This is a genomic window from Gimesia benthica, assembly GCF_009720525.1.
GTDB lineage: Bacteria > Planctomycetota > Planctomycetia > Planctomycetales > Planctomycetaceae > Gimesia > Gimesia benthica.
In genome coordinates, this window is record NZ_CP043930.1 from 7,721,513 (window position 1) to 7,836,855 (window position 115,343).

The 115,343-nt window shown below is 53.6% G+C and carries 78 protein-coding genes, 2 tRNA genes and 2 pseudogenes (1 of these 82 cut by a window edge); 37 read left to right on the plus strand and 45 right to left on the minus strand.

What is annotated here, in order from left to right:
* A protein-coding gene (locus F1728_RS30115) for a DUF4838 domain-containing protein (RefSeq protein ID WP_155367102.1) crosses the window boundary here: on the plus strand, nucleotides 1–127 show its 3' end. It extends 1,592 nt beyond the left edge of the window; 127 of the gene's 1,719 nt are visible here — the last part of the coding sequence; its start codon lies beyond the left edge, outside the window; its stop codon occupies nucleotides 125–127.
* Between the two features lie 1,600 nt (nucleotides 128–1,727).
* Here the strand turns inward: F1728_RS30115 and F1728_RS30120 are convergent.
* Together F1728_RS30120 and F1728_RS30125 are read right to left on the minus strand one after the other, a co-directional pair.
* A complete protein-coding gene (locus F1728_RS30120; RefSeq protein ID WP_155367103.1) occupies nucleotides 1,728–3,056 on the minus strand; it encodes a sulfatase-like hydrolase/transferase in 1,329 nt (442 codons plus the stop codon).
* A gap of 11 nt (nucleotides 3,057–3,067) precedes the next feature.
* The gene (locus tag F1728_RS30125; RefSeq protein ID WP_194242599.1) at nucleotides 3,068–5,029 is read right to left on the minus strand and encodes an acetylxylan esterase; all 1,962 of its coding nucleotides are present in this window, start codon (nucleotides 5,027–5,029) and stop codon (nucleotides 3,068–3,070) included.
* A gap of 270 nt (nucleotides 5,030–5,299) precedes the next feature.
* On the opposite strand from F1728_RS30125, the gene F1728_RS30130 reads away from it, so the two are divergent.
* The 5 genes from F1728_RS30130 (at nucleotide 5,300) to F1728_RS30150 (ending at nucleotide 14,767) form a co-directional block, all read left to right on the plus strand.
* Complete coding sequence (locus F1728_RS30130) at nucleotides 5,300–8,044, plus strand: sulfatase-like hydrolase/transferase (RefSeq protein WP_155367105.1); 2,745 nt, start codon at nucleotides 5,300–5,302, stop codon at nucleotides 8,042–8,044.
* 238 nt (nucleotides 8,045–8,282) lie between these two features.
* Entirely contained in the window at nucleotides 8,283–9,923 is a 1,641-nt protein-coding gene (locus F1728_RS30135) for a DUF1549 domain-containing protein (RefSeq protein ID WP_228030416.1), read from the plus strand.
* Between the two features lie 43 nt (nucleotides 9,924–9,966).
* Nucleotides 9,967–11,226, plus strand: a complete 1,260-nt coding sequence (locus F1728_RS30140; protein ID WP_155367106.1) for a DUF1501 domain-containing protein — start codon at nucleotides 9,967–9,969, stop codon at nucleotides 11,224–11,226.
* On the plus strand, nucleotides 11,223–12,281 hold the full coding sequence (locus F1728_RS30145) for a WD40 repeat domain-containing protein (RefSeq protein WP_155367107.1): 1,059 nt from the start codon (nucleotides 11,223–11,225) through the stop codon (nucleotides 12,279–12,281). Before F1728_RS30140 ends, F1728_RS30145 begins: the two co-directional genes overlap by 4 nt.
* A 116-nt stretch (nucleotides 12,282–12,397) precedes the next feature.
* A complete protein-coding gene (locus F1728_RS30150) occupies nucleotides 12,398–14,767 on the plus strand; it encodes a dienelactone hydrolase family protein (RefSeq protein ID WP_155367108.1) in 2,370 nt (789 codons plus the stop codon).
* Between the two features lie 18 nt (nucleotides 14,768–14,785).
* Here F1728_RS30150 and F1728_RS30155 read toward each other — a convergent pair whose 3' ends face one another.
* Nucleotides 14,786–16,804, minus strand: a complete 2,019-nt coding sequence (locus F1728_RS30155) for a CehA/McbA family metallohydrolase (protein WP_155367109.1) — start codon at nucleotides 16,802–16,804, stop codon at nucleotides 14,786–14,788.
* Nucleotides 16,805–17,276: 472 nt separating this feature from the next.
* Here F1728_RS30155 and F1728_RS30160 point away from each other — a divergent pair, with 472 nt between their 5' ends.
* Nucleotides 17,277–19,550, plus strand: a complete 2,274-nt coding sequence (locus F1728_RS30160) for a peroxidase family protein (RefSeq protein WP_155367110.1) — start codon at nucleotides 17,277–17,279, stop codon at nucleotides 19,548–19,550.
* Nucleotides 19,551–19,687: 137 nt separating this feature from the next.
* Here F1728_RS30160 and zigA read toward each other — a convergent pair whose 3' ends face one another.
* The 24 genes from zigA to leuC all read right to left on the minus strand — a co-directional run bounded on the left by zigA (nucleotide 19,688) and on the right by leuC (nucleotide 48,371).
* Nucleotides 19,688–20,932 (minus strand): zinc metallochaperone GTPase ZigA, encoded by a 1,245-nt coding sequence (gene zigA / locus F1728_RS30165; RefSeq protein WP_155367111.1) that lies wholly within the window; start codon nucleotides 20,930–20,932, stop codon nucleotides 19,688–19,690.
* A 163-nt stretch (nucleotides 20,933–21,095) separates the two neighbouring features.
* Nucleotides 21,096–22,634 carry a permease gene (locus F1728_RS30170; protein WP_155367112.1) on the minus strand — a complete coding sequence of 513 codons (1,539 nt, stop codon included), beginning with the start codon at nucleotides 22,632–22,634 and terminating at the stop codon, nucleotides 21,096–21,098.
* Nucleotides 22,635–22,686: 52 nt separating this feature from the next.
* Nucleotides 22,687–23,049, minus strand: coding sequence for a hypothetical protein (locus tag F1728_RS30175; protein ID WP_155367113.1), 363 nt, complete (start codon nucleotides 23,047–23,049; stop codon nucleotides 22,687–22,689).
* A 158-nt stretch (nucleotides 23,050–23,207) separates the two neighbouring features.
* On the minus strand, nucleotides 23,208–24,188 hold the full coding sequence (locus F1728_RS30180; RefSeq protein WP_228030417.1) for an AAA family ATPase: 981 nt from the start codon (nucleotides 24,186–24,188) through the stop codon (nucleotides 23,208–23,210).
* 35 nt (nucleotides 24,189–24,223) lie between these two features.
* On the minus strand, nucleotides 24,224–26,563 hold the full coding sequence (locus F1728_RS30185) for a transglutaminase-like domain-containing protein (RefSeq protein ID WP_155367114.1): 2,340 nt from the start codon (nucleotides 26,561–26,563) through the stop codon (nucleotides 24,224–24,226).
* The gene (locus tag F1728_RS30190) at nucleotides 26,553–27,839 is read right to left on the minus strand and encodes a DUF58 domain-containing protein (protein ID WP_155367115.1); all 1,287 of its coding nucleotides are present in this window, start codon (nucleotides 27,837–27,839) and stop codon (nucleotides 26,553–26,555) included. The genes F1728_RS30185 and F1728_RS30190 overlap by 11 nt, the downstream gene beginning before the upstream one ends.
* Nucleotides 27,840–28,356: 517 nt before the next feature.
* Entirely contained in the window at nucleotides 28,357–29,325 is a 969-nt protein-coding gene (locus tag F1728_RS30195) for a DUF1559 domain-containing protein (protein WP_155367116.1), read from the minus strand.
* A 325-nt stretch (nucleotides 29,326–29,650) separates the two neighbouring features.
* On the minus strand, nucleotides 29,651–30,670 hold the full coding sequence (gene floA / locus F1728_RS30200) for a flotillin-like protein FloA (RefSeq protein ID WP_155367117.1): 1,020 nt from the start codon (nucleotides 30,668–30,670) through the stop codon (nucleotides 29,651–29,653).
* Nucleotides 30,670–31,083, minus strand: coding sequence for a Na-translocating system protein MpsC family protein (locus F1728_RS30205; RefSeq protein WP_155367118.1), 414 nt, complete (start codon nucleotides 31,081–31,083; stop codon nucleotides 30,670–30,672). The genes floA and F1728_RS30205 overlap by 1 nt, the downstream gene beginning before the upstream one ends.
* 592 nt (nucleotides 31,084–31,675) lie before the next feature.
* A complete protein-coding gene (locus F1728_RS30210) occupies nucleotides 31,676–32,056 on the minus strand; it encodes a hypothetical protein (protein WP_155367119.1) in 381 nt (126 codons plus the stop codon).
* Between the two features lie 409 nt (nucleotides 32,057–32,465).
* The gene (locus F1728_RS30215) at nucleotides 32,466–33,110 is read right to left on the minus strand and encodes a hypothetical protein (RefSeq protein WP_155367120.1); all 645 of its coding nucleotides are present in this window, start codon (nucleotides 33,108–33,110) and stop codon (nucleotides 32,466–32,468) included.
* Nucleotides 33,111–33,202: 92 nt separating this feature from the next.
* Nucleotides 33,203–33,898 (minus strand): spermidine synthase, encoded by a 696-nt coding sequence (locus F1728_RS30220; RefSeq protein WP_155367121.1) that lies wholly within the window; start codon nucleotides 33,896–33,898, stop codon nucleotides 33,203–33,205.
* Nucleotides 33,899–34,083: 185 nt separating this feature from the next.
* On the minus strand, nucleotides 34,084–34,281 hold the full coding sequence (locus F1728_RS30225) for a cold-shock protein (protein ID WP_145185730.1): 198 nt from the start codon (nucleotides 34,279–34,281) through the stop codon (nucleotides 34,084–34,086).
* Nucleotides 34,282–34,574: 293 nt separating this feature from the next.
* Entirely contained in the window at nucleotides 34,575–35,324 is a 750-nt protein-coding gene (locus F1728_RS30230) for a siderophore-interacting protein (protein ID WP_155367122.1), read from the minus strand.
* A gap of 230 nt (nucleotides 35,325–35,554) precedes the next feature.
* Nucleotides 35,555–35,628, minus strand: a tRNA-Pro gene (locus F1728_RS30235).
* An 86-nt stretch (nucleotides 35,629–35,714) separates the two neighbouring features.
* The gene (locus tag F1728_RS30240; RefSeq protein WP_194242600.1) at nucleotides 35,715–36,728 is read right to left on the minus strand and encodes a tetratricopeptide repeat protein; all 1,014 of its coding nucleotides are present in this window, start codon (nucleotides 36,726–36,728) and stop codon (nucleotides 35,715–35,717) included.
* Between the two features lie 307 nt (nucleotides 36,729–37,035).
* Complete coding sequence (locus tag F1728_RS30245; RefSeq protein ID WP_155367124.1) at nucleotides 37,036–39,420, minus strand: hypothetical protein; 2,385 nt, start codon at nucleotides 39,418–39,420, stop codon at nucleotides 37,036–37,038.
* 158 nt (nucleotides 39,421–39,578) lie between these two features.
* Nucleotides 39,579–40,388 carry a DUF1573 domain-containing protein gene (locus tag F1728_RS30250; RefSeq protein ID WP_155367125.1) on the minus strand — a complete coding sequence of 270 codons (810 nt, stop codon included), beginning with the start codon at nucleotides 40,386–40,388 and terminating at the stop codon, nucleotides 39,579–39,581.
* 113 nt (nucleotides 40,389–40,501) lie between these two features.
* Nucleotides 40,502–41,788: an MFS transporter gene (locus tag F1728_RS30255; RefSeq protein ID WP_155367126.1), complete on the minus strand. Its 1,287-nt coding sequence runs from the start codon at nucleotides 41,786–41,788 to the stop codon at nucleotides 40,502–40,504.
* Between the two features lie 117 nt (nucleotides 41,789–41,905).
* On the minus strand, nucleotides 41,906–43,453 hold the full coding sequence (locus F1728_RS30260; RefSeq protein WP_145185607.1) for a Gfo/Idh/MocA family protein: 1,548 nt from the start codon (nucleotides 43,451–43,453) through the stop codon (nucleotides 41,906–41,908).
* A 132-nt stretch (nucleotides 43,454–43,585) separates the two neighbouring features.
* A complete protein-coding gene (locus F1728_RS30265) occupies nucleotides 43,586–44,827 on the minus strand; it encodes a DoxX family membrane protein (protein WP_155367127.1) in 1,242 nt (413 codons plus the stop codon).
* 260 nt (nucleotides 44,828–45,087) lie between these two features.
* On the minus strand, nucleotides 45,088–46,191 hold the full coding sequence (locus F1728_RS30270; RefSeq protein ID WP_155367128.1) for an FAD:protein FMN transferase: 1,104 nt from the start codon (nucleotides 46,189–46,191) through the stop codon (nucleotides 45,088–45,090).
* Between the two features lie 94 nt (nucleotides 46,192–46,285).
* Nucleotides 46,286–46,876, minus strand: coding sequence for a 3-isopropylmalate dehydratase small subunit (leuD, locus tag F1728_RS30275; protein WP_155367129.1), 591 nt, complete (start codon nucleotides 46,874–46,876; stop codon nucleotides 46,286–46,288).
* A 73-nt stretch (nucleotides 46,877–46,949) separates the two neighbouring features.
* Nucleotides 46,950–48,371: a 3-isopropylmalate dehydratase large subunit gene (gene leuC, locus F1728_RS30280; RefSeq protein ID WP_155367130.1), complete on the minus strand. Its 1,422-nt coding sequence runs from the start codon at nucleotides 48,369–48,371 to the stop codon at nucleotides 46,950–46,952.
* Nucleotides 48,372–48,998: 627 nt separating this feature from the next.
* Here leuC and ffh point away from each other — a divergent pair.
* The 11 genes from ffh (at nucleotide 48,999) to ligA (ending at nucleotide 61,752) form a co-directional block, all read left to right on the plus strand.
* On the plus strand, nucleotides 48,999–50,477 hold the full coding sequence (ffh, locus tag F1728_RS30285) for a signal recognition particle protein (RefSeq protein WP_145185592.1): 1,479 nt from the start codon (nucleotides 48,999–49,001) through the stop codon (nucleotides 50,475–50,477).
* Between the two features lie 75 nt (nucleotides 50,478–50,552).
* Nucleotides 50,553–50,948, plus strand: a complete 396-nt coding sequence (gene rpsP, locus F1728_RS30290) for a 30S ribosomal protein S16 (RefSeq protein ID WP_155367131.1) — start codon at nucleotides 50,553–50,555, stop codon at nucleotides 50,946–50,948.
* Nucleotides 50,949–50,990: 42 nt separating this feature from the next.
* Nucleotides 50,991–51,692 (plus strand): tRNA (guanosine(37)-N1)-methyltransferase TrmD, encoded by a 702-nt coding sequence (trmD, locus tag F1728_RS30295; RefSeq protein WP_155367132.1) that lies wholly within the window; start codon nucleotides 50,991–50,993, stop codon nucleotides 51,690–51,692.
* 73 nt (nucleotides 51,693–51,765) lie between these two features.
* Nucleotides 51,766–52,128: a 50S ribosomal protein L19 gene (gene rplS / locus F1728_RS30300; protein WP_145041361.1), complete on the plus strand. Its 363-nt coding sequence runs from the start codon at nucleotides 51,766–51,768 to the stop codon at nucleotides 52,126–52,128.
* Between the two features lie 104 nt (nucleotides 52,129–52,232).
* Nucleotides 52,233–52,631 (plus strand): YraN family protein, encoded by a 399-nt coding sequence (locus F1728_RS30305; RefSeq protein WP_155367133.1) that lies wholly within the window; start codon nucleotides 52,233–52,235, stop codon nucleotides 52,629–52,631.
* Between the two features lie 83 nt (nucleotides 52,632–52,714).
* Nucleotides 52,715–53,158, plus strand: a complete 444-nt coding sequence (locus tag F1728_RS30310) for a RidA family protein (protein WP_155367134.1) — start codon at nucleotides 52,715–52,717, stop codon at nucleotides 53,156–53,158.
* A 594-nt stretch (nucleotides 53,159–53,752) separates the two neighbouring features.
* Nucleotides 53,753–55,030 carry a beta-ketoacyl-[acyl-carrier-protein] synthase family protein gene (locus tag F1728_RS30315; protein ID WP_155367135.1) on the plus strand — a complete coding sequence of 426 codons (1,278 nt, stop codon included), beginning with the start codon at nucleotides 53,753–53,755 and terminating at the stop codon, nucleotides 55,028–55,030.
* A gap of 187 nt (nucleotides 55,031–55,217) precedes the next feature.
* A complete protein-coding gene (locus tag F1728_RS30320; RefSeq protein ID WP_155367136.1) occupies nucleotides 55,218–56,696 on the plus strand; it encodes an aldehyde dehydrogenase family protein in 1,479 nt (492 codons plus the stop codon).
* 191 nt (nucleotides 56,697–56,887) lie between these two features.
* Nucleotides 56,888–58,594, plus strand: a complete 1,707-nt coding sequence (locus tag F1728_RS30325; RefSeq protein WP_145185573.1) for a cation:proton antiporter domain-containing protein — start codon at nucleotides 56,888–56,890, stop codon at nucleotides 58,592–58,594.
* A 126-nt stretch (nucleotides 58,595–58,720) separates the two neighbouring features.
* Complete coding sequence (gene gmd, locus F1728_RS30330) at nucleotides 58,721–59,704, plus strand: GDP-mannose 4,6-dehydratase (protein WP_155367137.1); 984 nt, start codon at nucleotides 58,721–58,723, stop codon at nucleotides 59,702–59,704.
* Between the two features lie 38 nt (nucleotides 59,705–59,742).
* Complete coding sequence (ligA, locus tag F1728_RS30335; RefSeq protein WP_155367138.1) at nucleotides 59,743–61,752, plus strand: NAD-dependent DNA ligase LigA; 2,010 nt, start codon at nucleotides 59,743–59,745, stop codon at nucleotides 61,750–61,752.
* Between the two features lie 4 nt (nucleotides 61,753–61,756).
* On the opposite strand, the gene F1728_RS30340 is transcribed toward ligA, so the two are convergent.
* The gene (locus F1728_RS30340) at nucleotides 61,757–62,683 is read right to left on the minus strand and encodes a radical SAM protein (RefSeq protein WP_228030418.1); all 927 of its coding nucleotides are present in this window, start codon (nucleotides 62,681–62,683) and stop codon (nucleotides 61,757–61,759) included.
* Nucleotides 62,684–62,707: 24 nt separating this feature from the next.
* On the minus strand, nucleotides 62,708–64,045 hold the full coding sequence (locus F1728_RS30345) for an asparagine synthase-related protein (protein WP_155367139.1): 1,338 nt from the start codon (nucleotides 64,043–64,045) through the stop codon (nucleotides 62,708–62,710).
* A 286-nt stretch (nucleotides 64,046–64,331) separates the two neighbouring features.
* Here F1728_RS30345 and F1728_RS30350 point away from each other — a divergent pair, with 286 nt between their 5' ends.
* From F1728_RS30350 to metH, 3 genes are all read left to right on the plus strand, one after another.
* Nucleotides 64,332–65,681, plus strand: coding sequence for a DUF1501 domain-containing protein (locus F1728_RS30350; RefSeq protein WP_194242601.1), 1,350 nt, complete (start codon nucleotides 64,332–64,334; stop codon nucleotides 65,679–65,681).
* Nucleotides 65,682–65,978: 297 nt separating this feature from the next.
* Nucleotides 65,979–69,530: a hypothetical protein gene (locus tag F1728_RS30355; RefSeq protein WP_155367141.1), complete on the plus strand. Its 3,552-nt coding sequence runs from the start codon at nucleotides 65,979–65,981 to the stop codon at nucleotides 69,528–69,530.
* A 199-nt stretch (nucleotides 69,531–69,729) separates the two neighbouring features.
* Nucleotides 69,730–73,446: a methionine synthase gene (gene metH, locus F1728_RS30360; RefSeq protein WP_155367142.1), complete on the plus strand. Its 3,717-nt coding sequence runs from the start codon at nucleotides 69,730–69,732 to the stop codon at nucleotides 73,444–73,446.
* Here metH and F1728_RS30365 read toward each other — a convergent pair whose 3' ends face one another.
* Complete coding sequence (locus tag F1728_RS30365) at nucleotides 73,447–74,100, minus strand: ATP:cob(I)alamin adenosyltransferase (protein WP_187781987.1); 654 nt, start codon at nucleotides 74,098–74,100, stop codon at nucleotides 73,447–73,449. It lies immediately after the preceding gene.
* Between the two features lie 292 nt (nucleotides 74,101–74,392).
* Between F1728_RS30365 and F1728_RS30370 the strand changes: the two genes are divergently transcribed.
* Nucleotides 74,393–74,477 (plus strand) — tRNA-Ser (locus F1728_RS30370).
* Nucleotides 74,478–74,626: 149 nt separating this feature from the next.
* Here F1728_RS30370 and F1728_RS30375 read toward each other — a convergent pair.
* Nucleotides 74,627–74,857 carry a hypothetical protein gene (locus tag F1728_RS30375; protein ID WP_155367144.1) on the minus strand — a complete coding sequence of 77 codons (231 nt, stop codon included), beginning with the start codon at nucleotides 74,855–74,857 and terminating at the stop codon, nucleotides 74,627–74,629.
* Between the two features lie 489 nt (nucleotides 74,858–75,346).
* Complete coding sequence (locus F1728_RS30380) at nucleotides 75,347–75,610, minus strand: BON domain-containing protein (protein WP_155367145.1); 264 nt, start codon at nucleotides 75,608–75,610, stop codon at nucleotides 75,347–75,349.
* Between the two features lie 571 nt (nucleotides 75,611–76,181).
* Between F1728_RS30380 and F1728_RS30385 the strand changes: the two genes are divergently transcribed.
* From F1728_RS30385 to F1728_RS30400, 4 genes are all read left to right on the plus strand, one after another.
* Nucleotides 76,182–77,186 (plus strand): NADP-dependent oxidoreductase, encoded by a 1,005-nt coding sequence (locus tag F1728_RS30385; protein WP_155367146.1) that lies wholly within the window; start codon nucleotides 76,182–76,184, stop codon nucleotides 77,184–77,186.
* Between the two features lie 121 nt (nucleotides 77,187–77,307).
* Entirely contained in the window at nucleotides 77,308–78,141 is an 834-nt protein-coding gene (locus tag F1728_RS30390; RefSeq protein ID WP_155367147.1) for a formate/nitrite transporter family protein, read from the plus strand.
* 247 nt (nucleotides 78,142–78,388) lie between these two features.
* Complete coding sequence (locus tag F1728_RS30395; RefSeq protein WP_155367148.1) at nucleotides 78,389–79,129, plus strand: methyltransferase family protein; 741 nt, start codon at nucleotides 78,389–78,391, stop codon at nucleotides 79,127–79,129.
* 52 nt (nucleotides 79,130–79,181) lie between these two features.
* Complete coding sequence (locus tag F1728_RS30400; RefSeq protein ID WP_155367149.1) at nucleotides 79,182–79,574, plus strand: hypothetical protein; 393 nt, start codon at nucleotides 79,182–79,184, stop codon at nucleotides 79,572–79,574.
* A gap of 51 nt (nucleotides 79,575–79,625) precedes the next feature.
* Here the strand turns inward: F1728_RS30400 and F1728_RS30405 are convergent, their stop codons facing one another.
* Nucleotides 79,626–81,599 carry a sulfatase gene (locus F1728_RS30405; RefSeq protein ID WP_155367150.1) on the minus strand — a complete coding sequence of 658 codons (1,974 nt, stop codon included), beginning with the start codon at nucleotides 81,597–81,599 and terminating at the stop codon, nucleotides 79,626–79,628.
* Nucleotides 81,600–81,822: 223 nt separating this feature from the next.
* Here F1728_RS30405 and F1728_RS30410 point away from each other — a divergent pair, with 223 nt between their 5' ends.
* The 3 genes and pseudogenes from F1728_RS30410 to F1728_RS32805 all read left to right on the plus strand — a co-directional run bounded on the left by F1728_RS30410 (nucleotide 81,823) and on the right by F1728_RS32805 (nucleotide 85,493).
* Nucleotides 81,823–82,755, plus strand: coding sequence for a histone deacetylase family protein (locus F1728_RS30410; RefSeq protein ID WP_155367151.1), 933 nt, complete (start codon nucleotides 81,823–81,825; stop codon nucleotides 82,753–82,755).
* A gap of 36 nt (nucleotides 82,756–82,791) precedes the next feature.
* Nucleotides 82,792–83,151, plus strand: a pseudogene (locus F1728_RS32800) (CoA-binding protein); the annotation flags it as partial.
* Nucleotides 83,152–83,312: 161 nt separating this feature from the next.
* Nucleotides 83,313–85,493 (plus strand): annotated as a pseudogene (locus tag F1728_RS32805) (GNAT family N-acetyltransferase).
* Between the two features lie 24 nt (nucleotides 85,494–85,517).
* On the opposite strand, the gene F1728_RS30420 reads toward F1728_RS32805, so the two are convergent.
* The 5 genes from F1728_RS30420 to F1728_RS30440 form a co-directional block, all read right to left on the minus strand.
* A complete protein-coding gene (locus F1728_RS30420) occupies nucleotides 85,518–85,733 on the minus strand; it encodes a hypothetical protein (protein WP_155367152.1) in 216 nt (71 codons plus the stop codon).
* 2 nt (nucleotides 85,734–85,735) lie between these two features.
* A complete protein-coding gene (locus F1728_RS30425; protein WP_155367153.1) occupies nucleotides 85,736–87,256 on the minus strand; it encodes a glutaredoxin domain-containing protein in 1,521 nt (506 codons plus the stop codon).
* Between the two features lie 191 nt (nucleotides 87,257–87,447).
* On the minus strand, nucleotides 87,448–88,710 hold the full coding sequence (locus F1728_RS30430; protein WP_155367154.1) for an NAD(P)/FAD-dependent oxidoreductase: 1,263 nt from the start codon (nucleotides 88,708–88,710) through the stop codon (nucleotides 87,448–87,450).
* A complete protein-coding gene (locus tag F1728_RS30435) occupies nucleotides 88,707–89,669 on the minus strand; it encodes a 4-hydroxyproline epimerase (protein WP_155367155.1) in 963 nt (320 codons plus the stop codon). The genes F1728_RS30430 and F1728_RS30435 overlap by 4 nt, the downstream gene beginning before the upstream one ends.
* The gene (locus F1728_RS30440) at nucleotides 89,666–90,580 is read right to left on the minus strand and encodes a dihydrodipicolinate synthase family protein (protein ID WP_155367537.1); all 915 of its coding nucleotides are present in this window, start codon (nucleotides 90,578–90,580) and stop codon (nucleotides 89,666–89,668) included. The genes F1728_RS30435 and F1728_RS30440 overlap by 4 nt, the downstream gene beginning before the upstream one ends.
* Nucleotides 90,581–90,765: 185 nt before the next feature.
* On the opposite strand from F1728_RS30440, the gene F1728_RS30445 reads away from it, so the two are divergent.
* Nucleotides 90,766–91,500: an AraC family transcriptional regulator gene (locus tag F1728_RS30445; RefSeq protein WP_155367156.1), complete on the plus strand. Its 735-nt coding sequence runs from the start codon at nucleotides 90,766–90,768 to the stop codon at nucleotides 91,498–91,500.
* Nucleotides 91,501–91,516: 16 nt separating this feature from the next.
* On the opposite strand, the gene F1728_RS30450 is transcribed toward F1728_RS30445, so the two are convergent.
* From F1728_RS30450 to F1728_RS30470, 5 genes are all read right to left on the minus strand, one after another.
* Nucleotides 91,517–93,328: an amidohydrolase family protein gene (locus F1728_RS30450; protein ID WP_155367157.1), complete on the minus strand. Its 1,812-nt coding sequence runs from the start codon at nucleotides 93,326–93,328 to the stop codon at nucleotides 91,517–91,519.
* A complete protein-coding gene (locus F1728_RS30455) occupies nucleotides 93,325–94,788 on the minus strand; it encodes a DUF1501 domain-containing protein (protein WP_155367158.1) in 1,464 nt (487 codons plus the stop codon). Before F1728_RS30455 ends, F1728_RS30450 begins: the two co-directional genes overlap by 4 nt.
* Before the next feature lie 4 nt (nucleotides 94,789–94,792).
* Nucleotides 94,793–97,669, minus strand: coding sequence for a DUF1553 domain-containing protein (locus F1728_RS30460; RefSeq protein ID WP_155367159.1), 2,877 nt, complete (start codon nucleotides 97,667–97,669; stop codon nucleotides 94,793–94,795).
* A 105-nt stretch (nucleotides 97,670–97,774) separates the two neighbouring features.
* On the minus strand, nucleotides 97,775–99,247 hold the full coding sequence (locus F1728_RS30465; protein WP_155367160.1) for a DUF1501 domain-containing protein: 1,473 nt from the start codon (nucleotides 99,245–99,247) through the stop codon (nucleotides 97,775–97,777).
* Nucleotides 99,237–102,233: a DUF1553 domain-containing protein gene (locus tag F1728_RS30470; protein ID WP_155367161.1), complete on the minus strand. Its 2,997-nt coding sequence runs from the start codon at nucleotides 102,231–102,233 to the stop codon at nucleotides 99,237–99,239. Before F1728_RS30470 ends, F1728_RS30465 begins: the two co-directional genes overlap by 11 nt.
* A gap of 491 nt (nucleotides 102,234–102,724) precedes the next feature.
* Here F1728_RS30470 and F1728_RS30475 point away from each other — a divergent pair, with 491 nt between their 5' ends.
* The 6 genes from F1728_RS30475 to F1728_RS30500 all read left to right on the plus strand — a co-directional run bounded on the left by F1728_RS30475 (nucleotide 102,725) and on the right by F1728_RS30500 (nucleotide 108,611).
* Nucleotides 102,725–103,606, plus strand: coding sequence for a sulfite exporter TauE/SafE family protein (locus tag F1728_RS30475; RefSeq protein ID WP_155367162.1), 882 nt, complete (start codon nucleotides 102,725–102,727; stop codon nucleotides 103,604–103,606).
* Nucleotides 103,606–105,069 carry an MBL fold metallo-hydrolase gene (locus F1728_RS30480; protein ID WP_155367163.1) on the plus strand — a complete coding sequence of 488 codons (1,464 nt, stop codon included), beginning with the start codon at nucleotides 103,606–103,608 and terminating at the stop codon, nucleotides 105,067–105,069. Before F1728_RS30475 ends, F1728_RS30480 begins: the two co-directional genes overlap by 1 nt.
* Nucleotides 105,066–105,269 (plus strand): hypothetical protein, encoded by a 204-nt coding sequence (locus F1728_RS30485; protein WP_155367164.1) that lies wholly within the window; start codon nucleotides 105,066–105,068, stop codon nucleotides 105,267–105,269. Before F1728_RS30480 ends, F1728_RS30485 begins: the two co-directional genes overlap by 4 nt.
* Nucleotides 105,270–105,273: 4 nt before the next feature.
* A complete protein-coding gene (locus tag F1728_RS30490) occupies nucleotides 105,274–106,524 on the plus strand; it encodes an NAD(P)/FAD-dependent oxidoreductase (RefSeq protein ID WP_155367165.1) in 1,251 nt (416 codons plus the stop codon).
* Between the two features lie 53 nt (nucleotides 106,525–106,577).
* On the plus strand, nucleotides 106,578–107,639 hold the full coding sequence (locus tag F1728_RS30495) for a DsrE family protein (RefSeq protein ID WP_155367166.1): 1,062 nt from the start codon (nucleotides 106,578–106,580) through the stop codon (nucleotides 107,637–107,639).
* Between the two features lie 123 nt (nucleotides 107,640–107,762).
* Complete coding sequence (locus F1728_RS30500) at nucleotides 107,763–108,611, plus strand: c-type cytochrome (RefSeq protein ID WP_155367167.1); 849 nt, start codon at nucleotides 107,763–107,765, stop codon at nucleotides 108,609–108,611.
* Nucleotides 108,612–108,614: 3 nt separating this feature from the next.
* On the opposite strand, the gene F1728_RS30505 is transcribed toward F1728_RS30500, so the two are convergent.
* On the minus strand, nucleotides 108,615–109,184 hold the full coding sequence (locus F1728_RS30505) for an antibiotic biosynthesis monooxygenase (RefSeq protein WP_149340531.1): 570 nt from the start codon (nucleotides 109,182–109,184) through the stop codon (nucleotides 108,615–108,617).
* 361 nt (nucleotides 109,185–109,545) lie between these two features.
* Here F1728_RS30505 and F1728_RS30510 point away from each other — a divergent pair, with 361 nt between their 5' ends.
* Nucleotides 109,546–110,151: a glycine zipper domain-containing protein gene (locus F1728_RS30510; protein WP_145041324.1), complete on the plus strand. Its 606-nt coding sequence runs from the start codon at nucleotides 109,546–109,548 to the stop codon at nucleotides 110,149–110,151.
* Here the strand turns inward: F1728_RS30510 and F1728_RS30515 are convergent.
* Entirely contained in the window at nucleotides 110,148–115,301 is a 5,154-nt protein-coding gene (locus F1728_RS30515; RefSeq protein WP_155367168.1) for a protein kinase domain-containing protein, read from the minus strand. The genes F1728_RS30510 and F1728_RS30515 overlap by 4 nt on opposite strands.
* Nucleotides 115,302–115,343: the final 42 nt, after the last annotated feature.

The following is a 115,343-nucleotide window of genomic DNA, read 5'->3' on the forward strand; positions in this document are numbered from 1 at the left end:
GGACCTGCTGCTCAGGAAATGCATACCTTCTTTCTTTACTGTGAAGAACACTGGCGTGAGATGGAGAAAGAGGCCGAGAAGGCCAGTCGCGCACTGGAGCTGTTTTCTGTCGCGAAAGCGAAAGTGAAAAGTGACTCCGTCTATGGCCGGCGAATGGCACTCATCGATAATTTCCTCAACGGATTGAGAAATAAAAGTATTCAACTGGCACAGAAACGGGGACCGGTTCCCGTTTTAAGACTGGTGGGTGATCCCCGGGGTGAAATTGTAATCGATGGGCAGCTCGATGAGCCCCTTTGGGAAAACTGCCCAACCGCTTCGACAGGAAGCCTGCGTGAACTGCAGACCGGACGCTTACCCGTTTATGGCACATCTGTTAAATCACGCTGGGTCGGCCGTGATCTCTATTTTGCGATTCGTTGTGAGGAAGCACCGGGCGAGCAGCCCCGCAGCACCACAACAAAAAATGAAGATCAGGCAATCTGGTTTGGTGATGCAATCGAAATTCTGCTCAGCACAGAGTCGCATAGTTATTATCAACTGGCCATCAATCCTGCCGGGGCGCTGATTGATCTGGATCGAGGGGCCGATAAGAAGGACTGGTTCCGCTGGGATTCACAGGCTGAAGTCGCAACTCAGATTAAAGACGGCTACTGGACTGCTGAAGTGCGGATTCCTGTTGTTCAGGATGAAAACGATCCCCTGCATCAGGTGATCGGACATCGTCCCACAGTCAGTCTGCCCTGGCACATTAATGTCTGTCGTCAACGAATTCGCGACAATGGTGCTGAATATTCGGCATTCGCGCCGACCGGGACTTCGGGATTTCATCAGCCGATGAAATTCGCCTACTTTTATCGGGGACTGTCACACCAGTTCGAAGCCGATCCGAGCGTGACAGATTACCTGATTACGAGCAAAAAAGCAGAAACACTGATGCGGCGCCGCAAGTATCAGTCTGCTCAAGATCTGTTCCTGTCCCTGGCTGCAGAAAAACAGATCACGGACCTGCAGAAGTCCGTGGCACTCCAGCAGGCGGCGGAATGTGCCCGTCAGCTGAAACAGGAATCACAAGCGGAATCGCTGGCTGAAAAAATACCACTGGAAACGGTGGCGAAGACAGTGCGCATGCAGAATCTGCTGGCACAGCGAAACTATGCTGAGTTGATTCAGCAGTTCCAATCAGAGGATTTTCAGGCCTGGCCATTCAGTCAAGTTGGAGAAGCCGCTCTGGCGCGGGGAATGGCCCGTTTACGAATGAAGCAGGGAGAGGCTGCTGAGACCGATCTGACACTGGCGTTGAATTATACCCCGGATCCACGCATCCACTCGCAAATCCTCCTGTTGCTTGGGGAAAACCGAGAACATAACTTGTCGGATGAAGCCGGGGCTCTGAAGGCGTATCGTCAGAACTATGAGAGGGCCTCACGGATTGGGGCAGCGGATCAGTTCCGTTCGATTGCGGGGGCGGCCCGGATTCTCACGAAACAGGGGAAATACGACGATGCATTACAGGCGCTGGAAAAAGCCGATATCGATCAACTCAAAGGATTCTGGCGCCATGAAATGCAACTCGCGAAGGGGTACACGCTGGCTGCTGCAGGAAATAAGCAGGCTGCGCAGCAGATTTACCAGAGTGTGCTGCAGGACAAGACCTCATCTTCAGGGCACCGCCAGCAGGCTGAGGAACAGCTCAAACAACTGGGGGCACCCTGATTCCCAAGTGATTAATGGGTCGGCTTCAAAGGTCCCTGCATCTTCTCAAGCGTGTCTTGTAAGGAAGCATAGTTGCGTTTTGCTTTTCCCGATAACGCATCTGTTTTCAGGGGAGACTTCTCCAGCGGGTCCTGTTTGAGCTCGAAGAAGCGGCCGTCATCGTAGAGTTTCCAGTTCAGAGAACGGACACAACGTTTACCTCGATGTTCAATAAAGATCCAGTCGCGACGATCTTTCCCGGAAGCCCCCTTGAGAACTTCAGCAAAACTGACTCCATCCCGGGGCACGCCATCATCCTTGAGGCCGGCGACATCCGCGACCGTCGGCAGGTAATCGGTCAGGTCAACCATGGTGTTGACTTCCTGGTTTGCTTTGATGTGTCCCGGCCAGTTCGCAATCAGGGGGACCCGGGTACCGGTATCATCCAGTTTACCTTTGCCGCCAGGGACGATTGTGTTGTTCCGTACCGAAACCACTTTAGGACGCACCATCTTCCCCTGTTCGTTGACATACAGGTAGCTCGCGGCGGGTGTCCCGTTATCGGTGGTGAAGAGGATCAGGGTATTATCGCGGACTCCCATTTCATCCAATGCCGCTACCAGGCGACCTACCATGTCATCCATGGATGTCATCATCTCAGCAAAGGTCAGCCAGTGTCCGTCATGTGCGTAAGCGACATGCTTTCCTTTCAGGTCATCAGTCACATCATGGCAGAGGGCCATCGGGTAATAGGCGAAAAATGGCTTCCCCTCTTTATGGCTCTCTTTCATGAAGTCAATCAGAAAATCGGTATAAATATCCGGCCCATATTTGCCCTCGGTGTTATTCAGTAACTTGCCATTCTGGTAAATCAGTGGATCATGATAGCGGCCCCCTTCATGCCAGCCAAACAGACACCACTTGTCAAAACCGACGCGGCTGGGATGATCCAGGTCGTTTTTCATGAAGCAGAGCTGCCATTTCCCGGCAACTGCAGTCGCATAGCCGGCCTGCTGCATGCGATCGCCAATACAGATTCCCTCAGCAGCGTCTGGAAAGTCTCCCCATTTCGAGCCTGCTTTACCAAACCGGAACGGATAACGGCCCGTCATCAGGCAGACGCGAGAAGGGTGACAGACGGGCATCGAGTATGCCTGAGTGAACTTAAGACCTCCCTGGGCCAGCTTGTCAATGTGGGGAGTCGGATAGCTCTGGCCCCCGTAACAGCCGATGGCATCACTGCCCACATCATCCGCCATAATGAGCAGAATGTTGGGTTGGGACTCAGCAGCAGACAGGACAGCCGGGGAAATGAATAGCAGCGCGAACGCCAGTGTATAAACAAACTTCAGGGCAGGCATGGGGAAACTCCTCAGGGGGTAGTAGATATCAATGCTTTCAGATCGGGTAAATCATAATAACGCAATCCAGCATGAACCGCATTGTGGATGTGCTGGTGTGCATCTGGTGTCTTCATTAACGATCTCCAGGACGGAATTCCGCCTCTGGCAGTCAACTCAGAGATCAGTTCGGGCTCCAGAGCGGCAGCGTGGAGTCCCGCCGGGGTAAGTTCCCCCTCAGTAACGAGACGCAAGGACTCCGCCTGTCGTTGCGTTTTCAACCATCGGGCACTGACCAGCATATCTTCTGTCCGCATACTCAACCAGGAACGTCCCAGCATGTAAGCGATGTAATAATCGGCTCCGAAGAACCGCCAGTTGCGGGTTGTGGTTTCGCCTGTGTCACGAACTTCGACGATGAGCACCGGATGCCCATGGCGATGCAGTTGCCGCGCTTCTTTGACAGCGCTGTTCATTCCCGTTGCGGGGGCCAGCAGGACAGGCGGGGCGGTTCCTCCGGGCCAGTATAATGCAGGGAGGACAATTCCGGGTTCAGGGTGGATGATCAGTCGCAGAGGTTCATCACGGTTTGAGCCAGACTGAAACTGCAGTGACTTTGCACGTCTGCCATTCGAACCGATGAGTTCGACTCGCGGCTCTGGCAGTTGCGTCAATTTTCGAATTCCGGTTATCTGGTGAATCAGGTTGCGTGTCAGGGGAGGTCGCTTCAAGGCCAGTCGCCGTTCTTCAGCCTGATTTACTTCCAGCAGCGAACGGGCCAGAGGCAGTTGTTGTACCTGGCCGCTGGGGGTGACCTGCAGTTCCCGATCTGTGTAGACCTTGACGGAAGCCTCTTCGAAAACGTTAATCTGGCGTCCCTGCAACCAGAGTGCAAAGAATCGGACGGCTCCTTCTCTGAGTCGTTGGCTGAAACCATGTTTTTCATTGGCTTCGATCAGTGAAATCCGTTCTGGGTATCCGAGCAGGGTATAGGCTCGCTTGGCCTGTCTGAAGGCATCCCAGGTGCCTTCAATCGGAACAAAATCACGCGTCGCAGCCAGGATGAGCGTTGGTTTAGGGGCACGACTGAGGATGAAGTCCGGGTGATCAAAACCTTCGCGGATTTGAGCATACAGATTCTGCTCGGCATCACCGGGGCCGGGGCTTTCGTTTTTCTCGCGATGGGTGGTCATGAAACAACCCGGCGCAGCTGCCTGGATCCGCTCATCATAGGCCATCAGAAAACTGGTGAGGTTGCCTCCCCCTGAATTCCCGGTGCAACCAATACGTTGCGCGTCGACATCGGGGCGACTGCAGAGATAATCGAGAGCACGGACCGCGTCCCAGACCATGTACCCGCCCAGGCTGCGTCCCAGCAGAATCGGCGCGACTCCCAGTTCCTGGTGTTCATGACTGGCACGATGTGCTGGTTTTCCGTCAGAATCGATGATCTGTTTACGTTCCCCCTGACCGATGGGATCAAAGCAGAGCACTACGAAACCCTGTTTGACCAGTAACTGGTTCGCTTTCTGGTAAGATTCGTACGCTTTTCCGTTTTCACTGTGTCCCAGGGGATGCAGAATCGCCGGGAAGGGGCCCGGGCCATCGGGACGATACAGGTTCGCGGTCACATAAAAACCGGGCTGGCTCTCAAAGTAGAGCTTTTCGATTGTGAAGCCATTGGCTTCGATCGTGCCGGTAACCATGGGATTGAGAGGAGTCTGTGGCGGCATCTCTCCCAGGCACTTACGTAATGTCTTCCGAAGTTTTTGCTGATATGCGGCGAAGCGTTCTGGAGAACCTAGTGCCTGCTCGAATTCTATTCGGCGTTGATCGAGTGCCCGATGGCTCTGTTGGCGCAACCAGCTGCGCATCATCTGCTGTGTTTTGTCTGCATTGAAATCGGGAGGCAATACGCGATAGGGTTTCTGGGCCAGGCTTTCGCTGCAGATGGCGCTTAGAATGATGACCAGGCTGAGAATAAATGACTTCACGGAAGTTTCCGTTCTGACAGGTGGGACGCTGGGGTAAGATGAATCTAACTTCATCCTAACAGCTCACTTTCACTCAAGTCCAGTGTGATTGATGTCCCGCTATGAGAGGACCCGATAATTGAAATCTGTGTCGAGAGTCAGTTGCGCATTTGTGATACCCGGTACCTGATGGCTATAATTAACTTTCAATCTAGTGTGTTACCCGTCTAAGTCAAACCTTTCTATCGACTGTTTTATGTCATCAAAGAGCCACATCAGGGGAGTTAACAGATGCGCTTATCTGGAATTACCTGTCTTATCCTGGTACAGCTGTTCGTATCAGCTGTCTTAGCAGGAACGCCTCGACCGGATATGGTCATCTTTCTCTCAGACGATCATACCTGGCGTGATTCCTCAGTCTATGGCTCTCCCGATATCAAAACTCCCAATATGGATCGCCTGGCGGCCCGGGGGATGACGTTCAACAACGCGTTTGTTGCTTCTCCCAGTTGTGCCCCGAGTCGCGCCGCGTTGCTCACAGGATTGTATCCTGCCAATAACGGAGCAGAACCCAATCACTTCCGGCCACGGGCCGAAATCAAGAAGTTGCCCGCGTACCTGCAGGAACTGGGATATGAGGTCGTCTCATTCGGTAAGGTCGGCCATTATAAACAGACGCCTGAATACGGGTTCGACATCGCCCGTCATTTTCGCTATCACGAAGATATTGCGATTCCCAAAGCCATTGAATGGCTCCAGCAGCGTGACAGTGATCGGCCACTCTGTCTGTTTGTCGGTACGAACTGGCCTCACGTACCCTGGCCGGAAGAGATTGGTGACATCGATCCGGCAGCATTGCAGGTGCCTCCTCATCATGTGGATACGCCGGTCACCCGAGAGTGGCGGGCGAAATACATGGCCGCCATTCAGACTATGGATCGCGAACTCGGGCAAGTCTATGACGTGGCTCGACAGAAACTGGGAGATGATGTCTTCTTTCTGCATACCAGCGATCATGGCGCACAGTGGCCGTTTGGAAAATGGAATCTGTACGACGAAGGGATTCGCACTCCGCTGATAGTAAGCTGGCCGGAACAGATCAAACCGGGGGTTCGTACAGACGCGATGGCATCCTGGATTGATATTCTGCCGACATTGATTGATGTCGCCGGAGGCACGCCCCCTGACTCCATTGATGGCCGCAGCCTGCTCCCCGTCTTGAAAGGGGAAACAACCACACATCGCGAGGTTATCTTCACCACGCATTCGGGGGACGGTGATAACAATGTCTACCCGATGCGGGCTGCTCGAACGCTGGATGGCTGGAAGTACATCCGCAATCTGCATCCCGAGTTCCGGTTTACCAGTCACGTGACGAATGCACGTGCCAAGAACAGTTACTGGGACAGTTGGGTTCAAAAAGCAATCACCCACCCCCAGGCACGACAGAAGGTGCGACGTTATCTCGAACGACCGGATGAAGAATTATACCAGGTCAATACTGATCCCTATGAGCAGCAGAATCGGGTTGATGAACCTGAGCAGGCGGAACGTCTGCGCATGCTGCGACAACAGGTCGATGACTGGCTGGAGGAAACGGGAGACCAGAAAAATGTCTACGGCAGACCACAGCGGATTGCTGCTGAGGATAAACCGAATGTGATCATGGTCTTCATTGATGACATGGGGTGGTCAGATCTCTCCTGTTTTCAGGGAGCAGCTGTTAAAACAGAATATATTGATCGGCTGGCTGCCGAGGGAATCCGTTTTACGAATTTCTATGTGAATTCGCCCATCTGCTCCCCTTCGCGGGTTGCTTTGACTACTGGACAATATCCTCAGCGCTGGCGGATCAATTCTTATCTGGCGCAACGCAAAAAGAACCGGGAACGCGGGCTGGCGCAATGGCTGGAGCCCAAGGCACCTGTGCTGGCACGGGAACTGAAGCATGCGGGATACGCGACAGGGCATTTTGGAAAATGGCACATGGGCGGACAGCGGGATGTGGGAGAAGCGCCTTTGATCACCCGCTACGGGTTTGATCAGAGCCTGACTAACTTCGAAGGCCTCGGCCCACGTGTTTTGCCTCTGAAGGACGCCTATGATGGAAAGCCTCCTCAGAAACATGATCTCGGTTCCGCCAACCTCGGACACGGTCCCATTCGCTGGGAAGATCGTTCCGTCGTAACGGCCGCTTTTGTAAAAGACGCTCTGAACTTTATCGATCAGGCTGAAGCGACGGGCCAGCCTTTCTATCTGAATCTCTGGCCCGATGATGTCCATTCTCCATTCTTTCCGCCCGAAGTCGTGCGTGATGCGACGGACGGAAGTAAACGGGCCCTCTATTACGCGGTTCTCAAAGCCATGGATCAGCAGTTGGGGGCATTGTTTGATCGCATACGAAATGACGTGAAACTGAAAAACAATACATTGATTCTGATCGCGTCCGATAATGGTCCTGAAATCGGCGCTGGTCTTGCCAATCCATTGAGGGGGGCCAAGACCTGGCTGTATGAAGGAGGTGTTCGTTCGCCGCTGATCGTCTGGGGGCCGTCGCTGATCAATCCAAAAGCTGCTGGCACAACAAACAATACGTCCGTACTCAGTGCCCTGGATTTAAACCGCTCGCTGTATTCACTAACGGGTACAGAACTCCCACTGGGAGTCCAGCTCGATGGCGAGGATCTGGCTGATACGTTGCTGGGAAAAGAAAAACAGAGCAGACAGGCACCGCTGTTCTGGAGACGTCCTCCCGATCGGCCGGGGACCAGGGAAGAACCGAATCCAGATCTGGCCGCTCGTGCGGGAAAATGGAAGTTTTACATGAACTACGACCAGACCGGTATTCAGCTTTATGATCTCGAACAGGATATCTCGGAAACCCGAAACCAGGCGGCACAACATCCGGATCTGGTCAAACGTTTGCAGCAGGCGGTCTACGAATGGAATTCCAGTCTTCCTGCAGACGCCGGAGATCCCAACTGGCGGCCGAAAAAGAAACCTGCCAAGACAGGAAAGGAAAAGGCAGCTAACTGAATTTTGAGTCTCATTATTCTCTACAGAATGCCTGTATTGAGTGATGATCTCACGCTTGGAGTGGATCTGCTGAAAAAAGTTAGGATTCATAAGAAAAGATTGAATTGATCGAATTCATCGGCTAGAATCAAACTACCGATCAAGATATGTTCATGCGTCGGTCCCTGCTCGCATCATCCTACCCAAATAGCGTGACCCTATGAGATTACGTTCCTTCCACACAATGGTAGCGTGTCTGGTGTTGGTTCTGTCAGGAATCACATCGACTGTCACTGCCCAGACTCCACTGCATCAGCAGATCGATCAGCTCATTGCTGAAGGAAAGCCGCAGTTTAAAAAACAGGCTGCTCCTCTGGCCGATGATGCCACGTTCCTGAGGCGGGTGACCCTGGACCTGACCGGGACCATTCCCACGGCCGATGAAGTTCGAACTTTTGTTGCAGATTCATCTCCGGACAAACGCAGCCAGCGGATCGATCAGTTGCTTGCCTCACCAGAACACGCCCGAAGGTTACAGTATCTGTTCGACACGATGCTGATGGAGCGTCGACCGGGCAAATATGTGAAGACAGCCGAGTGGGAAGAATACCTGCGTCAGTCTTTTCTGGAGAACCGTCCCTGGGATGAACTGGTTCATGAAATTCTGACTGTCGACGGAACAGATAAGACAACCCGACCCGCGGCCCGTTTTCTGTTGGATCGGGAATTAAAATCCGAAGTCGTGACGCGCGATCTGGGCCGTATCTTTCTGGGACGCGATCTGCAATGTGCCCAGTGCCATGATCATCCCAACGTGAATGATTACCTGCAGCGACACTACCATGGTCTGGATGCCTTCCTGAGCCGCAGCTATCTCTTCAAAGATCCCAAGACCAAGCAGGCCTCGATCGGTGAAAAAGCCGAAGGCCAGGTCTCCTTTACCTCCGTGTTTACTAAAGAAGAGGGGATGACCGCCCCCCGGGTCCTGGATCTTCCCGAAATTCCGGATCCGGCGGACGCGAAAAAAGCCTATAAAGTCAAACCTGCAAAGAATGTGCGTTCGGTCCCGGTTTACAGTCGACGTTTGCAACTGGCGGATGCACTAACCAGTCAGCATAACGAAGCGTTCCGGAAGAACATCGTTAACCGTCTCTGGGCGACGATGATGGGCCAGGGGCTGGTTGAACCGCTCGATATGTGGCACTCGGATAATCCTCCGACCCATCCGAAAATCGTGTCGCTTCTGAGTGAAGAGCTAGCGAATCATGAGTTTAATCTGCGGTACGTGATTCGTGAACTGGCACTGACCCAGACCTACCAGCGCAGCAGTCATGTTTCAGCCGAGACTGAGATCCCCGAGCGATCAGCTTACCAGATGGGCCTGCTCAAACCATTGACCCCCGAACAACTCGCCTGGTCCATGATGCAGGCCACCGGGGTGACCTCGGCGACCTTGGAACGTCTGCAGACGAAACAGCGCAAAGTCGATGAGAAACAGAAAACCAAAAAAGCTGATGACCCTCTCTGGCAGGAAGAGGCGTTACACGGCGCATTGAAAGGGAACGTGGTTGCCTTTGTCCGGACATTTGGGATTGTCGGCGCACAGACCACACGTTTCGACGCCTCGGCTGATCAGGCCCTGTTTCTGCTAAATGGTAACACGATCCAGGCCTGGCTCGCTCCCTCTGGTAATCAATTGACGGCCCGTCTGAAGAAGCTGGATCAGCCGACCGCTATCGCAGAAGAGTTGTATCTTTCCGTATTTTCACGGTTCCCCACCGAAACAGAAATCAAACAGGTGGCCTTGTTCCTGAAAGGTGGCCCGAAGCCTACCGACCAGGATCTGCAACAACTTATCTGGGCGGCACTCTCTTCTGACGAGTTTCGTTTCAATCATTAAACCCATCACCTGAGTTTCTCACTGAGAGGCAAAAGGACATAGTATGAAACGCAATCAAGGATGCCATTCTCTGGATCACCAGATTGCCCGGCGACAATTCCTGGCGGGGGCCGCTGGTGGAGCAGTCTGCCTGGGGCTCTCGGATCTGTCTGCACACGCCGAGACTGTGAAAAGCCAGCATAAACGGATTCTGCAGGTGTATCTCCAGGGGGGCGTCAGCCAATTGGAATCCTGGGACCCAAAACCAGGAACTGAATTCGGTGGACCGTTTCGTGCAATTCCGACCTCAGTTCCAGGCATGCATATTTCTGAGTTGCTGCCTCATACTGCCCAGAGGATGCATCTGCTCTCCATCGTTCGCAGCATTAATCTTAAGACGAACGACCATTCACAGGGACGCCTGTTTATGGAGAAGGGGAGGCGGGCCGGCGAGTATCCCTATATAGGTTCGATCGCCTCAAAGTATCTCGCGCCTGCGAATAGCGAACTGCCGGGATATATTCACATTTCGACAAGAGGACTCAGCGATGCGACGGCTGCTTTCCTGGGAGCACAGCATGCCCAGCTCAAATTTGAAGGGGTGAAGCCACCTCAGAACCTGGGATTACCCCAAAACCTGAACGCGACCGCAAACACACGCCGCCTGCAACTCCGGCAGCAGTTCAACCAGCAGTTTCGACAGGGACGCCGTAAGGCACAGACGGAAACCTTCGATGCTTCGTTTCAGCAGGCTTCCAAATTGATGGCCCGCAAATCGTTCTTCGAGAAAACACCTGACGCCAACGACCTGGAACGCTACGGCAAACATGATTTTGGCCGGAACTGCCTCCTGGCAAGAAAGCTCCTGGAGAATAATGCCACCTGTGTCAAAGTGACCCATCATGGATACGACTCTCATGCTGAAAATTTCAATTTTCATCTTGAGCAGCTCGGGGAATTCGACAAAACATTTTCCATGCTGCTCGATGATCTGCATGAGCGAGGCATGCTGGAGAGTACGCTGGTGATGGTCTATTCCGAATTCGGCCGAACACCGAAAATCAACGTCCGCTACGGACGTGATCACTGGGGAACTGCGTGGTCGATCGCCCTGGGAGGTTGTGGTGTTCAACCGGGAGCCATTATTGGTAAGACCAACGAAAAAGGGACTGCCGTCGCAGATCGCGAAGTCGACGCCGGCCACCTGTTTCATACCTATCTGCAGGCACTGGGCATTGATTCGACCCGCGACCATGAGATCGGCGGACGTTCGATTCCCATCGGTGATCCCACCACACAACCCATTAAGGAGTTGTTAGCATGAAGCCGCAACAGACCACCGAACCACTTGTTGCCTCCAAACCGGTAATTGACTACAACGCCGTCGATCCGGTGCTGACCCACCAGACGGCTGAGTTCAAGCATAAATTCCCTCTGACCTCCTGTAAGGTGGATCCCACCGGAACTCATCTGGTGGCGGGAGCTGAAGATCTGGAAATTCAGGTCTGGAACTTAGAGACCAAGGCTCAGAGAACACTCAAAGGGCATACCAGTTGGGTGCGTTGTTTTGATTTTTCCCAGGATGGAAAAACTCTCTTTTCAGCCTGTTGGGGAGGAGAGATTAAAGCCTGGAATCTGACGGTTGCAGAACCCAAACCTACCTTGAGCATACAGGCGCATCAGGGTTCGGCTCGCTGGGTCCGGATATCCCCTGATCAGACAAAACTGGCAACCTGTGGAAATGATCTGCTCGTGAAAGTCTGGAACGTCAGTGATGGCAAATTACTGCATTCCTTTGCCGGACACGAACGACATGTTTATGCAGTCGATTTCCATCCGGATGGTCAACAGCTGGCCTCTCAGGATCTGATGGGCACCATTCACGTCTGGGATTTGCAGACCGGGAAGAAAGTACGCAGCATCGATGCCGGCGTCATGACCGGGTACGATAACAAATTTGCCGCAGATATGGGCGGCGCCCGCGATTTCAAGTTCAGTACCGATGGCAGCGAACTGGCCAGTGCGGGGATTACAAAAGTCGTGAACTCCTTTGCTGGAGTCCAGGATCCCATCATCGTGTTGTTCGACTGGAAGTCCGGAAAAGCCAAAGCACAACTCAAGCCAGATAAAACATTCCAGGGTATCGCCTGGGGGGTACGTTTTCATCCGGAGAACTTCCTGATTGGCGCTGGTGCCAACAGGAGCGGTAAAGGCGAACTCTGGTTCAGAAAGCCGGGTGAAGAAGAGTTCTTCCACACCATGAAGCTTTCAACTGCAGCACGGGGGCTGGACCTGTTCCAGGATGGCAGGCACCTGGCCGTCGCGCATTCAGATGGGGCGGCACGCGTTTATCGCATGACCGAAAAACAACCCGTCTAGAACACCAATACACGGTGACGGATCTTCCTTCTCGAAGATTAACTGTAGTTAAACGCGCGACAGCTGACTGAAAATACTCCGAGATAGACCACTCTGACTTTCAACAAAGGACGATCATGAATCGACTGAACCTGTCTGCTTTCCTGGTACTGACCCTGCAGGTCAGTCTGATGTTGAATCTTTGTCAGTTGGGGCTTCATGCGGGGGATACACCACCGTGGGCAGTTCTGAAAGCGGCTCCCGATCAAAGCCCCTTACCAGGCACGCAGCAGTTAACCGATCAGAGTGACCTGAGTGCTAAAATGATAAAAGGCATTGATCAGTTCCTGTTAAAACAGATCGCTTTGGCGGCGGAGAATCGAGCCGAGACTTGGCAACGCGATTTCAGTTCCCCTGCCGCTTACGAAAAGTCCATCGCCCCTCAGAAACAGGAGCTGATAAGAATCCTGGGGCTGTCAGATCCGATGGTTTCAGGTCGTTTTTCTTACCTGGAAACTGCTCCTCAAAAAATCGCAAATGACTTTGAGATTTATGAAGTGAGCTGGCCGGTTCTCGATGATCTGCAGGGGGCCGGGTTACTGCTGGTTCCCTCGGGGAAGATCCGCGGAGACATCATTGCGGTGCCTGAAGCGTCTCAGACACCGGAGGACCTGATCTACTCAAAGCAGCCGGGGGGCAGCTACGCTCAGCAACTGGCTCGCTCCGGGTTTCGTGTGCTGATTCCGACTTTGATCAATCGTGAACTCAACAAATGGAATCTGAGTCAGCGGGAATGGCTTCATCGGGCAGCGTTCGAACTGGGACGGACTCTGGCGGGTTATGAAGTTCAGAAAATCCAGGCAGGCGTAAAACTGCTCCAGCAGACCAGCGCGGACTCCTCTCGTCCAGTGGGAATTATTGGCTGGGGAGAAGGAGGGCGACTGGCTCTCTACGCAGCTGCGTTGGATTCTGAAATTGATGTCGCTGCCGTCTGTGGTTATTTTGGTCCCCGTGAAAATCTCTGGCAGGAACCAGCGGACCGTAATGTATTCGGTTTACTTAATTCTCTGGGCGATGCAGAGATTGCCAGTCTGGTGGCACCTCGCTCTTTGATTATCGAGAATGGAACCTGTCCAGAATACGGTTATCGCACGACCGCAGAGGGGAATCTGGAGGTCATTGACGATCACTATCCCAAAATGAAGGGAAAACCAGGCAAACTACTCGTCCCCAGCCAACAAGAGGTTCGGGATGTATTCGCACATGCGCGTCAGTTTGTGGCTGAATTGAAGACTGAAACTCCCTGTCTCACATTGATTGAAGCGAATGAAACTGTTGGTGACAAAACGCTGCAGGCTTTGATTTCCAGCCTTGATACTGACGCGACACTCTCTACTGAAGTGAAACCATTCGAGTTGAAAACGCGCTCGTACGCGGCACAGCGACATGCCGGGCAACTGGCAGAAATTGAGAGACACAATCAGCGGCTGCTGCAACTGGCTTATGAGTCTCGCATCGATTTCATGCAGAATCTCAAGACTGGCTCTTTAGATGAATTTAAGAAAACAGTCGAACCATATCGTGATATTTTCAAGAAAGAAGTTGTGGGCGAATTTGCTCTGAATCTGCTGCCCGCCAATGCCCGAACTCGTAAGTATCAGGAAGGACCGCAGACCGTCAGCTATCAGGTTGAAATGGATGTGTTTCCTGATGTGACCGCATATGGAATTCTCACACTTCCCAAAGATCTCAAGCTGGATGGATCTGAGAAACGACCGGTCGTCGTGACCCAGCATGGTCTGGAAGGTCGCCCCCGGCACACGGTGGGAGAAGAAAAATATGCCGCTTATAAATCCTTCTCAACCCACCTGGCTGAACGGGGCTTTATTACGTTCGCGCCCCAGAATCCGTATATCCTGTTCGATCGTTTTCGGACCCTGCAGTTCAAGGCGCAATCAATTGGTCGGACTCTGTTCTCCATTGCGGTTCCGCAGCATCAGCAGATTACTGACTGGCTGAAAACACAGCCATTCGTCGACGGCAACCGAATCGGCTTTTATGGGATTTCCTATGGTGGAAAATCAGCCATGCGGATACCGCCACTCGTTGAAAATTATGCACTTTCGATCTGTTCAGCTGATTTTGGAGAATGGGTCTGGAAGAATGCAGCCACCGATCAACGGTCCCTGCGGTACAGCTATGTCAACAAAGGGGAATATGAAATCTTCGAATGGAATCTGGGGGGGACCTTCAACTATGCGGAAATGGCAGCCTTGATCTGTCCTCGGCCCTTCATGGTTGAACGCGGTCACTTTGATGGAGTCGAACCCGATGACCGGGTCGCCCAGGAATATGCCAAGGTACGTTTTCTGTATCAGGCGCAACTGGGGATCGGTGATCGAACCACGATTGAATGGATCAAAGGTCCGCATGCGATCCACGAACAGGGCGCTTATGATTTCCTGCACCAGCATCTCAACTGGCCAGAGCCCGAAAAGTCCGAGTGAAACTGACAGGCCTGCGATTTATTCATCTTTATCGTTGGTTGTATCTTGAGCGAGCAGATCCTGGACATGCAGCAGGACGGCGGCATCAGCCTTTACCGCAGATGAATCAAGCAACGCTTTTCGTTGAGCCGGAGAGAAGGAACCGTCCTCTTTTTGAGTTTTCGCAATCAGTCTTTGTGCCGTCTCACGTGGTGCGCTGTATTTTCCATCGCCGTTCACATCCAGGAAAATGGGATTGGTAATAGCCTGAGAAGCCTTGCCATAAGTTGTCCAGCCGGGCAGGGTAATACCATCTCCCAGTACAAACGCAACGACATAAGCGTCGTGAGGAGGGAGTTCCAGTGAAAAGGTCAGCGTCTGATCAGTTGGCTGTTTTGATTTCGTCTTGATGGTCTGGTGAGCAACTTGCTTTCCGTTCACATAGATCATTGCTTCGCGTGGTTGAACCCATGATGGGGAAGCGACTCGTAACGTTGCGGTCAGCTTTGAACCTGTTTTTTTATCAGCGTGGATGGCTTTCACAGGCACCATGTCTCCCATCTGATACTGTCCTTGCAGTTTCAGGTCTGCAAAGATTCCTGCTGATGCCACAGCCCGCCCCTGTGTGAAAGCAGCATACACTTCCCGGGGAACGATCTCAGAGACCTTGTCAGCTGTGCTTTTCAGGTATGTCCGAGCCTGTCCAACCGGATCATTCACGGTGTGGGAATCAGTGGCGCCGACAGCGGTCAGTCTGGAACCACGGTTCAGCAGTGACATCCAGTCTTCCAAAGCGTAGAAAAAATCGGGGATTTTATTCGCAGGCTGAACTACTTCATAACCGTTGAAGTTGAATTCAGGTCCCTCTCCCCGATTCCCCGTGCGTCGATTGAAACGAAACCGACCGAAAGGACCATCCGGAATACTGGGCCAGTAGGGATGGTTCAGGATAATGACCTCGGCTCCTTTGAGCCGCATGTCAGCGATCAGTTCACCCCAGTTATCATTCTCCAGAAACAGGGGATTACGTCCCTTCACGCCGCCGGGGACGGCCTTGGCCGGATCAAAGGGAAATGCTGTAAAATGTCCATTGCGGGTTGTGACTTCATCACCCGAAATCGCATGGAAGTGTGACTGTGTTCCCGTCGATTTCTGAAACGGATGGTAGTCCGAAATATGATTGTGATCGGTGGCTACAGCGACTTCGATTCCTTCGCCGGCGATTGTGATCATGCGTTCTTCGAATGTGGCATTACCGTGACCGCTGCCGGGTAAGGTATGGATATGGCTGTCACAGGCAATAAATCCCGTGGTGTCTACTTCACGTGAAATGACCATAGTATGTGACTGGGGCTGATCGTAATTTACGACGATCGACTGTTCATCGTATCCCCATTCCATCCCTCGCGTGGCGTACAGAGTATACTTTCCCGGGGGTAACTCAAATGTATCCCCAGTGCCTAGCGTATAAAGAATCCCAGGACGGACGGCAGTTGTCGGCTGACTCGCATTATAGAGGTAAGGCAGTTCACCAGATGCATTCACAATTGTCAGCCGTGCGGGAACAGGCTGACCTTCAGGCGTCTGGACCTTTACGGTCACGGCCCCCAGCTGCAACGCCTGCTTCAAAGGACGAGGATCCAAAACGAAATTACGTACAGCTGCAGGTTGGCCTTTGCCGGTAATCGCCAGTGTGTTTTCACCCGTTTTCAGAACCTCTGCTGGAACCGTATAGCCGACCCGCTGAAAACCGTCTGACTTTTTATCAGCCCCAACCTGGCGGGTGTTTGCTTCAAGACGCCCCAGGTCCTGGTCGTTGATGAAGACGTTCCAGTATCTACCGGAGCTTTGTTTCTGTAGCTTCAGGTCGAACAGCAAAGTAAATTCGGTTTGATTGGCGTTAGCAGAGAAAGCTATCTCATAAGCCTTTTTCCCTTCAACCTGATGCGACTTAGCATCAATGACAAGAGCCGGTTCAGCGGAGAGGAGTTCGCTGGTGAAAATGGCCGTGATGCAGATGGTCCATAGAATGAATGCTTTATGACGGGGCAGGTCCATGGAGGGAGAATCCTAATGAGTGTGCGAGTTACCAGGTGGGCGGGAGAATCAGAAGTATTCACAACAGGCATCATCTGTAATGAGAAGTGTGCCTGTTTGCAATCAGATTATAAACGACCAGTTGAAGAACTTCGCAGTGACCATGTGTGAATTTTCTGTGAACAGACTGAATTTCTCTGATGAGTGTCACCGTCGAGTAAAACAGCCTCAATCAATTACTTCAGATTTGTCTATGGATCGAACTCCAGGCATCAAAAAAATATTGTCAAAAGCGGTGGATTTCCGCGACGGGTTTACGTTTATTTCTTAGAGACTCTGAAAGGACGACTCGAGGTCTTGAGCCGTCCGGTTGATCAACTTTTTTGTAGGGCGGGCCTTCGTCAATACAAAAACAACCACGCGCCTGGTGACTGGTGAAGCGCCGTTCGTTCGAACTGTGCGCCAGTGGCCTCGCGCCTCAGGAGATCCCATCATGCTCTTTCGCAAAACCAATCATCAACGCAAGGCTTCTCGTAAATCTTCTCATGCCGCAGTCGTCGAGAACCTTGAAACCCGTCAACTGTTGTCCGCGGCGAATTCACTCATTACAGAGCCAGTCAATCATCAAAATTCGATGTCAGATACAACTCCCGAATATGCGTCGATCGACGGAACGGGAAATAATATCGACAACCCGGAACTGGGCAGTACCGGGACGCTACTGATCCGACTGGCTGAAGCCGCCTACAGTGATGGTCTGTCAACTCCCGCGGGAGAAGACCGGCCGAGCGCTCGGGAAATCAGTAATGTGATCGCAGCGGCAGACTCATCACAGACAAATTCCCGCTATCTGACTGATCTGTTCTGGGTTTGGGGACAGTTTATTGATCACGATATCACTCTGACTGAAGCCGCTCATGATGAATATGGTGACCCATTGGAATCATTTCCAATCGAGGTTCCGACAGGTGACCCCTACTTTGATCCTGACGGCTCTGGAGATAATGTGATCAGTCTGAATAGGAGTGCCTTTGAAGAGGACGAAAACGGCGTACGTCAGCAGATCAATCAGATTACGGCTTTCATTGACGGGTCGATGATCTACGGTTCTGATGCAGAACGGGCCGACCAGTTGAGAACTTTTAGTGGGGGGCAGCTGAAAACCAGCGATGGAGATCTATTGCCTTACGGAGATGATGGATTCTTTCTGGCGGGTGATATTCGGGCTAATGAAAACGTGGCCCTGACGTCAATGCATACTCTCTGGGTACGTGAACACAATCGAGTCGCAACTGAACTGTCGCTGGATAATCCCGACCTGACCGATGAAGAACTTTATCAGCAGGCGCGACAGATTGTAATCGGTGAATTGCAGGCGATCACGTTTAATGAGTATTTACCTGCTTTGTTCGGAGAAGATGCCATCAGTAAATACATGGGATACGATTCCGGTGTTGATCCCAGTATCGCGAACGAGTTTTCCAATGCCGCCTATCGTTACGGCCACACAATGCTGTCGTCTGAACTACTCCGGTTGGATGCAAATGGAGACGTTGCTGCCGAAGGGAATATCTCGCTGGTCAATGCCTTCTTTAACCCGGGAGAACTGGAAGCCAATGGGATTGATTCCCTGTTACGAGGCGCCTCAGTCAACCTGGCACAGGAAATTGACAATCAACTGGTGGATGATGTGCGAAACTTTTTGTTTGGCCCTCCCGGATCCGGTGGTTTTGATCTGGCATCGTTAAATATTCAGCGTGGACGAGACCATGGGCTGGCTGACTATAACGCGACCAGGGTTGCTTTGGGCCTGGAAGCAGTACAGAGTTTCTCAGATATCAGTTCCGATCCAGAAGTGGCAGCAAAACTGGAGGCCCTGTACGGCACGGTTGATAATATCGATCTCTGGGTAGGGGGACTGGCTGAAGATCATCTACCGGGCTCAAGTATGGGGGAGACGTTCACTTCTATCATTGTCGATCAGTTCCAGAGACTGCGGGACGGCGATCGCTTCTGGTATCAGAATATCTTTTCTGGTGATGTATTAAAAGAAATACATGATACGACACTCGCCGATGTGATCGAGCGGAATTCGGAAGTGTCCGGTCTGCAGGAAAACGTATTCTTTGCACCGTCGGTGCTTCAGATCGACCTTGCAGATTTCGGGAGTAATGATGTTACCATTCGCGAGCGAAACGGAAATCTGGAAGTGATCGACAACAGAACCAGGACCGTGATCAGCAGTCAGTCACTGGAAGGCATTGAGCGATTAATGTTGACCGGCAGTCATCACGAACCACAGCAGATCACCATTGCCAATCTGAGCAGTGCCATATTGCCGGGGGGAATGGTTGTAGAATCAGGCAGAAGCCATTCCGATACCTTAGTCTTGAATGGAACAAGCCAGAGTGATTCGATTGCGGTGAATGCAAGTTCTGTAGAAATCTCTGGCCTTCAGGTTGAGTATATAGGACTGGAGCGGATTGTGCTTCAGGGGATGGACGCGAATGATACGATCGCGGTTGCCGGTGGGCTAGAAGTAGATGTCAGCATTCTTGATCACCAGCATCGTGATCGACATCATGAGAGAAGAGGAGATCAGGATCATCTGATGGCGAAGCGAGACAATCACCATCCCAGACAGGAGCCCGTTCGAAACGTAAGGGGGGATTCAATGGATCCAGGTATGATTGTGCTTGATCAAGTATTTGCTTCCAGCGAGCTGGACCAGATTCTGGACCAGTCACCCAAAAGACGTAGACGTTAATCGATAATGAGCGCTGGTTAAGATGGGATTCAATATTTCCGGATCCAGGATCTGGCTCCCCAATTCGGGGCTGGATCCGGAATATTGTTTTTTCGAGTTGTAATGTACAGACTTAGGTAAATACACCAGCCTCATTTTTATACATGAGACGATATTGGATTCTGCTCAGTCACTTGAAATGGATCGGGATAGGTCGACCAGACTTCGGGACCATCGAGCCATTCAGAGTCCTGAAGCAGGCAACGGTCCAGGATTCTACGAATCAAGGTCTCATCCATGTCGCGACCAATAAAGACCAGTTCCTGACGACGGTCCCCGTACTGTCCATCATATCGGGAAATAATCTCCCGCTTCTGTTTCTGATCAATGTTCCACTCCTCAGACTTTGTGGCGGCCCACCAGTAACCAGCGGGATCAAATCGCATGGAGATACCGGCGTGTGACCAGAGATTGGCAATATTGTGCTGTGAAGCGAGCCAGGCGAAGCCTTTACTACGGAGAACATGCTCCAGCCAGGAATCGTCTCTGTCCAGTGCCCGCCAGAGACGTTCCGGATGAAAGGGGCGACGGGCCAGGTAAGTGAAACTCTGCACTCCATACTCGTCGACTTCTGAATGAATCTCACCACGTGGTGTTTCGAGCCAGCCTGTATGCGCAGATGCCGAATCCATGTCAAACAGGCCTGTTCCCAGCACTTGTTTTAAATCGACTTTTCCGAATGAGGATTCGAGGATTTGAGCCTTGGGATTCAGGTGCTGAATTACTGCATACAGTTGTTCGAGTTCCTGCTTGCTGACGAGGTCTGCTTTATTGATCAGAATGATATTCGCAAATTCGACCTGATCGATGAGCAGGTCCACAATGTTCCGTCGATCGTCTTCGCTCAGTCCCAGCTCCCGGTCAACCAAATCTTCGTGGGACTGATAGTCACGCTGAAAATTAGCGGCATCAATGACTGTTACAAGAGTGTCCAACTGTGCGTAATCCGAGAGACTTCTACCCTCTTCATCTGCAAACGTGAAGGTCTCGGCGACAGGCATCGGTTCTGAAATGCCCGTTGATTCAATCAGCAGATAATCGAACCGCTGTTCCCGCGCCAGGCGACTGACTTCCACCATCAGATCTTCTCTGAGGGTGCAGCAGATACAGCCATTGGACATTTCCACCAGCTTTTCCTCCGTACGGCTCAACGCCTGATTACCCTCTTTCACCAATGCGGCATCGATATTGATCTCACTCATGTCGTTGACGATCACAGCCACTTTCAGCCCGGCCCGATTGGCCAGTACGTGATTGAGCAGTGTGGTTTTTCCCGCTCCCAGGAAACCGGAGAGAACGGTCACGGGCAGTTTGCGAGGAACGTTTTCGGAACTCTGAATCATAGGTAAACTCCATTCTGTAAAATATGATTCGTATCATTGATTCCCGCACCGTCAGAGACCTGACAGAGAGGAATGATTTCAAACAGCGATCAATCAGTGATTACGTGACGAAGCCTGGCGTGCGTAAGCTGAGGGGGGTGATGCGGGACTGGAGGCTGCGAACTCAGTTCATGTCCCTGAGATAAGCGTCCACCATGCGGCGATGTGTATGTTGTATGTCAGCGACCAGACGACGTATCTCATCATGTTCTTCATCCTCAATCTCGTGGGCCAGCAGTTCCAGCTTTTCCCGCAGCAATTGAGCCTTCCAGTGATGGTATTCACTGCGATTCAGGTTTCGTAAATAGACGCCGACTTCCAGTTTGCGGGTCCAGTCATCATAGATGTCAATCCAGTATTTCGAGTGCGAGACGTTTCCGGAGAGGGCGCCGGAAAGCGCTTCCGTCTTGGCAATCGTCATCTCTTCGCACACCACATCCGGTGAGGGGTAATAAGAAAAACAGCCGACACCACTGGCAACGATCAGGCCGACCAGAATCAATATCCCCAGAACTGGGCTGGGAAGCACAATGTCATATTTTCCGGACTTCACTGGTTTCACTTTTCTCAGCCAGTCTTCGATTCGCCCACGGCGGTCTACTAACCTCAGAAGAAAGCCGATCAGGATCACGCCCCCCAGAATGCCTGTTGAATAGATCTCATAGGGATCAATCACATGCCCCAGCTTCTGTTTCGCTGTTTGATAGAAGCTGGTCGTTCCCAAGCTGAAAGGCTGACAATAAATATCGAACGCATGCGTGTGATCTGCTGGTTCAATATTGGTCGGAAAGAGCGGTTTCTCCACTCCATAGGCCAGTCCGACGATTACCAGCAGCAGGAGGGCAAACCAGACAATCGTTTTTTCCCAGTTGTAATTACGAACGATCCAGGCCACCAGGCCCAGATTTACACCCGCACCGAGTACCAGCAGGATGAAGGCGGCACCGACCGAGTTGGCATGCTGAAACATTGATCCCAACTGAGACATCGCCAGCATGGGAGTCGCATAGACGGGAATCGCTACACCGGTCATCAGCAGGGGGGCGTATGAATTATCGTAATTGACGGACCTCTGCAGACTGGCTTGCGGGAGAAATGCTCCCAGCAGGGCGACTCCTGCCAGACCGATCAGGATATACACCAGGCTGGTCCCTGATGCTTCTTTGGCTGCACTGTAACCGACAGATAAGACGCGTTTGATCCCGTAGGGGATTGCCTGGTCATCAGCGGGTTGTTCTGTTTTCTCAGGGAATAGCCGGTCCCAGATGGTTCCCACCAAGGTGACGATGACCAGCGAGAAAAGTGCGAAGGTCAGGATCGTGACCGGCTCGGAAAGGGTCAGTCCATAGAGCAGCGAAAGCGGGTTAAACAGCGGGGCGGACATGGCGAAAGCAATAATCGTGCCTCCCGCCAGTCCTGCCTTCTTTAACTCCCGGGCAACGGGAATGACGCCCAGCGAACAGACCGGAAGCAGCATCCCGATGACCCATGCTCGGAACAGAGAGGATCGGGTGCCTTCACCAAACAGCCTTCTGGTTTCTACGGAACCAAAGAATCGCTGAAAAATAGCGGCAATAAACAAGCCTGCCAGAATGAAGGGAGCGGCTTCCAGCAGGCACTGTACGAAGCGGAGAGCGAAGCCCCAGAGATAGTATTGAATCATGACGAAGTTCCGAATCAGAAAGAGAAGTCAGAAAAAATGAGCCCTGCGTCAGTTAACTTTGAATCTTCTTAGTTTCTGAGCGTCCCGTATACTGTTTTAATTTGTCGACCAGGAGAAAGTAGCGGCCGACCAGAGTGGCGTCGACCTGGGAGAAATCCGTCTGTTGAAAGACCGATTTAATCTCAGTGGAAATCTGTTGGACTTCATTCCAGTCTTTGTGTTTCAGTTCGCTGTCGGCTGCCAGTTCGGGAATCCAGTCAATGATTTCCTCCAGTTGCTGTTTTTCCTCCTGGTTCACCGAGGCTGGACTCTGATTCAGCAGAGTTCTCATCCGGCTGTCCAGTTCTCTCACAGTCTCGGTATAAGTTTTAGGCTTATGGTCCGGAATATGATGTTCCAGATGATCTTCTTCCACAGCTGATTCCCCAGTCTGAGTACATCCGGCCTGAAATGTCCCCAGGAGACTACTCAGACACAGTACGGTAATGACCGGAAATCGACTTTTAAAAAGAGGCTGATGTTGCATTGGTCTGCCTGTGATTACGAAAGAGAAGAAACCTTTGAGCAATGAATTCAATTAACGGACGGCAATGTATATTCGGGTAACTTCACCGATTTGAGTATCTCATCAATCAGTGCCAGGTTTTCAGACTGATCCACGCCCAGGCGAACACTGAGCACGGGCAGGGCCGTTTCCAGCAGATCGTCAGGGATGACATAAATTCTCTGCTGGAGGAAAGCGTGTGCCTGGGCAACCCGCTGCCAGGTCAGTAAACCTCGTGGACTCAATCCCAGACTAACCTGTGCGTGTTTACGGGTCACATTTCCGATCTGAACCAGATAGCGTTGTACTGACTCTGCTACGGGAATCGCCACAATCTTGCGTTGCATTTCCAGTAGTTCCTGTTCGCCAAAGACTGGTTCCAGCTCAGTAACGATATCGTTATTCTGATCGATGGCTGCAGCCAGCATGCGGATTTCATCGTTTTCTTCCGGGTATCCGATGCTCAGCTTCATGGAAAACCGGTCAAGCTGTGCTTCCGGCAGGGGGTAGGTACCATGCTGGTCGATCGGGTTCTGTGTTGCGATCACGAAATAATCCTGAGATAACTGGTAGCGAACCGCATCCACGGTCACCTGCCGCTCTGCCATCGCTTCCAGTAACGCACTCTGGGTACGGGGAGTCGCTCGATTGATCTCATCTGCCAGCATGATGTCGGAAAAGACGGGCCCCTGGCGAAATTCAAACTCGTGTGTCTTCTGATTGAAAATATTGAAGCCGGTAATATCGCTGGGAAGTAAGTCTGGCGTACATTGTACTCTGGCAAACCGGCCTCCAATCAGGGTGGCGATCGCCTTGGCCAGCATCGTCTTGCCCAGGCCAGGGTGATCTTCCAGCAGCAGATGGCCGCGGGAAAGCAGGCAGATGATCACCTTGTCGATGACATCCGCTTTCCCCTTGAGCACCTGGTTCAGTTTGTCTCTCAGTTGATCGACTCTGGAATATTCCTGTTGTAAATCCATCTGGATGTTTTTTTCTAATAGAGATGCCATGCGTACCTGCTTATAAAATTAAATAAATGCGTCTGTCAGGGCGTCCGTTTAACCCAGCGGGCTTCGTTAATGATTTGATAGCAACAGTCGCTGATCTGTTCTCTGCCAGGAGACTGAATCTGATCAGCGGAACTGGGAGCAAAGGCGGCCCAGTTCACATAGTGAGCCAGTTCCGACAGGCAGTCTGTGTTAACCGATAAATGTTGTGATTGTTGCCTTAACCACTGGTTGAGAGACATCGTCAGTGGCCGCTTCTGTCCCTGGCCTCTGATGCGTAATTCGAGCAGCCAGAGGGTTCTGAAAATCAACCGGCGGGTATCGCGGGGGCGATAGAGTCTGAGCCAGCCTGTGATCAGGCAGTCATAGATCTGATACCGGAAGAGGCAGACGCCGATGAGGCTCGCGAGTGTGATGAAACAGAAAACGAAGTGATTACCAATCCAGTATGTAGCGACCAGAATCGCTTCGACCGTTCTCTCGTATAAAGACAGGGGAGGTCCCAGTACCGAATAACCGGCTGTGGGCTCAATGGTACACCAGTCGCCAGGACCCGGGCCGACTTTCACCTCTACCCAGAAATGAACATCGTCTGCACAAACCGGAGTGTGGTCCGATTTCAAATCATAGTCAGCCGGACTGGCATAGAAGCCACTGACCAGCCTGGTCGAGTATCCCAGTGAGCGTAGCATCAGGGCGGCGGATGAGGCAATCAGGTAATCTGGCCCCACCTTGGTTTCGAACAGGAATTTATCCAAAGGTAACTGTTGTTTTCCATCGTAAGCGACTGAGCGATCGTGCTTAAAGTGCGCGCGGTGATACTGCTCAATTTTCTTAATTCGGTCCCAGTCATTTTTCGTGTCAGCAACCAGCTGATTTGCCAGCCCGCGAATTTTGGGGATCAGCGGTACTTCAGGTAGCGCGATGTAATGCTTCTGCTGATGTGACAAGGCAGCCAAGCGGGCATCGCGATACTTAATCTGTTTTTGATCCGGAAAATGACTGATCAAATGCATCGGAACCAGGCGGGGCAGCTCTTTGCGTTCGAGTTTAACAATGCTGTCCTGATACCAGCCAAACAGGTCCAGGCGATCGACCAGGTCAATATGAATCTCGCGCAGGTGCAGCGGAGCTGGAAGCTGATTCGATTTCAGATGGTTATTGGTAATGACATGTAGTTCGTTCCTGCACTCCTGAGACAGCGTATGGGCTTTCCCATTCACAACCATCCAGGGCTTTTCAAAGCGATCTTTGAGCGTAATGCTCTTCTTAAAGTCTGTTTTTAATGGTTCGCTGAACCAGTTCACACCGTCGAAAATATCGTACGTCTCCATGCGCAGGTGCAGGGGAGTCCTGCCCGACACGTGCAGTAACGCGTCGGATGAAATACCATCTGACGTTTTTTCGACAGCTGGTTTCTGGTCTCTCGCCGTTGAAAAATGGCGGTTGATATTTTCGGCATCGGGCAGTTCTTTTTCTTCAATATTCTGATCCTGCAGTTTAAGTCCAATCGCCCGGTCGATGTTCTTCGATATTTCCCCTGGTTCGTCGTACGTATCAGACATGATGTCGTAGAGGCTCGGGTCATCCGATGACATGAAAGGGGCGTTTTCGATGGGAGCAAAGTTGCGTATATCGTACTTGCCGGCTACCAGCAACTCCCCATCACCGAGTCCATCACGGGCATGAAGATCGCCTCGGCTGTCTCCACCGGAACTGGGGATGATTCCCTTGAACGCATGGACTACCGGGTTCTCACCGGAAAACGAGACGATCAGCAAGAGCAGCACTGCGATTGCGGACAGCAGCAGATATTTACCTAGATTCTGTTTTTTGACTGCCGGTAACAGGGCAATTCTCAGGCTGTTCCAGTGGGAATAAAACAGCCAGAAAAAGCCCAGTACAAGTTCCAGACCCGCGAGTGCAATCATATCCGGTCCGGAAAAAGTTGTGGCGGCACAGATCATCAGAAAGATCGATCCCCAGGCGGCAAAACGCTGGTGTTTTCCCCAGCAACCGGCTGCAGCCATTACCAGAATGGTATTCTTGACCGCAAACATCAGGATCAGTTCAAAAGGCCTGCCAGTGCCCAAACAGATACGCTGAACAGGCTCCCAGGCCAGACTGAGCAACATGACGGCCAGCAGGATCAGGTTCACCGTCGATTCTGTACCTCCCCGTTTTTTGAGCGCAAGGAAGTACTTTGTCCCCAGAAAAGCCACTGCCACCTCGATGAGTGTGTTGACAGCGATCCAGGTTCGAGAATATCTGCCATGAGAGTCTGAAATACAGAGCGCTAATGCCCCCGTCAGGACCATCGCGATACTGACGTAATGCAGGATCCGGCTCTCCACAGATTTGGTTCGTTCAGCCTGCATAGCACGCTTTCTTCCAACTGTCGGTAAATGCTTTTAGGCGACTCTCTTCAGGGCCGTTTAGGTGTAACCAGGGTTCGCATTCGCAGCTCGGTTCATTACCCGATTGACGGGCAGGGGCATCCTGAACGACGATCATCCGGGAACGAAGTCGGTTCGCTCCCTGATTGACCCTTTGGGCGAAACCACTGCTGTTCGTAACAATGAATTCAGGCAGGGGAGAAGCAGCGTGCTTTCGTAAGGAATTCTCGAGTCCCCCGTTGGGAATGGAAGCCAGTTCATCGAGCAGTTTATGCAGGTCTCTCTGATTTCCATCACAGCGAAACAACTGGTCGCCCACGAGGCATTCCACTGAAGCATGCTGATTTAACAGTGAGTGACAGATACTGGCTGTGATGCGAATCACCGCTTCCAGGGAGTCGTTGTTACCGTGCCGGTAATGCGCTCGCTGGAGATCAGGAATCACCCGCAGAGCACAAACCGCCGCTGCCTGGCGTTCGGTGACAATCATCTGGCCCTGCCTGGCGGATTGTGACCAGTGCACCCGCCTCAGGGAGTCGCCCAGCCGAAAAGCCCGGGTGCCGATGACGTCGCCGTAATCACCCGCCCGATGCGAAGCAAAGCGGTCTTCGCTGGAAGTGACTTCTCTCAGCTCAGGCATAAAGGCCAGCTGGGAGATCTCCGGCCAGACGATCAATACGGAATCGACGGTTAGAGGAATCTTCTTCTTATATAACCCGAACGGGAAGGCCGTCTCCAGGAAAGCAGTGCTGGTTGAATAAATACCTCGTTTCCGGGGACTGAAATCCCAGATATACTCACTGGTTTTCCAGCCCGGGATACAATCGATGGCGACTTCACACAGGTGGTCATCATGTTCTGAGAAGGGATGCCGCAGATAAACACCCCAGGCGGGCCAGGGCCAGCTGTTTTTGACTACCAGTCTGGCACCGACAGGTTCCCCGCACCGGGTACGAACTTTGTTAAAGGAAAGTTCTGCTGAAAGTCCCTGTACGCTGATCCAGGGCCACAATACGCCGATCAGAATGATCATTGCCAGGGCAGCCGCGATATACAGAATGGCCGAATTGACCAGCAGCCCGCAAATGAAGGCGGTCAAAATGCTGATCGCCAGGCACCAGAACGGGTTTCTGACCCAGTAGACCCATTGATTAAGCTGGGGGCAGAAATCGTATTGGAGCATCGTGTTGACGGTGTCTAACCAAGAATGAGCAGTTTCTGACTGCTTGTGACCATTCCGTTTATCTGGTTCATGCATAGTTCACCTGATACGCCCGGGAGAAATATTATTGATGATTAGTTAAAGGGACTTCCCTGTCCCTGTCATAAGTGAAACGATCCGTCCTGATATGCCACACAAGTCCATACGGTCTGATTTGTCTGGTGTTTAATCCAGTAAAAACGCCTTTTACGCTGCGTTCCGTGATAGACTTCCGGGGGGCCCTGCAGTTCCGGGCTGCCAACCATACTCGGGTTAGCTTTGAAATAGTGTGCCAGTAGGTCGCCGTCTGATTTGCCAATTGAAGTCTCTCTTTGCCACTGCCCCCCATCAATTTCCAGAACCGCAGGCGGGGCGACAATTGTGGGGCTGTTCTGGTCTGTTTCCTCATCGGAACAGGCGGTCCACAGAACTGGGGCTGTCAGCAAAAGCAGTGCAAGGTGTCGTCGAACAAGAAGTTGAGAGTTAACAAGCATGGGAGAGTTCACAGCATTCATCGGGGAGTGAAAACATCGTTTCTAATCAGACTGTCTGGGGAGTAAGGATATGCGAACGGTCAAAATTCACCCAGGACCTGACCATCAGCGCGACTGAACAGGTTTCGTAGGGTCTCCAGGTGGATGTTCTCCCCCAGGAACCGCACACTTCCATCACAGAGCAGAACATTGGCACCGCCGACATGCAGGCTACGTGCTCCTGACACAATCTCGCCGTGATGGACCACATCGGGAGACTCAGAATTAGGGGGCAGATAACCGTGTACCAGGGTGCTGTATCCTAAGCCGCGAATCCAGGAGCTTGCTCGCCCACCTTCGTAGGCAGTGGCGGCACGGGAGGTAAGATCGTCAGAGGTCGCAGAGCAGGAACCTCCGCCTGAGACCCGTTTCATTTGACGGTTTGGGTCCAGCAAGGTGGAGGTATCCGATCCTCGATCCCCAAATAGAGTTTCCGCCATGAAGATGGTGTTCGTAGTACCGTCCGTAATATCACGCAGTCGCGTCGAAGAACCACGCCAGAAGAGGCCATCATTTTCAGATGTGCAATATTCCGTATTGAGTCCAGAGCCTCCGTTGACCATGTAATTAGAACCAGCCCAGACAGTGCCGTTTGAATCGGTATAGAACACGTTGCCTGCATCACCGGGGCACATGAAAATAGGGATAGTCTGTTTGGCAACATCTACCAGGGCAGGGTTTAAAGAAGCTGCCCAGGGAAGGCCTGAAAGCAGTGGTTCTCTGAAATCGATCAGATTGTGTAAATTACCCTGGTCGATGTAAGACAGTAATTGAGCTGAGGGGGAGTACCCATACAGCGAGTCGGCGGCCAGCAATGGTAGACGTGAATGTGTGGAATAGTAATTATGCAGCGCCAAACCAAGTTGTTTCAGGTTATTTTTGCACTGAGTTCGTCTCGCAGCTTCACGTGCCATCTGGACTGCGGGCAGTAGCAGGGCAATGAGAATGGCGATGATGGCAATCACCACCAGTAATTCGATCAGTGTGAAACCACGATATTTGCGTTTCATGTTCTATACTCCAACGGATTTTGAAAAAGAGGTATCGAATCCGGCGTTAGGAGGCGGCTTGCCTGAATCTGTGACTGCATACGCATATTACAATTAATATACTCTATGATGCAAATGCAAAATGATTGCAATAGAATGTTTTTATAAAAATGCCTTAGTCGCTACTACGCGAAGTGGAAATGTGGGCTGGAAATCTGTGAAGGGAGAGCGTATAAGGAGCGTTGTTCCCGAGAGGGGCATTCCCTCGGGAACAAGTCTGGAACTGATGAGTTCGTAGTTGAAATGACTGACAGCAGAAAGCGTATGTTCTACTCTCTGTTTCCAGTTACTGAGACCAGGAGTAATGCATTAGAGTCGAAATCGATCTGATTCTCTGGCTGGAACTTTTTGTCTGATCCATGGTCTGTTTACTACTCGGTCTCTGCAAGGGCTTTGAGTACAGTCGTCCTTCACGGTACGTATCAGCCAGAGCAAGTGGAATTTGTGCCTCTGCCAGAACAACCAGGGCCTGATTCTCTTGTGTCCGGGCCAGCATTTCCTGTTCCCGCGCTACAGCAAGTGCCCGCCGTCCTTCTGCTTCTGCTCGAGCAATGTTGACGTCCGCATTTGCCTGTGTGATCCGCAGCTGTGCCCCGATATTCCTGCCAACGTGAATCGAGGCAATATCGATGGAGATGATCGTGAACGAAGTCTGTGAGTCCAGGCCTTTGGCGATTACCTTTCGGGAAATTAATGTCGGATCGGCCAGCGCTTCCTGATAGAAGTCACAGGCACCGATTGCGGAAACGATTCCCTCACCCACACGCGCGATCACGGTTGATTCTGCGGCACCGCCTATGAGGTTCGAAAGATTAGTCCTAACGGTCACCAGCGCGCGAACATTCAGTTGAATGCCGTCTTTGGAGACACCATCCAGAGTACTTTGGATGCCTGCCTTTGGTTCAGGACAAAATATGACTTTGGGATTTACGCTGACCTGGACTGCTTCCAGAATATCGCGCCCGGCCAGATCGATGGCAGCCGCGGTATCCCAGTCAAGCTCGATCTGAGCGCGATGAGCTGCAATCAGGGCAAGAATAATGCGGCGTACGTCTCCCCCAGCCAGATACTGGGCCTCAATTGCATCGGTCGAGATATTGGAAAGTCCTGCCTGAACGGCCATGATTTTGACCTGGACAATGACTCTCGGATCAACTTTTCTGAGAGGCATCATAATGAGTGACAACAGGCTAATGTGGGTCCCCGTGACATACGCTTGCAGCCATAACGAGGAAAATCTCACACCTACGAAAAATAGGGCAGCTGTGCCAGCGGCTGCGATCAGCCAAAACCAGAAATTGATCATTATAGATGGCTTTCACTTTCGATCAGTGTTTCCACGGATAGATCACCTGCGAGCTTAAATACCTGCAGTGGTGTTCCTGTTGCATAAATATGGATGATATCTCCCGTAATAGAATCGATGTCTACTACAACTTCTTGCAGGGGAATACCAGCGATTCTCTCGATTTCCGCTCCCAAAAGTCCGAGCGAGTCTCGGACCAGTTCTGCATGAAAATCGCGTAAGCGCACAGTTCCTTTCTCGGTCTGGCAAAGAATGGTCTCAGCCGGGGTGAGGGCCTCGAGCAATGTGATCACCATCATTCCGTCACTGAGGACTACTGTCACAGATTTAGGAGTATATCCTGTACGCTGCCGTTGAAAATCATGGACCGTATGTGCCACTTTTGCTGTAATGGTGAGCGAGGAGTAAGTCATGAGAGTCTTGTCCCGCAAGTCGTGCAGACGGTTTTTACTCTATTAGCTTCATTTTTAATTATGAGAATCGTTCGACCAGTTTGGTCCTCAACCGTATCGTGTGCAAGATGTCTACCATGACAGACTTTCTGCGAAATGATGTTTCGTGCAAGTACGCTTGCAGATAAAGTCTGGGCTAGTTTCATCATGCCGTCTTTCGAATGTGAATTGAGAAAATCAGGAATGCAGTCTGATACAGACTCTGGCACCATCACGATTTGGTCTACATGATCAAAGTGAGAGGAATTGATTCGAATGTTTCTAATTATTGACTTGGAAAATACCTCTTCGATTTGTCGGGTAGAACGAAGACTTTACCAGGCCGAACCTTAAAATCAGACAAGTATCGTCGTTTCAGTCTTTGAAGGGCGTCTGAAATCGGACGGGAATACTTACTAAGGTCGCGAAAGAATACTGCCTCTGCAAATCACAAATTAGAGAGGCTTACATTGCTCCAGTCAGCCTGCCATCAAGTTGATCTAGTGCTTTGGATTATGATGAGCAACGACAGCTCCTATCTGTCAACTACTGCACTTATAGAAAAAGATGACCGCTATGCGTCCATAGACAAGTTTTGTGAATCAACATATTTTTCGAACTGTTCGCAGCGTTCTTTAACCGACAGAAACGGCATTCCATCTGTTTTGCGATAACGTTCACCCCGGATGAACCAGAACGCCAGCCCTCCCGTATTGTGCCTGGGAGTTCGGGTCTTTCTGGGAGATCTGACTCCCAGTGAACCCTTACGGCCAGTCTTTTCCCATCCGCGGGCTTCCATGATCATACGTACCAGAACTCCAATTGCCTGTCGGAATCGCATACTTCGCTGGACGTGCACGCCGGAAAGAAACTGATCAACTTCAGGCAATGCTTCCAGTTCACGAACGACGCCAGCCAGGGGGGACCGATCATGATGCAGTTCAGATTCTTCCATCCTGCGCTGCCGATCAGGACATTCGAAAAATTGCAGAACGGCATCAAAAGGTTCATCAGATTCATTAAAAATATCCGAGAAAGTTCGGCCCTGACTGTCTTCGAGAAATTTCTTTCTTGTAATCTTTACTTTCGGCATCCGTCAGGTCCTTGATATTCAGGTATTGAACAGCTCACTTTGTACATGCAATATTGGAACGTACAAATATTGTATCTCCATTATGGGTGAAGACAATGGCAATGTTGAGTGAATCCATGGAATGCCACCATTATGGATTTATTATCTATCAAGGCCTGCGTTGTGACCAGAAGCATCTGAATGAAGACAATAACGGAGCTTATTATCAGAGAAAACCAATCTACCAGGGTAGAAATTCAGAGTTTATATGCAGTATCGAAATCAGGATGCCCTAAGGAGTTTCAGGCAATTCATTCACTTTACGTCTTAGACGCACTGTTTCGGGGTAGTCATACGTCAGTAATAGAGCCCCCTCGGCGGCATATTTCTCGAATAAACTTGAGATCAGATAGTCTTCGCCGGGCCAGGGGTAGGCAAATACGACATCAAAGTCTTCGAGACTGCATTGAAGCTCATCGTATCCATCTTCCGCATCTGTGATGAGCCAGGAATAAGCGGCGTTGTTGTCGACATACGCCTCCTCAGCAAGGAATTCGGCGCCCGAGGGGATAAAACTACCCAAAGCGAACTCTACCGGGAGATCAAAATCATCTGCCAGTCTGCGGGATGCTTCAACCAGGGCCTGATCAACTTCAATTCCACAGGCTGTAAACTCAAGCATCGAAGCTAAGGACGCAACCACTCCGAAACCACTTCCCCATTCGCACATCAAATTTCCGGAGGCAAGATTCTCATTAATGATGGCTTGCAGAGCGAGATAGACCGTTTTGAAATCACTTGGTACAAAGCCTGAAGTGCGTCGCTGGCTATTCTCAAGAAACTGGCTGACTCTTAAATCAGCTTCGCGAAGAAAAGTATCTATCTCATTTGGCAGAACCGAACTGTGATTTGAAATTTTAATATCCACTAATGACACAGCAAATAATCCTGCAGAGACATTGGCACAGTGTGAGGCACCACGCTTCGTCGTGTTTTGAAACAGTTGATAGAGAATCGACTGAAGTAGAATCAGTCACGAGCAAAAAACAGCCAGTCAGTCTGTTGTTCGTTGATCAAATTATTGAAAACGGTCACGGGTTCGATATGAACTTCACGAAACACCTCATGCAGCGCATCGACAAACCGCGAGCTCTCTGCGTACGACCAGACGCCGAGAAGTCCTTCTTCTTTCAGATGGCGCTTCGCCAACTGCAGTCCATCGGCGGTGTAGAAACTACCGCTGGTGTCGTCCAGATTATCATCAGGCGAATGATCCACATCGATGAGGATCAGGTCATGCATTTGCTGGGGTGGACTGGCAAGTTGCTGATAGATGTCATTTTGTATGACTGATAGACGACTGTCTGTGGTCAGTTGATCCGACAGTGGGATCAGGCCTTGTTCCAGCCAGTCGATCACCTGTGGCAGAAACTCGACCACCTCTAATTGCGAAACTCGCTCGGAGTTCAGCGCTGTCGAAGCAGTATATCCCAGACCGAGGCCTCCTACCAGCACCTGCAGGCCAGTTCCTGGGTGCATTTGCAACGCGATTTCCGACAGCGCCTTCTCGGAGGCCGTCAGGTAACTGCTCATCAGGAATTCGTGATTTAGTGTAACTTCTGTGACGATGGTTCCCGGTTCGCATAACAACTCGCGACGACGCAAGCACAACATGCCGAGATCCGTGGGCTCATAGGCGAGAATCTCAAAGAACGGAGGTTTCATAGAAGAGCGGCTTTCGTTACGTATGAAGTTAGCCGCCTGACAGGCAAAAGCGTGTATCTGTCTGTTCTATTTTCGAGTTTTCGTAATCCGGGCTAACCTTGGATCCAGCAGGACCTTCAAGGTGAAGGCCCTGTTTGCTCCTGTTCGTGTTGCTGAGATTAAGAACGAAGTTGTTCTCAGTTTTCTCAGATTGGTCTCACGTTCTCGGCACACGGTCCTTTGGGACCACGTCCTTCAGTGTACGACACTCGCTGTCCGGTCTGGAGCTGGTCGAATGGTATTCCTTCAAGATTCGACGAGTGGAAGAACAGGTCCTTGCCAGTTCCAGTATCGATAAATCCAAAGCCCTTCTGCATTACCACTTTGATCGTGCCTTCAGCCATATTAAGTCCTGTTCCTCAAAAAGAGTTTCTATGCGGAGCTGCCTGACACTACACTGGAGAGACCAATTCGCCGCGTAGACGAATCGTAACTGAAGGGAAGTTGCGAGGTCAACAGGCAGGGACAGTGTTTGTTTTTAGTTCTAAGATTAAAACAGAGCGTTTTAAGAGAGAATTCGGAGGATGCATTCTTAGCGAATTCAAGAAACAGACACTCATGCAAGACTGAAATACTAAATCAGAAAAGAATGAATCAGCAGCACAGACTCATGACATGTCCCGAGTTCTACGGTATATCACTCACCCGTAGACTGCTCACTGTCGAGTTTTTTTGCCTGCTTGTGTCCTTCATCGGACTGCCCGAGTTTCCAATAGCTTGACAGGTATAAGTGGCTGTTGGGAAGCTGATGTTCTTCCTTGAAGAAATGCCTGAGTTGCCGCATACTGTTGAATTCGCAGGCGGACCAGACGGCTGGTTGGCCTGCCTGCCAGGGCAAGGCTTTGACCTTTGAAATCAGAAAACCTCCTTCAGGATCCGGCTGGGGATTTACTTCCCAGTGGAATTTCAGACCAGGGGGGGCTTTCAGGGGCTGGATCTCTGTTTCGCTGGGAATCTCGATGACGACATGTCCGCTGGCATCGTCGGGCAACTGTTCCAGGTTGACACTGATCGCTGGTAATGCGGCCATGTCACCGACCAGCAGAAACCAGTCCGCGTCGTGATTAATCAACTTCTTTGGACCGGGATCGCCGACCTGAATCCGGTCTCCCGGTTGCGCCTGTTTCGCCCAGGAGGATGCGGGCCCCAGGGGATCGTGCATGACAAAGTCGAGGTCGATTTCCATCGGCCTCTGTTGTCTGATGGTGTAGGATCGCTTTTGAGGGGGCTTGTCACCTGCTTGCGGAAACATCAGTTTCACGTAAGCACTTTCCTGATTGCTGGGATAATCAGCCATCGCAGCGCCCCCCAAAGTGATTCGCAACATATGCTCGGTGATTCTGCTTGTGCGAATGACTTCTAATTCTCTGATGGGCCGATTAGCCATGGGCATTGTCTCTTGTTATCTGGGAATACTCAATGACGCAGATTCAATCATAGCGCATGCAGTCTCGGGATACAAATTGAAGGCATGCAGTAAAAATTGCCGGTCATTGGGGGGCGTTTTTTAAACAGCCCGGAGCGGTTTGGTAAGGGGTATCAAACTACAACGAATAAAGACCACTTACTGAAACAGAACCTGTTTCGATAAGTGGTCTTTTGTGTGTGACTGGAAAGTCGGGATGACAAGATTTGAACTTGCGACCTCTGCGTCCCGAACGCAGCGCTCTACCAGGCTGAGCCACATCCCGTGGGAGTCTTATTCTATCATGACGTCATGTCCGGTCAACGCAGTCGGATACAAAGTCTCGCGACTTTTTGACCGAAATCATGAAAATCAATAGGGTTGGACAACGGGAGCTGCGCCGGCGGTGGCTGGTTCTGTCGGGTAGTGAGCTGGATCAACGTTGATTGGCTCAGGTGCAGTTGCGACACCGTAGGGGACAGGCTGGCCAACTGCTCCGGGAGCCACCAGCATTGGCTGTGAGGCAACACTGCCGGTGGAGTAGGCATTCGCGTGACTGATCTGGGGTGAGTTCATCATCGCCACTGTCCCGCTGGAAGCACCACCGGTGTAGGTGGGAAGAGGGTGTGTGTAGCTGGCCTGCGCGGTGCGTGTCTGGTAACGGAACATGCTGCCATTGCCCAGGGGGCCATGTTCCCATCCCTTCGCAACAATCCGGTCCTGTGGGCTGGCGGGGGCATATGGTTTTTTCAATGAAGCGATCCGGGACTGAACCTGTGGCTGATACCATTCAGACTGCAGGGACTGCTCGTACATCGCGAGAGCTTCTTCGTTACGGCCACTCTGCTGATAGACCTGTCCCATGTGAGCTAAAACTTTGGGATGGTTGGGGTCAATGTTCGCAGCAGCTTTCAGAGACTGTTCTGCTCCTGTCATGTCACCATTCTGTTGCAGCAGCCAGGCCATTTCCAGGTGAGACTCTGCAATGTAAGGCTGAGTGTCCCGCCAGGCGGTAATATGCTGAGCGGCTTCCTGTTGACGTCCCTGGCTGATCATCAGTTCCGCCAGACCGTGATGTGAAGGCTGGTGAGTCGGATCAACTCGCAGGGCATTGCGGTAGGTCTGTTCCGCACCGGCCAGATCACCTTCTTTTTCCATTACGACTGCCAGGTTATGGACGTAGTCGGGATTTGTAGGATTATTTGCGATCGCCCGGGTAAAGGCTGCATGAGCCTGAGCATAATCCCCACGTTGATAGTAACCATTTCCCATTTCGTTACTGGCTACACCATGCATGGTATTACAGCCGGATAACGTCAGTGTTCCCAGTGAAAATAAGATTGCCAGATTGCAGAGAACCGAAAATCTGTTTCGAGTTGAGTGCATCGTGCACAGCTCCATCGTTTGTAAGTATGGACTCAGAACTCATTTCTAAGTGTCATACTGTCGGAAAATGGTTTAGTTCGGGGGGATTGTTTTCAGTTGACGATTTGAAACGCATCGGGATATGACTGGGAGAGAGGTGGGCGAAAGATAACAGTCGTTAAAAAATCGAGCAAGAGGAGTTCGTTGATTTTTTCACGTTTTTTGATGTGATATCGGGAATTAATTGCGAAGCTAAGTCCAGAATTAATCTTGTGATAGAACCAGATCCGAATCAGGGCGGACTCGAATCTGGTTTGATATTTTGATCTCAGTTGATGGGATTAAATGACTTCTCAGGTGGATTCACAGGGGCAGCCTGAGGTTCTACCAGCGAGCCATGTTTTTCAATGTGGGAGAACCAGCGCCGGGCCGTTGACCGTCGTTGTGTGGGGGTCGCAATGTCAGAGTAGTCGATGGGACGGTCTGTCAATTCGTGAATATAATTGAAAGCCTGTTCCCGGACAGCAACATGTGGATGTTCCAGCCATTCTACCAGTCTGCCTGAGATGAAGCGATCCTGGGCATCCTGTTTCTGGAAGCCCCAGAGCAGGCGTTCCATCGTTTCTGCCATCTCGGGAGAAAACTGTTTCTGGAGCGCCGCTTTGAGCAACTCTCCGTTTTGCGGATCACGCAAGAGCCAGTTTCGAATCCCATTTACGGCTTCCATTCGGGACTCGTGATGGTCAACTTCATTCAGTACCTTCACCAGTTCCTGGTAACGGTTGGTTAACGCCAGAGATTTGGTTGCCAGGTCGGAGATGTTGGGTTTCAGGTCCTTGGTGATGGCGGGCATGGTAAGCGATACCAGCTGGTCGTCTTTCAGCTCTTTAGCGAAAGCCGCGATTTGACGACGAGCCAGATAGGAGCTGTCTTTGTAGTTAGGTTCGACCCAATGCGGAACCCGCAGGGGCTTATCACCATCAGAAGGATTGATTCGTCCGGCCTTGCGGTCTTTGGCGGAGAGTGACATCCAGTGGCCAGCATCGATGGTGTGCACCTTGCCGGATCCATCTGAGAAGCGGATCATCCCCGAATAGGCATACAGGATCCCTGTGTAGTTCTCAGGGCCGGGTTTCTGGTCGGGATGCGTAGGTTGTACGGGATCGATTTCAATGCCACACACGCTGTCGCGTGTGACCAGTTCGATACGCCACAGCTCATCATTGACTTTGATCGACAGGGTTGGTCCAGCTGCGTCCCGGGCATCATTCAGGCCACGGGAGGCTTCGATTCTCAGACGGCCTTCCTGGATCTTGAACCCCATCTCGGCGGCTTTGTTTTTACCTTGATAAGTTACCTCTGTTCCGGGCAGCAGAACCACTTTGCACAGGGCTTCGGGAATATTAATCCGCGCGGTGAACGGTGCGGGTGAGGCGACTGCAGATCCAGCCTGGATCGGCATTACCTTTGAGAGGATTAACCAGTCATTTTTGTCGGCCAGTTCGCGTTTCTGATCGACCTGGGCCAGGAAGAATCCATCTTCTGATTCAATTTGTGCAGCCGGTGCTTTCTGAGCGGCATCCGCCATTTCAATTTTCGCTGGTGCTGCAGGAGCAGCATTTTCAGGAGTTTTACTGTTCATGGCCACGGTATTATCTGCTGGTTTTGCAGGTGCAGCCGGTGGTGTTGTCGGATTTTCAGCAGGTGTTGTCGTTCCGGGGGTGGCCGGCAGCAGGTTCTCCACGGGGGGCTTAGCGGGAACTGCGGTTGGGGCAGCTGTTTCTGCATCAGCGGGCGGAGGAGCATCAAATGCGGGGGGCTTGGTATTCATTGCTACTGTGTCACCGGCAGGCTCCGGTTTGGGGGGAACCGGTGTCGTTTTAGCTGGCTGTTTTTCAGGAGTCGTCGCTGCGACGTCAGTTCCCGGCTCTGTTGGCGCGGGCGCCGATTTTTCTGGTGTCGGCTCCTGAGGTTTGGATAAATCAACTTCTTCGTTGTCAACCTGATTGCCAGCCACTTGCGGCGTAGCATCAGTCCGTGTGAAGAATGATGGGAAAAAGGTTGGATCGTTGAAGAACAGGCCAGCCCAGACGACTGCGGTGAGCAGAATCAGGACGTAAGGCGTAAAACGCTTCCAGAGCGGTTTGGTTTTCAGGTAGTCCGGAATCCGCGAGGAAAAGGGTTCCGGTTCTCGAGCGGGAATAGACTGTTGTTGAGGCGGAGTACTGGTTCTGACGGGGGCCGTTGCTGCAACTGGCTGAGGTGCGGCCGGAGGTTCAGCAACAGCTGTCTGAGTCTGAGGGACCACTTCTGTCTGGTCGCTGCGCAGGGCTGGCCCCAGGGCGTAAATCCGCTCTCTGGTATCGGGGTTAACGGTGGCTGGTTCCCCCAGAACCAGGGTCAGGATCTGATGGGAAGCGGCGACTTCCACCAGATTGACATCAGAGTTCAGGCAGATCTTTTCCACATCGGCCACACTTTCCGGGGGGAGTGTGTTGTCGAGATACTCAGAGACTGTGTTCGGATCGAGGTTAGAGCCGGGGCCTTCGACTTCCGGAGCAGTCAGGCGGCGTCTGCGTAACACATCTTTGATTCGTTCCACCAGCGAGGAGGCATAGCTGCTTTCCTCCAGTTTTTTGCCGATTTCTTTGATCTGGGCCGGCTCTAAAACATCATCCAGATAGGCGATCAGAGTTCTGAGTGTTAAACGCATGCTGCACCATTGTTGAGCTGAAAGAAGTTAATAATTTGAAGAGAACTCGGGGCTCTCTATCATTATTAGTGATGCAGGCGTCGAGATTTCGTACAAAAATAGTCAGAAAAAAGTCTTAGAAGTCACAAAAACTGCTGATCGCAGGGTTTGAGGACGCCTCAATTGGCTTGCGGTGAAGCGACTTCGGGCCTGAGAACGGTTTTCTGATCGGGGCCCTGGATTATTAAAGGCACGTAGAGTTCCGGGAAATCGGTATCGTTGGTCTTGATCACAACCAGACCGTCATGTTTTCCCGGCGGCACAAGATCTTCTACGATCACATCCACTTTTTGCTGTCGGAGTCCATCGTTGTTTTCCAGTGCACCGAGTTCCACCTTGGCATATTTGGATGTGCTCTTGACGCTGATGATTTCAAAATCTTTACCGCCACGGTAATCAGAGACCGTCACGGGGTGGACGGTGCGACCGGGGGTGAACTGGTAGATCACCAGTGCTTTCGGTTTAACAACCAGTCTGCGAATGGGAAGTTCCACTTTGAATGTCAAGCGGGCCACGCGTTCCATCGTATCTTCGTATTTGAAGTCGACGAAGAGCTCCTTCTGTCCGGGAGATTCACCCGCCGTTTCCATTTTGAGGATGAACTCGCCTGATTCGTGAGGTTCATAGACCCGTTTCTCCAGATGCGGTTGTAGACAGCCACAGCTGGGAATGAGTTCTTTGACGGTGACGGTCTGATCGCTCAGGTTTTTGAAGCGAAATCGGGCACCGACGACACGTTCGGTCTCTTTGATCATTCCCCGGTCGACAAGAAATGTTTCAAATGCCAGAGCAGGGCGAGGGGCTCCTGCCATCGATTTCTGCACGGTAGAACCATTCCAGTAAGCGATACTGGAAAGGACGAATGGTAAAGTGGCCAGAGTAAGTAAGCTGCGTCTGGTCCATTTTGACTGTAAGATTCGATTGAGCATGGCATCCGTGCCTGTCTGAATGATTACCGGAAAAGATCTATACCAAATCTGCGGTATCTTTATCAAATTCCGGCAGTTAGGACAAGCCCGGGTTCGAAAGCCGCTCTCTGGACTTAAGTTTCGACTTGTGTAGAAACATTCGATTCTGAATTGCCTGATTTAAGACCGCTCATCAACAGCAGTCCCAATACCATGATTCCTGCTCCCGCCCAGTAGGGAGCGGTAATGCTGCCGGCTACCAGTCCATTACTGGTTCCCTTGAACAGAATGATCCCGGCCAGCGGTCCCAGGATTCGTGCGAGAGCTGAGATACTCTGGCCGACTCCCAGAATTCCTCCCTGTTCATCCTCTGAAGTATTCAGCGAAAGCAGAGACTGCAGGGAGGGGGTGGTGGCGGAAAAGCCAATCACCGAGATAGGGAGAACCGCGTAGAGCAGGGGGTAGGAACCGGAATTACCGGCGACCCCAATTAATAACAGTCCAATCACCATTAAGACGATTCCGATGAGTCCCATGCGAAATTCCCCCAGCTTGGGGATCAGTCGTCGCACAAGAATGCCCTGGCTGAGCGTCAGGATCAGGCCAATGTAAGCAAAGATGAAGAAGTTGCTGCGGGCAGCGAATCCGAGTTCCTGCGTGAGCAGTGAGAGGGTGGATTCGAACTGGGCAAAGGCGAAGGTGGTTAAAAAGATGGTCAACAGGATCAGACCGATTCGTGGTTTTGAGAGTGCATGCCTGAAGCTGGCGATATCAAACCAGTGGTGGCGACGAGTCAGTGACTCTGACGTTTTCTGCTGGAGTGATTCCGGTAATTTGAAAATAGACAGCAGGGCAGCGATGCCGGAGAGCACGCTGGCCACATAGCCGGGAGCAGCGCTGGGAGTCGCTCCCGCTTCTGCAGAAACAAAAGCAGCACCGATGAGTGGGCCGAACGTAAAGCCGATACCGAAGGCGGCACCGATCAGGGCCATGCCTTTACCGCGTTCTTTGGGGCCGGTAATGTCGGCGATGTATGCTTGCGCTGTCGGAATCGTGGCTCCGGCGATGCCGGCGCCGATCCGTGTGATAAAGAGCCAGGTTAATGCGCCGATTCCTAGAAATGTTCCTGTATTCCCCAGTGAGGTCGCGAAACCGAACAGGCCGTAGAAGAAGGTGGAGCCCACGAGCCCCAGAATCAAAATCGGACGGCGTCCCACACGGTCTGACAGGCGCCCCCAGATCGGGGCGAACAGAAACTGCATGGCGGAAAAGGATGCCATTAACAGCCCGAGCGTGGTACCGCCTGCTTCAAAATGCTCTCCATATCGCGGGAGCAGGGGGAGTACGATTCCAAAACCGAGCAGATCAATAAAAACAGTTACGAAGATGAGAAACAGGCCTGCCTTGCGTCCTTCCGACACGTGGATCCCCTTTGAAGCAGAAGTCAGTACGGTTTAAAAAGCAACAATGCCGAGGAAAGGACTCCTCGGCATTGTTGAATCATTGTCGAATTCGAGTTGGAATTCAATAGACCGCACTCAGGCAGTTTTATCTGCAAAGTCGGCTTCCGGGGTGGCCGGGTTATCGGGATCGAACCATTCCGGTTTGAACTCGATGCGGACTTTGTGCTTCATGGCCAGGTTGGCTGTGAGTGCCATGATCGCATCTGCCATCGCGACCGTACCGTTACACTTCAGGCCGCCTTCGAGAGGACCTTTGTGGTTGTCGGTACGAATACAGTGGCAGAAGTGTTCCATCTCTTCTGTATAACCGCGGCTGATCTTGTCACCCATGGCCTTGGTCGTATCTGAAGCGGCAGCGGAAGGTGCTGTCGTTTCATACGCATCCAGAACCGGGCCACTTCCATCGCTGGACTTGATGACCCACAGACGCTGGTCTGGACCCCCACCGCCGGTAGAAGGACTGGCTTCTTTGAAGAGCAGGGCTTCTTTTTCGGTTTTCATGATCAGGGTTCCCCGGCTACCTAGGACGGTTTCACCGTAAGGTTCCCAGCGGTTGGTGTTGATCGAGGAGTAAGTCACGATGCAGATGTCACGCGGATTCGTTTCCGGATCGTAGTGAGGACCTGGGAATTCAAAGGTCACGTAGACGTGATCGTCGATCTCGCGATCATCTTCCTGTTTGTCCTTGGATCCGATGCCTTTGACACCGTAGAAGTTTTTCCCGCCGTAACCCTGAACGGCCAGCGGATGAACTTTACCCAGGAAGATACTGCAGGCATCCAGCTGGTGACTGCCCAGTTCGGCCATCAGACCGCCACCGGTTTTGTTGTACAGACGCCAGTTGATGAGTTCGTCCATGTTGTCGTAGCCGTATTCCTGGACTACTTTCTCCAGGGCTGCTTTGTCCTCTTTGGGGACACCTTTCCGCCAGCTGTCACGACCGGGGAAGCTGTTGTTCCGGTGCCATTGAGCGCGAATATGACGGATATCGCCCAGCAGACCGGTTTTGACCAGCTGGTTGGCGTTATCGTACAGAACGCTGTAATGACGCTGGTGACCTACAGCCAGCAGCAGGTTTTTCTCGCGGGCTTTTTTGATGAGCTCTTTGCACTCGGTAATGTTGTGGGCCATCAGTTTTTCTGAGAGCACATGCAGTCCTGCATCCAAAGCTGCCATGGCGATCGGAGCATGCTGACTCAGGGGAACAGCGATAACGACTGCTTCCAGACCCAGCTGATCCTTGGCGGCGATCAGTTTTTTATGGTCATCAAACTGTTTGATCTTGGCTGCTTTTTCATCACCCAGTTTATTGATCAGGCCCACGCGGTGTTCGTTGCCGTGACCGTGCATTGCTTTCTTGCGGTTGGAAGGCCGCAGATCGGCTATCGCCACGATCTCCATGTATTCGGGCGGATGCTGTGTAATAAGCACGCTGCCTTCATCGCCGGTGCCGATAAAACCAACTTTTACCGGCTTACCTTTGAGCTTTTCATAGCCGAAGTAGGCGGCTCCCAGGCCGGTTGTTGCTGCAGCAGCGGTCGTGATGAAATCACGTCGTGTAAACGAAACTGCTTCGTTGAAGTTGTCTTTACCGATTTGTTCCTGTTCAGGTGTCAAATTCATATTGGTTCTCCCTGGTACGCAACGCGTAAGTGTTACCTTATTGGAGGAAATTTAAGGTTTAGTGGTTATTATAGGTGGGAAACAAGGCGTTTGTAAGCTGTACCTTTACTTATTACGTTACTTGGTACCGATTTAGCTGGCTTTATTCGCTGTTTTTTTCCGTTTCTGGAAAAATCGGTAAAACAGTCCATCAATGCCAAACCAGGTACCGGTTGGCAGGGCAGCGATCGCCAAAAGTGCAAGGACTTCGATCAGGTTCTTGTTGACGATAAAGCTGTGTTCCGGACCTGGTGCTTCAGGAACTCCCGGCCAGGGAGGCATTACCAGATAGAAGGAAAGCAGCATGCCGGCTGCAGCGATGGCTGCGACGCGGGTTCCCAGTCCAATCAGCAACAGGATTCCCAGAACCGTTAAGCTGGCGATGGTCATCATGTTGACCCGGTGGATCTGCGTGTTTTCCGGTGGAACCGGTCCGGCTGCGAGTTGTTCGGCTGTCAGAAGCTCCCGGGCTTCCGACTCCATTTCGTCTTCCATGGCGCGAATCGGGTTGACCAGTTCGCCTTTCATCTGCTGGATTTCAGACCAGATTTTGTTCAGATGATCGACTTTGTAATCCTGGTCCGCCTTGGCCAGTTTCTGTTCGTATCGATCCAGGGCGATCTTGTACTGTTCGATCTTACCGATCCGTTTTCCGTCGATCGTTCCTTCCTGCTCGACATCAATCTCCCCTGCCAGTTCGGGATTCCCCCGCAGTGAAGCCTGCATCTTTTCGATGTAGCTCAGACGTGAGGAACGAGCATAGGCCTTATCAACTGCGTCGTAGAATTCGCGATCGAGTTCGGTACCGCCGGTCAGTTTACCATCGGCGCCTTTTTTGACGGGCACCATCGACTGCAGTCGCTGCTTTTCGCGAGGTGTGATGTGCTTTTTACCATCAACGAGCAGCAACTTACGTTCAGGATCGTAGCTGACCACGCTTCCAAGGCTACCGTCGATTTTGACTTCAGGCGGTAAGGCACTCAGTTTAGCAGCAAAATATTTATTGCCATGGATCATCTGGTGTAGACGCGACTTCTGTTCGTCGGTCAGGTTCGGGTAGTGGTTCAGGAAACGTTGTTCCCAGGCAGTCCACTTGGCTTTGACTTTGTCTGCATCCAGCCAGTTCAGGTCATTGGGGTCACCTGTCATATCCCGGAACTGATCGCGGAAGGGGCCCTTGGCATTATTCAGATAGCCTGCAGCGGTCCAGGGTCTGGTTGAGCTGAGCGTTTCAATTTTCCACATGCCTTCGTACAACAGCTGCCAGCCGATGGAAAGGCGTAAGACAACGATGAACAGGATGGCAATCCCTGTAATTTTCTTTAAATCTTGCACTCGTCAATCCTCTTGATTTTAGGGGATTTCTATGGGTTTGGCTTGTGTTTCCGTAATGGTGGTCGCGACGCTGTGCGATCAGCAGAGACAATCTGTGCTGAATTCTGACAGGCGGACGACGCTGAAGACGACAGGACATTGGCTGTCTTGTCTGAGATCAGCATTCATCAGAACAGGGCAGGCAGGTCTCTCTGGTGAAGAGAAAACAATTGCCGGAAATCAGTCTGTTCTGTTGAAGATTCCCTTATAGCGACAAACAGTTATGACAACAATTGGTCGCGGTCCAGGAACAGAAACTCATTGGGGATTCCACGAATCACCGGGGAGAGTTTTCTGCCATGCGCAGGCGGGGGAATTAAGATCGTACCGATTTCTGTATGATTATCGCAATACTCCAGAGCCTTTTCGATGCCGATTACGTAAAAAGCGGTGGAAAGTGCGTCTGCCAGGGCTGCATCAGGGGCAATAACCGTTACAGACAGTAATTCTGAGACCGGCCAGCCTGTTCTGGGGTCAAGAATATGCCCGTAACGCTTCCCTTGATGCCGAAAATGCTGCACGGAAGAACCGCTGGTCGACATCGAGCAGTCCTTGAGCAGAATTGTTCCCAGTCGCTGGCTGGTAAACAGTGGGTTTTTGATTCCCACCGGCCAGCCTGGTAGTTGATTGTGTGTGCCCCTGGCCAGAATACTGCTGAAGCCGCCGTAGAAGAGCCAGTCTTCCAGTTCCTGATCAAGCAGAAACCGTCCGGCCTGATCCAGGGCATAGCCTTTGCCGATGCCTCCCAGGTTGAGTTCATTTTGGGGCGAACGATAACGGATGGTGTGGGCCAGATTGTCAAATTCGAACTGATCGATGCCGGTGTGGGACAGGCAGTCTGAAATCTCTTTTTCAGTAGGAATCCGCCCCTGCAGGCGGCATTCCCGCCAGAGGGCAATCAAAGGACCGGAGGAGGGATCAAAGCCACCTTTCGTATCAACGCAGATTTCTCGTGAGCGGTCCAGGATTTCGAACAGTCGCGGATCCATGGAGACGGCACCGTTCGCGGCCTGAGTATTGACGCGCGACATCTCACTGGTGGGCTTGTAGACGGTCATCAGATGTTCGAGCTCATGGATCAGGTCCAGAGCATCGGAGGCGTGCATCACCTGTTGACTGGGGCCAGGGTTCATGACAACCGCAAACTCGGTTGCCATGGCCCGTGTGCTCAGACGGATTGTCGAGCCACCGGAGGGGGCCGCAAAATCTTCCGTCGCATCATTCAGGTAATCAGCAATATCATTTCCGACCCGCTCCGCAGCCTGTTTCAGGACGCGGCCGGTCAGAAAGTCTCGCCGATTACTTGTCGTTTTTTTTTCAGACATGGGGACATCTTGGGTATGTCAAGTCGTGCGCTTGCCTGACAGACACCGAAACCTCCGCCCGTTCTGAAACAGGCGGAGATCTGAACGCGTTGACTCAGGCAAACGAAGTAAAGTAAGGCACATCAGCGGCCCGGTCTTTGATTTCGTCCGTACTCTTGAGCAGCTGTGCCAGGAAGTCGTAGGTACCTGTGGTCAAGGCGGAGCGTGCATTGTCAGGCAGCGTACAATCGAACTCCTGATCTCCACAGCGAACCTTCATTGCCAGCAGGTCGACAGTGATTTCCTGGTCGGGATTGGCCTTCACAGCCTGATCCAGTTGTTCCAGCGCTTTACGCGAAGCACAGACGGCGGGCACACCCAGTGAGGTGCAGTTTCCGAAGAAAATTTCTGCATATGATTCAGCGATAATCGCCTGGATTCCCCAGCGAATCAGTGACTGGGGGGCATGTTCACGTGAAGAACCACAGCCGAAATTTCGTCCGCCGATCAGGATGGACGCGTTCTGGTATTGGGGTTTATCGAACGGATGATCGGGGTCCTGCAGGCGATCGTCTTCGAATGCATGTTCTCCCAGACCTTCAAAGGTCACGCACCGCAAAAAGCGGGCGGGAATGATGCGGTCTGTATCGATGTCATCCAGCAGCAGAGGGATACCTGTTCCGGTTACGGATTCAATTTTAGTCATGATTCGGTCTTCAAATATATCTTAAATGGAATTGGCTGTTCGTAAGGTTGGACGGTCCTGTGAGCGTGACAGATTACGCGGTAGCGGCACCAGACAGTTCGCGGACATCGGTGACGCAGCCACTGACGGCAGCAGCGGCAACCATGGTCGGGCTCATCAGCAGGGTACGGCCTGTGGGGCTACCCTGTCGTCCTTTGAAATTACGGTTGCTGGAAGAAGCACACAGCTGGTTGCCCACCAGTTTGTCCGGGTTCATGGCCAGACACATGGAGCAACCGGCTTCACGCCATTCAAAGCCGGCTTCGATGAAGATTTTATCCAATCCTTCTTCGATAGCCTGTTTACGAACCAGCTGAGAGCCGGGAACAACGAGGGCTTTAACGTGTTCAGCCACATGCCGTCCTTCGACGACTTTCGCTGCTTCACGCAGGTCGGAAATTCGCGAGTTGGTACATGAGCCGATGAAAGCGACGTCGATCTTCTGGCCTTTGATCGGCTGGTTCTCTTCGAGTTCCATGTAACGATAGGCTTCTTTGATCAGTGTCTGCTCGTCTGCAGGATAGCTGGAGACGGCGGGCAGTGACTCGGAAACGCCGACGGATTGGGCGGGGGTGATACCCCAGGTCACGGTAGGTTCGATATCGGCTGCATCGAATTCGACGACATCGTCAAACTCGGCATCCGGACCTGAGGCCAGGCTGAGCCACCATTCGGCTGCTTTTTCGAAGGCTTCTCCCTGAGGGGCATGCGGACGTCCCCGCAGGTAATCGACAGTGGTCTGGTCGGGATTGATGTATCCACAGCGGGCACCACCCTCGATGCTCATGTTACAGACCGTCATCCGCTCTTCCATCGTCATCCGGTCGAAGACATCGCCGGCATATTCGTAAGCGTATCCAACGCCACCTTGAACGCCCAGTTTGCGAATGATGTAAAGGGTGACATCCTTTGCGGTTACGCCTGGTCCGAGTTCGCCGTTTACTTTGACCTGACGGACTTTAGGACGTCCCAGTGCCATGGTCTGGGTGGCCAGCACATGGGCAACCTGGCTTGTTCCAATTCCCAGTGCGATCGAACCAAAAGCGCCGTGAGTACTCGTATGGCTGTCACCACAGACGATTGTCATGCCGGGTTGTGTCAGTCCCTGTTCTGGTCCAACGACGTGCACGATTCCCTGACGGTCATCGGAGACATCCAGCAGCGTGACACCGAATTCGGCGCAGTTCTTCTCAATCGCGGACATCATCTGTTCTGCCAGATTGTCTTCGAAAGGGCGTGCCTGATTCTGAGTGGGGACGATGTGGTCGACTGTGGCAATGGTCCGTTCGGGGAACAGAACTTTAAGACCGCGGTCGCGTAACATTTCGAAAGCTTGAGGACTGGTCACTTCGTGAATCAGGTGCAGGCCGATCAGCAGTTGATCCTGACCGGATTCCAGAGTTTTGACAGCGTGTAAATCCCAGACTTTGTTAAACAGGTTTTGTGTGTTACTCATTTTCGTTTTCTTCGTTCCAACTTGGATAGTTCTCTGACAGAATCGTTTGACCAGGTCTTGCCGGTGATGAATTGTGGTCACACTCTAAAAAGACGTGACACGATAGCAGGCTGGACGGTTCTTGTGTACTGGTGGCCAGTTAAGGCGGGAGCAGTCTTTCGCAATCACGAACCATACACAATCTGGGGCCTGATTATAAGGTTTCCGGGATCAACAAATCCAAAAAAACAGCTGCAGCCCCATCAGGGGCAGATAATCGGCTGACTCAGAGTCCACTGCCTGATGACATTATTGCAGAATGTTGCGGCTTGTGTATAACATTGTAGGAAATCTGTGGACCAAAAGGGGTAAGAATTTTAAAAAGGTGGGCTGGAACCGTTGTGTATTGTTCAGTCAGTTTTTAAACTCCACGGCTTGATGCAAGTTATTGCCTCATCATAACTTCATGAATACCAACAGCGAAATCGACAGTCTCCGCTTGTCTTAACCTGCGGTTATTGCTTGGCTTACGTTGCGTGTTGGCGCTCAGCTTCCATTGAGAATGAGCTGATTTGAGGCACTGTTTTTATCGCTTTTCCAGGCGATAAATGCACCCACGATTAACATTTAACGGTCTGGTTATCTAAAGTGTTTGAAGGATTAACTGCCAATCTGAAAGATGCACTCACCGGTCTTGCCAAGGGTGGAAAGCTCACCGAAGGCAATATCAGGGACGGGTTGCGCCAGGTCAGACAGGCGTTGCTGGAAGCAGACGTTAATTATGAAATAGCCACCAGCTTTATTGATCGGGTGACCGAGCAGGCAGTTGGTGAGAAAGTTCTGAAAGCCGTTCGCCCTGATGAGCAGATCATCGGGATCGTCCACCAGGAACTGATCAACCTGATGGGCCCGGTCGAACCCGGTTTCGATTTCAAAAAGTCAGGCATCACCGTCATTATGATGTGTGGTCTGCAGGGGAGTGGTAAAACCACAACCTGTGGTAAGCTGGCCCGCCTGCTGAAAGAGCAGGGACGTAAGCCAATGCTCGTCGCTGCCGACTTGCAGCGTCCCGCGGCGATTGAACAGTTGAAAGTCATTGCCGGTCAGGTAGAAGTACCGGTTCATGCAGAGGCTCCGGACGGAAACAACGCCGTCAAAGTCTGTCAGAATGGTCTTAGCCAGGCGAAGAAGCTTGGGAATGTCGATACGGTTATTCTCGACACCGCCGGTCGTCTGCACATCGACGAAGATCTGATGAAAGAGCTGGAGCAGATCGAACGTAAGCTCCAGCCCGACCAGGTCATTTTCGCTTGCGACGCGATGACAGGTCAGGACGCAGTCAACAGTGCCAAAGCGTTCAACGAAGCGCTGGAACTGGATGGCGTCATTCTGACCAAACTGGATGGTGACACCCGTGGTGGTGCCGCTCTGAGTGTGAAAGAAGTCACCGGAGTTCCCATCAAGTTCATCGGTGTCGGAGAGGCCCTCGATCGCCTGGAAACATTCCATCCAGACCGGATGGCAGGACGTATTCTGGGTATGGGCGACGTCGTCTCCCTGGTGGAGAAGGCACAGCAGCAGTTTAATGAAGAAGAAGCTGCCGACCTCCAGAACCGGATGGCACAGGGTAAATTTACCCTGACTGATTTCCAGAAGCAGATGGCGACCATCCGCAAAATGGGGCCCATGCGGGAAATCATGAAAATGATTCCCGGAGTGGGGGGACTGCTGGATACAAATCCGGATGTCGACCCTGGTGCTGAAATGAAGCGGATTGATGCGATCATCGGTTCGATGACTCCTGCAGAACGGGAAAATCCCGAACTGATCGATCACAGCCGTCGCCGCCGGATTGCCATGGGAAGTGGCTCCGATCCTTCGGACATCAGTCGTCTGGTCAAGGATTTCAATAACATGGCCGGCATGATGCAGAAAATGGCCGGCATGGGCATGCGTGACAAGATGAAAGCGATGCGCGAGCTCTCTTCCGGGGGCATGATGGACCCCATGGGAGGCATGACCAAGAAAAAAGAACGCAGCAAGCGTGGTGGTGATATCAGCAAGCTGCGTGAGAAGCGAAAAAAAGACAAAAAAGCCAAAAAGAAGCAGCGAAAAAAGAATCGCTGATTCAGAGGCGATCTCAATTGAATTCAATTTTTGTATCTTCCAAAGTTTAGAGTTAGTATCCTAAAGGAGAAATTTGTGGCAGTTCGAATTCGTATGAAAAGAATGGGCCGGACACATCGCCCGTTCTATCGTATTTGTGTAATGGATTCACGCAAACAACGTGACGGTGAAGCGATCGAAGAAATTGGTACCTATGACACCTCCGTCGCTGACAAAGCACAGCGCGTCGTGATCGACATGGAACGTGTGGATTACTGGATGTCAGTTGGTGCTAAACCTTCCGAAAACGTGGCAACACTGATCAAGAAGGTCAAGAAAAACAAATTCGGTTCCGCTGCGGCACCGGCTCCCATGCAGGCTCCCAAAGAACCTCCTGCTCCCGAACCGGAAGCAGAAGCTGGCGAATCAGCAGAAACAGCTGAAGCACCTGCAGAAGAGACCGCTGCTGAAGAAACCCCGACAGAAGAGTAAGGTCTGCGTCAGCCCTGACGTTTTGCTCTGTGAGTGAGCATTATGCGATTTGATATTCTGACTTTGTTTCCCGAACTGTTTGACAGCTATCTTGAGCAGGGGTTGCTCAAGCGGGCGATTCAAAATCAACTGGTCGAGGTTCAGCGTTGGAATTTCAGGGACTGGGCAACAGACAAGCATGCCTCGGTAGATGATCGCCCTTACGGCGGTGGACCAGGGATGCTGATAGGCTGTGACACGGTCTATCAATGTGTAGAGCATGTTCAACAGGTGGTTCCGGAACCCGGTAAGCTGATCATGTTGACCCCTCAGGGGAAAACGCTGAATCAGAAACTGGCCCAGGAGTTATCCCAAGAACGTCAGCTCACCTTATTGTGTGGAAGATACGAGGGGTTCGACGAACGAATCCGCATTGGTCTGGAGCCAATGGAAATTTCGGCAGGCGACTTCATCACCAACGGAGGGGAAGTCCCGGCCATGTTGATTATCGAGACTGTGATCCGGCTCATACCCGGAGTACTCGGAGACGAGAGCAGTGCCAAGTATGATTCCTTTTCGGAATCGGGACTGCTCGAATATCCGCAGTACACACGGCCTCAAAACTTTCGTGGAATGGAAGTTCCGGAAGTATTATTAAGTGGAAATCATCAGGAGATTGCGCGCTGGCGGCATGAGCAGAGTCTGCAGCGAACTCGCGAGCGACGAAATGATCTTCTCACTGAGTCGGAATCAAATTCAACCTGATTTTTTAACGTAAACAGCACGTTCCCAAGGGCTCTTTCAGAGTCAGTCAGGCGTGCCAAGAGGACTTGAAGTCATGCAGGAATTATTGAAAAAAGTAGAAGAATCAAGCCTTCGTGAAGAGCCGCTTGAGTTCGAAATCGGCGATACCGTCGACGTGCATACCCGTATCAAGGAAGGTAACAAGGAACGCATCCAGGTTTTCACTGGTGTTGTGATTGCCCGTCGCGGCAGCGGAACCCGTGAAAACTTCACCGTTCGCCGCATCGTAGCCGGTGAAGGTGTAGAGCGAATTTTCCCTGTGCACTCTCCCAAAATCGCCAAGCTGGATGTCAAACGTCACGGTCGCGTTCGTCGCGCCAAACTGTACTACCTCCGCGATCGCGTTGGTAAAGCAACCCGTCTGACCGAGCGTCGCGCCAAAAGAGACGGCGAGTAATCGATCGAAACAGAAACAGCAGCACTGTCACTGCAGCAGTGCTGCTGTTAGACGTTCTGGTGCGCACTTACGATTGAGCCTGCCCCTTGTCGAAGAGGCTGCTTATGGCTGGAAACTGGTTTGGCAGATTTCTAGGTGATCGGGGTGAGCGTGCCGCCGTCCGTTATCTGAAACAGCACCGTTATCAGATTCTTGCTCGCCAGTATCGCATTGAACTCGGCGAAATAGACATTATCGCCCTCGATCAGGAAACGGTCGTCTTTGTCGAAGTCAAAACCAGGAAATCAACCGCGAAAGGTCAGCCCTTCGAGTCCGTAACAGGACAGAAACAGAAACAACTGACCCGTCTGGCAGGCGTCTTTCTTAAAAAACATGGTCTGCTGAAGCATCCCGCACGGTTCGATGTGATCTCCATTCTCTGGCAGGCAGAACAGAAGCAGCCTGAAATTCAGCATTTTCAAAATGCCTTCCCTCCGGCGGGGGACTTCCAGTTCTTTATCTGAGTCACCTCGATTGTAAATCGGTGACAATCCTTCTAAAGTACGCGGAATGAATTACTAAATGTTCTTTCCTGAAGGAGTCGACTATGTCCGCTGAGCAGAAAGCTGCTGAACTGGGGCTGAATTTTGAGCCTGTTGAACCTGGGTATCTCAATCTCTGTATTCGTACCGGTAACCTGTTGATGACTTCTGGTCATGTGAGTGATCAGAAAGGACGTCTGGGTGAAAACGTAAGCCTCGAAGAAGGGATTGCTGCGGCCCGCGATTGTGCCGTCAAGATTCTGCGGTCAGTTCGGGATGAGCACGGAACACTCGATGGGCTGCGGGTCATCAAGCTGCTGGGCTGCGTCAACTCGACTCCTGATTTTACCGATCAGCACCTGGTGATTAATGGTGCTTCTGATCTGTTCCACGAGCTCTACGGCAAGACCGGCGATGGTTATCACGCCCGCAGTGCACTCGGTTTTGCGGCTCTGCCTACAGGTGTGGCTGTTGAAGTAGAGGCGATTTTTGAAATTATCGATGCATAATAGACGGCCTGGCTGCTGAAGTGTCAAACTCTGGCAGTCAGGTTGAAAGTACCATTCAGGGCGGCTTTTCTGTGAATTCGCTTGACAAATTTGTCTGGTCAGTGTGTAATACACCTTGATTGGTATCTACCAGAAACTAGGTATGATTGAAGGGGACCTCAATTATATTATTAGTTCTGGCTGGATTTCACTCAAAACTGTGAAAAGGATTTCCAACCTGAAACGGGAGTTTTACCTCTCATTCCACCTTGCTTTTACAGCACCTTCCTTGAGTTCTGCGGGCGCAGTCCGGAATTAAGTCTCACCTTTTTGCCAACTGGCCTGCTAACCGGTTATAGCGATATAACTTGTTAAATCTGACTACTTTAAGGGTTATTAAGCAGGGTTTGAGATCACTCTCAGATTTTGGGTTGCCTTTTTCCGATAATATAAACAGGAGAAGGAACTCGAGATAAGCTGCAGTGGTAATTCTCCATTTGCTTGACACAGAATGTGTTAAGTCGAGAGTTACGTAGATCTTATAACTATAGGCTGAAACAGTTCGCAAAAAGGACTGGAACTGTTTCTCTGTAGGAAATTAAGGGTCAGGCTAAGATGGCTGGGTCAAATCAAACGCGCGTGGTCATTTCCGGAATTGGAGTTGTATCTCCAATTGGTATCGGTATAGACAGTTTCTGGCGCAATATATGTTCAGGTGTTTCGGGGATTGATCGTCTACAATCAATTCCAATCGAGAATCTTCCGTCCAAACTGGCTGCAGAAGTCAAAGACTTCAATCCGGACGAGCACCTCTACAACAAGAAATTCATCAAAGTCATGTCACGCGACATCCAGCTTGGGGTGTCTGCTGCTTCCGATGCTGTGAAAAACGCAGGTATCAAACGGGGAACCGTTGATCCTGAGCGTTTTGGTGTCTCCTTTGGTGCTGGTCACATTCCGACGACTCCCGATGAACTGGTCGAAGCCGTCAACCGCTGTGCTGCCGATGATTCGTTCGAAGTCACCCGCTGGGGTGAAGACGTTCTGGGGCAGATCACTCCGCTGTGGATGCTGCGACAGCTCCCCAACATGCCAGCCTGCCATATTTCCATTGAGCATAACGCTCAGGGACCGAATAACACGATTACCAGCCAGGACTCTTCTGCCTTACTGGCTCTGGCTGAAGCGATGCGTTGGATCAAGCGTGGCGCAGTCGACTGCATGGTTGTCGGTGCTTGTACCTCCAACATCAATCCCGTCGATCTGTCCCGGAAGAATCTCATCGATCTGCTGTCACGCGATGAAGATCCCAAACGTGCCTGTCGTCCATTCGATCGTGATCGCAATGGTACGATTCTCGGTGAAGGTGCTGCAGCTTTCGTGGTCGAAAACTATGATCATGCCGTTCGCCGCGGTGCTGAAATCTATGCGGAAGTAATCGGACTCGGTGCCGGCTGTGATGGCAGTTCAGACGAGCAGAACGATACCGGCCTGATGCGGGCTGTTGAATCGGCTGTGCGTCAGGCAGGAATCAGACCTTCCGAACTGGGGCACATCAATGCCCACGGTAAGAGCACGAAGATCGACGATCAGGTCGAAGCACGTGCCTACCACCGACTGTTCGGCGATGATGCGGTTAAGATCCCGATTACAGCACTGAAGAGCTACTTCGGTCACTTCGATGCCGGCTCTGGAGCTGTTGAACTCGCAGCCAGTATTCTGTCGCTGCGGCATGGTGCAACTCCAGCCACGTTGAACTACGAAACGCCGGATCCATTGTGTAACCTGGATATCGTGCACGGTGAAGTTCGGCCGCTCATTACACCAACGACGATGTCGGTCAGCCGAACCTCCTTTGGGCAGAGTGCTGCCGCGATTCTGCGGGCCATCTAAGCCAGTCGCTTCTGCTAAGAATAACTCTCACTGCGTGAATTCTGCGCGCAGTCACACATCCCTCTTGAGAAGCAGAGCAAAAAACATCAGAATGGAAGGGTAGAGCAGACCTGTCTTTAGTGTCTGTTGATGAACAACCTTTGTTCCTGATCCAATTACGCTCGCTAGAACCTCAGGAGATCACGTCATGGCCACAGACGCTTTAGATACCGTAGCAGCTACTCCCCAGATTCGCAGAACTCAGTTACTGATCGATGGTGAATGGCGCGATGCGGTCAGCGGGAAAACTTTTGCGACAGTCAATCCGGCTACAGAAGAAATCATCGCAGAAGTAGCGGAAGGGGATGCAGCTGACATCGATCTGGCCGTTAAAGCTGCCAGGGCTGCTTTTGAAACAGGACCCTGGTCGAAGATGGATGCCCGGGATCGAGGGCGGCTGATGTACCGTCTGGCCGACCTGATTGAAGAAAACATTGAAGAGCTGTCTGCACTGGAGTCTCTGGATAACGGCAAACCGATTCGAGACAGTCGTGCTGCAGACCTGCCTCTGGTAATTGACTGCCTGCGGTACTATGCCGGCTGGGCAGACAAGATCGAAGGCGCGACCATTCCAATTCGCGGCAACCATTTCTGTTATACGCGACGGGAACCCATTGGTGTCGCCGGTCAGATCATTCCCTGGAACTTTCCCTTGCTGATGGTTGCCTGGAAATGGGCACCTGCACTGGCGGCCGGTTGCACAATCGTCATGAAACCGGCAGAACAGACGCCGCTTTCCTGTCTGCGTCTGGCGGAACTGGCGATGGAAGCCGGCTATCCACCCGGGGTCATCAACGTGGTACCTGGTTACGGTCCCACCGCAGGTGCCGCATTAGTCAAGCATCCAGATGTTGATAAGATTGCCTTCACGGGGGAAGATGCGACCGCCAAAATCATCATGGCTGATGCCGCCCAGACCCTCAAGCGCCTGACATTTGAACTGGGCGGGAAAAGTCCGAATGTCGTTTTCGCCGACAGCGATCTGGACGCTGCTGTAGCAGGTGCTGAGTTCGGGCTGTTCTTTAACCAGGGGCAGTGCTGTTGTGCCGGCAGTCGATTGTTCGTTGAAGAAGCCGTTCATGAAGAATTCGTGGCCAAGATTGTCGAGAGAGCTTCGGCCCGTAAGCTGGGAGATCCTCTCAATCCCGAAACCACTCAAGGCCCACAGGTCGATCAGGCACAGATGGAGAAGATTCTGAGCTACATCCAGAAAGGGACTGAGGCCGGGGCAAAATGCGTAACCGGTGGATCCCGTTTTGGTGAGAAAGGTTACTTCGTAGAGCCGACGGTCTTCGATCAGGTGACCGATGATATGCCGATCGCCACCGATGAAATTTTTGGACCGGTAATGAGCATTCTTCCGTTCAAAAACCTGGATGAAGTCATCACGCGTGCCAACAATACCCAGTTTGGGCTGGCGGCAGCGGTCTGGACCAGTGACGTGAAAAAAGCACACCTCATGGCGCAGAGTATCAAGGCCGGAACCGTCTGGGTGAACTGTTATGATGTGTTTGATGCCGCCGCTCCCTTTGGTGGATTCAAACGGAGTGGCATCGGGCGTGAGTTGGGGGCGGCCGGGCTTGCCAACTATACAGAATTGAAGACGGTGACCATGAATCTGGACTGATCGTCTCACCAGGCCCAGACGCCTTCTCGATGAATAAGGGGTGAAATAGCGTTAGCTCGAACTTGATATCTGATAATAGTTTACTATCATTTTTTTAAGGCCGGAGAGCCGGGTTCAGGATCGACCGCTCACCCTAATCTGCTATAATCGGCCCGTAATCAATTTCATCACCTCTAGAACAGGACGTTCGAATGGGCTCATGGCATATCATCTTTACTCTGGGAATCTTTCTAGCAGCTGGTTTGCTGGCAGGTACCCTGGGGGAGCTCTTTCGCCTGCCCAAGGTGACCGCCTATCTGTTGATCGGAGTGATCCTGGGGCCAGCGATTCTGGATTTGATTCCCCATGAACACCTGGAAGAGCTCAAGCCGCTGACGGACCTGGCTATGGCACTGGTTCTGTTCGGGCTGGGGAATCACTTTACTCTCTCCCGTCTGCGTCGCCTGTTTAAACGAGTCTTGCCACTTTCGATCGGAGAGGTCCTCGGTACATTTTTCATTGTATTCGTGGGGTTGCTGCTGGTAGGGGAATCTCCGGGAGCGGCGATTCTGCTCGGGGCGCTCGCGATTGCTACTGCACCGGCGACGACGATTCTCGTACTGAAGGAAATGCAGTCAGAGGGGCCAATTTCAGAATACACCGGGATCCTGGTGGCCCTCAACAACCTGATTTCCATCATCGCTTTCGAAGTGATCTTTGTGGCTGTCTTCTTTCTGCAGGGAGACAGTGCACATGCCTCTGTACTGCCCCAACTGGGACACCTACTACTCGATATTTTCGGGTCCGTATTCATCGGCGTCTTCGGCGGTCTGATGATCAGCTACGGCAGCTCCATCATCAAAGGCAGCCGTCGTCTGATCATGTTTGTCGGTCTGATTGCACTGGCTCTCGGCTTATGTCGCACAACAGGCGTGCCCTATATGCTGACGTTTCTGGCGATGGGTTTCACAGTCGCGAACTCGCTGGCTGAAGAGGATGTCCCGAAGGTCGAAGCCGAACTATACCCGCTGACCGGTTTCCTCTGTGTGCTGTTTTTTATCATTCACGGAGCGGAACTCAAACCACAGCAGTTTATTGAAGCCGGTTTGATTGGGGGCAGCTACATCGTGCTGCGTCTGGTCGGTAAATACATCGGTATTTTCATACCGGCCCGGATGCGGGGAGAAGAACCCGAAGTCTCACTCTGGCTGGGAACAGCCCTGTTTGCCCAGGCGGGAGCTGCGATCGCGCTTTCAGCAATCGCCGTCAGCCGGGATCCCGTGTTGGGCGGTCACCTGCAGACCATCATTCTGGGATCGGTGGTCTTCTTCGAAATTGTCGGTCCCATCATGATTCGCCAGTCAGTCTTGCGGGCAGGGGAAGTCCCGTTGATCCATGCGATTCATCATACCGCCGGCGATCCGATCAGCGAATTCCAATCGATGATCCGCCGTTTCCTGGTCTCTTTCGGTCTGTTGTCCGAAATCGATCAACCTCCCGATCAGATTCTGGTCGAACAGCTATATCGTAAGAACGTCAAGGGCATTGCCCAGACGGCGACGTTCAACGAAGTGATTTCGTTTATCGAACACAGCCACGACAATACATTCCCCGTGATTGGTCCAAATGAAGAGGTCGTGGGCGTCATTCGCTATCAGGATCTGAGTAATACCCTGTTTGACCCCAAGATTGGTTCCCTGGTCCGCGCGGCTGACCTGGCGAATAATCTGGAAACCGTTGTTTATCCCGACGATTCCCTGGCACGGGTCTGGAGCAAATTTCGCGAAGGTTCCTACGATTGTCTGCCGGTTGTTTCACGCGAACAGCCGCATCGCATGCTGGGGGTCATCAGACGCTGGGAAATTCTGAAATACTACATCAAGGGGCACCGGTCGGCCCAGAATCAGGATGGTAAATAGATCGCATTCATCAGGCTGTCGTTCAACCGTTGCGATTTGGGGGAAAACCACTAAACTTGCAGATACTGGCGGAAGAACCAGTCATTTTTTACTACCATCAAAGTATTTACATAGAGGATTCGTGACGTGAGTCGAGTTGCCCTGATCACTGGAATTAATGGCCAGGATGGATATTACCTTTCCCGGTTCCTGGAAAGTAAAGACTATGAAGTCCATGGGATCACATCCTGCAGTAAGCCAGGGATCGGAGAACCCCCTCATAACTGCTATTATTGTGATTTCGCAGAAGGCTCGAATCTGAATGAAATTCTGGATCGGGTCAAGCCCGACGAAGTCTATCACCTGGCCGCCCAGAGTCACGTCCGCCTCTCGTTTGACATTCCGGTTTACACCGCGGAAGTCACAGGTGTCGGCACTCTGCGTCTGCTGGATGCGATCCGGTATTATGAGCAGCAGAGTGGCAAGCAGGTCCGTTTCTACCAGGCATCTTCCAGCGAGATGTTTGGTAAGGTCGTTGAGACTCCTCAGAGCGAGACCACGCCGTTCCATCCCCGCAGCCCGTACGCCTGTGCCAAGGTCTTTTCCTACTGGTTGACGATTAACTATCGTGAATCTTACAACATGTTTGCCTGTAACGGCATCCTGTTTAATCACGAATCGCCGCGACGGGGGGAAGCCTTTGTGACCCGCAAGATTACCAAGGCCATCGCACGTATCAAACTCGGGATGCAGGACAAACTTTATCTGGGAAATATCGACGCGAAGCGGGACTGGGGTTTCGCCGGCGATTATGTCGAAGCGATGTGGCTGATTCTCCAGCAGGAGAAACCGGATGACTTTGTGATCGGAACCGGCGAAACGCATTCGGTTCGTGAATTTCTGGAAGCCGCCTTCGGTTCTGTCGGACTCGACTGGCGAAAATATGTTGAAATCGATCCGCAGTTTTATCGACCTGCAGAAGTCGAACTGCTTTGTGCGGACCCCACCAAAGCCCGTGAAAAGCTCAAATGGGAACCTAAAGTCACCTTTGAAGAACTCGCACGCCTGATGGTCGAAGCCGACCTCAAACAGGCGGAACAGGAAAAACTGCTCAAAGAGTCTGATTCCTGACCTGCCTGCGCTTCCACTGATTCATTGCGGATATTTCCATGAGCGTTCAAAAAGAAATTGAAGAGCTGCGTCAGCAGCTCGAGCATCATAACCGGCTGTATTACATTCAGGCGAAGCCGGAAATATCCGACCGCGAATTCGATAAGATGATGAAGCGGCTGGAGCAGCTCGAGGAAGCACATCCGGAGTATGATTCCCCCGATAGCCCTACTAAAAAAGTGGGTGGGGCACCGATAGAGGGGTTTCAGACGATTGCCCATCGTCTGCCGATGCTCTCGATCGACAACATCTTTGAACTGGATGGTCTCAAGGAATTTGAAACCCGCATCTGTAAACTGCTTGGAGAAGAGCAGGTCGAACTGACGGCCGAGTATAAAATTGACGGTGTCGCAGTCTCCCTGGTCTATGAAAACGGGCACCTCGTACAGGGAGTGACCCGCGGCGATGGCCAGTCTGGGGATGACATCACCCACAACGTCCGCACCATTGGTGGAGTTCCTCTGCGCCTGAATGCAAAAAAGCCTCCCGCGCTGCTGGAAATCCGGGGAGAAGCTTACATCAGCAATTCTGATTTCCAGGTGCTCAATGTAGAAATGCAGGAGCAGGGGAAAGAACCGTTTGCCAACCCGCGCAACACAACAGCAGGCGGTTTGAAACTGCTGGACCCGAAACTGTGTGCAAAACGTAAAATCCGTTTTTTTGCGCACGGTATCGGAGCGGTTGAAGGTGTTGATTTTCAGACGCATGTCAAATATCTCGACGCGATTCAAGAAATGGGTATCCCGGCGACACCCAACGTTAAGGCTTTTCCCAACCTGGAAAAGACCATGGAACATGCCCAGACCATGATGGATGACCTGCACTCGCTCGACTTTGAGGTTGACGGGATTGTGCTTAAGGTCAATCGCTTTGATCAGCGCGATCAACTGGGCAATACGTCCAAGAGCCCGCGGTGGGTCGTGGCGTATAAATGGGAACGATATGAAGCGGTCACCCGGGCAGAATCGATTGTCTTCCAGGTGGGTAAAACCGGAACGGTGACTCCGGTAGCTAACCTGGAACCGGTCCAGATCGCCGGGACCACGGTTTCTCGGGCCAGTCTGCACAATCGAGATGAAATGCAGCGGCTGGGGATTCAGATCGGCGACTGGGTCGTCGTGGAAAAAGCCGGCAAAATCATTCCACACGTGGTGCGTGTGGAAGAGCATCGCCGGGATGGCTCTCAGCAGGAACTCGAATTCCCCACGCATTGCCCTGAATGTAATACGGAACTGGTTCAGGATGAAGGGGGCGTTTACATTCGCTGTCCTAATCCGGAATGCCCCGCTACGGTTCGCGAGACTCTCCGCTATTACGCTTCGCGTCAGGCGATGGATATCGAAGGCATGGGCATCAAGATGATCGAGCAGTTGCTGGAATCCGGATTGCTTAAGGGACTGGCCGACATCTATCGTCTTGACGAACATTACGAAGATCTGATTAACCTCGAACGCCAGGGAGAAAAGTCGATCGATAATCTGCTGGCAGGCATCGAAAGTTCCAAGCAGCAGCCGCTCTGGCGGTTACTCACGGGGCTGAACATCAGGCATGTGGGGGCCAGTAATGCCCGGATTCTCGAACGGGAATTCGGAACCATCGACGAGATTACCAAACAGAGCGAGGAAGACCTGGCGGATGTGAATGAGATTGGTCCCGTGATCGCTGGTTCTGTGTATAACTTCTTCCACTCCGATTTCGGTCAAAAGCTGATTGCAGATCTTAAGGAAGAGGGGCTGAATATGGGGACACCGGTTTCCAAACAGGAAAAGCCCGCTGGTGCCCTCGAAGGTAAGACCGTGGTTGTCACCGGCACTCTATCGCGATTTACCCGTGATCAAGCTAAGGAGTTCATCGAGAAACACGGAGGCAAGGCCTCGGGATCGGTATCTTCGAAAACGGATTACCTGGTAGCGGGGGAGAATGCCGGTAGTAAACTGACGAAAGCACAGTCGTTGGAAGTACCCGTTCTTTCGGAAGATGAATTTCTGGCGCTGCTGGGTGAGGACTAAGGTGTCAGACTGAAGGAATGACGGTCTGCGTCAGATTCATCTGAGACAATCGATCCAGTCGTTGCGTTAGATTGAATTCATCAGCATACAGTGACTCCAGATCCCAGAGATCCATCAGCACCCGCCCCTGACGTAATTGCAGGCATTGTTCCAGCACACTTTCAACGGAAGAAAGTTGGGGAATAGAAAACTCACCTGTGGACTGCAGACGTTCAAGCATGCCGTTCCCCGGTCGAGTGGGAATGATGGCACAACAACTGACGCCGAGTGAAAATGCATATTCGACGGAGCGAATCGCCCATTCACTACCCTCCGCCTCATTCAGAAACGGAGGTTTCAGCAGAATGAACGCGCGGACTTCAATAGCGTGCTCTCTCAGGAAAGAAACAGCCCGGGCAAAGTCGTCTAAGGTCATGCGTTTGTTGAGAGCCGGCAGTACTTCGGGATGAATCGTCTCCAGTCCCAGCGCGATTTCCAGTTGACCGGGGATCTGTTGTTGGAACTCCGGGCAGGCCTGATTGCAGAGCAGGGGATGATTCTCGAGGATTACACGTTCAAAAGGCTGGATCAGTTCCGCGATTTCAGGCAGGTCCTCGGGGGGAATCGCTTTGGCGTCGAAGAAATTACCACTGTTGTAAAGCTTGATCTGGGTGGCAGGGGGCAGCTGTTTCAGGGCGTAGCGGATCTGCTCAGGAATGGCGCCCGGGGAAACGCGATTATCGGTCGTGTTCTTCCAGAGGTCGCACATCAGGCAGCGAAAAGGGCATTCACGGTTCGTCAGGAAGATCGTCGAAATCTCTACCGGATGGCCTGCGGCGGACGCCTCTCGTTCATTCAGAAATGCATAAGGTTGGGACTGCGAGACTTCGTTTTTCGGACCCCGGGCCTGCAGGATCTCCTGATCGTGAAATTGTCGAACAGGCAAACTCATGATATGTGGCGGCTATCCTCAGAATCAGGAAGGCTGCTGGAACAGCGAAAGCAGAGTCTCACGATAGACGGTCTCTGATTCAGCAAAGACATTCTCGTAAGAGTCGCCATTCAGGCTCCCCTCCTGAAAACGCCGTTTCGGATAAACGGGCATGGAGAGTCCGGTGACCTGTTTGATTCCCCGGCAAACGATGTCCCCTTTGAGAGCATACAGTTTACGGGGATCCCAGTCGGTCAGTTCGATAAAGGGAATCCCCTCGGCGACTTCGATGACGTTCGGCAGTGCATAGGGACTGAAACCCTGGAAGCCCAGTGAGCGGGCAGGGGCATAAGTGCGGACGTGACCGCGACTCTGTCCCCCCGAATAGGTCAATGAGTGCTTGACCGCTTCCACTCCCCAGCCTTCCTGGTAGAGCATCAGATTATTCAGCACGCTGCGAATCGTCAGCTCCGGATTCGCTTCGATCGGATAGTCTTTCAGGTTTTCATCGCCACCATCGCCGTCGATGAGGTGCTTCCAGTGGGGATATTGCTCGCGAATCTTTTTGCACAGGGCGTACGTCATCATCGCCGCCTGCACGTCCAGCTCTTTATAGTCTTCGACGACTTTGATTGTTTCTTTATAGTCCAGCGCATCTACCGGGACCTGCATGATTTCCAGGAACAGACTCAAATTCAACTGGTCCAGAAATTCATAAGCCTGTCTGCAGTCGCTGCCCTCACCATCGACAGAGAGCGAGAACGCTTTGAGACGGGACGGAGATTCCCCTCGCGTAATCAACGCGTGATACAGCAGCAGGAAGATCGCACCGCTGTCAATTCCTCCCGAAAACAGAACTCCGATTGGCTCCTGCTGAGGAATGGTGTCCAGCCAGCGATGTATTTCCTGAGAGACAGCGCTGATATACGCTTTGCCGATATCATCAAGCTTATTCGACAGTCGGTTTCGCTCGGGAGTAAAGTAGCGCGTTGCCTGTGGATTCGGGTCCGGACAGCCGATCAACTGCAGCTCGATCAGATAGTGGGCGGGAACCATCCGCGTGTAGGAGGGATGGAACTGGTTGTCGAGGCCTTCACTCTTGAGGAATTCGTAGATCTCATCAATACGTTCGGCGATTACCAGACAGGGACCTTCCGCCCGTTTCGCCAGGAAGAAACGCATGGGTCTGCCGATGGAGCGTGCCATGCGAACACGTGTTCCCTCCTTGTGGACCAGGGCAAACTGCCCATCGATCTCCCTGATCTGTTCAGGAGAACCACTGCCCACACGTTGCGTGGCTTCTTCAAAAGTCATATTGAAAAGCAGGTTTGCCTCTGGAGCCAGCAAGTTGACAAGTCGCTCCACGTACTCGTGATGAATCATTAAATCTAATCCTGAGATTTAACAGGGCCCGGAAATGAGTGAGACTGCTCCCGTCTGCTGCCTGAATTTTATGATTCCACTAGACAAATGAAAACTCACTCCCGGGTAAACCATATTAATTTCGTGAAATTCACATTAGGATCTGATGCGACACTTTGACGCACCTCTGGGCCCGTCCTGATACAGTTTCTTGATTCATCCCTAAGCCGTTCTGGGGTTGTGAATTGCGCGCGAGTCTGGTACTTTTTGAAAAACACATGGGAGAGGTTTTATGAGTACGGGCCGCATGAGCAAATCTGTTTCTCGACGGACTTTCCTGAAGTCCAGCGCTTTGGGAATCTCTGCCGGCTGGGTTTCGGGAATGGGGATCAATGCCGGTGCAGGCTTGAAACTGAATCCGGGGCAGAAATCGGTGGTGATGATCTACCTCCCCGGTGGCCCAACCCAGTTTGAAACGTTTGATCCCAAGCCCGAGTCTCCTGTCGAGATCAGGGGCTCCTTTCTCCCGACCCAGACCAAAGTACCGGGAGTTCAGTTCTGCGAACTTCTGCCTCGCCTCTCCTCAATTGCTGATCGTTTTTCTGTGATCCGTACTCTGGTTGGCATGGAAAACCGGCATGAATCGTTTCAGTGCTACACCGGTCGCGCTGGGGGGAGAACAGAAGATGGTGAGCCTGCAGGCGGCTGGCCAGCCTTTGGTTCGGTGATCTCCCAACTGCTGGGCCCCGGCGCAAACGGGATGATTCCCTACGTCGATGCGGCTCCGAAAATGAGTTATGGACCCTATAACAATAACGGGAGTCATCTGCAGGGGAATCCTTCCTGGCCTGGTTTCACCGGCTTCAAACACATTCCGTTTACGCTGGAAGGGGAAGTGAAATCAGACCTGGTGCTGCATGGCATCGACCTGGCGCGGTTGAATCAGCGGAAATCCCTGTTGCAATCTGTGAAGCGCAGTCAGCAGCAGATCGACGGCAAAGGCTTGGATAACTTTCAGGATCAGGCTTTTGAAATGTTGACCTCCGGTCGCTTTGCCGAAGCCATGGACCTGGAGCGGGAACCACAGTCAGTCCGCGAGCGTTACGGTGCCCTGCAGAAAACCGATCCCAGCTTTGGTGGCGCACCACAGAGTCCACAGCATCTGTTACTGGCGCGTCGACTTGTCGAGGCCGGTGTCCGTTGTGTGACCGTCGCTTTTGGCGCCTGGGACTGGCACGCCAACCGCGAGGGTTCTATTGAATACCTGTCGAAGAAATACCTGCCGCTGTTCGATCAGTCACTGGCGGTCTTCCTGCAGGACCTGGATGAACGCGGTTTGCTGGAACAGACGACGGTCATCGTCTGGGGAGAATTCGGGCGGACTCCCCGTATCAACGCCAAAGGAGGCCGCGACCACTGGCCCGGGACACAGTCCGTTCTCATGGCAGGAGGGGGAATTCAGGGAGGCCGCATCATCGGACAAACTGACCGGGTGGGAGGTGTTCCCGCAGACCGTCCGGTGCACGTTCAGGAGATCTTTGCGACCCTCTATCGGAATATGGGCGTCGATCTGGCGACGGCCCAAATTACCGATCTCTCGGGGCGCCCCCGTTATCTGGTTGACGACAATCGATTTCCGATTCCGGAACTGTATTGATCACAGATGCTACTAAGTTCTGCATACGAACCAGTCGGCCTGTTTCCTTCTTTGGTCTGGTTCTAACAGGATATCTAAGTATTCTATTTTAAGTCACTTAGCGAATCCTGGTGATCTCTCCAGCTCGTAAGCACTGTGAATCTGAACCGTTGACCTTTCAGTAAATTAGAATATACTGGTTCTCTGACTGAGGTTCATGATCTCTCGCCCAAATCAATTATCACCCGCCCTCAGTGCGCTCAAAAGAAGATCAGCGATTTTTCGACATTTCTTCATTTTACCAAAAGCAAATTCAATATGTTAAATAGCGATGTATCCTGGGATAAACCACCCAGGTCTCTCAAAGTCGGTACGCAGGATTCCAGCGAACAGTTTCGGCAGGCATTGGGCCTCGATCACGAGGGCAACGCCACCTGCAATGAGGATCGCGATGAAATTCTCCGCTATCTGAATCTGCAACTCATCGCCAACGGATATCCTGCTGCTCTGACTGACGCAGATCGCAATTTTGCGGATATTGCGCAGGGACTGCTGGAAAATCATCGACAGAAAAATCGCCTGCTGGTCAATCAACGCTGCCCTGTCGATCAACGTATTGAGAACTTTCTGCAGTCACATTTCAGCGATGTACCCCAAGGGGCAGAGCTGAAGCTGCCGGCCCGCACGCTGATTTTAGACCGTTTCGGTCTTGCGCGGGAATTGTCGCTTCCCATTGAAGGCGATGAGTACCATAGCGATCTGGTGCAGTCTTACCGGGTCAAGAACGGCGTACTGCATAATCCCAAGCATGACCGCCGCACTACGGTCGGGACATTTCATGTGACCGAGGGGGGCTTACCGGTCCCTGGTGACAAACGCTCCGTTCCGCGGGAAACATTCGTCAAAATGTTCCAGCATGCAATGAACCCCCCGGATGATCTGAAACTGTTCCCGTTTACTTCCGAGCAGGCAGAGCCGGCTTCGGGCTGGGCCTCGCTGCTGCTGCGTCCGATTGTCTGCCCTGAGGTCAAAGGTGTCACACCTGAAAAACGGATGGAAGTCCGGTTCTTTGCTCCCGGGACACTGGTCAGCAATCTGGATTTCGTGGAATCAATCTTCGGAAATGCCGGTGATCCGTTCGTCCCCATGAATGACTCGGGACTGGATGTGATGCACTGGACCGGACATACCGGTGCTGTAATCCTGGCTCCGCATTTAATTACACTCACCAAGAAAGAACTCGGTCTGCCTCACTGGGATGATGCCACTGTGCGTCAGCAGCGCGACAGTATGTGCTGGAAAACCGAAGACGAATTCTACAATGACGGCATGGCGTTTAAACTGACCTGCCGTACCGAAGAAGGCGTGATCGTAACTCTGATTGCAGATAACTATTTTGGTTACTGCAAGAAAGAGGTCAAAACACAGATCAGCTACTCGGCCAATCTGTTCGGTAACGCTGAGGAAGAACACGCGGGCGGAACCATGGCGTATCCCAGCTACAACCTGGGTGAAGGCTTCCAGGTTAACAGCGTACGCTACAATGGACGCACCTTTGACGATGTGATCCAGGATTACGGCGATCATATCGAAGGACAGCCTGAGGGATACGGCATTGACAGTGTCTATCCGGAACTGGTCTACATCCCGGAAGATGCCTATGCCAGCCTGCCGGAACAGTGCATTCGCTGGACCCGCGGGGGGAGAGAGCATTCCATTCCGCTGTTACCCGGTCAGGTCTATATGGCACCCTCCGGCTACCATCTGCGGATGGAGAAGCACCCTGCGGCTCCCTCCTGGAGAATCGTGGGAACCACCGGGGAAGGGATCTTTTGTCACAAACCGTGTACGGTGTCCGGCGGTGGAAAAAGTGAAATCAGTAAATCGATTCAGGACTACATGCTCTATGGCCCCGTGTTCGTCTCCAATTATGAGAAAGACATGGAAGCCGTTCGCGAAATCATCGAGAAAGATTATTCCGATCGCTGGCTTGAGCCACTGCCGGAAGGACACCCTGATCTGAAACCAAGCCGAGGTGTGCTTGATCTGCATCGCTCGCTGGGAAGTGTGATCAAACTGCTCACTCCTTCGCCGGCTTATACTCCCGAGTTCAACGAGTGGCTGAATTCCATTCCCGATCATATTCTGGCCCTGGTCTTCATTATCAAGCGAATTTACTGGTCCAGTTGGGGCGAAGACTGGGACAACCACTTCGGCGTGGACATTGTCAACGGTAATCACGGTCATGAACTGAAATACCGCGAGCGGAAACTGGTCGGAACCTATCTGCGTGTCGGTCTGTTTTCGCTGACAGGCTGGCGGACATTCAAGGTCCGCCAGGACTTTATCGCTTCGCTGAAGATTCAGACGGAAGACGATATCAGTGCGTCAGTCATCGTGCCTTCGCGCGATTTGCCTTACCTGGCGGAAGGGGAGAACAGCGAGAGCTGCAAATTTGTGATCAACAGTGAATACCGTCTGTTCCAGCGGCCCGATGACGCGATTGTGCGTGGTCTCGACAAACAGACCGAACTGGATCTCAGCAAGCCGGGGAATTTCATTTCCAACTTCGAACCGCTGAGCATCGACCAGGTTCGTGAGATGAGCAAGTACGTCGTCGATTTTGACGCGTTCAGCCCGCCGATGCAGGACATGTTGCGTTCCGCAGAAGAATCCAACAGCAGTTACGTCGTCTGTTCGGCTAATCCACGACAGATCGACGGTAAGCCGACCAAAAACCCACGTTATCTGCAGACCCGTCCCGACCTGGTCAAACCGTTCAATACCTATGTGGCCAAAATGGCGACACGCCTCTTCCGGGCAATTCCGGCTGATCAGCCAGTACATAACCCGGTAAATGCCGTCATGGTCGGTCGCCGGAATAATCCTCCGGAAAAAGAGAAGGGCATCCGCAGTCTGGCCGTTTATTCGCCCATTCATTATCAGGAACTTCCTGAACTGTTCATGGACTTTGTCTGCTCTCTGACCGGAAAGAGTCCTTCCACAACCGGGGCAGGTAGTGAAGGGGCATTAACCAAGGGGCCGTTCAATGCACTGCGTCCTTCCGCAGACCTCAACAGTGCCCTGGTCGGTTATATCCTGACGGGCTATTCAGGCTTCTCTACAGCAGCAGGTCACATCGGTCCCAATGTGCGGGTTGACCATGACATCAGTCTGCTGATTCCGGAGATCTGGTGCCGCATGTCACCAGAAGAACGTTCGCCTGAATTCCTCATTCGGGAAGGACTGCTGGAACCGATCAAAGACTTTGAGCATGAAGGTGTGCAGATTCCTGCCAGCCGGCTTGGATATCGCATCACTTACAAGTTCCTGCTCCGCTTCTTCGGTCGTGTCTTTGACAACCCTGCCTCCGTATTTGATGAGACGATACTCAAACCGGAAAAGCAGGACCTGGAATCCTTCGTCGATGGTATCCAGCATATCGCCGAAGCCCAGCAGCGTGTGGCTCTACAGTACTTCGAAGATGGTGGCTATGAAGAGGCCTGTCCTCCGTTGCAGGCGATTCTGTCAATCATGGCACATGGCAACTGGCAGGGGCATACCATCCATGATAAGGAAGTCCGCGATCTGTTTACCCGGGAGAACCTGCTGCAGAGCGACTGGTACCAGGAGCGACTGGCCGCACGCCAGGAGCGGGAATCTGACTTACTCAAACGGCACTTGGAATACCTGGATCGGTTCAGCGTTCAGCCTGGATACGACCGGGAACTTGTGCGTTTGCAGATCCCTGAACGGCGTAAATGGGTCGAGGAGCAACTGGCTCACGTCAGTTCCCCTGCTTACCTGGAAGAGCTGAAAGGCACGATTGGCGCCGAGCCGACAAAAGATTTAAAAGGGACCGCGAAATAAGCCGCGCGCCTGCTGTATTTCTTTCGTACTGATCTGTTAGAATGCTGGCTGTCATTGCGCACCCTGAACCCCTGATTTTGTGTCAGTAAGGTGCGGGGTGTCGTAATTTACAGCGTATTCCGGCGATGGATGCTGCCGGAAATCGCGATCTCTCACGCCGCATTCCCAACATCAGTGAAAAGTACAGGTTTTTAGAAGTATGTTCGACCGTGCCGCTCGTATCGAAGCCCTTTATGCCGCTGTCCAGCAACGAATTCTGATTCTGGACGGGGCGATGGGGACGATGATCCAGAACCATAAGCTCAAGGAAGCCGATTATCGGGGCAAACGGTTCGCTGATTATCACATGGATATCGCAGGTAACAACGATCTCCTGTCGTTGACTCAGCCGGACATCATCCGCGAAATCCATCGTGAATACCTTGAGGCCGGCGCGGACATCATTGAGGCCAATACATTTAACGCGACCCGTCTCTCGCAGAGCGACTACGAGATGGAGGAACTGGTCTACGAGCTGAACTTTGAATCAGCGAAACTGGCCCGCGAAGTGGCTGACGAATTCACTGCCGCCAATCCGGAGAAACCACGCTGGGTCGCGGGGATTTTGGGCCCCACCAGCCGCACCTGTTCGATCTCACCCGATGTAAACGATCCGGGTGCCCGCAATGTCACCTACGATGAGCTGGTAGAGAACTACCTTGAATCAATCGACGGGCTGGTCAAAGGGGGCACCGATCTGCTCCTGATCGAGACCATCTTCGATACACTGAATGCGAAAGCAGCCGTCTTTGCCGTTCACACGTACTTTGAGCGGGAAAACATCGAACTGCCCATCATGATCTCCGGGACGATCACCGATGCCTCAGGACGGACATTATCGGGGCAGACGACGGAAGCCTTCTGGAACTCGCTGGCACATGCCCGCCCGTTCTCGATCGGTCTGAACTGTGCGCTGGGAGCTCAGGAACTCAGACAGTACGTGAAAGAGCTGTCGCGCGTCGCGGATACTTACGTTTCAGCGCACCCCAATGCGGGACTGCCGAACGAATTCGGTGAGTACGATCAGAGTGCCTCCGAGATGGCTGCCATCGTCGACGAATTTGCTACCAGCGGCTTTCTGAACATCCTCGGTGGCTGTTGTGGTACGACGCCCGCTCACATCAAAGCCATTGCACAGGCGATGGAAGGCAAGCCGCCCCGCAAGATTCCCGAAATCGAACCCGCACTCCGGCTTTCCGGTCTGGAGCCGTTGAACATCACGAAAGAGAGTCTGTTCACGAATGTGGGCGAACGCTGTAACGTCACCGGTTCGGCCCGGTTCAAGCGACTGATCAAGGAGTCCGATTACGATACGGCTCTGGAAGTCGCGCTGCAGCAGGTCCAGAACGGCGCTGACATCATGGATGTCAACATGGACGAAGGCATGCTTGATGCCGTGGCTGCGATGACCTCGTTTCTGAATCTGGTCGCGACAGAACCGGAAATCGCCCGGGTTCCCGTCATGGTCGACTCATCCAAGTGGGAAGTCATCGAAGCCGGTCTGAAATGCATTCAGGGCAAACCGATTGTCAACTCGATCAGCCTTAAAGAAGGGGAAGCAGAGTTTCTGGACAAGGCACGCCTCTGTCAGCGCTACGGGGCGGCCGTGGTTATCATGGCCTTCGACGAAGACGGGCAGGCCGATACAAAACAGCGTAAGATTGAAATCTGCGAACGCTCGTACCGCCTGTTGTTAGACAAGCTCGATTTCGCTCCGCAGGACATCATTTTCGACCCGAATATCTTCGCCGTCGCTACCGGGATCGATGAGCATAACAACTACGCCGTCGACTTCATCGAAGCGACCGACTGGATTCATAAAAACCTGCCTCACGTGAGTATTTCCGGGGGCGTTTCCAACGTTTCATTCTCCTTCCGGGGAAATAACCCGGTTCGTGAAGCCATTCACTCGGTCTTTCTCTATCACGCCATTCAGGTCGGCATGAATATGGGGATCGTGAATGCCAGCCAGCTGGCCGTTTACGACGATCTGCCCGCAGAGCTCAAGGAGAAGGTTGAGGATGTGATCCTGAACCGGAATTCCAACGCCACCGAGGCCCTGCTGGAAATCGCCGAAAAATACCGTGGTGATGGGAAAACAGGGGGGACATCGACTGAAGACCTTACCTGGCGCGAACTGCCGGTGACCGAACGCATCGCCCATGCACTGGTGAAGGGGATCTCGACATACATCATCGAAGATTCCGAAGAAGCCCGTCAGCAGTTACCCCGTCCGCTGGATGTGATCGAAGGTCCGCTGATGGATGGCATGAATGTCGTCGGTGATCTCTTCGGGGCAGGCAAGATGTTCCTTCCGCAGGTGGTGAAATCGGCCCGCGTGATGAAGCAGGCCGTCGCCTATCTGCAGCCCTACATCGAAGAGGAAAAAACGGAATCCAGTAAGACCAACGGTCGCATCCTGATGGCAACCGTGAAGGGGGACGTCCACGATATCGGCAAGAATATCGTCGGCGTTGTCCTGCAGTGTAATAACTTCGAAGTCGTCGATCTCGGCGTGATGGTCCCCTGTGAAACCATTCTGCAGACCGCCCGTGAAAAAGAGTGTGACATCATCGGCCTGTCCGGCCTGATCACTCCGTCTCTGGATGAAATGGTCACCGTGGCCTGTGAAATGGAACGGCTGGAGATGGATCTTCCCCTGTTGATCGGCGGTGCTACCACGTCCAAGGCACATACCGCGGTCAAGATCGAACCACAGTACAAACGCAATCAGGTCGTCTACGTGCCTGACGCTTCCCGGGCCGTCGGTGTGGCCAGTTCGCTGCTGTCAGATGAACATCATGCCAAGTATGTCAAAGGAATTAAAGAGGAGTATGCTGAGGTCCGCGTGCGGGTCGCTAATCGTAAACCGCAGGGCGCGCCAGTCCCTTATGCGGAAGCCGTTAAACAGGGCCTGCAGATCGACTGGGATAACTACACGCCACCCACCCCCGGCTTTACAGGCACTCAGGTTCTCGACAATTACCCGCTGGAAGATCTGGTGAAATACATCGACTGGACTCCCTTCTTCATCAGCTGGGATCTGGTCGGCAAGTATCCGCGGATTCTGGAAGACGAAATCATCGGCGAAGCGGCCCGCGATCTGTTTAAGAATGCACAGGCGATGCTGCAGAAGATCATTGACGAAAAACTGCTCACCGCGCGCGCCGTCATCGGCTTCTGGCCCGCCAACCGCGTCAACGGCGATGACATCGAAGTCTACGATAACACCGACCGCGAGCACACGATTGCCCGCCTGCATCACATCCGCCAGCAGATCCGCAAGCGGGGACAGGAAGAGGCACCGTTGATGTCGCTCGCGGACTTCGTCGCCCCGAAAGAGAGTGGGAAAATCGACTATATCGGCGGCTTCGTCGTCACCGCGGGTATCGGGGCCGAAGAAATCGCCCGGAAGTATCAGGAAGACCACGATGACTACAACAGCATCATGGTCAAGGCCCTCGCTGACCGTCTGGCAGAAGCGTTTGCTGAGCATCTGCACGAACGGGTCCGCAAGGAGTTCTGGGGCTATGCTGCCTCAGAAACGCTCGACAATGAAGCTTTGATCAAGGAACAGTACACGGGAATCCGTCCCGCTCCCGGCTATCCGGCCTGTCCCGATCATACCGAAAAGGACACGTTGTTCAAGATGCTCAATGCCACCTCTGAAATCGGCGTGAGCCTCACAGATCACTTCGCGATGACCCCGGCTGCCGCGGTTTCGGGCTGGTATCTTTCCTACCCGGAATCACGTTATTTCCACGTCGGCAAGATCGACAGGGACCAGCTGGAATCATTGGCCGAACGGAAGCAGATGTCGCACGACGAACTCTCCCGCTGGCTGCGTCCTGTCCTGCTGGATGAGAACGGAAACTGATCACGCTTTGCGAATCGTCACGCCGCGTGGATGCTGCTGATTCGGTTCCCAGAGCTTGATTTCAATCTCGTCTGACCGCTGTTCTTCGTACTGGAGAATCCGGCTGAATACAAACCAGAAATCGGAGAGTCGATTCAGGTACTGACACACAGCCGGGTTCACGGGGTCTTCGATTTCCCAGACTTTGAGCTCCGCTTCACGGACCATTGTGCGGATATCATGCGAGATCAACACCCGCAGGCTTCCCTGTGGCAGGATAAACGAATCCAGCGGCTCCAGAATCGGCGTCAGTTCTCCGATCAGCGCGGTGATTTCTTCTACCTTCTCCAGTGGAAAGCGGCCTGCGGTCTCGCCCTCCTTGAACGGAGTGCTCAAATCCGAACCCAGATCATACATCTCCTGTTGAAATGAGTGTGCCAGTTCGGTCAGGTTCAGCTGACAGGTCACGTCCTCCGCCAGGGGAAGATGCAGCACATCCTGGTCGCAGGCGAAAATAAAATACCCCAGTTTGACAGCAATCTGTTCCACCACCGCCAATGCCTGAATCCGCTTCGATGCCTTAGGCACCCGCGAGCCATCGTTGATATACGTTTCTCCCGCGTCTCCCGTTTTGGTGACGATCATATTCAGGTGCACTTTACCGCGTGCCGCCATGGTAGCAATCCTTATTTTCTGTAGATGGTCTTGGGAAAAACACGCTCCAGCGTACTGATTTTCTGGGAAGATCATAGCCCGTTTTAGTCGGAACAGAGAGTCAGAACAGCTTGAAAACAGGGTTTTCACCTCAGGATCACCAAAACAGAATTGAAAAAACCGTTACAGCAGGAATCAATGTTACTGATCCCGCCTGCATCCCGTCTCGGGGCTGTAAATGTGACTTTACAAGCAGACTTACACAATATATACTTCGACCGAAGCCCATGCCTTACAGCTATTTCGGGCTTCTGGAGAGGTGGCAGAGTGGCCGAATGCACCGGTCTTGAAAACCGGCGTGCCGCAAGGTACCGAGGGTTCGAATCCCTCCCTCTCCGCTTTCAATCTGAACTTTAAAACGCTGAATCGCTTTCGCCGGTTCAGCGTTTTTTGTTGCGCTCCGCTGCCGCATTTTTTGTACCCCATTCCGGCGCCACTCCTGACCAGATCCGACTTCATTCTTTTCAGCACTGGTCTTCAGCTGAATTCACTGCACAAACCGAACTTGATCCGCACCTGGCGGAATCATATCTTGTGAAATTGTGCTTCGCGCGCGAAGCGAGTGATGCGTGCACTGGAACAGCGACCACAGGCGCGCCAGGTTCACCTGAATCCGCGTCGAATTTTCCCGCTTTTCACCGGAACAACCGGCACCGGTTCCCTCTGTCTCGTAAGATTTCAAATCATTTCGCAGCACATTCAACGCATTTCGTCGCATACTCGCACCCCTTTCACTGCACATTCAGAAGATTTCATCTCCGTATCGCACTTGACGCCGCCACGCCCCTGAGCATGATATCCCTGAACGCTGCAGGTGCCAGGTAGGCATTCTTTAATAGTATTCAGCGTGATCTTAGCTATGTAAGTATTCACCTTGGCCGAGGGTATGCTGTTACTCGCGTTTTCAGGACTTCAACAGCAGAAAAACCCAAATAGCCGCAGAGCGTTAGCCCCGGTTGAAACGTCTTTGGTAGATGCCATCCGAATTAAGAAACACTAACTGACGTTCTGGAATCCTGGTCATCTCTGGAACGGGGGAGGTCACCGGATAAATCTGATAGAACTCGACCATACCAGAATGCCACCAGATCGCGCAGCTGAACATTCTGCAGAGAAGTTTACTTAGAGTATCAGTGAGATTGAATTCCGGTTGCTTCAATCCGCGGTTGCCACGACAGTTCCGAATCTGTTCTGAGAGCCTGACGCATCAGTCAGCCACCAGCGATAACCGCTTCCCCGAGCGGACCCGAATCTGATTCTCCACCCGCTCCACCTCCGGCTCGTTGAGGGCGATTTTCAGAATCAACTGTAGTTCATGCCAGGAAGAGAGCTCCCCCTGCAGGATCAGCTTCGAACCGATTGATTCACTGCGAATCTGTCCCAACTGTGGAGAGCCCAATTGATGAATTGTGTCTTGGATACGGTGAGTGAGACCTTCTTCCGGCAGTATTGCTTCCTGCAGTTTCAACATGGGGTAGTCCTGAGTCATAGTGTGGGTAAAAGTGGTAGCCAATCAGATTGGTGAGATCATCCCTCTTAGCACGAATTGTGCCAGATCGTGACGGGCATTTAGAGTTTACTTCGACTACAAGTGCCGACCAGATTAGAAGCTCGGTATTTCAAGGGTGAAAATAATCGGTCTCCCAATGCAAACCCCCAGACACTCGTTTGATGGCCTCGTTCAGCAGGTCGTTCAGAGATCAATCGGACAGTGATGGCGACAGATAAACGCGCAACATGGTCGCTCTGCATCCAATGTCAGTCACAACCTATTCAGGGGGAGCCACAGTATCGGAATCGAAGTCACTCTGAGAGACAGGCCGGGACTATCCAGCAGGTCCCATAACGTCACAGATCTGTTATCATTGATTTGTCAGTCAGTCAGCCACATTCTCCCCGGCTTTGGTATATGAAATGCGGATAATAAATACCACGCACCAATGAAATTAGGATCTCCGCCGTGTCATCAAATGATGGGGGGAGTTTACATTGGTCGGTTCTCTTATAAAAACTGTCGCTTATATGAAAAAGGTCTGATAACAATGCTCTCACGTCGTTTCCAGTTAACTGCCTATCCCGAAGGAGAACCCACGCTCGACAATTTCGAACTGGTGGAAACCGAACTCGGCGATCCCGGTGAGAATGAATTCCTCGTGCGCAACGAATGGCTCTCCGTCGATCCCTATATGCGGGGACGCATGCGGGAAGGGGAAAGCTATGTCGAACCGTTTCAGATCGGGGCGCCGATGGAAGGGGCCTGTGTTGGAAAAGTCATCGCCTCAAAGCATGAAGATTTTGCCGCGGGCGATTATGTGTTAGGCAACCAGGGTTGGCGGGATACCTGGATATCCGATGGCACAGGCGTGACGAAAGTCGATCCCCAGGCGGCGCCATTGTCGGCTTATCTGAGTATCATGGGAATGACAGGCATGACCGCTTATGTGGGGACACTGAAGATCGGCGGACTCCAGCCGGGAGACCGCGTATTTGTCTCCGCTGCCTCGGGGGCCGTCGGTTCGATTGTCTGTCAGATCGCGAAAATCAAGGGCTGTTATGTCGTGGGAAGTGCCGGCTCACAAGCCAAGATCGACTGGCTCAAAGACAAAGCCGGTATCGACGCCGCATTCAATTACCGGGAAGTTGACGATGTTGCCGCAGCCTTGCGGCAACACGCACCGGAAGGCATCGATCTCTATTTCGACAATGTGGGCGGCGATCACCTGCAGGCAGCCCTGGATAATATGAATGACCACGGTCGGATTGTCTGCTGTGGAATGATCTCAACCTACAACGACAAAACACCACAGCCCGGCCCGGCAAACCTGTTTAAAATCATTACCAAACGGCTTCGCATGCAGGGTTTTCTCGTGTTTGATCACATTGACATGCAGGCCGAGTTCCAGCAGCAGATGGGAGAGTGGGTCCAGTCAGGTAAAGTTCACTGGGAAGAGACCGTCACCACGGGACTCGAAAACACCCCCGCCGCATTTCTCGATCTGTTTCAGGGGAACAAGATGGGAAAAGCCGTCGTGCAGGTGAATCCATGACAGACGCTCCACGCTTACAACAGGCATTGACAGGTACTGACTGCGGTGCGACTATGAAGACAGGAACAGTCGCCGCCGCTCACAACAGGCAGAGAGTCGCTCTCACTCTGGATTCAGGATAATGAACGCCGCAACCGATTTACATTCTGATGGCCTAGAAGAGGCGAAGAAAGCCCCCGGGCAGATCCTGCAGGCCGAACTCGTCGAAGCCATGGATGCACTGACGCGATCCTCACTCCGTCTGTTTCTGTCGGGGCTCTCCGCAGGACTGGATATCGGCTTCAGCCTGTTTCTGGTGGCCGTCGTGCAAACCCTGGGGCAGGGAAGTCTCTCTGAGCCAGTGCTCAAAATTCTGGTCGGCATGATGTATTCCTTCGGTTTCATCCTGGTCGTCGTAGGACGTTCGGAACTGTTTACCGAGCAGACCAGCCTCGCGATTCTCCCACTGCTCTCCCGCCAGGCATCTTTCAAAATGGTGATCCGGCTGTGGGGAATTGTCTATGTCGCCAACCTGATCGGGGCGATGCTGTTTGCCGTGCTGGTCGTCATTATCGGGCCAGCTCTGGGCGTGATTGACGTCAAAGTCTTTGGCGAGTTAAGCCGTTCAATCGTCGACCATCCCGGCTGGGTGATCCTCTTAAGTGGCATGCTCGCCGGCTGGCTGATGGGCTTATTGTCCTGGCTGGTCTATGCCGGTCGTGATACGATCAGCCAGATTCTGATCGTCTTTCTGATCACGTCAGTCATTGGCCTGGGACATCTGCATCACTGTATTGTGGGCAGTGTCGAAGTGCTGGCGGGAGTCTTCGCCGATCCCGGTACGACTCTGGCGGATTATGGTCACTTTCTGCTCTGGACCACTGCCGGAAATGCCTTGGGCGGCGTGATCTTTGTCTCCCTGCTCAAATACGGCCACGCCCACGCCAGTCAGTACGAGCGCAAATCAAAATACTAAATGCTGGATTGAATTGATTCTGAAAATGAATCACCATCCAGCATGAGTCATAAACCGCCAGATGATATCCCACGGTTGCCGGCCTCAGAAGTACGACTAATTCTTTTCCAGATCACCTCTTGACTAAGTACTAGAGTCTTAGTACAAATCGCCGCAGCTAACTACTAAAGCCTTCGGAGTTCCCGGCAGGCAGCCTCAACCGCGTCAAAAAACATAACCAGACACATCACGGAGCAGGAATACGATCATGGAACTGAAGAATCATTTTGAGACGAGTGGGCAATGGCTGTTTCGCTGGCGGAGCTACCTGCCCGCAGTTCTGCTGCTCCCGCTGATCTTCGCGGCGTCCAACTTCGAACGCCCCTGGGGCAGGCACGACGTTCAGGAATTCTGGGAACTCTTCTGCATCGCAGTCACTCTGCTGGGACTGACAGTCCGCGTGCTGGTCGCCGGATTTGTCCCCGGCGGAACTTCGGGACGTAACACAAAGAAACAGGTGGCCGACAGTCTGAATACCACGGGCATTTATTCCGTCTGCCGACACCCCCTCTACCTGGGGAACTTTCTGGTCGCCCTTGGCTGGGCCATGTTTTACCACGATGGCTGGCTGATCGCCGTCTTCTGTATGGCCTTCTGGCTGTATTACGAACGGATCATGATGACCGAAGAAGCCTTCCTGCGTGAAAAATTCGGTGATGAATTCCGCACCTGGGCCGCGCAGACACCGGCCTTCATACCCCAGCTCCGCAAATGGAAGATGCCGGAACTCGGGTTCTCGGTTCGTACAATGATCCGCCGCGAGTATCTGACCTTTGTGGGAGCGATGCTTGTCTTCGTCACTCTCGAACTGCTGGAGCACTGGCACGTCGAAGGGCAGGTCGCACTGCAATCCTTCTGGCCCTGGCTGTTAGCCTTAACGGGTATGACGTTCCTGGCAGTCCGCCTGCTCCATAAGTGCACCCGTTGTCTGGCCGAAGAAGGCCGTTAATCAGCTCGAAACAGGAACTTCGCACGCTTACATCACAGGAGACGTAATTTGTATGCAGCCATTTCAAGGACTGGCCATGCAGCTGAGATTCAGTAGTGCTGCCCTCAATCGCGCATTTTCGAAAGCGATGAGCCGGATTCGCTCTGACTTCCTGCCTTTGCTGGAAGCATTTCAGGCGGTGAAGTTAGAGCATCCGATTCATGAGTCGATCCTGGTCATCATTACCGATGACCGGCCCGCGCAATACTTTGAGGAAATCGAAAACAGCGACGGCTACTTTCAGGTACTGGCCGGCTGCACTCTGCGTGGCGGCGATGAGGAACTCGTAGCAGATGTCTTCGAAATCCTCCGCAACACCACCCGACTCTGTCCCTTCGCCACATCAGACCAGGCAGCATTCGAAGCCCTTTTCCAACGCATGCGGCCTCTGATTGTGACCAACTGAGACTGTCATCTACACCTCTGGTCCTGGCCGAAATACCTAGCCGGATTCCGTTCAACCGTTCCCCTTGCTGAAATCCCATACCCGTACCGGGCGGTTCGTCTTGGACGAACGAAATTCAATCAGTCCAATCTCCAGAGCTCCCTCAGAGACCGGCAGGTACAAACGGAAAATGCCACTCATGCCTTCCACAGGCAGCGCGACTTCCACTTCCTGCCAGTTCGAACTGGCCTTGCACGTGAATTCCACGGTTTGACCTGACTTAGGGAAACCCTCCTGCGCAGCTGTCTTCCAGACAACCTTTCCAGCCCCACCTTGCGGACTTTTCACACGTAACTTGAGTGTCACCGGTCCACGATGTTTAACCTGGGCTGTTCCCAGGAACGGAGACCGGCCGTCGGCTTCCATCCGGGCGCCCCCCTCAACCAGTGTCAATTTGGAAAACTTCGGAACCAGCCCGTGCAGGGGGCCACGCTGAGGTGCTCCTCCTGTGGTACGGGGATTAAAGGTCGGGTTGGGCTGCGGATACAGTGCGCCGGTCTCTTTAACGAACTCATCGATCAACGCGTCGAGTGCTTTGACTTTCTCGGGATGCGTCGCCGCCAGATTCTGTGTTTCGCCGATGTCCGCTTTCAGATTATATAGTTCGCGGACTTCGGGATATTTCGGGTGGGGCTCAAACCGGCGGATCAGTTTCCAGTCTCCCTGGCGAACCGACACCGCTGGAATCAGATGTGGAAACCAGGTGAACCAGGCGGTCCGCTGCATCTCTCCCGTCTGCTCCAGTACGGGCAGGATCGACTCGCCATCAATGATCTGCTCAGGATTCCGTTTCACTTTCACGGCGTCCAGAATCGTGGGATACACATCGATCGGCCCGACAATCGCGTCACTGGTACTCCCCGGTTGAATGTGTCCCGGCCAGCGGACCATCAGGGGCACCCGCTGTCCGCCTTCATAAATCCGGCCTTTTCCTTCCCGCAGAGGGGCATTATTCGTCGGCGGTTCACCACCCGCCCACTTGCGATAGCTCTTGATCGTTGCATACTTGGGATGCTTTTCATTGATCTTCTGAATCTTGGGGTCTTCGCTGCTCCAGCTGTGCGCGTTCCCGCCATTATCCGAATAGAAGATGAACAGAGTGTTCTCAGACAGTTTGAGCTGGTCCAGCTTGTCCAGAATCCGTCCCAGGCTCTCATCCACGTTCCGCAGCATCGAAGCCATCACCGGATTCTTCTGCTCGCCGCGTGGATCCTGCTTCTTCGCGAACTCAGCCGTGTAAGCTTCTTTATGCTGCCACGGGCCGTGCACTGAGTAATGCCAGAGATTCAAATAGAACGGTTCGTCCTGGTGGGCGTCGATGAACTTCAGCGCTTCATCTGTCAGTCGATCGGTTATGTGTTCCCCATCGGGCCCGTCGGTAATGTTCCCCACATGATGTCGACCCGTCGGCTTACCATCCGGGAACACGCCATACGGCGAAAAATAGCTGGGCGGCCCCGGATCGGGAGCACAATGCCAGACGGTTTCAAATCCCTGTTTGTCCGGACGATGCGGCGCCGTCAGTCCCAGGTGCCATTTTCCGAAGTGCCCCGTTCGATAACCGGCGTCCCGTAGCGCCTCTGCCAGCGTGTACTGTTCCAGATCGAGGTAATTCTTGCTGATCGGCATTCGCAGCTTCTGATTCGGCTTCGCCGTCCTGGGCAGATATTCGAAATCGGCAGGGCGCGGTGGCTGATGGCCACTGGCACTGGTGATACCGTGTCGGGACGAATACTGTCCCGTCAGGATCGACGCCCGCGTGGGGGAACAGAGGGGAACCGCATAGGCATTCGTAAACCGCATTGACTGCTGAGACAGTCGCGTCATATTCGGCGTTTCATAAAACTTCGAACCATAAGGCTCGCTGTCCATCCAGCCCATGTCATCCACCAGGAACAGCACGACATTCGGACGCTGCTCAGCAGCAGACACAGAGGGCAGGCCAGTTACGACCAGCAATAACAGCACGGACAGAAAACGAACCATGGGAGACCTTTCCAGTGAGCACAAGACAACAGGCCAGCTTCGACGTGATCAGTCCTCAATTCTACCAATCCACACCAGCAGAAACGAGGACTTTAGAAAGAATCTTAAGTCTCCGGACAGGACCGGTCCTCAGTCGATTCCGTCCACTCATTGAATCGGTTATGCTTTCTTTATCAACAGCGACGCGACTGGCGCCGCGGAGCGTTTACCTGCGGAAGAAACCATGGCACTACTCTATTCGGATCCCATCTTTCTCAAACATGAAACAGGCGGTCTCCCGGAAAATCCGGCGCGGATCGTACCTGCTGTCCGCCGGGCGACCCAGGTTGCACTCCACGCACACTGTCGCCAGCGTTCCTTCAGCGAGGTCAGTGAGGCTCGACTGGAACGCGTGCATTCGGATCACTATGTAAAGTATGTGCGAAATTTCTGTGAACAGGGGGGCGGTTATATCAGCCCCGATACCTCCGTCTGTCCCGCATCCTGGGAGGTCGCCCGCATGGCCGCTGGTGCCGCCTGCGATGCCGTCGAGCAGGTGCTCAAGGGGCACTCCGATCGGGCTTTCTGTCTGATTCGTCCCCCCGGACATCACGCGTCACGCGAGCAGGCCATGGGGTTTTGCCTCTTTAATAACGTAGCCATCGCGGCGCGGCTGGCCATCGACGAGTTCGGCCTGGAGCGGGTCATGATCATCGACTGGGACGTGCATCACGGCGATGGCACCCAGAAGCTCTTCTGGGAAGACGGGCAGGTCGGTTTTCTCTCCGTGCATCGATCTTCGTTCTGTGTGAAGTCAGGCTTTGCGGACGAAACCGGGGGGGGAGCCGGCCTTGGAACCACCGTCAACCTTCCGTTAGAATATGGTATCACGCGCGAAGACTATCTTAGTCAGTTCACTGCTGCCGCAGAACGACTGGCTGAAAAAATCAGACCTCAGCTGATTCTGATCAGTGCCGGCTTTGATGCACACAAGGATGACCCGGTCGGATCACTGGGGCTGGAAAGCGAAGACTTCGCGCGACTGACCCGGGTGGTGCTCGATCTGGCCGACGTTCATGCTGAACAGCGTGTCGTCAGCCTGCTCGAAGGGGGCTACAATCCCCAGGCACTGGCAGAGTGTATTGAACATCATCTACTGGAGCTGGTCTCAAACTGAAGCCGCAGTCAAGAGGAGCACGACAAAGGCCCAACCATGCCCATTCGCAATCTCGATAAAATCTTTCATCCCCGCTCGGTTACCGTTATCGGCGCCAGTCAACGACCGCTGAGTGTCGGACATACCGTCTTTCATAATCTGCTGGCAGGCGGTTTCGAGGGACCCGTTTATCCCGTCAATCCCAAGCACGAGCGGCTGGGGGACCACACCTGCTACGCCCAGGTCGCCGACCTGCCGGGCAAAGTCGATTTGGCTGTGATCTGTACCCCCGCAGTCACGATTCCCGACCTCATCGATCAGTGTGGTCAGGCCGGCATTCGGGGGATTGTCATTCTCTCCGCCGGGTTCCGGGAGACCGGCCCCGAAGGGAAAGAACTCGAACTCGAAGTCCGCAGACGGGCGCACCAGTACTCCGGCATGCGGATTATCGGTCCGAACTGCCTGGGCATCATGGCACCTTATACGAAACTGAATGCCAGCTTCGCCACCGACATGCCGCTGGCCGGCAATGTGGCCTTCATTTCTCAGTCCGGGGCACTCTGCACGTCGATTCTCGACTGGTCGCTGCAGGAACGCATCGGTTTCTCGCACTTCGTCTCCGTCGGCAATACGCTGGATGTCGGCATGGCCGACCTGATCGACTATTTCGCCCTCGATCCTCATACGAGTTCCATTATTCTGTATGTGGAATCCATTACCCAGGCGCGACTCTTCATGTCGGCCGCCCGTGCCTTTACCCAGAAAAAACCGATCATCGCCTATAAAGCGGGCCGCTTCACCGCTTCCGCGAAAGCAGCGACCTCGCATACCGGGGCGATGGCAGGTGTCGACGCCGTTTACGAAGCGGCTTTCGCTCGGGCCGGCATCGTCCGCGTCTTCGATCTCGATGATCTGTTCGACTGTGCGGAGCTGCTGGCGCGACACAAACCTCCCAAGGGGGATCGACTGGCCATCGTTACCAATGCCGGCGGTCCCGGCGTGATGGCAACCGACGCTCTGCTGGAACGTAAAGGCATCATGGCCGAGATCTCGCAGGAGACAATCGAGCAACTCAATGAATTCCTCCCCGTAGCCTGGTCGCACGGTAATCCGCTGGATGTCATTGGAGACGCGACCCCGGAACGGTTCGGCAGAACGGTTGAGATCGTCCTCAAAGATCCTCAGGTGGATGGCGTGCTGGTCGCACTCTCGCCCCAGGCGATGACCGATCCCACCGGTGCCGCCGAGGCCGTCATCGCAGCGGCCCGGACCTCCTCGAAACCGGTACTCACCGCCTGGATGGGGGGCGGTAAAGTCCAGGAAGGGATCGCGCGTTTGAATCAGGCCGGAATCCCCACCTACACCACACCCGAGCAAGCGGTGCGGGCTTTCATGTACCTGGTCACCTACGCCCGTAATCTGCAGTTTCTGAATGAAACCCCCCGGGCGGTACCAATGAATCTTACACTGGACCGGGCCCGACTGCAGGAACTCGCCCAGGTCGCCCTCCAGCAGGGGAAATCCACGCTTTCAGAACGCATGTCGAAACAGCTCCTTGAAGCGTATGGCATCCCGGTCAGCCAGACGGTCGTTGCCTGTTCGCCGGAAGAAGCTGCAGCCCGCGCAGATGAACTCGGGTATCCGGTAGTGCTCAAAATCTATTCGGATGATATCACCCATAAATCTGATGTCGGCGGCGTGGAACTTGGGATCGCCAGTCATCAGAAAGTACACGAAGCTTACGCGCGGATGATGCAGCGCGTCGCAGATCGGCGGCCCGAGGCGCACGTCCAGGGAGTCACCGTACAACCCATGTACGCCGAAGCGGAAGGCCACGAACTGATTGTCGGTGCCAAGCGGGATCCGGTCTTCGGCGTCGTCCTGCTGATCGGTGCAGGGGGACCACTGCCGAACTCTACCAGGATCGTTCCCTCGAATTGCCGCCCCTCAATGAACGGCTGGCCCGCAGAGCCCTGGAATCACTGCGTTCCTGGCCCCTGTTGAATGGCTACCGGGGTCACGCTCCCGTCGACCTGGACCGACTGATCGAAGTTCTGATTCGTCTTTCTTACTTCGTCGCCGATTTTCCCGAGATTCTCGAATTGGACGTCAATCCGCTGCTGGTCTCTCCTGACCAGGTGGTCGCCCTCGATGCCCGCATTATTGTCGATCTGGAAACGCAACCGGGCACCAGTCGACCCTATTCGCATCTGGCGATTCGCCCTTATCCCGAAGAGTTCAGCAGAACCGTCTCCCTGAAAGACGGCACTCAGGTGCTGCTCCGACCGATTAAACCTGAAGACGAGGACATGTGGCACGGGCTGCTCAATAGCTGCTCACCCGAATCAATTCGGTCCCGCTTCCGTTATTCGTTTCATGGGACAACACACGATATGGCGGCCCGCTTCTGCTTTATCGACTACGATCGCGAGATTGCCATCGTGGCAGAACTCGAAGTGGAAGGCGAATCGCGAATCCTCGGAGTAGGGCGTCTCATCGCCGATGCCGACCATCAGGAAGCCGAGTATGCGGTACTCGTCAGCGACGAATGGCACGGGCAGGGTCTCGGCTCCATCCTGACCGATTACTGTCTCGAAGTCTGTCGCCGCTGGGGAATCAAACGGGTTGTCGCGGAAACGGCCGCCGATAACCGTCGCATGCTGAATGTCTTCCAGAAGCGGGACTTTGCCCGGAATCATTCGGCGGAAACAGAAACGGTCTCACTCGTGAAAGAGATCACTAAAAGCGCAGGCTCTTGATTATCGAATGGTTGCGTTCAATCATCACAGCAGCAGCGAAGGTTTGATAATCAGAATCAGCCCCAGGATCAGGATCACCACGCCGCTGAACAGTTTGAGATAGCGTCCCTGATCCTCCTGCAGCTTATGCTTGCCCAGCGTGACGACCACAATGGTCACCATGATCGTATCATCCAGCATATAAGCGACGTTATACAGTGCCAGGTAGGCATAGGTCTTCCAGGGCGGGTAGTTCTGCATCGTCAGAATTTCGGTATACAAAGCTGGTAACCCGCAGTGCAGAGTAGTTCGATGATATTCACCAGTACCGCCAGAATCGAGGCACCAATAATTGCCCCGACCAGACTTTCAGCATTCACCACGCGTCGCATTCGCGCATACAGACCAGGTTTGGCCCATTCCGGTATGGAGAGCGAGATCCCTTTCTTGAACGCAAAAAAATCCTTGATGTGGATCAACCCCACCAGGGTGGCAAAGATCCCCAGCAGTAACTGTACGGGTCTCAGGTAGCCAATCAGCAGGAAGACATTCAGCCAGGCCGCCATGAAGGCGAAATAGGCCAGGCCGCTGATCAGCACAAACGTGCCCGCAACCGCCACGATTTTCACCCGGCTTTTCAGATTCACCAGCAGGGAGAGCAGAAACAGCAGCACCCACATGGCACACGGATTAAAACCGTCGACCAGACCGATTAAAAAAGTAAAAGCCGGCATTCCTAACCGGCTTCGACTCAATTCCCCCAACAAGGGAACTTCGATGGTATCCTTTTCCTGAGCAGGCACAGGAATCGGAGGTCCACCATCCATTACCGGAGGGGGCGGCTCTCCTCCCGGGATCGGCGGAGCCACTGCACTGCCTCCCGGTATCGGGGGGAGTGGATCATTACCGGGGATCGGGGGCAGGGGATCATCTTCCGCTGCATCTGCCTCACCCGGATCAGCTACGAACGAGACTAACAGGAACTCGCTGTTTCCTGCATGAGAAACGGCTGCCGTCGCCGTATCGACCGTTTCGGGAAGCAACCGTTGATCGAGGGAACTCTCCTGGTCCTCCTTTTTCTCTTTCTCGGGGCACTCGGAAGTCCAGTATTTCAGCGTCGATTCCAGCTCTTCGCCGGTTGTGGCTTCCCCCGTCCAACCGATCATCAGCTTATTGCAGATATGGATCACGGGCACACTGACGGCCTGCTTGCGATACCGCTGGGAAAGCTCCTGCACCTTTTCCCGAGCCTCATTACTCGAGACCAGATCATGTTCTTTGAATTTAAAGACCGGATGCCGCTGTTGGAGACCGGCGATGAACTCTTTCGCGGCGGCGCACTTGGAGCACCCCGAACGGACATAGGCAGTCACAGTCAGCAGGGAATCCAGGCGACGATCGGTCGATTCATCCGGCTTCAGTTTTCTCAACAGGGAATTACAGCCATAAGCGGCCGGCAGCGTCGCTTCTTTCAGCTGGAAATACTGCAGGATCTGCTGATACCGCTCTTCGTGTTTCTTCGATTCATCCAGATTATGGATATGCAGTCGGATTCGACCATTCTTTTCAGCATATTCCTCGACCCGCTTCACAACTTCCGGGCAGTCTTCACAGTCATTGCGGATAAACAGCTCAATCACGGCACAACGTTTGGGATCGTCCTGCAGCAGATTGTTCTCAGCCAGAGCCTGTGAGGAAAAAGAGAAGAGACAGAGCAGACAGGGAACAATCAGCCTCAACAGCTGGCTCAACCTGACATTGATGATTGAAAAATCATTTCTCATAAGAGGCGGATATCCCTAATGAATGATGGCCCAACGTGCGTATTATATCAGCTGAAATTGGAATTCAAATAAGAACGTTTCCCGGAACGCAGATTTTTCGCGTGTTAATTCTTTTGGAATCATCAAAGCATGCTTCGTCTCGCCAGGCTCACAATGTGCGGGTGTACCATATCGTTTTTACAGACAGACTCTCATTCAAAGCGGTCCGGAGCATACGGCACCGGGTCGAGATCGGGAGTTTCTGACGCTACGAGCTGGGCAATCAGCTTCCCGGTCGCGGGTGCCATGCTCATTCCCAGCATGTTGTGCCCCGCTGCCAGCCAGGCATTATTCAGACGGGGCACCAGACCGATGATCGGCAGGCTGTCCCACGTCATCGGCCGCCAGCCATACCAGCGTTCGTACTCGGTCTCGGTAGAGGGAGTCACCAGGTACGGCTGCGCCGAGTCCCGTAACTGCTGAATGCGATATTCGGGAATCGTAGTGTCATAGCCAGTAAATTCCATCATCGATCCCAGCCGGAACCGATTCTCGAACGGACAGACGCCAACCTTATGCTCGGGGAACAGCATCGGATACCGCGGGCTTGGATCTGGTGCCGCCATCGTCACCGAATACCCTTTGCCAGGCAGGATCGGAATTGCGCAGCCCAGCTGCTCCGCCAGGAGCGGACTCCAGGCCCCGGTCGCAAACACTACCGCATCGGCCTGCAGTTCTCCCTGCGAAGTCTCCAGCTGTGTAATCTTGCCTCCCGCATGTGTGACCCCCGTCAGCTCACACATTTCCTGAAATTGAACGCCCCGATCCCGTAATTGCGCGGTCCAGGCAGCAGCCAGCAGATCCGGTTTCAGCGAAGCGTCACACCTGTAATGGAAGGCCCCCGCCAGTCCCGGTTTGAGTGCCGGATCGAAGGCCGATAGCGTCTCTCCCGGAATCTCCCGAGCCGCAACGCCGAAGTGCTCCGTCAGCAGACGATCGGTCTGGCGATATTCATTCAGCCCCCGTTCTGTCTGAAACACGTATAGCAGACCTTCGTCGCGCCATTCACAGGCGAGGTCTTGCTGTTCGAGCAACCGCCGGTATTCCTGCAGTGATAAATCAAGCATGGCTTTCAAAGCAGGCGCTGCTGCCAGCATCTGTTTGTGAGTGCAACGGCGGCCGAAGTGCCACATCCATTTCCAGAACGAAAAATCCCATTGGGGCCTGACGCGAAAGGGGGCACGCGGGGTGAACAGTGATTTCAAAGCCGTTTTAAGGGCCGCAGGTTCGGTGAGGGGCAACACATGGCTCGGCACGATAAACCCGCAATTCGCATGCGAGCAGGCACCCGCAATCGTCTTTCGTTCGATGACCGTCACCTGAAACCCGGCGTCAGACAGGTAGTGCGCACTGGCGATCCCGATAATCCCGCCTCCCACGACGATCACGGTTCCCGCTGATGTCTGCTCTGTCATACAAAGGCTCCTGCCGGGATGCCTTGTCCAAACGGATCGCCCGGCTGTTGGATCAGCTGACTTTCACTCACGATATACGCACTGCCCGTAATCCGGGGCAGAATCTGGTCAGCGGGTCCCTGTCGATACGATCCCTCAAACCGGCTGCCGATGATACTCTCCTGCACCCAGGTCTCACCCGGTGCCAGCTTTCCCGCAGCAGCCAGGCAGGCCAGCTTCGCACTCAACCCTGTGCCACAAGGAGAACGGTCGTAAGCGCCTCCCGGGCAGAGTACAAAATTTCGACTGTCCGCCTCTGACGATTCTGCAGGACCGAAGAATTCAATATGGTCGATTTCCTCACCATCCGCACCACAAATGCCTTGTTCTGCTAAAGCACTCCGCAAACGTAAGCCGGCGGTCGTCAGCTCCGGAATCCGTTCGGCAGTCAACGGCAGTGGGGAATCCGCCAGAAAGAACCAGTTACCACCCCAGGCGAGGTCACCATGAATGGGTCCCAGTTGAGGAACCTCGACCGTGACATCCGTCTTAAGACGATAGCTGGGGACGTTTTCAATCGAGGCCGTATGCGCGTCGTGTAATTCGACACTGACGATACCCACGGGCGTTTCGAACTTATGCATCCCCGGATCAATCCGTCCCAGGTAGGCCAGCGTGACTGCAACACCGATCGTCCCATGGCCGCACATCCCCAGGTAGCCGCGGCTATTAAAGAAGATGACGCCCGCGGCGCACGTGGGATCGGTCGGCTCACAGAGCAGGGCACCCACCATCGCCTCGTTGCCCCGAGGTTCATCAATCAGGGTACGACGAAAGCCGTCTGCGGTCTCCCGGAACCGATCCCGTCGCGCACTCAGCGGCCCCGTACCAAGCTCAGGCCCCCCTGACAGCACGACACGTGTCGGCTCCCCTGCGGTATGCGAGTCGATGATGTGGATCCGCGATTCAGACCCCGTCATGCGTTTGCTCCCGGCCACTGGTTCCACCAGTTCTTAAATAACTGCCACTGATCGTGCAGAAAACACCGCTGGCTTTCAGACAGCTGATCCGACGGGTTAAAGTGCAACTGATATTCGGGGTTCCCCTCCAGGACCATCAGCGATTTGTAATACAGAACCAGGTCGGGGCCTTCGTCAAACCGGGAGAGGACCGCCAGGGCCGCATCCAGTTCCAGAGCCAGCATGCGGGCCTCGACATCTCCCTGCGCTGCCCGTTCACAGAGCGCGATCAGCTTCAGTACGGGGATTGGCAACGCATTTCCTACCCCCGTGATCGCACCGACGGCACCACAGTTCACAAATCCGTGAAAGACCTGCGTATCCACGCCCACCATCAGCGACAGCCCCGGCTCACCGGTTGTAATCTGCTCGGCGGCGTAGTTCAGGGCCTCCGCCCCTCCGAATTCCTTGAAGCCCACTAGATTCGCATACGACCGCCGAAGTTCAAAGAACAGGTCCGCGCGGGTTTCAAAACCGTACCAGGGACTGTTATAAATCACCGCCGGCAACCTGTCGGCTGTTTTGAGAATATCTGCGAAATGAGACTTTTGTGCCGCTGGTGAGGAACCGCGCGAAAGCACGCGGGGAATCAGCATCAGTCCGGCTGCACCCACCGCCTGGGCATGCTTTGCATGAGCCACAGCACTCTGCGTGTTTTGAGCCCCCGTACCAACAACGACCGGCACTCCCGCTTCGACCAGTCGCCTGACACCTTCCTGACGTTGTGCATCGGTCAACAGCGGCCAGTCTCCCATGGAGCCACAATACACCACTGCCCGCATCCCCAGGTCAATCAGCTCCCGGGCCTTGCTGACCAGCGCGTCATAATTGGGACTTCCATCTGTCTGACAGGGAGTCATCAAAGCCGGCATGCAGCCACGAAAGATTCGGCTCTCTTCAGTCACGCGTTGTCTCCTTGTTCCGGGGGACTCTGAATGCGGTTAATCCATTATCAGCATATCTGTTTCGCGGGGGAACTGTATAGTCGCTCCCTCGACGACAGACTTGAAAATGCGCATAATCGGACTTTTACAGATCTGGATCCGAGGGGACGACAATGATCCACGAATTCCTGCAGCAACTGGACGAACCGTTTACCGGCGAAGCACTTTTCGATCATCTGTCTGATATCGTCTATTTCATCAAGGACAGGAGTGGGGCGTATCTCGTGGTGAACACCACGCTGCAGCAGCGGTGTGGCATGCAAACCAAGGCCCAACTGCTGGGACGGACCCCCTGTGAAGTCTTTCGGTCGCCGCTGGGAAACCGCTTTCAGGAACAGGATCAGCGCGTGCTCAAAACCGGGAAACCCTTGCTTTCCCAACTCGAACTGCACGTCTACCCCTCGCGGGAAGTGGGCTGGTGCCTGACGACCAAGCTGCCCCTCAAGAACCGCCGGGGAACCGTGGTCGGACTGGTCGGGGTTTCCAAAGACCTGCAACTGCCGGACTACGCGACCACAGAATATCAGCACGTTGCCACCGCCATCCAATATGCCGAACAGCATCTGGCAGAACCCCCGTCCATTCCGGAACTGGCTGCGCAGGCACAGATGTCCCGCTATCAGTTCGACCGCCGAATCCGTCGCGTGTTCGGTTTGAATGCCAGCCAGTGGCTGTTGAAACTCCGCATCGATCTGGCACAGCAGCAGTTATGCGAGACGGATGCTCCCATCTCTGTAATCGCCCTGAATGTCGGCTACGCCGACCAGAGTGCCTTCACACGTCAGTTCCGCAGTACGACCGGTATGACGCCCCAGGATTATCGCCGCACGGGACGTCGGGGAGAATGATAGAGCTCAGCTGCCATCAGTCTGCTTTCGCACCCTGCGCCACCAGCAACCGCCGATAGTTCTCACCCAGGATCAGGAATTTCTCCTGTTCGGTGATCTGCGCACAGGTGACTTTGCACAATTCGGTTCCCAGTGAGCGTGAGGGGAGATGGCTTCCAAAGACCACGCGTTCGGCCCCCAGTTCGCGGACGGCCATTTCAATGAAGCCCGCCGTCGGGTCGAAGCCGGAAGTCTCGACGAGAATATTCCCGCAATCCCGGACCGCGCGGATGCCTTGTTCCCATTCGCCACCTGCGTGGGCGCACAGGAATTGCTGGTCGGGAAATCGTTTGGCCAGAACCACGAGGTCGTCCGGCGTTGATTCACCCGGTCCCCCTTTGCCACCAGTCTTGAACCAGGTGTGCTGCATGATCACGCCGTTCAACTCGCCAATGCGTTCGACCAGCGGGTTGAAGTTCGGGTGCGTGCAGACCTGTGCCCCGGGACCACTGCTGGCGAAATAGACGCCCCGCATCGGCCCGTCCTTGATCCACTGATCCAAAGCCGCCAGGGAAGCCGGCACATCGTTGGCATTCAGCTGCATCATCCCGATTAACAAATCGGGCCAGCGCTCCAGCGGTTTCAGTATTACGTCAGGTTGCTCCCGCAGCAGTTGCTCCAGCTGGGAATCACTGGTTGTGCCCAGTCCCACATGCGCGAAGTAACACAGTTTTTCAAACTGACCGGTGCGGGCAGCGGGCAGGGCACGCTCAATATCCGCGATCAGGCGGCTACTCCCGTCCCGTCCCGGATTCGAATGTGAGGGGGTGAAGTAGGAATCCCAGATGCGATAGCGTTTCAACTGTGCTTGACCAGGCAGCCCGGCATGAATTAGTTCGGCGTCGATCGTTGTGGGCAGGGGCTCTGGTTTACGTTCCCGAACGGCAGAAGCCTGCTTCTCCCGACAAGTGCTCAGCAGGCGACTGGCATTTCCCGACAGCAGGGCGGCCAGCGCCGGTGCGTCGAGCTTGCGGGCTTCATAAACACGCACCAGTGGTGCTTCAGGAATCAGAAACGGCGCATGACTGCCAAACAGGACCCGCCCCGACGGAGCAGCTTCGATCAGATTTGGTACGCCATCGGTTCCATCCACGCGAGCGGTATCGAAATAGATACCGGGTGTCTCTTCCAGCTGTTTCAGCAGCGGTGAACGCGGACGCGCGTTAAGCAGTTGGACTTTGCAGTCGGGAATCTGCTTGACCACTTCCGAAAGCGGCTGTAAATCCAGATCAGCCACACGCAACAGATGACTCTGCGTACGCGTGTCTTCCAGCGAAACGACAATCTGCACCAGAACCTTCTGACTGGCTGCCTGTTTCAAAAGTTCCTGAAATCGGGGATCATCCAAAGCGTAACCATGATATCCGGGGTAAACCCGCACGCCTGGCATCTGATGCAAGGAGATACAATCCCGGAAATCGTCTTCCCAGCCCGGCAGTGACACATTGATCGTGCCGAACGGTATCAGTTCGGGATACTTCTGACATTCCTCAGCCAGTCGCTGATTGACGGAAGCCAGATCGCGATGCAGAATGCCTTCATAACTGCCGGCCCAGGCTTGTAGCACGCCCAGCGAGCGCAGCTTCTTGACCAGCAGAGAGGTCTCATCCAGTGGGAGCTGACGAAAAGGCCAGTCGAACAGGCTGACATTGGTATCGATGATCGTTGGTCGCGCATCTTTAGGATCGGTTGCCTGACTGAGACTGTTTCCCAACGCGACTGCGACACCAGCTGTCGCAGCACACTGTAGTAGTTCACGACGTGTCAGACCTGATTCGGACCGGTTCAACTGATGATCTCCTTGACCACGCGGGGCGGCTTGACCCCGGTCAGCCGCTCTTCCAGTCCACTGCGGGTGAAGTGCAGTTTCTGATGATGCAGACCCAGCAGGTGTAGAATGGTCGCATGGAAGTCATGCACGCTCACCGGATTCTCGACGACGCTGTGTCCGAAATCGTCGGTGACGCCGTAGGTGGTGCCCCCTTTCACGCCACCGCCGGCCATCCAGGATGTGAAGGCCTGCATGTTGTGGTCGCGGCCCGAATAGCCGTTCGATGATTTCTGCGTGGTCGGCGTCCGTCCGAATTCACCGCCCCAGATGACCAGCGTGTTATCGAGCAGTCCCCGCTGTTTCAGGTCACGCAGCAGGCCAGCCACCGGTTTGTCCGTGCGTTCGCACATCAGGCGATGGTTGGCATTCAGGTCGGCGTGACTGTCCCATGGTTGTTCTTCCAGGAAGATCTGCACAAACCGGACGCCCCGTTCCACCAGACGGCGGGCCAGCAGACAGCGACGACCATACGAGTCGGTCGCTTTCTCGCCGATACCATACTGTTCCAGTGTGGGTTTCGTTTCCTTGGAAAGGTCCAGGGCCTCGGTAGCCGACATCTGCATCCGCGCCGCCAGGCTGTAGGACTCGATGCGGGCATCCAGCAGCGGATTATAAGGGCGTTCTTTCCGATGAATTTCATCCAGCTGGTTCAGCAGTTTCTGCGCGGACTCGGTCACCGCGGAAGGTTGTTCGTACTGAGGTTTAAGGTTCAGGATTGGCGAACCGGTCGGACGCAGCCGCGTTCCCTGGTAAGTCGGAGGCAGAAAGCCGGCTGTCCAGTTACGGGTACCGTTCTTGGGAGCCCCCAGGGGATCGGTCAGCACGACATACGCGGGCAGGTTCTGATTTTCGGTGCCCAGCCCGTAGACGGTCCAGGAACCAAAAGTGGGATAGCCCATGAACAGCCGCCCGCTGTGAATTTTATACAGGGCATTGTCGTGGTTGGGGTGGTCGGTCCACATCGAGTTGATCAGACAGAGTTCGTCAGTCATCTTCGCGGTTTCCGGCAGGACGTCGGCCATCCACATTCCTGATTCCCCGTGGCGGGCGAACTTGTATTGTCCGCCCAGCATTTCTCCGATACTGCTCGTGTTCGAGTTTCCCAGGTCTTCGATGTTTCCCGGGTAGGGTTTGCCATCCATCTTGTCGAGCACCGGCTTGGGATCGAACAGATCCATCTGGCTCGGCCCCCCGTTCATAAACAGGTGGATCACCGATGTCGCTTTGGGCGGATGGTGCGGTTCCTTCGGTTTCAGGTCGTACTGTTGTGGCGCATGTTCTGACTCGGATGCGAGCGCCTGCGTTCCGCCAAAAAAGTCCTGGCAGAACAGGTGCGTCAGCGCTGCGCCCATGATGCCATCACTGGTCCGGGCAAAAAAGTCACGACGTGTCTGCAGTGGTTCGGAAGAATGCTTCATCGTACTAGTCAATATAAAGAAATGCAGCGGAATTCAGGATCGTATGACAATACGTCTCCAGGGCCGCCTGGGAATTTTCGTTCCAGCTGGTCTCCAGTTCCTTGAGAGTCGCAACCCCCAGTTTACGTTCAGTTTCACTGGGGGGACGACACAGAGCCATTTCGTAAACCAGCTCAACGCGGGCTGCAGGGGAGTCCAGGTTCTGTTTCGCCAGTGTCTGCTGAACCCGGTCCGCAAAGGCCACCGCCAGGTCGCGGACTCGTTCATTGTTCATCAGCATCAGTGACTGGGGTGATACCGTAGAAATACTCCGTGTGACACAGTTGGGACCCATTTCGGGATAATCGAAGGTGTCCAGCATCGTCGGGATCTGGGTCCGTCGATATTGCAGATAGATACTGCGTCTCCAGCCCCCCTCGGCGGTCGCGTTTGCGCTCACCAGACCATTCTGATCGACGCTGACCGAATCGGGAGGACCGCCGGCATCATCGTCCAGTTTTCCCGAGATAAACAGCAGGGAATCGCGGAGTGCTTCCGCATTCATCCGCCGCAGCGGGAAATGTGACAGCAGGCGATTCTGCGGATCGTGTTTCTGAATCGCGTCAGTAATCTGACTCGACTGGCGATAGGTTCGGGAGTTCATAATCAGGCGGTGCAGCTCTTTGATGCTCCAACCCTCTTCGACGAAGCGGACGGCCAGCCAGTCCAGCAGTTCGGGATGCGAAGGACGTTCCCCTTTGACGCCGAAATTCTCCAGTGATTTGACCAGGCCGGTTCCGAAATGATGATACCAGATGCGGTTTACCATAACCCGCGCGGTCAGCGGATGATCGTCCCGCGTCAACCAGCGGGCCAGTGCCAGACGACGACCGGTTTTCGGAGTGCCCTCGGGGAAGGGGGGCTTGACGACGAACGGCGTTCCCGGCGGATCCAGCACGGCAGGTGCACCCGGACCAACCAGTTCACCCGGCTGCGCGTGTTCTCTGCGTCTCAGGATATACGTGGGGGAAGGGCGTCCGCGATCCCAGAGTGCACGAATCGTCAAAGGCGGTTCCATCTTCGCCTGTACGCGTGCTGTTTCCTGATCGGTCTCCTTTAGTCGCTGTTTAGCCGCCTGCACTGCGTCATTACAGGCTGTTTCCGGCATGAGTTCCGCGGTTCTCAGCTTTTCGACCAGAATTCGCTGTTCCTGCGTCCGGTTGTTATCGGCGATTTTCAGGGCCCGCAGCGTTTTCTGGCGATCCTCTTCACTCTGCTCCGGATAATGCTGCTTGAGCAGTTCCAGCTGCAGATCTGCTTCCACCTTTCTGCGCTGGGCGGCGAGCTGCTTCAGCTCTTTGTTGAGGACCGGATTGGTCTGTTTGACCCGTTGTTTCTGTTCCGGGGTGCCCAGTTCCAACGAACGATTCTTGAATGTGAGCCAGTCGTATTCGTCCAGTGCTCCCTGGAAAACCGCTTTGAACCGGTAATAATCCCGGTGGGGAATCGGATCATACTTATGCGAATGACAGCGGGCACATTCCATGGTCAGCCCCATGACACCTGAGCCCATGACGTTAATCGCGTCGTCGATCACTCCCAGCCGCTCCGGGACGAAGTTCATCGTGCGGGAACCGGTCTGGTCGATCCCCATTCGCAGGAATCCGGTAGCGACAAGATTGTCGACCATTTCCTGGGTGACTTCAGGAGCTTTCTGCACGTCGATCAGTTCATCGCCGGCAATCTGTTCCAGCAGAAAGCGATCATAAGGTTTGTCTTTGTTGAAGGCGTCGATGACGTAATCGCGGTACTTCCAGGCGACGGCCCGCAGCGGATCCGAGGAGACACCCCCTTCAGAATCAGCATAGCCGGCGACATCCAGCCAGTAACGTCCCCAGCGTTCTCCATAGTGGGGTGACGCCAGTAACTGATCGATCATTGTCTGATACCAGTGCGGATCGTCGCTGGTTCGCCAGTACTTCCATTCTTCAACGGCAGGGGGCATGCCGATCAGATCGACATAGGCACGGCGAATTAAAGTGTCGCGGTCCGCTTCCGGGGAGAAATCCAGTTCGTGTGCCTTGAGTTGTTTCTGGATCAACTCATCGATGGACTTCACACCTTGCGGTGCTTGGGGTGGTTGAAAGGCCCAGTGCTCGCGATCTTCTGCAGTCACCAGGGGATCCGGTCCCGTGGTGGCGACGTCGGGAGCGATATCAGCCACCGGAGCACCGGCGGCAATCCAGTTCTTCAGTTTCTCGACTTCCGATTCCGGAGGTCGGCGGACAAAGAATTTCAGCAGCAGTTCACGCGGCGGACAGGCCTGGCTTTCAATCCGCTTGATCATCAGGCTTTCTTCCGGTTTGCCTGCGACAAAAGCGGGGCCATGTTCGCCCCCTTTCTGCATGCTGGCCGGCGTGCGCAGATCGAGGCCGCCCCGTTTGAGTTCCGCGCCATGACAGGCGGTGCACCGCAGCAAGACAATCGGCAGCACATCGTGCTGGTTGAGCTTCTCCTCTTCCAGTTGAATCGGCTTGTCTGCCTGGGCTCCCGTTTCAAGCCATTTGCGGATCAGCGCCAGCTCGTCTTCAGTCAACTGTGGTGAATCATCGGGAGGCATGCCGCCTCCATCGATCATGATCCACAACAGGCTCTCATCGACAGTTTCCGCCAGCGATGATTCCCCCGATTCGCCCCCTTTATGCAGGCCTTCGATGCGGGAGAGATCCAGTCCCCCCTTACGGACCTTATCCCAGTGACATTTGCCGCACCTGGCGGAAAAAATGGGCTGAATGTCCGATTCGAAAACGGGCGTTTTTTTCTCCTCAGCGGATCCGGTTTGTGCAGAAAATGAGCTCAGCAGGAGCAGAAACAGGAGTAGAGCACATCGCTTGAAATTCATATTGATGCAGGCAGGTGGGAGTGAGGTTTCAGGTAAGCGCGGCGATTTACTTAACTATATTTAGATTCTAGTGCAAAAGAGCAGGTCATTCAAGACAAAAATACATCAGGACAGCAGTTCCTGAATGACGTGACCATGCACGTCGGTCAGGCGGCGTTCGATTCCGTTATGATAAAACGTCAGTTTCGTGTGATCGATCCCCAACAGATGCAGGGCCGTGGCGTGCAGATCATAGCTGTAGGCCGGCGAGTCGACCGCTTTGAAGCCCAACTCATCGGTGGCCCCATAACCGACGCCCCCTTTGATGCCACCTCCCGCCAGCCAGGATGTGAAAGCGCCCGCGTTATGGTCGCGCCCCTTACTCTGTTTTCCCTGGCCCGCCGGTTGTCGACCAAACTCGGTGGTACAAATGACGAGCGTGTCCTCCAGCATGCCCCGCTGTTTCAGATCCTGCAGCAACGCTGCGGCTCCGGTATCGAGCACCGCGCCCCAGTAGCCGTGGTCGCGGACCAGGTCTTCGTGGCTGTCCCAGTTCGGACGAATTTTTTTGGCTGTCGTGTTCTCCGCACCGCAGTAAATCTGCACGAACCGCACACCCCGTTCCGCCAGTCTCCGCGCCAGCAGGCACTGTCGTCCGAAGGGACCGATTTCGGGATGATCGACATCATACAGGTCGCGGGTCGCGGTCGTCTCGGAGGCGAGGTCGGTGACTTCCGGTGCACTTAACTGCAGGCGGGCTGCCATCTCATACGCCTTGATCCGCGCATCCAGTTCGCTGTTCCCGGAGCGGGGCTGCTGATGCAGGCGATTCAGTTTCTGGAGAAAGTCGAGTCCCGGCTGTTCACTCTGTTTTGTCTGCGCAGCGAACTCGTCCGGCGGAAAGAGGTCCGCAATCGGCTGCCGGGGATTGGATGTATCGAGTGTGGTCGCCTGGTGCACCGCGGGCAGAAATCCGGCTCCCCAGTTGATGATGCCCCCGGGCGGCAGTCCCCGTGGATCGGGCAGTACGACGAATGCGGGCAGATCTTCCGCCTCACTGCCCAGTCCGTAAGTCACCCAGGCTCCCATGCTGGGAAAGCCGGGCAGCGTGAACCCCGTATTCATCATGAAACAGGCGGGGCCATGCAGGGCCGTTTTGCTGTGCATGGAATAAATGAACGACATATCATCGATGCAGTTGGCCAGCTTGGGAAACAGATCACTCATCCAGAGGCCCGATTCCCCATGCCGTTTGAATTTCCAGAAACCAGGCTGACAGTTGCCCGGTTTCGACGCGAAGAACTGCAGCTTGCCGTCCGGGTCAAAGGGCTGTCCCGCCCGTTTCTCCAGCGCCGGTTTATAATCGAAGGTGTCAACATGGCTCATTCCGCCCGGACAGAAAATCTGAATCACGCGTTTCGCCCGTGCAGGATAGTGCGGTTCAGCCTTCGTTTCACCGGCCAGCATCGCCAGTAAGGCCATGCCACTGAAGCCGCCCCCCGCAGTCTGCAGAAATTGACGACGCGAGAACAGCGGCGCGGCTGCTGACACTTCTGGCTGCTGCGACAGCGACTCTTTCTGTTGAGGTTTAATCCACATAGACAAACTCATTCGAATTCAAGAGGGAACGACAGAGGGCAAACAGGTCCTGTTGGGTAACGAACTCACTGGCCAGCGTGGCTTCCTGCGTGGTCGGCTTTCGCCCCAGTGCCAGCTGGAAGGCCCGTTGGACCTGAGCGTCGGTTTGGGAACCCGCTTCCTCTTTGATCCGTTCGGCGAAATAGCGGGCCTGTCTTAACATGAAATCATTGTTATACAACGCCAGTGACTGCAGCGGCGTGGTTGTTGTCAATCTGCGTGCCGTGAGGTTCGCCGGATCGGGGCAGTCGAGAGTGGTCAGAAACCGGTTCGGAGTCGTCCGTACGCGATAACGGTAGATGCTGCGTCGCCACAGTTCAGGTTTGTCCGCAGTCACATACGTGTAGATCGGCGCGTACGCGTCCTGGTATTGAAAATCTTCAAATCCGGGACCGCCCCGTTGCGGATTCAGTTTGCCACTCACAAACAGCACCGCATCGCGAATCGCTTCGGCTTCTCTGCGTCGCGGGTTCTGGTGCCAGAGCAGACGGTTGTCTGCATCCACTTTGTAACCACGCTGATCGGCTTCCGCTCGCGACTGTTGTCGATAAGTGTCGCTTAACAGAATCAGCCGCTGCATCGCTTTTAATGAACCGTTCTGTCGCTGCAGTTCGCCTGCCAGCCAGTCAAGCAGTTCCGGATGAGAAGGACGTCCCCCGCCATAACCGAAGTCACTCGGCGTTTTCACAATGCCCTGACCAAAGTGCCAGAGCCAGAGCCGATTCACGATCACCCGCTTAGTCAGGGGATTATCGGGATGCGTAATCCATTTCGCCAGTGCGGCACGGCGTTCGCCTTGACTGCTCTTGGTTGATCCCAGTTCAGGCTCAAGCATCTGCAGAGATGCGAGAGCAGCGGGAGCCAGTACCTCTTCAGCAGGCGCTTCTGGATTGCCACGCACCAGCAGATGTACTTCCGGCATTTTCTCATTTTTGACGACGCCATAGAAACGGGGCGGAGAACCCAGTGACTTCAACCGAGCTGCCACCTGCTTCCGCTGATCCTGGAGTTGGGCCAGTTCCTGTTTCTCTGCCGGTTCAATTTTGCGAGCCACCGCTGAGACCAGACGGGGATCGCCAAAACCGACCTGATCATGGCTGTAGCCGTTGCCGCCATCGGTTGCGATCAGTGTCAGGAAGCGGGCTGACGAGGGCAGGTCGATGTCAAGTTGCTGCAGGCCTGCTTCCCGTTTGAGTTGCGTATACTTCGCGACTTCTTCACCATCCACAAAGACCCGCACATCCGCCTGAAACGGACCGCTGGCACCAAAGTAACCCAGTTTCGTGGTGAATTTCAGCTCAGCCAGTTGCGTGGACTGGCGTATTTTCTGCAGGTCAAACGTGATCCCGGAATTCGCATGCAGGCCCAGCAGGCTGTGTCCTGCTGCGGTAAAGTCGATTCCGCCCAGTTCGGGAGAATGCTGACTGGCGACCGGGCCGTTACGGATCATGTCCCACGCTTTGCCCGAGGTCTGGGGCAGCCCCGTAATCGTCGTACCGGTTGAGCTCACAATGATATTCGCGTTCCCTGCCTGCCCGTCAGGGATGAAGACGCCGTCGACGAAATCGAACTCTGATGCGACAAACCGGTTGGTCTGCACATTGCCCAGTGCCCCGAAGTCGCGGGTCTGGACTTTCGCGGTGCGGGCGTCGATCCCCTGGCGAAAGGCCCCCGTCCCCAGGCCGTTGCCTCCACCGACGATGTCCGCCAGATCCAGCCCGGTCCCTTCCAGTTTGCTGATCCGGTAATCAATGTCGTTGAGCTGAGCTGTCAGCTCCTGTTTTCTGCTCTCATATTCCTTGATTGCGGATTGGCTGACGACGCGTTCGGCTCGTTTGACACCCACGAAGACCGCACGCAACTGGTAATACTCTTTCTGTGTGATCGGATCCAGCTTGTGATCATGACAGCGGGCACAGTTAATGGTGATCCCCATGCAGGCCGTCATGACCTGCGTCGCCATATCATCCAGGTCCAGCGAACGGGCGGAGCGACGCAGAACATCGCTTTTGGTTTCGACCTGCCCCACAAAGTCCCACGGGCCCGCAGCCAGGAAGCCGGTGGCGATCGTGGCCTGTTCGTCATCGGGCCAGAGTACATCGCCGGCGATCTGTTCCTGCAGAAAACGGGTATACGGTTTGTCCGCATTGAAGGCGGTTATCACATAGTCCCGGTAACGCCAGGCATTGTCGCGGCGTTTATCCCGCTCAAAGCCATGCGTGTCCGCGTAATGTGCCAGGTCGAGCCAGTGCTGTGCCATGCGTTCCCCATACCGGGGCGAAGCCAGCATGCGATCGACCAGCTTCTCATAGGCCCGTGGATCGGGATCATTAACAAACGCTTCCACAGCGGCCGGGTCCGGGGGGAGCCCATGCAGGTCAAAGGCCAGACGGCGGATCAGTGTGCGGCGATCAGCAGCGGGGCTCAATGTCAGCTGTTCTGCAGCCAGTTTCTGACGGATGAAATCATCGATGGTCAGTCCCCGTTCAGCAGACGCCGGTTTGATTGCGGCAAAATCCTCTTTCAGGGGCTGTAGAGACCACCAGCTGGTATCGGCCTTGGATTTCTGTTTGACCACCACTTCTTTGGGCCAGACAGCGCCTTCGCGTATCCAGCGGGTGAGCAGCGCGACCTGCTTGTCCGACAGCGGGGACGCTTCCTGAGGCATGGCAGGCGGCTTCCCTTCCTGGGAGGTGACCAGTTCCAGCAGATAGCTCTCGTCCGGCTTTCCCGGAGTCAGATACCCGTTGTCCAGCAGATCCTGAACGCCGGCCAGTGATACGCCCCCTTTGGTATTATCAGGTGAATGGCAGCGGACACAGTGGTCGGCGAACAGCGGGGCGATGTCGGTTTTGAAGTCGAGGGGATGGTCCTTCGCAGCCAGATCGGTCGAGACGAGACTCAGCCAGAACAGTAGAAAGAGCAGGGGGGACCGTCGGAGTGCCATGGAATACCTGTCTTGTTGTGGTGAAACGACTTAGGTCATCAGGAAGGAAAGCTCCACTATACCACGCTGCCCGAATCGTTCCAACAGTTTCTCTCAAGAAACAGTCCTCGGTAAGTGTCCAGTTCGTCCTATTTGTCTGTTGCAGTCGGGCTTATCTGGCAGTCTTGCACGAGAGATATCCTGCTACGATACGAAACGGAAATGGGTTCACGATTTATAAGTGTTTATTTATTAGTGCTTTAGGATGCTCTGCTTCCGCTACACGTCCAACAGTAAAAGTCTTTCCCACCTCGATCGACTGAATATTCCGATGGCTCAGGAAATATTACCTCTCTAAATATCGCTGTTTCAGAATAACTATATTGATATGTCGCGATGTTCCGATATAATGCGTATGAGATTCATCGGACTGGCCGCTGTTTGAATCGGGGAATGAATCTCCCGCAGGCCGGTCTGCATGGAATCTGCATGGAATCTGCTGGGAGAGCATCATGGCATACATTCTGATTGGTTCACTGCTGATTGGCCTGACTCTGGGTCTGCTCGGTTCGGGCGGATCGGCGATTACGGTGCCCATTTTAGTCTATCTCGTGGGACATGGCACCAAGGAATCCATTGCCGAATCCATGGCGATCGTGGGAATGATCTCCATCGCCGCTGCAATCCCTTATGCCAGTTCTAAATTGATCGACTGGCGCAGTGTGGTCTTCTTCGGACTTCCCGGCATGCTGGGAACCCTCGCAGGGGCCTGGCTGGGAGGTCTGGCCACGGAGACGTTGCAGCTGGTAGTCTTTGGCACCATCCTGCTGGCTGCCGCCTTCGTGATGTTTCGCAGAGCGCGCGGACCGGAGGGTGCCCACGAATCTCTTGAGCCCTCTGCGCAGCTGTCACCCCGCTGGAAAATGGCGGCGGAAGGAATCGGCGTCGGAATGCTGACTGGCTTCGTAGGAGTGGGGGGCGGCTTTCTGATTGTTCCCGCGCTGGTCATTCTGGGCAAATTACCCATGCGAAAAGCGATTGGTACGAGCCTGGTCATCATCGTGATTAACGCTACCGTCGGATTCGTCAAGTACGAACACTTTCTGGTCTCACACCAGATGTCCGTCAACTGGCAGACAATTCTCGTCTTCACCTTGATCGGCATCGTCGGCAGTGTCGTGGGGCACAAATTAAATGCCCACCTGAATCAACATGTTTTAAAAACCGTCTTTGCCGGATTTCTGATTCTGCTCGGCGGGTTCGTCATCGTCCATGAAGGCAGCAAACTGGTACCTGCAGCTGCTCGGCAGGCGCGCATGACAACTGGCAACAACTATGTGCTGCTGCCTTCTCACCACAGAAATTCCACCTTTCAGCATCAGGGAGATGAGTGATGTTATTGAAATACTTTTACGATCAGAAACTGGCCCATGCATCGTATCTGGTGGGCTGTCAGAAAACCAAAGAAGCCATCGTAGTCGATCCGGGACGTGACATCGAACAATACCTCGAGATGGCACAGCGTGAAGGTGTCAAACTGACCGGGGTGGCTGAAACCCATATCCACGCCGATTATGTTTCCGGTGCCCGGGAACTGGCAGAACGCGTGGGAGCGAAGTTGTACGTTTCCGATGAAGGTCCTGCAGAATGGAAGTACGAATACGCGGACCAGTACGAGACACAGTTGTTGAAAGAAGGAGATACTTTCCAGGTCGGGAACATTCGTTTTGACGTCCTGCACACTCCCGGTCATACACCGGAAAGTATCTCCTTCCTGTTGACCGATCAGGGCGGCGGTGCCAATGAACCGATGGGAATCTTCACGGGAGATTTCGTGTTCGTCGGGTCGATTGGACGTCCGGACCTGCTGGAAGCTGCTGCCGGCGTTCAGGGAAGTGCCGAAGTCGGTGCGAAGCAGCTCTATCATTCGGCCCAGCGTTTTAAAGAATTACCCGACTATCTGCAGGTCTGGCCGGCCCATGGTGCGGGCAGTGCCTGCGGCAAGGGACTCGGAGCGATTCCGTCTTCCACCGTTGGTTATGAAAAACGATTCAATCCGGCGCTGCAGTATGCAGACGAAACCGAATTCGTGAACTACATCCTGTCCGATCAGCCCGAAGCACCCAGCTATTTTGCGGTGATGAAACGCGTCAATAAAGAAGGACCGCTGGTGCTCGGCAAGGTCACGCTGCCCAAACCGCTCCCGGCATTGCAGGAGTCGCTGGTCAGTTCCACTGCTACCGTGATCGACCTGTCTCCTTCCAGTGAATTCGCGACAGCACATGTGCCGGGCACAATCAACATCCCGCTGTCGATGCTGGCAGCCTGGGCGGGCTGGCTCGTCGACTACGATCAGCCGGTCTACCTGATCGCAGACGCTGCCGACCTGCCGGAAGCCTATCGCGTATTACACAAGATCGGCATCGATCGCGTCTCCGGCTGGTTCGAACGGAGTGGAGAGATCCGGTCTGGTCGGGCGACGGAACACTATCCCGTGAAAACGCCAGCCGAACTCGCGCCCCAGATCGAGTCTGGCGAGGTAACGCTGTTTGATGTCCGTGCTGACTCGGAATGGAGCCAGGGACATGTTCCCCAGGCCGAACACCGGTTCCTCGGACATTTTCCTGACATGATATCTACCCTGGAATGCCATCAGCCAGTGGTCGTGCAATGCCGTAGTGGGGCTCGCTCTGCAATTGCGGCCAGTCTATTGCAGGCGGCTGGTATTGACGTCATCAACCTGGCTGGTGGCTACCAGGCATGGGAAACCACGGGACTACCCACTACCGGCAGCTCCGGTCCCATCAGTTGTTCTACAAGTTCCGCAGCAGCCTGTTCACTGGAGAAAAAATCATGACTGACCTCGTCGTTTTACTCGCGGTGCTGGCCCTCTGGTTCATCTTGAATCTCTGGATCCTGCCCCGACTGGGAATGCAGACCTGTCTGAGTGGGCTGTGTGGACTCAACCTCCAGCCTTGTCCTCAACCTGTAAAAACCGCTACCACTGACCGTCGAGATCCACAAGCGGTATCCCGACATCCAGAACAGGGAGAATAAAAATATGATTTCCGATGTGATTGCAGAAACAGAGAATCAGGCACAGGTGCAGCCACCTTCCGAGAAAGTCGTGCATCACCAGGTTGTGATTGTCGGCGGCGGCAGCGCGGGTATTACGGTCGCCGCGAAATTGACCAAAGGCTGGCTCAGTGATTACGACGTGGCCATTATTGACCCGTCGGAGAATCATTATTACCAGCCGGCCTGGACCCTGGTCGGTGGCGGAACCTTTCGCAAGGAAAGCACGCGACGCACCGAAGCCTCCGTGATTCCCCCCAAAGCGAAATGGATTAAAGACGCCGTCGTTTCATTCGAACCAGAGCGGAACCGCCTGAAAACCCGTGATGGACAGACCATTGAATACGATTTCCTCGTGGTCAGTGCAGGCATCGGTATCAAGTGGGATGCGATCTCAGGCCTGAAAGACGCGCTCGGCAAAGAGGGCGTCTGCAGCAACTACTCGTTTGAGTCGGTAGGCAGTACCTGGGAGAATATCCGCGATTTCAAAGGGGGAACCGCAATCTTCACTCAGCCCGAAACCGGCATCAAGTGCGGTGGCGCGCCGCAGAAGATCTGTTATCTCGCGGATGACTATTTCCGTAAATCAGGAGTACGCGATAAAACGCAGATCATCTTCGCCTCGGGCAGCAGTACGATCTTTGCCGTCGAAAAGTATCGAAAAACGCTGGAAAAAGTGATCGATCGCAAAAATATCGATACCCGCTTCAATCAGAAGCTGGTCGCCATCAGTGCTGAGACAAAAGAAGCCATCTTCCAGCATACGGAGACCGGTGAAGAGACCACGATTGCGTACGACATGATTCATGTGACGCCCCCGATGGGGCCACCGGCGTTCATTGCTCAGAGCCCCCTCGCTGACGAAAAGGGCTGGGTGGATGTCGATAAGTACTCGCTGCAGCATGTCCGTTATCCGAATGTATTTGCTCTCGGAGACAGCAGTAATCTGCCGACTTCCAAAACGGCAGCCGCCATCCGCAAACAGGCACCGGTGGCCGTCAGGAACCTGAAAGCGGCCATCGCCGGCAAACCGCTGACGGCGAAGTACGATGGTTATACATCGTGTCCGCTGGTGACCGGGTATGGCAAACTCGTGCTGGCGGAATTCGACTACGACAAACATCCCCATGAAACCTTTCCCTTCGATCAGTCAAAGGAACGCTGGAGCATGTGGGTTCTGAAAAAATACTTTCTCCCCTTGCTCTACTGGAAAGGCATGCTCAAGGGACGGGCGTAATCACACAACGGGACTGCGATTTTATCTGTGAATAAACTGGAAAGGGCGTCAAAGTGAAGAAGTCAAACTATCTACGGAATTTAGTTGCCTTACTGCTGGTCTGTGCCATCGCCGGAACCGCACTCGCACAGCGGGGGCCGGGACGCGGCAAAGGTCCCGGGCGGGGGCAGGGACATGGACGAGGTCACGCGGGAGTCGGACAGGGTCAAGGAAATGGTCATTCGCAGGCACATGACCGGGATCATGCCGACTTCCGTTACCTCTTAACGAATCATCAGAAGATTCGTCGCGATGTGCAGCTGCTCCCCAATGGCGTCAAGACGCTGACGGAATCCGATGATCCCCAGGTGGCAGCGAAAATCCGCGAACATGTCTACTGGATGAAAGAGCGGATTGAAAAACAGCAGCCCATTCGGATGCGGGATCCCCTGTTCGCCGAACTCTTCCGGCATGCAAAACAGATCAAAATGGTCACTGAAAACACACCCAAAGGTGTGCGGGTGATGGAGACTTCAGAGAACCCCTACGTTGTGAAGCTCATTCAACAACATGCGAAGACCGTTTCGGAATTCGTCAAACGGGGATTCCCCGAGGCGATGAAGAACCACCCGGTCTCTACGTCAGCCAAAGAGCCTGCACCGCTGGAATACCATCATCCCCGTATCAAGGAATATGGCAAGGTCGTCCAGTTGCCTGGCGCAGCTCAGCAGCCACGGGATCAGAGTAAAATCTGTGTCGACCTGACCAAGGGAGGCCCTGCTGACAAGCTGAACCCATCCATCGAAAAAGTGGCTCGCTTTGTGAATATTTATGAGGGGGCCGGGAAGGATCCTGCGGCAGCTAAAATCGCGGTCGTTCTGCACGGCGATGCCACGCTTTGTGCCTTGAATGATGATGCCTACGCGGAACGCTTCGATACGAAAAGTAATCCGAACCTGGATTGCCTGCACGAACTGCATGAAGCTGGTGTCGAGATCTACGTCTGTGGTCAGTCACTTGTCGGCAAAGGGGGCCAGCCGGATCAGGTGGTTGTATTCACGGATGTCGCGGTCTCCGCACTCACGTCTCTGGTGAACCTGCAGGCAGACGGCTATGCCTATGTCCCACTGAAATAAAAAACAGAAGAAAATCACTTCTGTCGGTCTCTCTGTGCGTATAATCCCAAGCGTACGCACAGAGTAGGGAAGATACGCGCCTGCTGCTCCCTGTGAGAGATGGCCGAATTTGGAAAGAAGACGATGCAACGACGCTGGCTGACGCTACCGGTTACTGGACTGGCCCTGTTAATTGTGTTGACGACACTGTCTGCACAGGAGGCTTCTGAGGAACCACAGAAATCACTCCTTCCGGAGGCGTACCCTCCCGGGGAACTGGGAACCATCGTCAAGCTGGGTGAAGAGATCGTCGCACGCACACACGAGCATCCACTTTCAAAACAGTATATCGGGAATAAACTCAACTGCACTTCCTGTCATCTGGAGAACGGCACCAATCCACAGGCCGCCAGTTTTCTGGGAGTGGCTTCCGCTTACCCGGCCTGGTCTCCCCGTGAAAAACGGGTGATCACACTCGAAGATCGTGTGCTGAACTGTTTCATGCGCAGCCAGAACGGGATTCGTCCTCCCCTCGGCAGCAAAGTATCAGTGGCGATTACCGCGTATATCACCTGGCTCTCCTCGGGCTCTGAGATCAAAATGAATCATCAGAAACCACTGGGCCCCCGTCATGTGCAGCCCCTCAGTCTGCAGGCGGAACTGGCTGAAGAACGACGGGGCGCGAAACTCTACGCAGCACGCTGTGCCGACTGTCACGATGCATCAGGCGCGGGAACATCCGAAGGACCACCAGTCTGGGGCACAGATTCCTATAACGACGGCGCGGGACTGAGCAGAAACGATAAGCTGGCAGCCTGGCTCAAAGTGGCCATGCCTCCGGGGGAAACCGATCTGACCGAGCAGGAAGCCCTGGATATCGCCGCCTATGTGAATTCGCATTCGCGTCCGCATTTCATCCTGGAAGAGCATCTGCCCCCGGTCGAACAGCGCGGCGTTTATGACTGGCAGCCCGCTGCAGCCCCGGCGAAGTAGCTGTCAGGAATGGTTCGGTTCCGGATAGAGCCATTTCTGGAGCAGCCAGCTTAACAGGGGAATCATCACCCAGGTCATCAGCGGAACTGTAATCGAGGTGGTGATCGCGCTTCCGATCAGGAAATGCAGTTCGCTGGTATAGGGCCGAATCAGGTTGATGATCGGTATGATACTGATGTAGACGGCGATCCAGATGATGATGGCCATCTTGTATTTGGGGGGATGCGGGCGATGCTCATCCTGGTGTGAAAATTCAAACCAGGTTTCCAGCCCCGTGTTGTGAGTGATCACCGGAGGACGGTGCTCAAGGGCGTGCAGGCGGGAGATCCAGTGCTCCCGTTCGGGAGAATTCTTCCAGCGTTCCAGATTCTCCAGTCGGTCAAACCTCAGTACGATCTGATAGGTGGGCCGGGAGCGGGATTCCTGTTTGAGGACCGTCGTTCCCAGGTGACCGGGAAATTTCAGCGAAGCCTGGATGGTGTTCGTCAGCGTCTGCTCCCATTCCTTTTGATTTCCGGGAGCAGGGTGGGCCGTCACAACCATGGTAACGGGATCGGAATCTGTTGAATGCATGCGTCCTGTACTTTCGAGTATCCAGGGTAATCGTAATTCAGTCAGCAGGCGGGGCGCTGATGTGTCCGTGAATTGAAACTATTGTTCGTCCGGATGTGTCATTTTGTGAAGTGGCCATTTCGTGATTTTTCTGCAGAGCGTTAAAGACCCTGTAAATAACATCTTAGGGACACTGAAAACCATAAACTTGCACCCGGCAGTTTACCATTGAGAAATTCATCTAGGCAACCCCCAGAAAATCTGATAATGGAAGCCAGCGATCCCGATATATTAACTGAGGGGACGATGGTTGCCCGTCAGCGTGGAGAAACTGTTCAGGGATTGTAAAAACTGCAAGTGTTGTGTGGAAGGATTCACATCAATGAACGCGTTATCGTATCGGGCTGGTATTACTCTTATTTTCGCAGGCCTGTTAGTTCAGACAGGCTGCGCTGCCAGAAACCATACGGAAGCCGGCATGGCCAGTGGCGCGGGGATCGGTGCTCTGGCCGGTGCGATTATCGGCAGTAATTCCGGCGACGCCGGAGCAGGTGCCCTGATTGGAGCTGCAACGGGTGGACTCGCCGGCGGTTTGATCGGCAATGCGGAAGATGCCCGGGAAGAACGCGACGTCGCCATCGCCCAGGCAAATCATGAACGCATGGCACGCGGGGCGATCCGCAACAGCGACGTCATTCAGATGGCCCACAGCGGCGTCAGCGATTCCGTCATCATGGGCGCCATTCGCAGTCGCGGCGGTGCTTTTGATCTGAGTCCTCAGACGCTGATCATGCTCAAACAGCAGGGACTGAGTGACCAACTGATCGAGTACATGCAGCAACACAACTACGTCAGCACCACTGCCGAGCCGGTCATTGTCCGGGAACGGGCAGTTGTGACATCGCCCTCGGTGGTCTATGTCCGACCCCGTCCGCGTCCACGGTATGTCCGCCCGCACTACGGTGTGCACGGGCACTTCCACTTTTAAGGATCGCGACTGACAACGCGGGCGACCGCTTTGTCTTTCCAGTCAACGGTCAGCCACAAAATGGCCTGTCCGTCCTGGCTGCCTGTTGCGACAAAGCGTCCATCGGGAGAGAAATCGACCGAGGTCACACCCTGTGAGTGGCTGCTCAGCGTCAGAATTTCCTTACCCGACTTCGTATCCCACAGTTTGGCGGTACCATCGTCGCTGGCTGTGAAGGCCCGCGAATCGTCTGGCGAAAAGACGACCGATTCCACCGATGCCGTATGACCGGCCAGTACCTTTTTCTCTTTAGTCGCGATATCCCAGATAATCGCCGTATTATCTTCGGAACCGGAGATCAGCCGCTTACCATCGTGTGAAAATGCGACTTCCAACACGGGCCAGTCGTGTCCTTTAAAAGTGGATAGTTTTTTGCCGGTCTGGGCATCCCACATCACCAGGGTCTTGTCATCGGAGGCAGTCACAACTTTTTTCCCGTCGGGAGAGAAGACTGCGCTCTTCACGTGTGTACCGGGTTGATCGAGGCTTAACAGCATCTCGCCCGATTGTGCATCCCAGATTTTCGAAGTCCCGTCATCGCTGGCGGTCACAATCCGATTCCCCTGGGGTGAGTAGCGAACCGTATTTACATAGCCGGTATGTTTCTGTTCCAGTTTCATTTCTGCCTGTCCGGTTTCGGTATTCCAGATCTTCGCAGAATTATCCCAGCTGCCGGTCACCAGCCATTTACCGTCTGGAGAAAACGAAGCAGAGGCGACCACGCCGTGCGGGTGGAAGGCCATCAACTGTTGGGCCGTCACACCGTTCCAGAGCCGGGCATCGCGACCGCCGACCGTCAGAATGGAATCGTGATAGGGTGAGAAGACCGCCGTCCAGAGCATGCCGCCCCGGGCTTTGAAATCCAGGAATGGTTGCAAGTGTCCGTTATTACCGGGAACCTGCAGCTCTTTTCCGGTATCCAGCGCCCAGACTTGAATCACCCGCTGTTGCACGTTCGCAGTTAACAGGCGCTTGTTGTCATGGGAAACACTGACGGAGTTGATCAACCCGTTGGCAGGATGAATGGTCTGCGTGACTTCCGGTGTTGATAAATTCCAGATTCGGACCAGTCCATCCGCACAACTGGTGACAGCTTTGGTGCCGTTATCAAACACGTCCATCGACATAATGGCATCGGGGTGCTTCAGAATCTTTTGCTGGTTCTCTTCACCCGTCGTGATGTCCCAGTTACCCACGGTATTATCACCGCTGGCGGATAACAGCGTTTTTCCATCCGGCAGGAAGGCCAGCCCATTAATCCTTCGCGTATGTGCTTCCAGGCGGTGCAGCTGTTTTCCACTGGCGACTTCCCACACCATGCAGCGTCCGCGAGCGTCTCCGCTGGCGCAGTAGCGCATGTCATCGGAAAAAGCGACGGCACTGACTTCCGATTTGTGGCCGCGCAGTTCCCGGATCAATTTACCGGTTTCAATGTTCCAGATCCGTACGGTCTTTTGATCGCTGCCCGTCAGCAGTAGTCGGGAATCGGCGGAGACATCAATGGCGGCACTCCGTCCCGTATGTTCAAATCGCTTGTGTTCGGTCCCCGTCTGAATATCCCAGATCCGAACCGAGTTATCTACAGCAGCCGTTGCCAGGCGTTTCCGGTCCGGCAGAAAGACGGCACTGGAAGCCAGAAAGGCATGACCTTCCGTAAATTCTTTTTCCGGTGTGCCGGTCGCGACATCCCAGGAGATGGCGGTTTTATCACGGCTGGCAGTTACCAGATGCTTGCCATCTTTCGAGAAGGAGACATCCAGAACCGCATCGACATGCTTCTCCAGAACCCGGCCTTTCAGCGTGCGGATCTCGGCATAACCGGCGATGTTCCACAGTTTCGTATGTGCATCGTGACTCGCGGAAAGGATCCACTTACCATCGTTCAGTAACGTTGCCACCTGGACCCAACTGTCATGACCGCGGAAGGTCTTGATGGCTTTCACCGTTTCCACGTCCCAGAGTTTAACCGTGTTATCGTGGCTGGCAGAGATGATCATCGAACCATCCTGCGAGAATTCGGCAGACTGCACGCTGTCCTGGTGACCTTCGAATGCGAGGTAGGGAGGCGCATTGACTTTCTGTCCAGAGACGATTTTCGAGAAATCGAAGGGGACAATGTCTTCCGGTTTCCAGAGCAGAACCCGGCGGTCATAACCGCTGGTTACGACATGCGTGCTCTGTGGATCAGGTGAAAAATGAGCGGAATAGATCGGCCCCTGGTGTCCGGTGAAGGGCGCGCCTTTTTCTCCCGTCTCGACCGACCAGATCACGGCGGTTCCATCCTGGCTGGCGGTGACAATTCGCCGTTCATCGGTTGAGAAATTCGCATCCCAGACCCACCAGTTGTGTCCCCAGAAGCGTCGGATCTGTTGACCGGAGTCGACGTCCCACAAGCGGGCTGTCTTGTCATACGAACTGGTCAGCAGTCGCTCTCCGTCTTTAGAGAAGCTGATGCTCAGAATGCCTTCGGTATGTCCCCGGTCGAATGGTGCGCTCTGGCTCGGATCTTCAAACTTGCGGGCGATCGGCAGATGCGTTTCCAGGTCCCAGAGCTTGATGTAGCCGTTCGGGTCTTCACTGCCGGTCGCCAGGATTTTCCCATCGGGGCTGATGGCTGCTGCCAGCACCGGGTGATTATTATGATCGAACGTCGCCAGAATCTGACCGGTTGCACGATCCCAGAGCCGGGCAAAACCATCGCGGCTCCCCGTAACATACTGCGTATTGTCCTGCGACAACGCCAGAGAGTCCACCGGCGCCTTAGCGTCGTAAGTCCGGCTACTCTGCGAACAGAGATGCATCAACCGACCCCATTCCCAGTTCCGCAGCCGCTCGGGACATCCCTTGAGCAGTTCGATTGCACTTTCGAATGCGTTCTCATCAATCTTGGCCGCCGCCAGTCCAATACGGGCAATGTAGGCCTCGTACTCTTCTGCTTCTTTGGCCTGTTCTGCTTTAATTCGCTCGACATTAGCTCGGTCACGTTCCTGAATCGCAACTTCCCGGTTTTTGACCGCTTCTTCACGGGCAATTTCTTCTTTCTCGCGCGCTTTATCCGCCTCTTCTTTTTGCGCAATGGCGACTTTTTCCGACTCAATCGCCTGTGTCAATGCGATCGTTTCTTTTTCTTTCGCTTTCACGGCATTGTCACGTTCTTCTGCAGCGACTTTTTCAGCTTTTCGTGCGTTTTCCGCTTCAGCACGAATCCAGAAGAAAGCTCCGGTCACAATGACCAGCACGGTTGCCAGCATGCCCACGAACACCCGCTTAGCGGTTTTCAGACGCTGCTGACGCGCATCGCGCTCTGTCTGGGCTTCGCGGATCGAGTCGATCAGGTCGGCGTGTCCGGATTCTTCTTCCTTAAGTAAGGAGAGCGCGAGGTCGTAGTCCCCCTTGGCATACGCGGTATTCGCATAACACAGGGTTGTCTTTTCGACGCCTTCCCGGGCGGTCTTGTTTTCCGGCCAGAGGGAAACGGCTTCCTGGAATCCAAATAGGGCACGCGAGAACATTTCGTAATTCTCGGTATCGATGGCCTGTTTCAAATCTTCTTCGGCCCGGGTTGCCAGTGAGATACTCTCTGAGTGCGACTGATACTGCAGAATGGCCTGCTGAAGTTCTTGTACACTCTGGTAGCGGTCTTCCTGTCTCAGGGCCATCGCCTTCATCGCGATGTCAACCAGCTCACCGGTTTTCTCGGTCGGCACGATTTCGTTCTTGGCCGCCGACATCAGACACTTCATGGCGGTCTTGCCCGTATGCGGCGGACGTCCCGTCAGAATTTCATACAGAATCGCCCCCAGTAGATAGATATCCGACAGCGGTGTGATCTTATCGACGGGCCCGGTTGCCATTTCCGGTGCCATATAGGCGGGAGTCCCCCCCATGCTCGAAGTCGTGATAATGCTTTCTGATTTCCGGAAGCCCGACGTCGACTGGGCAAGCCCCCAGTCCATCACCAGCACTTCGCCGAACTCACCCAGCATCACGTTTTCGGGCTTCAGGTCGCGGTGAACCACGCTCCGTGAATGGGCAAACGCGACGGCATCGGCCACCTTCATCAGGATATTCAGATTTTCGCCCAGCGAATTTTTGCGGATCGTCTTCAGCCAGGGACGTCCTTCGACTTTTTTCATTGAGTAGAAGAGCGCGCCGCTGTTGTTGCTACCCACATCGTAAATGGGAACGATGTTCGGGTGATCCAGTTCTCCGGTGACGACTGCTTCGGCCAGGAACTTATGCCGCTGGTCTTTGTTCTTGGCGGTTTTGCCCTTGAGCATCTTGACCGCGACCTGACGGTCAATTGAAGTCTGGCGCGCAGTATAGACCACACCCATACCTCCCTGTCCCAGGACTTCCAGCAGTTCGTATTCCGCATTCTCCAGGTATTCTGAGTTGATCTTGTCGCTGAAGTCACGTTTTTTGATCACGAGCGAAGTCTGGTTCGTCAGTTCCTCCAGGGGAACTTCCCGGGCCTTGATGGTCATTTCCGGGCCTTCCGGAATCGTAGCCATCCCGGGTCCCCAGGCATCGTTCATGGTCGCCACCAGTTCCGGGGGCACGTCGTCAGAGACAATGGTGGCGTCAATGTCGGCAGGAGAGCTGCCATCCTCGACCAGGGTTGCGCCAATATCGGATTGATCCAGCGGCTCATCGATGATCAGGGTCTGGTCGTTACCTTGTTCGGGCTGATCGTTGGGGTTTTCGCTGACCGTCTGCATGCCGGCCCAGCTTTCATGCTCTTCCTCGGTGATCGTCCGGTCCAGATCATTCAGGTCCGGATCGACAATGGTGGCATTGATTTCATCAGACACGCCGGCGTCGACCATGGTCTGATCGTTGCCTGCCAGGTCTTCATAAGTATCATTTTCCGAATCAGACTCTTCCATTGTCTGGAACTGATCATCAGACATTGTGGCATCCGACGTGTCTCGCGCTTCATCAGCCAGCGCTTCGGAATCCCATTGATCCGAAATGATCGTCTGGTCGATGTCACTGCCAGCTTCATCGGAATCAGAGAACGAATCGGGCAGCGTCTGATCATTGCGCAGGCTCTGATCGTCGTCAGCCGATGCTTCGTTCTGTTCTTCTTTGTCCGGAAATTCATTCATAATGATACCCGCATGTTGTCGCTCATGGCGACGATCTCAGTT

What these genes read in the sequence shown, in the direction of transcription:
- F1728_RS30120 (WP_155367103.1), bottom strand. Translation starts at nt 3,056, where the DNA reads ATGCCTGCCCTGAAGTTTGTTTATACACTGGCGTTCGCGCTGCTATTC.
- F1728_RS30130 (WP_155367105.1), top strand. Translation starts at nt 5,300, where the DNA reads ATGCGCTTATCTGGAATTACCTGTCTTATCCTGGTACAGCTGTTCGTA.
- F1728_RS30140 (WP_155367106.1), top strand. Translation starts at nt 9,967, where the DNA reads ATGAAACGCAATCAAGGATGCCATTCTCTGGATCACCAGATTGCCCGG.
- F1728_RS30145 (WP_155367107.1), top strand. Translation starts at nt 11,223, where the DNA reads ATGAAGCCGCAACAGACCACCGAACCACTTGTTGCCTCCAAACCGGTA.
- F1728_RS30150 (WP_155367108.1), top strand. Translation starts at nt 12,398, where the DNA reads ATGAATCGACTGAACCTGTCTGCTTTCCTGGTACTGACCCTGCAGGTC.
- F1728_RS30155 (WP_155367109.1), bottom strand. Translation starts at nt 16,804, where the DNA reads ATGGACCTGCCCCGTCATAAAGCATTCATTCTATGGACCATCTGCATC.
- F1728_RS30160 (WP_155367110.1), top strand. Translation starts at nt 17,277, where the DNA reads ATGCTCTTTCGCAAAACCAATCATCAACGCAAGGCTTCTCGTAAATCT.
- zigA (WP_155367111.1), bottom strand. Translation starts at nt 20,932, where the DNA reads ATGATTCAGAGTTCCGAAAACGTTCCTCGCAAACTGCCCGTGACCGTT.
- F1728_RS30170 (WP_155367112.1), bottom strand. Translation starts at nt 22,634, where the DNA reads ATGATTCAATACTATCTCTGGGGCTTCGCTCTCCGCTTCGTACAGTGC.
- F1728_RS30180 (WP_228030417.1), bottom strand. Translation starts at nt 24,188, where the DNA reads ATGGCATCTCTATTAGAAAAAAACATCCAGATGGATTTACAACAGGAA.
- F1728_RS30185 (WP_155367114.1), bottom strand. Translation starts at nt 26,563, where the DNA reads ATGCAGGCTGAACGAACCAAATCTGTGGAGAGCCGGATCCTGCATTAC.
- F1728_RS30190 (WP_155367115.1), bottom strand. Translation starts at nt 27,839, where the DNA reads ATGCATGAACCAGATAAACGGAATGGTCACAAGCAGTCAGAAACTGCT.
- F1728_RS30195 (WP_155367116.1), bottom strand. Translation starts at nt 29,325, where the DNA reads ATGAAACGCAAATATCGTGGTTTCACACTGATCGAATTACTGGTGGTG.
- floA (WP_155367117.1), bottom strand. Translation starts at nt 30,670, where the DNA reads ATGATCAATTTCTGGTTTTGGCTGATCGCAGCCGCTGGCACAGCTGCC.
- F1728_RS30205 (WP_155367118.1), bottom strand. Translation starts at nt 31,083, where the DNA reads ATGACTTACTCCTCGCTCACCATTACAGCAAAAGTGGCACATACGGTC.
- F1728_RS30210 (WP_155367119.1), bottom strand. Translation starts at nt 32,056, where the DNA reads ATGGAAGAATCTGAACTGCATCATGATCGGTCCCCCCTGGCTGGCGTC.
- F1728_RS30220 (WP_155367121.1), bottom strand. Translation starts at nt 33,898, where the DNA reads ATGAAACCTCCGTTCTTTGAGATTCTCGCCTATGAGCCCACGGATCTC.
- F1728_RS30225 (WP_145185730.1), bottom strand. Translation starts at nt 34,281, where the DNA reads ATGGCTGAAGGCACGATCAAAGTGGTAATGCAGAAGGGCTTTGGATTT.
- F1728_RS30230 (WP_155367122.1), bottom strand. Translation starts at nt 35,324, where the DNA reads ATGGCTAATCGGCCCATCAGAGAATTAGAAGTCATTCGCACAAGCAGA.
- F1728_RS30240 (WP_194242600.1), bottom strand. Translation starts at nt 36,728, where the DNA reads ATGCACTCAACTCGAAACAGATTTTCGGTTCTCTGCAATCTGGCAATC.
- F1728_RS30245 (WP_155367124.1), bottom strand. Translation starts at nt 39,420, where the DNA reads ATGCGTTTAACACTCAGAACTCTGATCGCCTATCTGGATGATGTTTTA.
- F1728_RS30250 (WP_155367125.1), bottom strand. Translation starts at nt 40,388, where the DNA reads ATGCTCAATCGAATCTTACAGTCAAAATGGACCAGACGCAGCTTACTT.
- F1728_RS30260 (WP_145185607.1), bottom strand. Translation starts at nt 43,453, where the DNA reads ATGAATTTGACACCTGAACAGGAACAAATCGGTAAAGACAACTTCAAC.
- F1728_RS30270 (WP_155367128.1), bottom strand. Translation starts at nt 46,191, where the DNA reads ATGTCTGAAAAAAAAACGACAAGTAATCGGCGAGACTTTCTGACCGGC.
- leuD (WP_155367129.1), bottom strand. Translation starts at nt 46,876, where the DNA reads ATGACTAAAATTGAATCCGTAACCGGAACAGGTATCCCTCTGCTGCTG.
- leuC (WP_155367130.1), bottom strand. Translation starts at nt 48,371, where the DNA reads ATGAGTAACACACAAAACCTGTTTAACAAAGTCTGGGATTTACACGCT.
- trmD (WP_155367132.1), top strand. Translation starts at nt 50,991, where the DNA reads ATGCGATTTGATATTCTGACTTTGTTTCCCGAACTGTTTGACAGCTAT.
- rplS (WP_145041361.1), top strand. Translation starts at nt 51,766, where the DNA reads ATGCAGGAATTATTGAAAAAAGTAGAAGAATCAAGCCTTCGTGAAGAG.
- F1728_RS30305 (WP_155367133.1), top strand. Translation starts at nt 52,233, where the DNA reads ATGGCTGGAAACTGGTTTGGCAGATTTCTAGGTGATCGGGGTGAGCGT.
- F1728_RS30310 (WP_155367134.1), top strand. Translation starts at nt 52,715, where the DNA reads ATGTCCGCTGAGCAGAAAGCTGCTGAACTGGGGCTGAATTTTGAGCCT.
- F1728_RS30315 (WP_155367135.1), top strand. Translation starts at nt 53,753, where the DNA reads ATGGCTGGGTCAAATCAAACGCGCGTGGTCATTTCCGGAATTGGAGTT.
- F1728_RS30320 (WP_155367136.1), top strand. Translation starts at nt 55,218, where the DNA reads ATGGCCACAGACGCTTTAGATACCGTAGCAGCTACTCCCCAGATTCGC.
- F1728_RS30325 (WP_145185573.1), top strand. Translation starts at nt 56,888, where the DNA reads ATGGGCTCATGGCATATCATCTTTACTCTGGGAATCTTTCTAGCAGCT.
- ligA (WP_155367138.1), top strand. Translation starts at nt 59,743, where the DNA reads ATGAGCGTTCAAAAAGAAATTGAAGAGCTGCGTCAGCAGCTCGAGCAT.
- F1728_RS30340 (WP_228030418.1), bottom strand. Translation starts at nt 62,683, where the DNA reads ATGAGTTTGCCTGTTCGACAATTTCACGATCAGGAGATCCTGCAGGCC.
- F1728_RS30345 (WP_155367139.1), bottom strand. Translation starts at nt 64,045, where the DNA reads ATGATTCATCACGAGTACGTGGAGCGACTTGTCAACTTGCTGGCTCCA.
- F1728_RS30350 (WP_194242601.1), top strand. Translation starts at nt 64,332, where the DNA reads ATGAGCAAATCTGTTTCTCGACGGACTTTCCTGAAGTCCAGCGCTTTG.
- F1728_RS30355 (WP_155367141.1), top strand. Translation starts at nt 65,979, where the DNA reads ATGTTAAATAGCGATGTATCCTGGGATAAACCACCCAGGTCTCTCAAA.
- metH (WP_155367142.1), top strand. Translation starts at nt 69,730, where the DNA reads ATGTTCGACCGTGCCGCTCGTATCGAAGCCCTTTATGCCGCTGTCCAG.
- F1728_RS30365 (WP_187781987.1), bottom strand. Translation starts at nt 74,100, where the DNA reads ATGGCGGCACGCGGTAAAGTGCACCTGAATATGATCGTCACCAAAACG.
- F1728_RS30375 (WP_155367144.1), bottom strand. Translation starts at nt 74,857, where the DNA reads ATGCGACGAAATGCGTTGAATGTGCTGCGAAATGATTTGAAATCTTAC.
- F1728_RS30380 (WP_155367145.1), bottom strand. Translation starts at nt 75,610, where the DNA reads ATGTTGAAACTGCAGGAAGCAATACTGCCGGAAGAAGGTCTCACTCAC.
- F1728_RS30385 (WP_155367146.1), top strand. Translation starts at nt 76,182, where the DNA reads ATGCTCTCACGTCGTTTCCAGTTAACTGCCTATCCCGAAGGAGAACCC.
- F1728_RS30390 (WP_155367147.1), top strand. Translation starts at nt 77,308, where the DNA reads ATGAACGCCGCAACCGATTTACATTCTGATGGCCTAGAAGAGGCGAAG.
- F1728_RS30395 (WP_155367148.1), top strand. Translation starts at nt 78,389, where the DNA reads ATGGAACTGAAGAATCATTTTGAGACGAGTGGGCAATGGCTGTTTCGC.
- F1728_RS30400 (WP_155367149.1), top strand. Translation starts at nt 79,182, where the DNA reads ATGCAGCCATTTCAAGGACTGGCCATGCAGCTGAGATTCAGTAGTGCT.
- F1728_RS30405 (WP_155367150.1), bottom strand. Translation starts at nt 81,599, where the DNA reads ATGGTTCGTTTTCTGTCCGTGCTGTTATTGCTGGTCGTAACTGGCCTG.
- F1728_RS30410 (WP_155367151.1), top strand. Translation starts at nt 81,823, where the DNA reads ATGGCACTACTCTATTCGGATCCCATCTTTCTCAAACATGAAACAGGC.
- F1728_RS30420 (WP_155367152.1), bottom strand. Translation starts at nt 85,733, where the DNA reads ATGCAGAACTACCCGCCCTGGAAGACCTATGCCTACCTGGCACTGTAT.
- F1728_RS30425 (WP_155367153.1), bottom strand. Translation starts at nt 87,256, where the DNA reads ATGAGAAATGATTTTTCAATCATCAATGTCAGGTTGAGCCAGCTGTTG.
- F1728_RS30430 (WP_155367154.1), bottom strand. Translation starts at nt 88,710, where the DNA reads ATGACAGAGCAGACATCAGCGGGAACCGTGATCGTCGTGGGAGGCGGG.
- F1728_RS30435 (WP_155367155.1), bottom strand. Translation starts at nt 89,669, where the DNA reads ATGACGGGGTCTGAATCGCGGATCCACATCATCGACTCGCATACCGCA.
- F1728_RS30440 (WP_155367537.1), bottom strand. Translation starts at nt 90,580, where the DNA reads ATGCCGGCTTTGATGACTCCCTGTCAGACAGATGGAAGTCCCAATTAT.
- F1728_RS30445 (WP_155367156.1), top strand. Translation starts at nt 90,766, where the DNA reads ATGATCCACGAATTCCTGCAGCAACTGGACGAACCGTTTACCGGCGAA.
- F1728_RS30455 (WP_155367158.1), bottom strand. Translation starts at nt 94,788, where the DNA reads ATGAAGCATTCTTCCGAACCACTGCAGACACGTCGTGACTTTTTTGCC.
- F1728_RS30460 (WP_155367159.1), bottom strand. Translation starts at nt 97,669, where the DNA reads ATGAATTTCAAGCGATGTGCTCTACTCCTGTTTCTGCTCCTGCTGAGC.
- F1728_RS30465 (WP_155367160.1), bottom strand. Translation starts at nt 99,247, where the DNA reads ATGTGGATTAAACCTCAACAGAAAGAGTCGCTGTCGCAGCAGCCAGAA.
- F1728_RS30470 (WP_155367161.1), bottom strand. Translation starts at nt 102,233, where the DNA reads ATGGCACTCCGACGGTCCCCCCTGCTCTTTCTACTGTTCTGGCTGAGT.
- F1728_RS30475 (WP_155367162.1), top strand. Translation starts at nt 102,725, where the DNA reads ATGGCATACATTCTGATTGGTTCACTGCTGATTGGCCTGACTCTGGGT.
- F1728_RS30480 (WP_155367163.1), top strand. Translation starts at nt 103,606, where the DNA reads ATGTTATTGAAATACTTTTACGATCAGAAACTGGCCCATGCATCGTAT.
- F1728_RS30485 (WP_155367164.1), top strand. Translation starts at nt 105,066, where the DNA reads ATGACTGACCTCGTCGTTTTACTCGCGGTGCTGGCCCTCTGGTTCATC.
- F1728_RS30490 (WP_155367165.1), top strand. Translation starts at nt 105,274, where the DNA reads ATGATTTCCGATGTGATTGCAGAAACAGAGAATCAGGCACAGGTGCAG.
- F1728_RS30500 (WP_155367167.1), top strand. Translation starts at nt 107,763, where the DNA reads ATGCAACGACGCTGGCTGACGCTACCGGTTACTGGACTGGCCCTGTTA.
- F1728_RS30505 (WP_149340531.1), bottom strand. Translation starts at nt 109,184, where the DNA reads ATGCATTCAACAGATTCCGATCCCGTTACCATGGTTGTGACGGCCCAC.
- F1728_RS30510 (WP_145041324.1), top strand. Translation starts at nt 109,546, where the DNA reads ATGAACGCGTTATCGTATCGGGCTGGTATTACTCTTATTTTCGCAGGC.
- F1728_RS30515 (WP_155367168.1), bottom strand. Translation starts at nt 115,301, where the DNA reads ATGAATGAATTTCCGGACAAAGAAGAACAGAACGAAGCATCGGCTGAC.